Here is a 115,343-nt window from a genome sequence, read left to right on the forward strand (position 1 = left end):
ACCGTCAACTGTCAGCAGAAAGCCTGATTGCTTTAGCCCCGACTCGCATTATTGGCTCCGATGAAATGGGTCCACCAAAGACATTAACATTGTTAAAGCAATCGGGAATTGAGGTCGATATTGTTAACGGTGGCGAAACGGTGTCTGATTTACTGCATCGAATCGATCAAGTGGCAGCCTTAACCCAACATTCACAACAAGCGCAGCAGCTTAAACAGACCATAACCACCACAGTAAAAACAATTAAACAAAACAATTCACACCAGACTCAGCCTAAAAAAGTATTGTTCTTAATGATTCATGATGGACGACCAATTAGCGTTGCCGGAAAAAATACCACCGCCGACAGTATTATCACTTTAGCGGGGGCAATAAACCCAGCGGCAGCCGTTGTCGCAAACTATAAACCGGTTTCAACAGAGGCTATTTTACAAATGCAACCTGACATTATTTTACTCAGTAACCGTACAACAGCCTCCATCAAAGACATGGCACAACTTATCAAAAAAATGCCCGTCTTAGAGGCAACCCCTGCGGCAAAAAATAATGCGATTGCCGTGATTGACGGGACGGCATTAATTGGTGGCTTAGGCATTCATAGTATTAATGAAGCCATGCGCCTTAATCATATTTTCTACCCACAATCGTAATCTGAGATAAAGCCATCATGAACGACAGCCGTATTTCACCCCATGTTATTTACGCTATCAGTATTGGGTCATTGCTCTTTGCATTATTAAGCTCAATTGCGATTGGACCGATGGATATCAGTTATAAAGATAGTTTTATAGCGTTATTACCTGGAGACCATCAGCTTGCCGCTCATATTGATCTCGTGATCCATCAAATACGTCTACCACGAACATTATTGTGTATTGCGATTGGTGCCATACTTGCCATCTGTGGAGCGGTGCTACAAGGCTTATTTCGGAACCCCCTCGCAGACCCAGGTATTATTGGTATTTCAGGAGGTGCAGGCCTAGGCGCGGCGTTTGCGATCATTTTGTTTGCCCCGTTAATGACGCAATATCCATTATTAATGAACATTGGCGCTGTGCCCTTCTTCGCTTTTTTGGGTGGCGCGCTGAGCACATATTTGGTGTATCACCTTGGCACCGATAAAAACGGCACTTCTGTTGTGGTAATGCTATTGGCGGGTGTGGCAATTGGAGCGATTTCGGGTGCAGGTCTTGGGTTACTTAACTATATTGCGAATGATCAAGCGCTACGTGATTTTTCTTTATGGTCAATGGGCTCGTTAGCAGGAGCGACATGGCCGAATATTGGCCTCGCCTTTGTGAGCCTCGTCATCATTTATTATTATTGTTATCGCCAAGCGAATGCACTTAACGCCTTTTTATTGGGCGAAGCTGAAGCTCGTCATATGGGGGTGAATGTTCAGCATCTAAAGCGTAGTTTAATTATTGTCTGTGCTGCGGGTGTAGGTATTACGGTTGCCATTACGGGTCCGATTGGCTTTATTGGTCTGGTGATCCCCCATTTAGGACGCATGATTTCAGGTCCTAATCATAAAACCCTCTTACCCATTTCAGCTATTTTAGGGGCATTGATTTTACTCGTTGCCGATATGATCGCCCGTAGTGCGTTTGCACCACAAGAACTCCCCGTAGGTATTATTACCGCCATTTTAGGCGCTCCATTCTTCATTTATCTATTAAATAAACAAAAAGGCAGAATCGCATGACGGTAACCTCTGCGCCCTCAACGGTAATTTCAGCACGTAATTTACAGTTAACACTGGCGGGTAAAGTCTTATTAGATAATTTTAGTATTGATATAAAAGCAGGAGAAATAACGGCACTACTCGGGCCTAACGGTGCAGGTAAAAGTACCCTTCTTAAAATACTGTGCGGTGAAATAGAGCCTGAAAGTGGTCAAGTTGCATTTTTTGATCGTGATATAAATAGTTGGCAACGATCTGAACTAGCGTGTCATTTAGGTATTTTGCCGCAACACAGTTCGCTCTCATTTGCCTTTACCTGTAAAGAAGTCGTGGAATTAGGCACAATGCCGCTTTGTTTATCACGTCAAGAAATTGACCACATCACGACTAAAACCATGTGTGACACGGATGTTCTTCATCTTGCTCAACGCTTATATCCAACCTTATCTGGCGGTGAAAAACAACGGATCCATTTCGCGCGCGTTTTAACCCAACTCAGTCAAGCCAATGATAAATGCATTCTAATGTTAGATGAGCCAACATCCGCATTAGATTTAGCCCATCAGCATAAAACCTTACAAATGGCACAAACAATGGCAGCTAAAGGTGCGGCGGTTATTATTGTATTGCATGATCTCAACTTAGCGGCGCAATATGCTCAACGTATGGTTATTATTCAACACGGTAAAATTCACGCTGATGGCACACCATGGCAAGCATTACAACCTGACATAATTAACCATGTATACGGTTGGAACATTTCCGTTCATCCCCATCCTATTCATGGTTATCCTTACCTACTAACATAATATTAAAGCGCGCTATTTTTTTGATCGTATCTTGTGAATTTCAGTAATTTAGCCATAATATTACTGAAATTTACGTTTTTTTGTTGATAGTTATCAAATAATTTACTCCGAAACAATAGAAACGTTGCACTACGCGTAACACTCAGTAAAATGTGAACGCAAGCGATTACACTTGAAAAATATGCCATAATTATGAAGCCGCAGTATAAATGCGGATTTTTGCGTTAATACTATTTAAGTATGTAATAGACACATTATCGGTGCCAAATTGAATAATTAATGAGATATATCTCAAAAGCACATTGAATTATATACACCTCAGTAGTTACTCAATTTGGTACCACACAATTAGCTAGAAACAACTCTAGCGCTCATTATTAGAAGAATAAATATGGCAACCATTAAAGATGTTGCACGTATGGCTGGCGTTTCAACCACAACAGTTTCACACGTGATCAATAAAACGCGCTTTGTCGCAGAAGCAACACAAAAAAAAGTACTTGCTGCTGTTGAAGAGCTTAACTACGCCCCAAGTGCTGTTGCGCGTAGCCTTAAATGTAATACAACCCGTACAATTGGCATGCTCGTTACTAAGTCAACCAATCCTTTTTTTGCTGAAGTTGTACATGGTGTTGAAGAGTATTGCTACCGTGAAGGTTACACATTAATTTTATGTAACACAGAAGGTAACCTTTCTAAGCAATATGATTACTTACGCATGCTGGCAGAAAAGCGTGTCGATGGCTTATTAGTGATGTGTTCTGATCTTGATCAGAAATTACTGGATCTACTTGAGCGTCAAAAAGACCTACCAATGGTTGTTATGGACTGGGGCCCAGAAAGCCCACATACCGATAAAATTCAGGATAACGCTGAACAAGGTGGCTATCTTGCTACTAAATATTTTATTGACCATGGTCATAGTCGTATTGGTTGCTTATCTGGTCATAATGATAAATCGACTTGTCGCGAACGCTTAAAAGGCTTCAACAAAGCGATGGCAGAAGCAAACCTAACCGTTAACCAAGACTGGATCCTTGAAGGTGACTTTGAATGTGATTCAGCGGTTATAGCGGCTGAACAATATATTGCAATGACCGATCGCCCAACGGCTATTTTTTGCTTTAATGACATCATGGCAATGGCATTGATCAGTACCTTTGAACAAGCTGGGTTACGTGTTCCTGGTGATATTTCAATTATTGGTTATGACAACATTGATCTTGCACCTTACTTCGCGCCACCACTAACGACAATCCACCAGCCAAAACGTCGTTTAGGTAAAACCGCCATTAAAATCTTAATGGACCGAATGAAGAACAAAGATCATGAACGTCAAATTTTTGAAATGGCACCTGCGATTGTTGAGCGTAAATCTGTAAAAGATTTACGTTAATACTGTTAACTCTTTATCAAGCCAATATTCCTATTGGCTTTTTCTTCTACGGCTAATTATCCCGACTTAACGCACCTTCCAAGCAACGCTTATTATCAAAAATATGAACAACCTCACAGATTCACCAGCTTTTGTTCGTATTAAAACTTACCTTTTAAAAAAATCGAATATAATGAACCTTGTAATTACATATAATAGTAAGCAAAAGACTTACAAATTATAAATAATACTTCTATATTGATAATATTATTTATAAAGTAATACATGGATGATTTAAAGTAGAAAAATTATCTCGTAAATAACTTTAATAATAAGAGGAAATTTACGACTACTTTAATGTTAGGTGACACTCATTTTTATTCGCCGAGTAGAAGTATGGACAAACCAATATTAAAAAATTCATTAAGATTATTAGATCATTTAGGCAACGTTAGATCACGCTCCATGTTTGGTGGCTTTGGTATTTTCGCAGGCGAAGCAATGTTCGCACTCGTGGTGAATAATAAACTGCATCTTAGGGCAAACACTAAAACTGAAGAGGAGTTTAAACAAGCAGGCTTAAAACCGTACATTTATAAAAAACGTGGGTTTCCGGTCATAACGAAACATTACGCTATTCTTGATCAATGGTGGGAAGAACCTGAAAAAATAATAGAGCAAGCAAAATATTCTCTTGAAGCAGCCTTAGCTGACAAAAAAGCAAAAGAATGTTGTTCGCCAGCTAGGATTAAAGATTTACCTAACTTGCGACTTTCAAATGAAAGAATGCTCAAAAAAGCAGGTATTCAAACAATTGATCAATTATACGATCTTGGTGCACTCAACGCTTATAAGGCATTACAAAAAACACAAGAGGCATCATTAAGTTTAGAATTATTATGGGCACTAGAAGGTGCCATACATGGCCAACATTGGTCAGTAATACCAGAAAGCAGACGTAACGAACTGCTCGCTAAATTATAATAAATATATCCGTCAACTGGCTAAGTGACGCTTAAGAATAAAGAGGCTCTATGCCTCTTTAATTTATCCAACAAATACACGTATCTCTCCCTACACAATCCTTACATTACCCATTCCAAATCAATAAACATGATAAACGCATACAAAAATGTACATTTATTGAACAAGTAAATTAAAAATACAAAAAGAATAAGAAAATAAAATATTTATTCATTAATTTCCATAAACCCCGTTATAACCACAAAACAAAACCTTTCATTAACTATTTTTTTATTATCAATCACAAAAAATAACATATACATGTCACATTTTGCTCTTAATGTATCGATTACGACTTTCGTTATTATTATTTGCTATTTATTATTTCCAATAATATTTTGAATAAAAAAATTTTTTGTCATTAAATGAAATACAATATTAGTTACCTCGGTCTTGCTACTTAAGAGTCGATGTGATTCTCATTTAATAAGGACATACCTTGCGTATATTAACCAAAAAAACATTTTCATTGTGGGTCAAACCGTTACTGTGGTTGCAAAAACGCCATTTCGGCAACATACTCAATCCAGCTAAATTATGGGGACGAAAACCTGTACTTTTCTGGTTAGTGGCTTTGTTCTTTGGTTATCTTGATCGTAAAAAATCCCCCATTGATGCCGTTATGCGATCGTTAGTCTGCGTCCGCGTATCACAACTTAATAACTGCGCTTTTTGTGTTGATGCTAATGGAATGAAATTAGCCGAACGCTGTCATTCATTAGAAAAAATTAAAGCATTAGCCCATTGGCAAACTTCTGAACATTTTTCAGAACAAGAACAAGCGGTATTAACGTATACAGAAGCAATGACCCTTAATGACCAACAAGTCAGTGATGAAATGCTAGCGACACTTGCAACGTGGTATAGCAGCGATGATATTATTGAATTAACCGCATTAGTGAGTTTTCAAAATTTATCCGCTAAGTTTAATACTGCGCTAGATGTGCCCGCGCAAGGTTTCTGTTCATTACCAATTCAACCTCAGACTCAACAAAACACAGTGCCAACAACATCAACAGCAGATAAAGAACAACTAAGGAGCCATAATGAAAAATAATAAAATTTTATTGCTTTTAGTTATCCTAACAATTATCGGCGCTTGGTTTTATTTTGACCTCGGCCAATATTTGACACTTGAAGCCGCCAAACGTGAACAATTAACACTCCAAGATTATATTATTGATAATCCAATTACGGCTTATATTAGCTTTTTTAGTTTATATATTTTAGTCACTGCCCTTTCAATTCCAGGAGCATCAATATTAACCTTATTAGGTGCTGCATTATTTGGTTTTTGGACAAGCCTGATTATGGTGTCGTTTGCCAGTACGATTGGTGCGACATTAGCATTTCTATCTAGTCGTTTTATATTACGCGACTGGGTACAATCAAAATTTGGTAATCGCTTAACCACATTAAATAATGGCATTAAAAAAGAAGGTGGCTTTTATCTACTGAGTTTACGTTTAATTCCAGTTTTTCCGTTTTTCCTTATTAATCTTTTAATGGGATTAACCATCATTAAAACCCGTACTTTTTTCTTTGTTAGCCAATTAGGCATGCTAGCGGGTACTGCGGTTTATATTAATGCGGGTACTCAACTTGGAAAAATAGATTCACTCAGCGGTATTATCTCAGCACCGGTTTTATTCTCTTTAGTTCTACTCGGCCTCTTCCCATTACTTACAAAATGGATAATGAAAACAATGGCAATGAAAAAACAATACCAACAATGGCAAAAACCCGCTCGCTTTGATCAAAACTTAGTTGTCATTGGTGCAGGTTCTGGTGGCTTAGTTAGTGCCTATATTGCAGCAGCAGTAAAAGCAGAAGTTACTCTTATTGAACGTCACAAAATGGGCGGTGATTGTTTAAATACCGGTTGTGTACCGTCAAAAGCACTTATTCGCGCAGCACATACTGCCGCAGATATTAAAAATGCATCAACGCTTGGTATCGATGCTCAAATTAATCACATCGATTTTGCTCAAGTGATGGGACGTATCCATAATGTTATCGCAAAAATTGAACCCCATGACTCCATCGAACGTTACAGTCAATTAGGTGTCAACTGTGTTACAGGTGATGCAACTATCCTATCGCCATGGGAAGTTGAAGTGAATGGCACTCGCATTACAACCCGTAATATTGTTATTGCAACTGGCGCGCGTCCATTAGTGCCTGCGATCCCTGGCTTAGATACGGTTAATTACTTAACGTCTGATACTGTATGGCAATTAACAGCCCTTCCTAAGCGATTATTGATCCTTGGTGGTGGCCCTATTGGTTGTGAATTAGCCCAAAGTTTCTGCCGATTAGGTGCTGAAGTCACGATTGTTGAACGATCACCCCAACTACTAAACCGTGAAGATCGCGATGCGGCTCAGTTAGTTGAGCAGTCTCTTGCTCACGATGGTGTAAACATCTTACTGCAACATAATGCGGTCCAATTTGAATCTACTCTTGATGACAATGGCCAACGTATCCAACGTGTTGTTGTTGAACATGACAACCAACAAGTGAGCATAGAATTTGATGCCGTAATGGTCGCTTTAGGGCGCGTTGCGAATGTACAAGGCTTTGGTTTAGAAGAACTCGGCATTACCACAACAGAGCGTGGCACTGTCGCTGTTAACCAATACCTACAAACTCAGTATCCAAATATTTATGCCGTGGGTGATGTTGCAGGTCCTTACCAACTAACCCACGTTGCCGCTCACCAAGCATGGTATGCCGCAGTCAATAGTTTATTTGGTGCCGTTAAGAAATTCAAAGTCGATTATTCCGTGATCCCTGCCGTGACTTATACAGCGCCAGAACTAGCACGTGTTGGTATTAATGAAAAAGAAGCTCAAGCACAAGGTATCGACTATGAAGTCACCCGTTATGGATTGGATGATTTAGATCGTGCTATTGCCGATGGTTATGATGAAGGTTTTATTAAAATCTTAACCCCTAAAGGTAGTGATAAAATTCTTGGTGCAACCATTGTAGGTCATCATGCTGGTGATTTATTAGCAGAATTTACTTTAGCCATGCGTCATAATTTAGGGCTAAATAAAATCTTAGGCACTATTCACCCTTACCCAACCATGAGCGAAGGCGCAAAATACACCGCTGGCGTATGGAAAAAAGCCCATGCACCTCAAAAATTGCTGGCTTGGGTGAAAAAATATCATCAGTGGATGCGTAGCTAATAATGACGTCAATAAGGACATCAATTGTGAGAACATCATTTTCTACTTTAAAAAAGCTAACGCTAACCGCAGCCTTGATAATTAGCAGTACCGCGGTACATGCTAGTGAGCAGCACAAAAACGTTAATATTATACCAACATGGAAACAAACCCTTACTCAGGCTAAAGGTGAAACTGTCTATTTTAATGCTTGGGGCGGCAGTCAAGAAATTAATGATTATCTGCTATGGGCGAATACTCAGTTGCAACATCGTTACGGTGTGACATTAAAACAAGTAAAAGTGACTGACATTGCTGAAACCACGCAACGTTTATTGGCAGAAAAAACCGCAGGCAAAAACAGCGGTGGCAGTGTTGATATAGTATGGATCAATGGCGAAAACTTTCGTTCAATGAAGCAAAATGGTTTGTTATACGGTCCATTTACGCAGCAATTACCAAACTGGAAATATGTTGATAAATCATTACCTATTGATAAAGACTTTTCAGAACCAACGCAAGGATTAGAAGCGCCATGGGGTGTTGGTCAGTTGGTCTTTATTTATGATCCAGAAACATTAAAGCACCCACCCAAAAGCTTTAAGGCATTATTGGCTTTAGCTCAAGAACATCCGGGAAAAATCAGCTACCCTAAACCACCTGAGTTTCATGGCACTAGTTTTTTAAAAGCTGCACTGTTAGAACTAACCACTGATAAGAAAGCGTTATATCAACCCTTGGAGTTACCAAAAGATCAAGCGCTGTTTGATCGCGTAACAGCACCATTGTGGCACTATCTTGATCAACTCCATAAAGTTGCATGGCATCAAGGTAAACAATTTCCATCAGGGAGTGCAGAAACTATACAGTTACTTGATGATCAGCAATTACTATTAGCGATTACGTTCAACCCGAACGCTGCCGCAGCAGCCATTGCTAATGGTAATTTAACTGATAAAGCAAAAACTTATGCCTTTAGTGCTGGCGCATTAACCAATATCCACTTTCTAGCTATTCCGTGGAACGCAAATGCCAAAGCGGGTGCATTAGTGGCGATTAATTTCTTATTAAGCCCTGAAGCACAAGCACGTAAAGCCGATACTAATCTGTGGGGTGATCCTACAATCTTAACTCCGCAGGCTTTTAAACAACTGCCAGCAGCGTATAACAAACCAAACTTTACGCCATATCCTTCCATTGCCGAGCCAAACCCTACATGGTTAGCGGCAATTGAGCATCAATGGCAACTAAGATATGGCAACTAGAATACGGTAACTAAGCCGCTGTTATAGTTATTATAAATTAAGCTAACTTGCATTATGATAGCAAGTTAGCTTTCCTCGTTGATGTTTATTTGAGCCTTATGTTAGCCATTATATTTGTTGTCACATTATTGCTATTTGCAAGTCCATTGGTCATTGGCTTTCTTGGCATGCTTGCCCCAGCTTTTGCATGGCTACCCGCATTAAACATGCATCAACCATCATTATTAGGTTGGCAGCAACTCTTTGCCTGGCCTGATCTCATTGATTCTATTTGTCTAACACTACTATCAGGGTTAGGCAGTACACTGCTTGCTTTATGGTGGTGCTATTTAATACTTCGCCGCTATTGGCTTAGCCCTAAATGGCACAAAATTGAACGTTTATTAGCACCATTACTCGCTTTTCCTCATATTGCGTTTGTACTTGGTTTTGGTTTGATGTTTTCATCAACAGGTTGGTTAGCCCGTATTTGGCATCATGCAGGCTTCGCCGATACTCTTTATCCTAATCTCATTCATGACCATTTTGGTTTAGGATTATTGTTCGCGTTAGCCATTAAAGAAACGCCTTTTTTATTGTTAATGAGTATTAGCATACTCAAGCAACTTGATATAAAACGTCTATATCAAGTTTCTATCAGTCTTGGCTACAATCATCAACAAACATGGCATATGGTTATTTTGCCACTATGGTTACCAAAATTACGTTTAGCGATTTTTGCCGTAGCCGGTTATGGTTTAGCGGTTGTTGATGTGGCGCTGATTATTGGTCCAACACATCCCAGCACATTATCAATGTTAATTTGGCAATGGTTTACTGATGGTGACTTAACGCAATTACCTCGCGCAGCAGCAGGTGCATTACTATTATTTGGAATTGTAATCATCACCTTTGGACTATTACGTTTAGCAGAATGGTGGCGATTATCATACTCAACATCATGGCAATATCGTGGCGCGATTCAACACCCCGCTCGTCGTATCCCCTCGCCTATTGCTGCTTTTTTTAGTCGCGGCTTATTATTGTTACCACTCGTTATGCTGCCTATTTTAGTTATCTGGTCGTTTGCATTACGGTGGCGTTTTCCTGATTTACTCCCAAGCCGCTATAGTGTTCGTTTTTGGCAACAACAACTTGAACCGTTGCAACAATTAATAAGTAATAGTATTTTTCTGGCGCTGATCAGCAGTTTTTGTGCCTTAATTATGGTGATCCTGTGTCTTGAATATCGTCAAAAATATCAACGCGGAATCCCAACGACATTAATTGCGATTCCAATGGTCGCGCCACAACTATCATTATTATTTGGTATGCAAACCGCGATATCATTTATTCCCGGTCAATATTTTTGGTTATGGGTAAGTTGGAGCCATTGGCTGTATGTGTTCCCGTATATTTATCTTACTTTAGATGGACCATGGCGTAGTTACGATCAACGTTTAGATCAAACCGCGAGAAGTTTAGGCTTAAATGGTTGGCAAACATGGTGGCGGGTGAAGTTTCCACAATTAAAACCTGCATTATGGTTAGCCTTTGCGGTTGGGTGCAGTGTCAGTTTGGCACAATATTTACCCACACAAATGCTAGGTGCAGGGCGCGTATCAACCTTGACCACGGAAGCGGTAACACTTGCCAGTGGTCAGGACCGACGCATCAGTGCAATTTATGGGTTATTACAAGGATTATTACCTTTGGTCTTTTTTACTATCGCGATGATGTTGGCACAACGCAAAACATCACCCGCTCAAACTCGAATAAGCAGATAATCTTATGGCCCTTTCTGTTTCACAACTGACCTTGCGTCATCGTCATAATAATTTAATTGTAGGGCCGTTAACCTTTGAGGTTAAAGCGGGACAAATAATGACACTCATGGGGCCAAGTGGCAGTGGTAAATCCACAATTCTTAGTGCCATTGCGGGTCATCTCGCCCCTGATTTCACCGTAACAGGTGACATACAGCTTAATAAACAATCGATAACCTCATTAGCCCCTAACATGCGGCATATAGGGATTGTTTTTCAAGATGATTTACTGTTTCCTCACCTTAATATTTGGCAAAATATTGCTTTCGGATTGCCACAAGAGATTAAAGGCAGTCAACGTAAGCACCAAGCATTAGCAACATTGGATGAATTGGATTTACTCCATTTACAACATCAACAAGCCCATGAGATATCTGGAGGACAACGAGCGAGGATCAGTATGATGCGATTATTACTATCACAACCCCAAGCGGTATTACTTGATGAACCTTTTAGTAAATTAGATAAAACTCTACGGGCTGCATTTCGTCAGTTTGTATTTGATCAAATTCAACAACGTAATATCCCCGCGCTAATGGTTACCCATGATGACGATGATATACCAACAAATGGCGATGTTTTAAACTGGCCTTGGCAATAAAAATAATAAAGCAGGACATACCATGCTCGACCGTTACAGTATTACTCTTATACGTCAGCCATTAGCAAAGCTGGCTACATTACCTGAAAAATATGGTATCAGTGCCAATCAAATCACTCTTGGTGGTTTTATTCTTGGCCTATTTTCATTGCCAGCGTTGGCATTTGAACATTATGGATTAGCCTTATTTTTTATTATCGTGAATCGATTATTTGATGGTCTTGATGGTGCCGTTGCTCGCCGTCAAGGTATTACCGATTGCGGTGGATTTCTTGATATTACGTTAGATTTCTTATTTTATTCTTTGATTCCGTTTGGCTTTGTATTGGCCGATCCACAACAAAATGCCATTGCGGGTGCATTCTTAATTTTTTCTTTTATTGGCACGGGTTCAAGCTTTCTTGCATTTGCAATCATGGCGGGGAAACGTAATATTGAAAGCCCAGTATATAAACAAAAATCGTTGTATTACATTGGGGGGCTGACTGAAGGTACTGAAACGATTGCTTGTTTTGTACTATTTTGCCTTTTACCACAATACTTTGACGTTATTGCGTGGATTTTTGGTAGCTTATGCTGGATCACCACTGCGACTCGCATCTGGGCAGGTTATCACACTCTAAAAAATTAAATTAATGCGGCTGGATGTAAATATCACATCTACATCCAGCAACCTCTTTTCACAAAATAAACTGCGAATCAACGTACCCACTGATGATGTAACTGTTCGCTATCACCGAGATAATCTAACAACCAACTTACTGCGGGATTCATGGTTTCAGTGCTCCATGCTAAACAACAAGGGCTCACTGAGGGTTTAATCGCTAACTCTTTTTCAATTAGCTCACCCGTTTCAATTAAGGGAATGGCCATGTGGCTAGGCACCACGCTGACCCCTAACCCGGCTTTTAAACATTGCATAGCACTGTGCCAATTAGGAACCAGTATTCGGCGTTGGTTATCCATCAGCCATGTGATCCGTTTCGGTAACGTACGAGAAGTATCTTCTAAACATATTGCGGGGTATTGCGCGAGTTCATGAGGCTCTAATGGGTGATCACAGCTCGCTAACGGATGCTGTGGATCAATCACAAATTTCCATGTCAATGTGCCCATATCTCGATAATCAAAGCTGCCACCTACCGGTACTGCTGCTGTTGCACCAATGGCAATATCAGCCCGTCCATCTGCAAGCGCATCCCACACCCCATTAAACACTTCCATTGTTAGATGTAATTCCACATCAGGAAAATGTTCATAAAAATCTTTTACCAGCATATTAACGCGACTTTGGCGTACCACGGTATCTAATGCAACCGATACATTTTGTGACCAACCATTGGCAACCCGTTGTGTTTGGTATTTCATTAATTGCATCTGTTTGATTATTTTGCGTGATTCTTCAACAAAATACTCCCCGGCTGGCGTTAGTTTAACCTGCCTATGCAATCGAACAAATAATTCGACAGCTAAACGCTCTTCTATCAATCTAACGGTATAACTGATGGCGCTAGGCACTTTGTGCAATTCTTCCGCAGCGCCTGAAAAGCTGCCACGACGGGCAACAACGTCTATAACTTGGAGATCATTATAAGAAAACATATCACATCAAATTTTTTGAAAGCATGGTTTAAATTTTAGCGTTTCACAGCCATTAAAACCAGTATTACACTAGTACCAATTGTAATATTGACTAAAAGTATAAAATGAAAAATCAACCTTCTAAAATTACCCTATTCTGGTTTGCATGTTTAAGTATGCTTGGCTTCCTTGCTACTGATATGTATTTACCTTCATTTGAGACGCTTCGTGCCGACTTTGCAACAACCCAATCTCTTATCGGCCTTTCGCTCAGTGTCTTTTTACTTGGTATGGCATTAGGACAAGTTGTTTACGGTCCGTTATCTGATCGTGTAGGACGCATTAAAGTGCTTGTTGGCGGTATGGTGCTATTCAGCCTTGCTTCTATTGCATGTTCATTTGCACCAAATATTGAAGTCTTCCTTGCTGCTCGTTTTGTACAGGCATTAGGCGCATGTAGTGCTACAGTTATCTGGCAAGCGGTTGTGGTTGACCGTTATGACGGTAAAGTTTCTGAGCGTGTATTCGCAACAATCATGCCTTTAGTCGCATTGTCTCCTGCTTTAGCACCTTTGTTAGGCGCGATGCTTGAGCATCAATTAGGCTGGCGTAGTATCTTCATCGCCTTAGTGGGCTTTGGTGCAGTATTAGCCATCATGACACTGTGCGAACCAGAAAGCGCTAACCTTAGCCAACAACAACAAAAGTTAACGGTAAAACTGCGTAATGATTACAGCCAAATTCTAAGCTCAAAGAAATTCTGGGGTAACATGCTAATTTTTGCCGCATGTTCAGCCGCTTTCTTTGCTTATTTAACAGGCTCACCCTTTGTTATGTCAGCAATGGGTTATTCAGGTACTGATATTGGTTTAAGCTATGCACCACAAACAGTTGCCTTTATTGTGGGTGGTTACGGCTGTCGTACTTTGCTGAATCATTTTGAGAGTAAGAAACTTCTACCATGGATTTTGGCATTGTTCTTTGCCAGCGTATTGATCATGTTTGTTATTTCAATCTCAATGAATGTAACAACTATCTGGCCAATTCTAATTCCATTCTGCTTCCTTGCGGTTGCTAATGGTGCTGTTTACCCATTAGTTATTAGCGCAGCACTCTCTGATTTCAGAAACTGTAGTGCAACGGCTGCGGGTCTACTTAACTTTATGCAAACAATGGTTTGTTTTGCAGCAAGTGGTTTAGTCTCTGCCTTTGCTGGATATGGTTTATTAACGGTAACTGTTGCAATGTTTATTACTGGTTTTATTGCGGTTATCGGTTTCATTTTAGTAACACAAGCACGCCAACAATCTGTAATGGCAACCGCTTAATTTCACATACCTCTATTATGTTATAATCAGCAGCCTTTATGGCTGCTTTTTTTATCTCTATCGACAGCAATTTCTGACGTAAACACATCCTCTTTATTCTTCTATTACTACTGCACCATGTGCTATTTAAGCATAAATAAAAACAACAATATCGCTACTGTCCAACTATAAATCCGCTTACATAACGACTCACACCATAGTGACTAATTAATCATTCCATTAAAACAGCATCACTGCCGTTTATTGTCATCAATATGCACTCAGTATCGAAGATTTATTCCATGTTCGTTAATTGTTAATTTAAAGTATTAAAACCAAGCAATTTAAACGGTTAAATCATTCGATATTAAACAAATATACAACATATTATTTTTTTATACATTTTCCTTGCATAAGATATCGTGATGAGTAGTATATAAATTAAGTGACGATTAATGCAGTATTAAAGCATGAGTATTCAAGTAAGTAATATCAATAAATTTTATGGTCCAAACCAAGTACTGCATGATGTCAGCTTTACTTGTAACACAGGCGAAACATTAGTTTTGTTAGGTCCAAGTGGCGCAGGTAAAAGCTCGCTACTACGGGTATTAAACCTGTTAGAGAATGCCACTGATGGCAAATTAACGATTGCCAATGATCTGTTTGATTTTTCAAAGCCTATTTCAGAACAAAAAGGCTTAGCGTTAAGAAAAAAAGTGGGAATGGTATTTCAACAATATAATCTTTGGCCCCACAAAACAGTGATTGAAAATCTAATTGAAGCACCAACAAAAGTATTAGGCATAAATAAAGCTGTCGCTAAACAACAAGCATTAGATATTTTGACGCAATTACATCTTGCAGATAAAGCAAATGCATGGCCATTACAACTGTCTGGTGGCCAACAACAACGGGTAGCGATTGCGCGTGCATTAATGATGAAACCCGATGTACTGCTGTTTGATGAACCAACCGCAGCACTGGATCCAGAGATCACCAGCCAAATCGTTAAGATCATAAAAGATCTTAGTGGTACAGGAATAACCCAAGTTGTTGTTACCCATGAAGTCGATTTTGCAAAAAAAATTGCAAGTCACATTTTATACATGGAAAACGGTCGTGTAATTGAACATGGTAACCATGGTGCTTTTACTGCTCCACAAACAACCCAATTTGCAGAATACCTTAATCATTGATAGGTATCTTTTTAAAAACGGCGTAGATAGAAAACTACGTAACACACCCGCATGGAGTATAGCGATGAAAAAAATGTTATTAGCGGCAATAATTGGCTTAGCATCTGGTCATGCCATGGCACAAGATCTTAAATTTGCAGCAGAAGCAACTTATGCGCCATTTGAATACATGGATGCTAACAATCAAATTCAAGGTTTTGATATTGATATAGCTAAAGCTTTGTGTTCAGAAATGAAAGCAACCTGTACATTCCATAACCAAGCATTTGATAGCCTTATTCCAGCACTTAAATTCAAACGTTATGATGCCGCAATTTCAGCAATGGACATCACCGAGGCACGTCAACAACAAGTCAGTTTTAGTAATACCTATTATGACAATGCCGCTGCGTTTGTATCATTAAAAGACCATGTTGCAGATCAAACGGCACTTAAGGGCAAGCGTGTAGGCGTACAAAATGGTTCTACGCACCAGAGCTATATTACCGATCAAATGCCTGACGTAACTGCCGTACCTTATACCAGTTACCAAGATGCATTTATTGATATGCAAAATGGTCGTATTGATTCCGTGTTTGGTGATACTGCGGTTGTTGCTGAATGGTTTAAAAAAGACAACGGCGACAAACTGTCTTATGTCGGAAAACCTGTTACCAATGCTAAATATTTTGGTAATGGTTTCGGTATTGCCGTAAATAAAAATAACCAAGCATTAGTAGAACAATTAAATAAAGCGCTGGCGGCCATTAAAGCAAATGGTCAGTACCAAGTCATCTTCGAACAGTATTTTGGTAAGTAACTTATGATATTAACGGGATATTCACAATCCCTGCTAGAGGCTAGCTGGATGACAATCCAGCTTGCTTTTGTCAGTTTAGCGGTAGGGTTAGTTTTAGCAATGTTATTTGCAGGTGGCGAAATGTCACGTTATCGTGCTATCGCATGGCCAACAACATTTATCGTGACTATCCTCCGTGGTCTGCCTGAACTATTAGTCGTACTTTTTATCTTTTTTGGTTCAGGCGAAATTATTTTTTACATCACTGGCGAATTCATTGAGATCAGCCCATTTTTATCGGGTGTCATTGCACTGTCACTTATTTTTGCTTCTTATGCTGCTCAAACGATACGCGGGGCATTAAAAGCCGTTCCTAAAGGTCAGCAAGAAGCAGCAACCGCACTAGGCATCAGTAAACAACGTACTTTTTTCAGTATTATTTTACCGCAAGCGGTGCGTCATGCATTACCCGGTTTAACAAATCAGTGGTTAGTATTATTAAAAGACACCGCATTGGTTTCATTAATTGGTGTTACTGATTTATTAAAACAAGCTCAATTAGCTTCAGCGGCAACGCATGAAAGCTTTACGTGGTATGCCACCGCCGCTGCCGTGTATTTAATTATTACTTTGATTACTCAACGTATTATTAAAATAATCGAAAGAAAATTCAGCGAGCAAGATGGCTCTAATACTCAACCTCATAAAAGCCAAGGAGCAACCGCATGAATGAACAAAATTTTTGGCTGATGGTGCAAGGGCTAATTACCAGCCTTGAATTAACAGCAGCCTCTTTATTAGTCGGTTGTAGCTTGGCTTTATTAATGACAGCCAGTTTAATATTACGTACACCCATTATTCATTGGATCAGCCGTGGCATTATTACCCTCTTTACGGGGACACCATTATTAGTACAAATATTTTTAGTCTATTATGGTCCAGGACAATTTGAGGTTATTCGTCAGAGTTTTTTATGGGATTGGTTAAGTCAACCATGGTTTTGTGCCATGCTTGCATTAGCGTTAAATACTGCCGCTTATAGTACCCAGTTATTTAAAGGCGCATTTGATGCAATACCTAAAGGTCAATGGCATGCTTGCCGTGCATTAGGCATGAATACCAAAGCAACATTGGGTGTATTACTTCCCTTTGCGATTCGTCGTGCGGTTCCTGCTTATTCAAATGAAGTGATTTTAGTCTTTAAGGGCACATCACTAGCAAGCACAATTACTATTATGGATATTATGGGTTATGCACAACGTATTAATGCACAAACTTATGATACTTTGACGGTCTTTGCTGTGGCGGGTGCATTCTATCTTGCGGTTAATGGTTTACTGACATTACTGTTTCGAGTGTTTGAGAAAAAAGCACTGGCCTTTGAAGCTGCACGTTAACGCTTATTATTAACAATCTAAACGATTAAAAAGCCGATATTATGTCGGCTTTTTAATCACTAAACACAATAGAATTCATCATAATCTAATGACTTAATTTGGCATTAATTTTTAATACTAATTGTGATTTAGTATTTTTAACTACGTCAATTTTATTCTCTTTAATATGGGAAAATTGCGTTAGTAGCAGCGTCAATTCATCTTTCATCAATTGCAAATGACGTGACGTTCTATGACGGGTAATTTCACTGACAAGCCTTTCCTTTGCTTGTAATGCTGTTGTTGCTTTTGTTACCTTCTTTGAACGAAAAAAGAAGAAATCCATACTAAATATCCTTATTTTTTGTAAACACCTATAAAGTATTAGATTATGCCTACAAATACCATCAAATAATTTAACATTTATTAACTAGTTATAATAATAGCTACATTTTATAACTATTAGCGATATAAACAAAAATATATTATATGAAAATAATTTAATTCATTGCTTATTCTAATGCTCACTTAGTGTAAATATATACTGTTTATATCAACGGTTATTATTCCAATTAAAATGTACTAAGCAACTGTTTATAAAGAAAACACAATAATGCTATTCATTATCATTAATACCCCCATCATTGAAACAGGCTCCCCCTATTCCTATATTTAAGAATCTCCTTTCTTAAAATCAATCGATCTAATATTCAAAAAAGCACCATTTACTCTATCTTTAAATAACAACGTTTAATCACGCCCTATTTTAATAAACAGTAATAACAATAAAATTGAGTATCGACTATGACACAACATTTACTTGTTAAATTCATGCTTACAATCTATGCCTTGCTCTTTTCAATAACAGTAACGGCAGCTGAGCCCATTACTGAAGCACAATACTCTCAAGGTAAAGAAAAATCAGTGGTCTGTATGACTTGCCATGGGGTTGATGGCATTTCAGCTATTGATACTTATCCTAACCTTCAAGGTCAAAAACAAGCTTACTTTGTCGCTGCATTAAGAGCTTATAAATTGCGTCAACGTAATGATGGTCTAGCCATTCTAATGCACTCACAAGCCGATGTATTAAGTGATCAAGACATGCTGGATATTGCATATTATTTTCATCATGTTAAATCAGAACCTATAAAAAATGATCACTAATAGCCTTATATTGAAAAGAATAAATACCGCTATGCATCTAATAATGTGCTTTGTTTTGACAAATAACACAGTCAAAGGTTTTAAATATGGATATTCAATATAATTATAAAGTTGTTAAATACTTCATGATCACCAGTGTTATTTGGGGATTAATTGCAATGTCGATAGGCGTTATTCTTGCCGGACAACTCTATTGGCCCGCTTTAAATTTAAACTCAGAATATTTCCAATTTGGTCGCTTACGTCCATTACACACTAACGGGGTTATTTTTGGTTTTGTCGTCAATATTCTAATGGGCACTTCGCTTTATATCGTTCAGAGAACCTGTAAAGTACCTTTGTTTAACAACAGTTTATCGTGGTTTGTTTATTATGGCTGGCAACTTGTATTAATACTGGCGGTCATCACCCTTCCACTTGGTTTTACCACCTCAAAAGAATATGCCGAACTTGAATGGCCGATTGATATTTTAATTGCCGTTATCTGGGTACTGTATGCCATTTTATTTTTTGGCACGATTGCAAAAAGAACCATCACGCATATATTTGTCGCTAACTGGTTTTATGGTGCTTTTATTTTAGTTATCGCGATGATTTTTATCGTCAATAATCTTGAATTACCCGTAACATTTTGGAAATCATACTCCATTTATTCCGGCGCTGAAGATGCAATCGTACAATGGTGGTGGGGACATAATGCGGTCGGCTTTCTTCTTACTGCTGGTATTATTGGAATGAACTACTATTTCATTCCTAAAATATCCGATCGTCCTATCTACTCTTACCGTTTATCTATTATTCATTTTTGGGGATTAGTCGGCTTTTATACATGGGCAGGCACGCACCATCTTATTTATTCTTCTGTTCCTGATTGGCTACAAAACCTTGGGATCGTAATGTCGCTTATTTTATGGCTTCCCTCTTGGGGTGGTGCTTTTAATAGCATTATGACCTTATTGAGCAATAAACCGAAGCTCAAACATGACTACATTATGTGGTTCTTTTTCTCCGCCATTATCTATTATGCCCTTGCCACTTTTGAAGGCCCATTATTGGCTATTCGTTGGTTTAATATGATTGCGCACAACACTGACTGGATCATTGGTCATGTGCATTCAGCCGCACTCGGTTGGGTAGGAATGTCTGCCATCGCAGTATTTTATTATTTTATTCCTCGCCTTTGGGGCCACCAGCAATTATGGTCAAATCGTTTAGTTAAATGGCATTTTTGGTTTGCACATATAGGCATTGTTATTTATGCGGTTGCACTGTGGATCGCAGGTATTGGTCAAGGTTATATGTGGTTACAACAAGAGCCAAATGGCAGCTTAACCTATAGTTTTGTGGATGCGATGAATTTTTCTTCACCATGGATGTTAGCGCGTTTCATTGGTGGTGTCAGTTTTGTGTTTGGGCTAGTACTGATGATATACAACCTTTATCGAACCCTGAAACAGCCTTTAATAACCCCATCCTCAACAGAGGAGATCAATGATCATGTTTAATAAAGATTTCACACAATCGGTGTTTATCTTAATTATTTCCACCGTCATTGTTGCCAGTATTTCTTTTCTTGTTTGGGTGCTACCTGCCTTCTTTTATCAAGATAAACTGATTGCAGAATCCAGTGCTAAACCACTGACAGCACTAGAAGTCGAAGGCCGTGATATCTACATCAGTGAAGGCTGTCATACTTGCCATACCATGATGGTGCGCCCTTTAGATGCAGAAATAAAACGTTATGGCCGCTATAGCCGAGAAAGCGATGATATTTATGAGTTTCCTAATTTATGGGGTTCAAAACGTACTGGCCCTGATCTTACTAATCTTGGACGAAAATACTCGGATCAATGGCATGCCATACACCTAAATAATCCACGCGATGTAGTGCCAACCTCTATTATGCCCGCTTATCCATGGTTATTTGAATACGTGCTTGATGGCGAAGACGCTGAAGCTAAACTCAAAGCATTACGCATACTGGGTGTACCTTATAATGATAGAGAAATACAACAAGCACGCCTTGCCGTAAAGGGTCATACCAAAGCTGAAGCACTGATTGCTTATTTACAAAGTCTGGGACACGAGCAGGGAGTACAGCAATGAACACTTTCTGGAGTCATTGGGTCACATTATTAACCTTACTCTTTTTGCTTTTTATGCTTATCGTCGTGGTTTATTATTGGCGAAAAAATCATACCGCAGATAAAAATAAAACGGTTGATAGTTTTGATAATATTCAAGAAAACGATGCCGCAGTACCTAAATTATTATTGTTCTCTTATGGCATTGCGTTTCTATTAGCCGCTGTGTTTTTAGTGCTTTATCCTGGGCTCGGCAACTGGCAAGGCTTAATGGCATGGAAATCAACCAGCGAAGCCACCCAACCACATGCGAGCGATTTAGAAACACAAATCACACAAGCAACACTAAGCGACAGTTCATACCTCCAATTGAGTCAAGACAACACCATCGTCACCGCAGGTAAAGCTCTGTTTCAAACCCATTGTGCAGCCTGTCATTTAAGTGAAGCGGAAGGTCAAACTCACTTTCCTAACCTGACCGATGACGTGTGGCTTTATGGCGGCACAGATAAAGATATTCATCACTCCATTACTCAAGGCCGTAATGGTGTTATGGCGGGTTGGAAAAATATTCTATCTGCTGAAGATATCACTCATGTCGCCACCTATATTGCCTCGTTACAAACTGATCGTATTCTTTCGGCATCAAGCTTTGCATTACAACAAGGTAAAACAGTCTTCAATAAAAATTGCACCAGTTGTCACGGTAGTGATGCAAAAGGCAATCAATTACTTGGCGCTCCCAATTTAACCGATAATATCTGGTTACATGACGGTAGTATTGAGGGCATTACGCATACCATAAATAATGGTCTAAATAATGTTATGCCCGCCTTTGCGCAGCAACTTTCGGACGCTGAAATTCAAGCATTAGGCGCTTATCTACGTCATCAAAATACACGTCGAAAAACCGAGGTTGCCCAATTAAATAAAGAACAAATTACTCAAGGGCAATATCTCGCTTACGCAGGGGACTGTGTCGCTTGTCATACCGGTGAAGGTGGTGAATTATTTGGCGGTGGTCTTGGCTTTGTAACCCCATTTGGGACGCTATATTCCACTAATATTTCATCACATCCTGAATTTGGCATTGGCGATTATACGTATGCTGAGTTTTATGATGCCCTGCATAAAGGTAAAGGCAAACACGGCTATCTTTACCCTGCAATGCCCTATTCTTCTTATCAATACATTACTGATTCCGATACCAAAGCATTGTGGGTATACATGCAATCACTCAATTACGTTAATACTCAAAATCTAGATAATAAAATGATGTTTCCCAGTAATATTCGCTTAGGGTTATTAGGCTGGAATATCGCATTTCTTGATACCGACCCATTAGAATATCCTACCAACAGCACTGAGTCTTGGCGTCGAGGCAAATATTTAACCATGAGCTTAGGCCACTGTTCTGAATGTCATACACCACGAAATATTGCTCAAGCTTTAATTGCCGATAAGCTCTTTCAAGGTAATTTAATTGATGGCTGGATGGCACCTGATATTACCACCACCGAGCTTTATCAAGATCGTTGGGATGTGAATTCACTGACTGATTTTCTTAAAACAGGTCACTCTGAAAAAGGGACGGCATTTGGCGGAATGGCGGAAGTGGTAAAAAACAGTACCCGCTATTTAACTCGTAACGATGTCAGTGCTATCGCTGAATACCTTATTACTGGCGATAAATATAACATACTGGACAAATCAGTTGGTCAACTCACACCATTAGGTTTTGGCAATTTAATTCCGGCACAGATCAATATTCAGGCCCCTGACTTAGCCGAAAACACTGCCGATCCACAAACCCAAGACCAACAACTTTACGGACTTTATATTCAAACCTGTGGCGCTTGTCATGGTCCTGATGGTAAAGGTCGCGAAGGTATTGCCCCCACGTTACTTAATAACGGCATTATTATGCACAAAGATCCTTATGACACCATTGCTGTCACCATTCGAGGACTCATCCCTAATTATTTAGATCAAGAAACAAACTTTATGCCAATGAGCAGTTTTAATACGGTATTAAATGATGCAGATTTAGCTCAATTAATTACGTTTGTTCGTCAAAAATTAGGTGATAGAAACACTCCGGTAACAGAGGGTCAAGTCACCAAAATTCGCAAAGATCTTATTAAGGCAGGGTTTGCTGGCAATATTCATAATTTAACTCAGTCACCAAATAACACTCTCGAATAACGAAACAATATGCAACAATAACAGAACAGATATGCGCTAACTGATTGAAACTATAATCAGTTAGCGTAAATGATGGATTTTAAACCTATTACACAATTTAGCGTGTTTTTTTATTGCTTGTGAGAAATATATAGGTATAGTCAGATCTTAATCCTTTGAGTAGAGGCGCGCTGCCTAAGAGTATTCGGTTGGAGGGAGATCCCCTGTGAGAGCCGAAGAAAGGAGTCAGCGCCGAAGTAATTATTGAGTCATCAATAATCGCTGGTTCTGTATTTAATAAGTACAGAACTGCCATAGTTATGTTGTCTATGGAGCGCTACCCTATAGGGATAAGAAGTATTATTTCTAAAGAAATCTGTTTCTCTATCCTTTCGGTAGATCTCCACCTTATTATAGGTGTTTAAGAGATCCATGAATTTAATCCAATATTCTGATTCACTGTTATCAGTAGTTCCCGCACTACTGGCAGTTATTCTTGCAATTACTACCCGTCGCGTATTGTTATCTTTAGGCGTCGGCATTATTGCAGGATCAATCCTTCTAAATAATTATAACCCACTCGCAGCACTACAATACCTTTCACATCAAATTCTTGGCTTAGTTTGGGCAGATGGCGCAATCAACACCGGTAACGTTAACATGTTATTATTTATGTTATTACTCGGTGGTTTGATCAGTTTAATGACCGCAACGGGTGCAACTAAAGCTTTTGCTGAATGGGGTGTTCGTCGCTGTAAAGATCGCCGCAGTGCGAATATCTTAACGGGTATGATGGTATTTGCCTTCTTTATTGATGACTTCTTCCACAGTTTATCTGTAGGTCCTATTTGTCGTCCCGTCACAGATCGCTTTCAAATTTCACGTGCAAAACTGGCTTACTTACTCGATTCAACCGCAGCACCTGTCTGTGTTATCACCCCTATTTCATCTTGGGGCGCTTATATCATTGCGATCCTTGGTGGTATTTTGGTAACCAACGATATTACAGAAACTAGTCCTATTTCATTGTTTGTACAAATGATTCCAATGAACCTGTATGCGGTATTCACCTTATTAATGGTACTTGTGGTTATCACATTCCAACTTGATATTGGTCCCATGCGTAAACACGAAGAACGTGCTCGTGAAGGTCAACTGTGGGATGAATCAAAAGGTCACCCTAAAGGACTAGAAATCACCACCGAAGGTGAAGGTAATGGCACCATGCTTGATATGGTATTACCAATTCTAACCCTGACTGTTTCTAGCGTTGTGTTTATGATCATCAGTGGTGCAGAAGTTTTAGCCGCTAAAGGTCTGGCATTTAGCTTAATCGGTTCAATAGAACATACCGATGTGGGTTCATCATTAGTTTATGCAGCATTGTGTAGCCTTGCGGTATCCATTGTATTAGCACTACGCTTAAAGTTACCACTAAAAACATGGTTAACAGCAGCACCTCAAGGTGTTCAAGCAATGATGCCAGCAATTATCATCCTGTTATTTGCATGGACAATTGGTACTGTTGTAAGCGACATGCAAACAGGACAATACTTAGCATCATTAACTAAGTATGGTTTGCCTGTTGAGCTACTGCCTGCATTAGTATTCTTATTATCATGTGGTATGTCTTTTGCAACCGGCACCAGTTGGGGTACGTTTGGTATCATGCTGCCGTTAGCGGGTGATATGGCAATTGCAAGTGACGTTAACTTATTAATGCCAATGCTATCAGCCGTATTAGCAGGTTCTGTATTTGGTGATCACAGTTCACCGATTTCAAGCACCAGTATTTTGTCAGCAACAGGTGCAGGCAGTCATCACATGGATCACGTTATGACGCAGTTACCTTATGCATTAACTGTCGCTTTTGGTGCTTTCCTTGGCTACCTTGCAATGGGTATTACAGGCTCAACAATTATGGGTATCGCTGTAAGCTCTGTATGGTTCGTTGGCTGTTGTGTTTACCATATACGTCAAGATAAAAAACAACAACTCGTTCTAGCAACACAGACTAATTAACACCAACCGCTATTAACAATAATCCCCGTTCGTTTTCGTGCTTATTTGATTTATTCTAGAGCACTAAACTGCGGGGATTTTTTTGATCAGGAGATAAGCAATGGAATATTTACATACAATGGTACGTGTCAGTGATTTAGATGCCTCACTGGACTTCTACTGCAATAAATTAGGGTTAGTTGAAACAAATAGAAAAGATAGTGAGCGTGGACGTTTTACATTAGTGTTTTTAGCTGCACCAACTCAAGCACAAGTGGCAACAACAACCCAATCGCCACTATTAGAGTTAACCTATAATTGGGATACTGAAACCTATACTGGTGGGCGTAATTTTGGTCATCTTGCATTTCGTGTTGATGATATTTATCAATTGTGCCAACACTTACAAGACAGCGGCGTGACGATTAATCGCCCACCCCGTGATGGTCATATGGCTTTTGTCCGTTCGCCTGATGGTATTTCAATTGAATTACTGCAAAAAGGTGAGCCGCTATCCCCTGCTGAGCCGTGGATTTCACAAGCTAATATTGGTGAGTGGTAACGGGGTAATCAACACTGCCACAGGCATAGATGGTATTTCTGTGGCAATCATTAATTAACATAACTATTTATAAAACAATTATGCCTAAATTTCCCAATAATTGTTCTTGCTGCCAATCACAAATTTGAACCCCTTCCAAAGACACTCGGCGAACATCAACGTGATCAAGATCAACATGGCATAAATTAGCTTCGTTAAATATCGCTTGTTGCCATTGCTCACTTGAAAATTCACCACGGCTTAAATCAGAACCTTTAAATGACACGCCGATTAAATTAGCACCACGCCAACGGTTTTCAAATAGCTCACATTTCTCAAGCATCACGCTCTCTAAATTGGCATAACTTAAATCACATCCAGAAATAAATGCCGAGCAAAAGAAAGAATTATGCGTAATGTAATTAGCAAAAGACGCATAATGGAAATCAGCACCTTTAAGATTGCATTGGTGCAATTCAATACCAAAGCATTGTGCGTTACGAAAATTTGCCATCGCCAAATTACAACCTTTGAAACTGGCGTCTTTTAATTTCGTATAAGCAAAACTGCAACCGTCAGTCTCTCCTGCTTCAATAAAGCTACAATCAATAAAACAAGCATCAGTTAAGTTTGCTCGTGAAAAATCACAGCGATAAAACTGACATTGCTCAAACGTTGCTTCACTTAAATCTTGATGAGAAAAGACGTCACCGTCGAATTGTTTTTTTGCAACATGCATCAATAATTACTCTATTTAAGTCTAAAAACAGCCCTATATTAATAACAATAAACCATTAATTACCAGTGAAAACAGTGAACTAATAAATGTTTTTTCACATTGACTTAAATAGCCAAATATAGCGTCTATAAGGGGTGCTAGTCGCATTATTTAAAAGAAAAAGTATGAACATTTATTGTTTTTATTACCGCTTAATACAGGGGCTATTAGGGGGCTAGAAATAGATATGAAAAAACAGCCACTGGTATTGATAATATAATCAATAGCAGCAGCTGTTTTTTCACTAAAGAATACGGTTAAATAACAACCATACCCTATAAATTATTAGGCACGTCACAATTTGAAGCTGAACCAACTTTCTTGTTCACAGAGTCAACAGTGTAAGTGTTTTTCAAACTACGGAAAACTTTAGCGGTGTAAACGTCATGATTTTCGATTGAAAATGTAACGTTGTAATTCATACCAGCAACAACTTGTTGAGTAACATGAATAACATTTTTTAACTGATGATCACCAGCAATATCTTTTACTGCCGCTTGTGCCGCAGCCATCACTTCAGGGGTGATTTCACCTTGCTGCCAACCGCCAGGAATTGCGTGAGTATAGTCACAGCCCGTTTGCATATTTGCCTTGTTAGTCGTTTTAACATCTTGTGCACTACACGCCACTAACGCTAATGAACCCAAAGCAACAACCAGAAGTTTCTTATTCATGACTTTTCCTATTTATAGTAGACATCTCTATAACAACATAAAAACAGTGTTCATTGCAAATAAAATTGAAAAAAAAGATTAATTTGCAAATTTACACTACATATTTTCGGTAAGATTGGAGATTAATATCTTCAATCTCTACACTAAGAGCAATATCAGAATGGAACATAGAAGCAACATTATGCAAAATCAATTCTGACAACGTGTCTTTCTGTTGATCAGAACGTCCTGGTAAAATACGTAACGTAATATGCACAAATGGCTTTGCTGTTGTTCCCGTTCGATAAACTTCATAAGGAATAAGGCGGGTTTTTATATCCTCTTCTTCAAAAATACCTGAACTAAAAATAGAAAAATGCGCGGTGGTCATTAATTCAGTTAAATCAATGTCTGTTTCTAAATCCTTGGCATATTCCACGATACAATGTGGCATATTGTTACTCCCTCTTTAGTACAGCTAATATTTTGTAACACTAGCGCCGAATAAATATTATAACGGCTTAATATCGCCAATATTAGTTCACTAAATTGGATTTTAATCACTAATATATTAATTTGTGATCAATGCCAAATCTTCACCCTATCATTCCCGACAATGAGGTTACGAACGGGATAGGAAATCTACTCACCAAGTATTACAACGTTAATGTTTTCACTGATTTTTTTATCATGCAGCTCTATCAAAAAGCACTTCTTTGAAAGCAAACATAGCATTTAGAGCCGCAGGAAAACCCGCATAAATTGACATTTGAAGTATCACTTCTTTTATTTCGTTCTCACAACACCCCACATTGAGTGCTGTATTTAAGTGTACTTTCAACTGAGGGACACAATTTCCTAGCGCAGTTAATGCAGCAACGGTTGCGATCTCTCTAGACTTTAAATCCAAACCTGAACGAGCGTAAATGTCACCAAAGGGATATTCAATTGTATATTTAGCTAAATCAGGACAAATATCTTGTAAGCTTTCAATAACCTTACGCCCAGCTTCGCCATCAATACTATTAAGTAACTCTACACCATTTTCAAAACGTGATTTATTCATTGTGATATTCCTCTTCAATTAATATAGGAACACCATACAAGTTAGAGTCAACTCTAAGTCAACCGACTTTTCCACTTTTATAAAGATTAATTTTTTCTTCCAAAGCAGCCATATGATTTTGTTGCTGTTTTATATGATGTCTCAAGTTTTTCTGATGTTGCTCTAATAAAATTTGACGCTGAAGTAACGACTCAGCACCAAGTTCTCTGAGTTTTGTATATACCAAAATCTCATCAAGCGGCATCGCTGTTTCTTTTAAACGCTTTACAAAACCAATCCACGTTACATCTTTAGATGCATATACTCGATGACCACTGCTATTTCTCTGGATATTTTTTAGTAACCCTATTTTTTCATAATACCTAAGAGTATGAGACGACAAGCCCACTAAACTAGAAAACTCTTTTATGTTCATTATCCTACCTCTTGCTTAATCTTGGACAGCCATATATTTTCGTTCTTAAATAACGCCCTTAAAAAATAAATTATTCCACTAGCAATAAACTCTCAAATCTAAAATTTACAACTTATTATTTGAATTCTTCGTTAAATCGATTCTATTTCTATATTTCAGGATCGACAAAACCCACAATATTGACAGTTATTGCGGTATTTTATCTAATTCTAAGAAACCATGTCTAACTAGGATGTAACTGATGACTCGCTAACTTTCCTTTACACCAATGCCCACCAATACGTTGTTTGAATGCACACATTTGAGACCATCTACCACTTACATTGGCATAATGTTCCATAAATTGTTCACTGTGCTCAATCCAAGCATCTACTGTTATTCCCATTTGTTGTAAAATCTTGGGTTGATTAGGTGCAATAAAACCTTTTTTATCATTTCGAATACACCGACCAGTCCAGTCAATCAGCTCAAGGTAATCGGTAAAAACAAAGTTTATACCTACTTTTTTAGCTTGATGTTCTGCGCCAACAAAGGGTAATAATTGAAAACGAGAGGTGTTTGATGATGATTGTTGTGTCGATGTTTTCGTTTGATAATGTTCACGAATACGTTGCTGAATAGAGGTAAAATCAGACTGTTCTAGTGACGGTGTAACACCCGCCCTTATCGGATTTAAATCAACATACATCATGCACGATAATAATGCTTGTTCATCCAGTAGTGCTTGAGACTTAAACCGCCCTTCCCAAAACGCCCCTTTACATTGATCTTCTTTATTCGATTTTCGCGCTATTTCTTCATTAAGACAGCGCATAAACCAGCTAATACTACCTAATCGTTGTTGCCATTCAGCCACTAAATTTGATAATGCTTGTTGTTTATCTGCGGCTATTTGACCCTCTTTTAAAAAATCGACCGCGATAGGATGGCCGCTAAATAACTGTAACCAACGTGATATCACCGCTTCAGGGGTTAGCTTTTGCTGCTGTTCTATGTCTATTTTTAGCACTAAATGATAATGATTACTCATCACCGCATAAGCACACACATCAATACAAAATACAGCGGCTAATTGTTTGATTTTATTTACTATCCAACCACGACGATGTTGATAGTTTTTGCCATTATACGGATCATCCCCACACAGGTACGCACGGCGTACACAGCGATTAATTACATGATAAAAAGGCGTAATTTGAGGCTCTATCAATTTTCGTCTTGAGATTGTCATTCGTTCCACCATAAGCAACTTGAAGCTTAAGTGTAGTTACTTATAATTGATACGCAATGTTATGGCTGTCCATTATTCTTTAGCCCTTATCGGGTTTAAATCCACATACATCATGCACGATAATAATGCTTGTTCATCAAGTAATGCTTGAGACTTAAAACGTCCTTCCCAAAACGCCCCTTTACATTGATCTTCTTTATTAGATTTTCGTGCTATTTCTTCATTAAGACAGCGCATAAACCAGCTAATACTGCCTAATCGTTGCTGCCATTCAGCCACTAATGTTGATAGCGCTTGTTGTTTATCTGCGGCTATTTGACCCTCTTTTAAAAAATCGACCGCGATAGGATGACCACTAAATAACTGTAACCAACGTGATATTACTTCTTCTGGGGTTAACTTTTGTTGCTGCTCTATATCTATTTTTAGCACTAAATGATAATGGTTACTCATCACGGCATAAGCACACACATCAATACAAAATACAGAAGCTAATTGTTTGATTCTATTTACTATCCAACCACGACGATGTTGATAGTTTTTGCCATTATACGGATCATCGCCACACAAATAGGCACGACGTACACAGCGATTAATTACATGATAAAAAGGCGTTATTTGAGGCTCTATCAATTTTCGTCTTGAGATTGTCATTCGTTCCACCATAAGCAACTTGAAGCTTAAGTGTAGTTACTTATAATTGATACGCAATGTTATGGCTGTCCATTATTCTTTTATTCTTTTTGTAGGGAATGACGGGGGTTGGCTTACATATCGCGGCAGATAATTATAGTGACGAATAAGTGATTTATAGCCACGTAAATAATACAAGCCACCCTCGCCACTACCCTGCTTTTCATATTACAAACAGCAATTAAACAATCTTAACGCCCGTTGCTATTAAACGTTCAGGGGTTAACAGTACACTTTCAGATTCATCATCCGTTTCAGCACATAACAACATGCACTCTGATGTTTCACCGCGCATCTTGGCTTTGGCTAGATTGCATAGCACTACCACTTGCTTACCCAATAATTGCTCTTCGGTGTAGTAAGGCACTAAGCTAGTGACGGTTTGAAGCTTAGTTTCACCCACTTCAATTTGAACAATATAAAGCTTATCAGCATTGTCATGGCGAACAACATCAACGATTTTACCCACACGAATATCTAATTTAGCGAAATCTGCGTATGAAATAGTGTCCATGGAATCTCCTTCGTACTTAATACTCAATTAAGTTTATTGTTAATAGTGATATATACACACAATATGTTAATGTTAACGTTTACATTACCAATTAAATATTGATTTACAAAGAGTATCATTTCGAATTAGTTAGCTATATCACACAGTTAAATTGCGTTATTTACACAACCGTAGTTTAATAGCTTTAACAGTAAAGAGGTGATCATGGCAACAATCAAAGATGTGGCGAAACTCGCCGAAGTATCTGTCGCAACCGTATCAAGGGTGATCAATAAATCCCCCAAAGCAAGTAAAGCAGCGATTACCGCAGTAACACAAGCAATGAAAACACTAGGCTACCGTCCCAATGCCAATGCTCGAGCATTAGTCAGCCAATCAACCAATACTATTGGGGTGTTAGTGGGTGATGTTTCTGATCCTTTCTTTGGCGCGATGATCAAATCGATCGACAATATCGCTCGCCAACACAATAAGCATTTATTGATCGGTAATGGCTACCATAATGCTGACAGTGAGCGTGATGTTATTGAGCTATTGATCAATAGCCGCTGTGATACGTTAATTATTCACAGTAAGAGTTTATCTAATGATGAATTAATCGCTTATGCACAAGAAGTACCGGGGATGGTGCTCATTAACCGCCTTATTCCTGAGATCGCTGATCGTTGTATTGCGCTTGATAACCATCGAGGATCATATCTAGCGACAGAGCTATTAATTAAGCATGGCCACCAGCATATTGGCTATATTTGTTCTAATCATGATATTGAAGATACCACTCAGCGTAAGCAAGGTTATCTAGACGCGTTACAAGCACATCAGCTAACTGCACCACAAAGCTATATTGAATATGGCACGCCAGATGAAGATGGTGGTGAAGTTGCAATGACTAACCTACTCGCTAAAAATCAACCAATAACAGCGATTGCAGCTTATAACGATTATATGGCGGCGGGATGTTTATCGGTACTTGAAGGTAATGGTTTAACGGTGCCAAATCAAATGTCTTTAATTGGGTTTGATGATGGATTAATTGCTAAATATCTGCATCCTAAGCTGACGACGGTGCGTTACCCCATTCAGATCATGGCAGAACAAGCGACACAATTGGCTTTTCAATTAGCAACGGCAGCTAAACAACCAATACTCGATACCACTCAACCTGATTCAAGTATCACACATATGTTTGTGCCAACCTTGGTTAAACGTTTATCAGTAATGACTCCTCAGTAGTTTACTCTCTGGTTTTATTTCTATATCTCAGCTATACAATCACACAAGTGACAGTGTCACTTGTGTGATTAATATTTAATACTACTACTTTAGAACGTAAACACTTTATCGGCGGCAAGCGTCCATTCTGCTAAATCATCCAATGTTGCAATTACAACATCTTCAATTAAAGGCAACGCAGTTAATCCACGTGCAGCACAACAAGTTTTACACAGCTTAACTTCACCACCTTGCGCTAAAACAATCTCAACCATTTGTTGAATATCATAGCCTTCTGTTGGCGCTTGTTTTGCAAGTGCGCACGTTACCGCATCAGACATTAAAAAAACGTTCACGGCAACAGGCTCAGCATCTTGTTCATTCAGTTTTATGGCTAAACGTAGTGCGTTAAATGGACGCTCAGATCCATAAGGAGCATCATTAATTATTATCAGTATGGTTTGCATTATTTTCCTATCTCTATCTGATTTTTCGACTTCTGTTTTACCATGAAACACATCGCCAGTAGTCATTTATGAATGTAAACCGCACCTAATGTCTATTTTTTATTCTCTAACCGTATTTTTTATAATTTTAAACTTTTAACTACTGCAATAATTTGGCACATTAACGCCCTTAACGAGTAATTGTATGTTAAATGCAGTTGCCATAACCTAATCGTCATTTACAGAGAGCATTTAATGAGCCATCGCCTTCAACTAACGTCTGCCCCATCAGTGCTGTTTTTGTTTGGTTTATCGGGTGCTGGAAAGTCATTTGTCGGTGACGTCATTGGGGCACATCATGACTGGTTTGTTTATCATGCTGATGATGATCTTACTGATGAAATGCGTCAGATTATTGCCGCGAAACAGCCTTTTACTGAAGCAATGCGTGACCAATTTTTCTGCCGCATTGTTGATAAAATTAATGACTACCGTAGCCTCTATCCACGTCTCGTGATCACCCAAGGGGCATACAAAAAAAAGCATCGTGATTATATTCGCCAGTCTGTTGATAATATCGATATGATTTATGTAACAACGTCAGATAAGTTAATTCACCAACGCTTAGAATACCGTACTAATGGTATTTCTAATGCCAGTGCCGAAGCAATTAAACATATCTTTGAAATACCTGATGAGAGTGTGAAGAAATTACACAACGTTGACGGTAAAGATGAAATTATTCAGCAACTGAATGCTTTTTATAATAACTAAGCACCAATAAAAAACCCACAACGTTAAGGTTGTGGGTCTCTGTCATTATTAAGCGCTATCGGAATCGATAACAGGTCAAATGATGATAATGCTCACTGGGGAGTAATATCGAATCATTGTCCGGCCATTCAGGGTGATTTGGTGAATCAGGCAAAAACTGAGTTTCTAAAGCAAAACCACTGTAATTTTTATACTCGCCACCAATACGATTAGGGCTGCCTGCCAAAAAATTCCCTGTGTACAATTGTATTGCCGGTTTAGTGGTTAACACATCCATCGTTAATGAATGGTCAGCCGCGACTATCGTTGCACAAGCTGTTGTGGCTCGACGTACATCAGATCGTAATACAAACGAATGATCATACCCTTGCGCTTGTTGTTGATCACTATCCGCTAACCAATCTTGATTTATCAATTTTTGCTCGCGAAAATCAAAACTTGTTGCCTCAACCGTCTTAAATTCACCCAGCGGGATCCCGCTCGAATCGGTCGGTAAATAATGATCAGCGTTGATCATTAACTGATGTGATAAACAATCTTTGCCGCTATCAGCCCCTAGCAGATTAAAATAACCATGATTAGTAAGGTTAACCACAGTTGGCTTATCTGTTTCTGCACTGTACCGAATAGATAACTCGTTATTTTCAGTCAGAGTATAAGTAACGATTACCTGCAAATTCCCCGGAAAGCCCATATCACCATCAGCGGATAATAAACTAAATTGCGCTTCGGTCGCATTCACTTGCTGCATTTGCCAACGACGATGATTAAAACCACTTTCGCCACCATGCAAACAATTACCCTTTTGATTGATTGATAATTGGTAATCTTCACCGTCTAAGCTAAATTTACCAGCTGCAATACGATTAGCATAACGCCCAACGGTTGCACCTAAATAAGCTTGCTGCTGATAAAAATCGTTCAGGGTACTTACCCCTAGCAACACTTCTCGGTATTGGGTTTGATGATCCACGGTTACAGGCACACAACAGCTAAGCCATGTGGCACCAATATCCATTAGCGTAACCGACATACCCTGTTGATTAACAAGCGTAATCAATTTAGCGGGTAAACCATCGGCAGCCATATCCACAGTCATAGATTGGTGTAACGCAATCGCATGTTGAGGTAAGTGAGTTAACATATTCAGTCGCCTTAAATTATGCTATTGCTAAGTTTTGTTCACTGATAACACCAGCGCCCGTCATTGCTTTACAGACATAAATAGTGGCTTGTAAGCCTGTTGCTACCTGATATTTCGCATTCACTTCAGCGGTAATGGCATCAACAAATGTTGGTGGTACCAGTGCCACAATACATCCCCCAAAACCACCGCCAGTCATTCGCACACCGCCTTGATCACCAATAACGCCTTTCACCATATCAACCAGCGTATCGATCTCAGACACTGTAATGTCAAAATCATCGCGCATTGATGCATGTGACTCAGCCATCAACTCGGCCAATAACGTCATATTGCCATTACTTAACGCGATTGCAGCTTGTTCAGTTCGCATATTTTCAGTGATCACATGACGTGCACGTTTAGCAACCATAGGATCAAGCTCTGTTTCATGCGCGATAAACGTCGCTAATGTCACATCACGCAAGGCTGGCACACCAAAGAAAGCAGCAGCTTGTTCACACTGTGCACGACGCGTGTTGTATTCACTATCGACTAAACCACGTTTCTTATTAGAGTTAATGATCACCACCGCCATATCTTCAGGCATAGCAACAGCCGTTGTCTCTAATGAGCGACAATCAATTAATAGTGCGTGGTTTTGCTCACCTTCCGCTGAAATTAATTGATCCATAATGCCGCAGTTACAACCAACAAACTGGTTTTCCGCTTGTTGACCATTCAGTGCAATTTCTTGCTGACTAATAGTAAGATCAAATAATGTTTTAAATGTTTGACCAATGACGACTTCAAGCGCTGCTGATGAACTTAAACCTGCACCTTGTGGAACATTGCCACTAATAACAATATCGGCGCCACCAAGAACATAGCCTCGCTCAAGTAAATATTTAATCACACCACGAACATAGTTTACCCACATGCATTGCTGATCAAATTCTAACGGCTGAGTAATATCAAACTCGCTTATTTCATTATTATAATCAACCGCAACCACGCGCACGATATTATCGTCACGACGTGCAGCAGCGACGATTGCTTGGTAATCAATCGCACAAGGAAGCACAAAGCCATCATTATAATCTGTATGCTCACCAATAAGATTTACACGCCCAGGAGCTTGAATAATATGGCTGGCGACATAGCCGAATACTGATGAAAAAACAGCTGATACATTATCAATAAGGTGTTGAGTACGATTTGTTGTCATTATTTTTACCTACTATTACCAAAGATGATCAAGAAACATATTTTTATTCGTGCCATTCAGCACTTAATCTAAATAGTGCACATCACTCACAGCACATAACTTTTCAGCCGCTTGTTCTGCGGTTAAATCACGTTGACTTTCCGCTAGCATTTCATAACCCACCATGAATTTTTTCACTGTTGCAGAGCGCAATAATGGCGGATAAAACAAGGCATGAAGCTGCCAATGATCGGTTGAGGTATCACTAAAATTGGCATCAGATTCAAAGAAAGGAGCGTAATGCCACCCCATTGAATAAGGGAATGAACATTTAAAGAGATTATCGTAACGGCTGGTTAATTTTTTAATCGCTAGCGCTAAATCATCACGCTGGGCTTGAGTTAACTCATCCATACGACGAATGTGTGTTTTGGGTAATAACATGGTTTCAAATGGCCATGCCGCCCAATAAGGCACCACGGCTAACCAATGTTCAGTGTCAACCACAGTACGAGAACCGTCTTCTAGCTCACTATTAACGTAATCAACTAATAAGTTCGTGCCATGTTGTGCATAATATTCACGTAACAAAGTATCTTTACGGCTAATTTCATTAGGCAAAAAGCTATTCGCCCAAATTTGACCATGGGGATGTGGTTGTGAACACCCCATTACTGAGCCTTTATTTTCAAACGCTTGTACCCAAACGTAATCTTTACCTAACTCTTCAATTTGCTCATTCCACGTATCAACCACGTTACGAATTGCACCAACAGATAACTGCGGCAGGGTTTTACTGTGGTTAGGTGAAAAACAAATAACACGGCTTAAACCACGAGCGCTTTGGCAACGAAATAAAGGGTTACTGTTTTCAGGCGCACTTGGCGTATCGGCAGTTAATGCAGCGTGATCATTACTAAAAACATAAGTGCCAGTGTAATCAGGGTTTTTATCGCCAGATACACGGGTATTGGTTGGACATAGAAAACAAGAACCGTCATAAGCAACATTCGATTCCGGTTGTGGCTGTTCATCCGCACCTTGCCACGGACGTTTAGCACGGTGTGGTGAAACTAGCACCCATTGCCCTGTTAACGGATTATAACGACGATGAGGATGGTCAATCGGATCAAAACATTCAGACATAGTGATTCAACTCTTGTGATTCTGTAATGTTAAAAAGTCTAAAGTGATTTCAGGTTAACTTCCGTGATCAAAGACTCATTGTGTAAACGTTTCCATAAAAAGAATAATTCGTGTTAATCGTCACAGGATCAAATTATTGCTATTGCTTATTTACGCCATATCACTCAATACTTTTCACTTATTTACTCATAACGTCTAATTTCGGTGATAAAATATTCATCAACAGATACTAATTTATTCGAGTTTTTGACTAAAAATAGATAGTATAATTCTATAAAATATAACCACATGTCCCTTAAGCACACAGCAAACATAATTCAGGTTGCAGGGATTGCCGGAGAACAAATGGCAACATTAAAAGAAATAGCAACCAAAGCTGGTGTCTCGTTAGCGACAGTCTCTCGAGTGTTAAACGATGATCCAACCCTTAGCGTAAAAGATGAGACTAAGCGCAAAATTTTTGAAATTGCCGAACAACTTGAATACACCACCAGCCAATCTCGAAAAACAGCAAAAAAACACACCCTACATTTCCTTGCGTTGTATAACTACAAACAAGATATTGAAGTTGACGACCCTTATTACCTCGCAATTCGACATGGTATTGACACCCAATGCGAGAAACTCGGCATTAAACTGACCAATATTTATGAATGCAATATTGCCGCAGCGCCTAAAGCCGTAGATGGGATATTGCTAATAGGACAAGTAAGCGCAGACAACCTTGCCGCAGCACGTGCCCTTTCGAGTAACACGGTTTATATTGATTACACCGATCACCAACTTGATATTGATTGTATTGATATTGATTTAGAGCGGATCAGTAAAGAAGTTATTAACCACTTTACTCAGCAAGGTTACCAGCGCATTGGATTTATTGGTGGTCAAGATAACCCTGATAAATATGATATTCGTGAATTAATTTTTACTGAATATGGAAAATTTAAAGGTGTCGTATCTGATAATGATATTTATCGTGGTGATTTTAGTAGTCAATCTGGGTATTCATTAGCTAAGAAAATGCTGGCTCACAATCACCCAAGTGCTTTATTTGTCGCATCGGACTCAATCGCTATTGGTGTATTACGTGCAATACATGAAAGTGGGCTTAATATTCCAAATGATATTAGCTTAATTAGTGTCAACGACATTCCAACCGCAAAATTTACTTACCCGCCACTATCAACCTTTAGAATTCACTCTGAGCTGATGGGTTCTCAAGGGGTTAATTTATTATTAGAACGCAGCCGCGATAATAGAACAATTCCATTACGGGTATTTGTTCCAAGCCAGCTCATTTTGCGCGAGACAACCAAAAAATAACATAACCAATTGATAATAAATAAAAAACGACAATTTATTTGTCGTTTTTTTTGTCGTTTAATTCATAATCTGTTTAAAACACGAGCAAGATCACTCAAATAAACACCCATAGGCGTTTTTTTGTCGTCGACCTCACAAAGCAAAAAACAGAATGTGATCGAGTTAATACAACAAAGTTTTACCTGTATTTTTTAGTAAAACTTTACTTAATAATAACCCCAGATAATTAAAACATGTCTCGGAGGCATCGTGAATAACTGGGAAAACATTAACTTACTTAGCGAAAATAGACTGGCACCTCGTGCATACTTTTTCTCTTACAACGCATTAAATAAAGCACAACGCTTTCAGCGTGATTTAAGTCAGCATTTCATGTTGCTAAGTGGGCAGTGGACATTCAATTTCTTCACTAACCCATTGCTTGTTCCTGAAGAATTCTATCATCAAGAAATGAGCGACTGGACCAGCATTCAAGTGCCAAACATGTGGCAAATGGAAGGTCACGGTAACTTACAATACACAGACGAAGGCTTCCCCTTCCCGATTGATGTACCTTTTGTACCCTCAAATAACCCAACTGGCGCATATCAGCGCACCTTCTTCTTAGGTGATAATTGGAATGAAAAACAAACGATTATTAAGTTTGATGGTGTTGAAACCTATTTTGAAGTTTACGTTAACGGTCAATATGTTGGCTTTAGCAAAGGCAGCCGTTTAACTGCTGAATTTGATATTTCTGCTTTTGTTAATACAGGCAAGAACTTACTTTCTGTACGCGTGATGCAATGGGCCGATTCAACCTATATTGAAGATCAAGATATGTGGTGGATGGCGGGTATTTTCCGTGATGTTTACTTAGTCGGTAAAGAGCCCATTCACGTGCGTGATTTCACTGTACGTACTGATTTTGACGAAGATTATCAAGGTGCAACATTAAACTGTAACGTTGATTTGGAAAATCTCAGTGGTCACGTTGTGAGTGATTATAGCATTGATTATGCCCTTTATGAGGGTCAACATCAGGTTGCTAGTGGAAACGTTTTCAGTCTAACCATTGCAAATACAACGCATACCAATTTTGCAATCAAAATGGATTCACCCGTTCATTGGACAGCTGAAAATCCACATTTATACCACTTATTCTTAACCCTAAGAGATGCGGATGGCATTGTGGTGGAAGTGATCCCGCAACGGATTGGCTTCCGTGATATTAAAGTGCGTAATGGCCTGTTTGAGATTAATGGTCAATACGTAATGTTACACGGGGTTAATCGCCACGATAACGATCACCTAAATAGCCGCGCTGTCGGTATGGATCGCGTAGAAAAAGATATCGTGCTTATGAAACAGCATAATATTAACGCAGTACGTACTGCGCACTACCCTAACGATCCACGTTTTTACGAACTATGCGATCAATACGGCTTATTTGTAATGGCTGAAACCGACGTTGAAACGCACGGTTTTGCTAACGTTGGTAACCTGAGCATGATCACTGATGATCCGGCATGGGAACAAGTATTTGTTGAGCGCATTGAACGTCATATTCATGCGCAAAAAAACCACCCTTCTATCATTATGTGGTCACTGGGTAACGAATCTGGCTACGGTTGTAATATTCGTTCAATGTACCAAGCAACCAAAGCGATTGATAATACCCGTTTAGTCCATTACGAAGAAGATCGTGATGCTGAAGTGGTTGATATTATTAGTACGATGTACTCTCGCGCTCAAATGATGAATGAGTTTGGTGAGTTCCCACATGCAAAACCACGGATTATTTGTGAATATGCCCACGCAATGGGTAATGGTCCTGGTGGACTGACTGAATACCAAAACGTGTTCTACAAACATGACCATATTCAAGGTCACTTTGTATGGGAATGGTGTGATCACGGTATTTACGAGCAAGATGAAAACGGCCGTGATGTGTACAAATACGGTGGTGATTACAGTGACTATCCAAATAACTACAACTTCTGCATGGATGGCTTAGTCTACCCAGATCAAACACCTGGCCCGGGATTACGTGAATACAAACAAGTTATTTGTCCGGTAAAAATTGCCGTTAAAGATCACGCGAAAGGCATCATTACGGTTACTAACAAATATTGGTTCTCTACTTTAGATGACGTTGTGTTTGATATCGCAGTACGTGCTGAAGGTGACACGCTAACCTTTAATCAAATTACTATTACAGGCTTGGCTGCGGGTGAATCACGCGATATTGAATTAGTGCTACCAGTTATGGATCAGCGTGAAACATTTGTGAATGTCTCTATGCGTAAAAAATCTCGCACCGCATATAGCGAAGCTAACCATGAACTTGGCATATTCCAATACCAAGCCAAACCCAATACTGCATATAAAGAACAATTTGAAAATAACAATGCGATACCACTAACCGTTATTGAAAACCGTCTTGATTGGGAAATTAGCGGTTATGACTTTGCACTGCGTTTCTCTAAAGTTGATGGCAAGCTTACATCATGGCTACGCCAAAATAATGAACTGATTGCATCATCACCTGCAATGAGTTTCTTCAAGCCGATGATTGATAACCATAAGCAAGAATATGAAGGTTTATGGCACCCAGCTCACCTACACATTATGCAAGAGCATTTCCGTAGCATCAATGTCGAGCAAATGGCAGGTAAAGTAATTGTTACCACCAACAGTATTGTTGCACCACCAGTATTAGATTTTGGTATGCGTTGCCAATACCGTTTTGAAATTTGCCCTCAAGGTCAAGTCAACATGACGTTAAGTGGCAATAAGTACGGTGATTACCCACATGTCATTCCTGTTATCGGTTTAGATTTAGGGATTAATAATCAATTTGATCAGGTTGAATACTACGGCCGTGGGCCTGAAGAAAGTTACCAAGATAGCCGTCAAAGCAACATCATCGATATCTACAGTACTACCGTTAGTAATATGTTTGAGAACTACCCATTCCCACAAAATAATGGCAACCGCCAGCATGTGCGTTGGGCAAGTTTAACTAACCGTCATGGTGTGGGTTTATTGGTTAAACCTGAGCAAGAAATTAATTTCAGCGCATGGCATTACACCAATCAACATATCCATCAAGCACAACACATTAATGAACTTGAGCCAAGTGGCTACATTACGGTCAATCTTGATCATCAAGTTATGGGCTTAGGTTCTAACTCATGGGGTTCAGAAGTACTTGATTCATACCGTGTTTACTTTAATGACTTTAGCTATCAAGTGAGCTTAGTGCCATTTAGTAAAGCAGATTGCGATAGCCGTTACTTAGCGAGTCAAACATTTACCACAACACGCATCGGTGGAGATAAATAATGATTATTTTAGCATCACTGGATCAATTCAAAAGCCTCTACCGCGATGGTCGTAAATGGAATCGTTGTGTAGAAGCGATTGAGAACATCGGTAATATTCAGCCAAATGTCTTCCATTCTGTGGGTGACTCACTGGCTTACCGCCTTCAACATGGCCCTTCAAACGCGAATGAACAATTTGTCGGCCACCGCCGTTATTTTGATGTTCATTACTACCTTGCAGGCAGTGAAACTATTGAATGTGCAGATAAAGACACGTTAACGCAAGTGCATCCATACAGCGATGAAACTGACCGTGAATATTTTGAGGGAACAGCTCAAGCCCACCGCATAGAAGCAGGTCAAATGGTGATATTTGAAAACCACCAAGCACACCGCTTCAGTGCCGCTGACAACCTTGAGAAAGTGGTTTTACGTGTCACCATTGAGGACGGATACTTCCTTAATAAATAACCACACTTAACCGCCAGTGAATAATAACTGGCGGTTATCTAATAAAAATCGCCAACAGCTAAAACATCAACAAAAATACCAACAAAAGCATAAAAACAATAACCTATGATTTGGTTTAGTCGCTAAATACATAGACATCCTACAATACTAAACGTGATCCATCGGAGATTCTCATGTCTGAATCCAAACGTAATACCATAGGGAAATTTGGTCTACTATCGATGACCTTTGCTGCGGTATACAGTTTCAATAACGTTATTAATAACAATATCGAAATTGGTCTATCCTCTACCCCTATGTTCTTTATTGCTACCTTGCTTTATTTCATCCCATTTTGTTTAATCATTGCTGAATTTGTTTCACTGAATAAAGACTCAGAAGCAGGTGTTTATGCGTGGGTTAAAAGTTCTCTTGGTGGACGCTGGGCATTCCTCGCCGCTTATACCTATTGGTTTGTTAATCTATTCTTTTTTACCTCATTACTGCCGCGCGTTATTGCTTATGCATCCTATGCGTTCCTTGGCTATGAATATATATTTACCCCAACCACGACCACACTATTAAGTATTGCGCTATTTGCCCTTGCTACGTATGTATCAACCAATGGCGCAAAGATGTTGGGGCCAATCACTTCTGTCACCTCGTCATTTATGCTAGTGCTAACATTGTCATACATTATATTGGCAGGTGCGGCGGTAATGGGCGGTATTCAACCCGCAGATCCGATCACAGTAGAAGCATTAACACCGCAAATTAACTGGGCCTTCTTTGGTGTAACTGCATGGATATTTATGGCAGCAGGTGGTGCTGAATCCGTCTCCGTTTACGTTAATGATATTAAAGGTGGTCACACCGCATTTGTAAAAGTGATTATTTTTGCAGGCATCTTTATCGGTGGCTTATATTGTGTTTCATCTGTACTTATCAACGTATTTGTTGAACGCGATGCATTGAAATTTACCGGTGGTTCAGTACAAGTATTTGAAGGCTTAGCGCGTCATTACGGCTTACCTGAAATTATAATGAACCGTTTTGTGGGTGTAGTTTCATTTACGGCAATGTTAGGTTCACTACTGATGTGGACAGCAACACCGGTTAAAATCTTTTTCTCTGAAATTCCAGCGGGTATTTTTGGTGAGAAAACCGTTAAGTTAAACAAAAATGGTGTTCCAGCACGTGCAGCATGGGCACAATTTTTTATTGTAATACCGCTACTTATCGTACCAATGTTAGGTTCTAATTCAGTACAAGAACTAATGAGTACCGTTATTAACATGACAGCGGCGGCTTCTATGCTACCACCATTGTTTATTATGATTGCTTACTTAAACTTACGTCTCAAATTAGACCACCTACCACGCGACTTTAAAATGGGTTCACGTACAACGGGTATCGTAATGGTATCAATCCTAATTGGTATCTTCAGTGTCGGTTTCTTAGCATCTACCTTTCCAACAGGTGCCGATATCATGACTATTATCTTCTACAATGTCGGTGGAATCGTGATATTCCTTGGCTATGCATGGTGGAAATACAATCGTTATGAACGTCAACTTGCTGCCCATGAAAGTACGGCATTAGAAACAGCCTCAGAAACGAATTAACAATTAGATATCAACAACTATCTTTAAAGCCTTGAGCCATCTCAAGGTTTTTTTTTATAAAAATGCCGCCAATTTAACCTTATTCTTACATAAGCGTCACATTTTAATCTTCACAACTTTACTCATATACATTTAATAGCATATAGTTAAATTATTAAATAAAAAATACGGTACTTAAATAAGGACATTATGAAAAAAACGCTAGTAATGAGTTTACTGTTTACTGTTTTTTTACTGATTGTAACGGTCATTAGCGGCACAATGTATAACCATCAAAATAATGACCAAACAGTCAATAAAATAAAAAAAATACAACGTCAACAACAGCATCAACAACACCAACTTATTGCACGACAAATTAACAATACTGTCTCTTCTTTTAATCAACTCACCACTTACTTAAAACAACAATCATGGCAACAAACACTGACCACAGCAGAACGTGATGATTTCATTCAATTCACCAAAAAAATACTCACCAATAACGTAATATTAAAGAGTATTAGCCTTATTGATTATAAAAACAGTTATCGCTTAAAAATACACACTACAACTAACAAAAGAACAACAATAATAAGTAATCAACCGATCACTTCAGCGGCTGAATTGATTGATATTGATCATGCTTTTTCACTACCATCAAATAAAACCTATATTAGTCCATCAACTCAACCTATTAATAATATTGCTTATTATCAACATATTAATATAAATGGTCACCAATGGGTTATAAAAATAGACCAACAAAATCTCTCTCATATATTTACAACATCAACAACAGATCATTCATTACCTCAACAATTTTGGCTTATCAACAATCAAGGGCAAACATTAATAAATATTAATGACAATAATTACCCATCCACTAGTAATGAAAAAAACATTAAAACAGAAGATTACTTATTATGGCAACAAATACAAAATCACAACCACCAACAAATAACAAAAAATAACCTTATTTATACTTATTCACCCCTATTTATCCCTATTTCATTAAAAGAAAAACTAGATTTGAAATATGGAAACTTATCACCTTGGGTTCTTGTTTCAAAAATAAAAATAATACATAAAAGCTCTGTTTTTGGATATTTACAACAACCATTAAATAGTCACATTACTATATTTTTGTTTTTTATCACGATTAGTTTAATTCTCATATCAACAATTAATCATATCAGAAAACAAAAAAATGAAATAAAAAGAATTAACCATATCAGAAATATTGACAATCGTCGGTATCATTCTCTTTTTGAAAATACAGATTCAGGTATTGTAATCATTAACAAACAACGAGAAATAATCACAATAAATTCTGCCGCGCTCACTATTTTAGATTTAAACAGTAATGTTATTAATGAAGATTTAATTTCACACATATCATCAGTAGAAACGAAAACAGATATAAACGAACTCTTAAAAAACACTGATAATATGGCATACAATAATCAGGAAAAAACACAAACAAAGATAAATAACACTCAGTTTAAACATATAGAAATCATCGCCACAAAAATAAACAACAATGGCAATGATAACATCATGTTACATATAATAGATGTAACATCATGGATTAAAAGAGAACAACAACTTAAAGGATTATCACGTGCAGTAGAACAAAGTGAAGAAGCCGTTATTATTACTGATAAATTTGGGTTTATTGAATATGTGAATAGTTCATATGAAAAAAGCACAGGAGATGATAATCAAAACATCATTGGTTTAAACAGTAAAACCATATTTAAACGGTATACTAATGACAAAAGGAAAATAGATGATATTCAATCAAAACTTAATCAAGGAAAGACTATTCAACGTATTATCTCTCAAAAAAATGATGATGACAGTATTCAATACCTTGATAATACCATTTCTCCTATTCGTGATGATAATGGAAAAATAAGTAATTATATATCAACCAGCAAAGATATTACTGATCGAATAAATTACGAACATCGTTTACATAATCTAGCGCATTATGACCCATTAACATCACTTCCAAATCGAAATATGTTTATTAATGAAATAAATGACGCCCTACGTAATTCAAATATAAATCAATCGAAAATAGCAGTATTAGTCATTGAAATTGATCTATTTAAAAAATTACATAATTCTTTAGGAAATGAAAAAATAGAAAAAATCCTTCTTATTATATCAAAACGTATTCGATCTAATTTAAGGGAAGTAAATGTTTTATCTCGATTAAATAACAATCAATTCGGTATTATTATACAATCTTATTTACAAAAGAAAAATATCTCTCATCTTGCAACAAGATTGCTTAACAATATCCACGCCCCAATTAGTTATGATAGTAAGCTTATTTCAGTCTCAGCCAGTATTGGAATTTCAGTACAACCCGAGACAGATATCACCGCTGAAAAAATAATTAAAGATGCGAATATCGCTCTTAGCTATTCTAAAGATAAAGCTAAAAATCAATATTGTTATTTTTATCCTGAAATGGAAAAAGAAATAACGTATAAATTAGAGTTAGAATCAGAATTACGAAAATCGATAAATACTGATCGTTACGAGTTTTACTATCAACCAAAAGTCTTAGCTCATTCACATATACTCACTGGCGTTGAAGCACTACTCCGTTGGCGTGATAAGCATGGCCACTATCAAGCCCCCGTTGATATTATTCCGTTACTAGAGTCATCGGGGTTAATTATTGAAGCCGGTATATTCCTCATTGAAAAAGCCTGTTACCAACTTAAACAATGGCAACAACACGGGCTATTTATCAGTATGGCTATTAATATCTCAGCACAACAATTGCTGGAATCAAATTTAACCGCTATTGTAAAGCAAGCCATCAAAAAAGCTGATTGTGACCCTTCATACCTAGAACTGGAGATCACAGAGAGTGTGTTAATGACAGATATTGAATTGGCTTATCAAAAATTAATCGAACTCAAAACGCTTGGGATTAAAATTGCTATCGATGATTTTGGTACCGGGTATTCTTCACTCGCTTATCTCAGTCGCTTCCCTATCAATATTCTTAAAATAGACCGTGAATTCGTTAAAGCACTACCGTCCAATAAAGACAGTATAACTATCATTGAGGCTATTATTGACCTTGCTCACAACCTTGGCTTAACTGTCGTTGCCGAGGGTGTTGAAAATATTGAACAAGTCACTGCTCTTGAAACACTTGGCGTTGAAGAATTTCAAGGATTCTATTTCAATAAGCCCCTTACTCGTGATCATTTTAATCGCCAATATTTACATCAAAAACAACAAATCTCAGAGAACATTATATAAGAGGTTCTCTTATTCAACGTTGTAGCTTATCATTAAAGACATATGCCATTTTATTGTTAATCATAAGTGGATTCTTTTTTGATTACTTAGTAGGACGTCACAATGAGTTTTAGTGATCACTTAGATAACTTTATTAAACAACGGGAACAATTTGGTCAGCAACCAAATAGAATGCAAAAGCGCAATTCTTATATTGTGGTTGATGCAACCGATCAGAGCAAAGCACGTGAAGCTATGGCAAAAGAGCAAGAACACGCCACATTACGTGCAGAGCAAGAAACGAAACAATATCATCAGCGTATTCGTGGCCGCTGTGTACTCCCTAGCGAGGCTCAAGCTCAACAAGAGCGTCAAAGTGATACTCGCCCAGCAGACCCAGATCGTATCGCTTACATTCAACAACTGAAAAAAGATCTAAAGTTAAAAAAATACCACTCTGAGTAACTTTCGACGAGAAACTCACTAAAACATACGACTTTAATACCTCCGTTCATTTCAACTTAGTGGTAGCGATACTTTATTATCGTTACCATTAATATTCTACATTTCCATCCCACAAGACTTGTTTGTATCCACTCTCGCCATAAGAGCGCTATACAATAAAAATAATGTAGCAATATTATTCTCATAATATGAGATACAACGTTATAAGCAACAGGCTATGTTTTTGATAATTTATTTAGCTCATCATTAATAAATCAAAAAAATATTCATTAATAAGAAAGCAAATAGTCATATTTAACGCTCTATAAAGACAAAAACAGCCTCTATTTACTATTTTGAACAACGTTTCATAAGTTTTTTTTTCATTTTTATACTTTTTTTTCAAAGGACAAATTATAGCACTTTATCCAATTACCAATGTTTCTCAAATTATGAGAATTAAGGCTTTTTTTTTAATTACATTACCAACAACTAAATTTTCAATTTAACCTTTGTATTACAGCCTTTAAATAAAAAGAATGCTGTACCCTATACTTAAAAAGCTCGCATAATAAAATATAACGCTTTGATTCTGAAAAATTAACCCTGCAAAAAAAACCAAAAAACGCACCGTTAATGACCTTAAGATCATCAATAAATAACAAAACACAGTTAACACTAACAATTAACAATAAAACGCATAAATTTAACAATTAATCATATAAAAAAACGACTCTGCAATAATATTTAAATAGTTAAGACCTTAAAATACGCAACACCTAGCACAAGTCTAAAACAATAGCAATATGGTAAGAATGTCTTTTTGGAGTTAAAATTAGCGTCAAAGAAGTAAAAAAGAAGATTCTAAATGACAACAGCTATTCATGTTAATGAGCTCGAATCATTGCTTATTGCAATAATCGTGCTTTTTCTTGGCTACTTTATTAATACTAAGGTCAAGATTTTAAGACAATATAATATTCCTGAGCCGATTGTCGGTGGACTTGTCATTGCCTTTATTATTACATTTTTCCATTTTCAAGGTTTTGACATTAGCTTCAAACTAACGATGCAAGACACATTAATGCAAATGTTCTTTGCAACCGTTGGTCTTGCCGCTAGCTATAAATTACTAATGAAAGGCGGTTCACGTGTATTCCTATTTTTAGGAATCGCAACAGTATTTATCATTATCCAAGATGCTGTTGGCGTAGGTATGAGTAAGGCTTTGGGTTTAGATCCGTTACTTGGCCTTATCGTTGGCTCAATTACACTTTCAGGCGGCCACGGTACTGGTGCTGCTTGGTCTCAAACTTTTGCCACCGATTATGGTTTAAACACACTTGAACTATCAATGGCTGCAGCAACATTTGGTTTGATCATGGGTGGTATCATCGGTGGTCCAATTGCACAACGATTGATCAATAAGCATAAGCTAAAATCTGATTTTGGTGAAAGTGGTAACCATCACATTGAACACCCTGATCTGATCACTTATAGCGATCGTGAAGAAGACCGTATTACCTCTAAAAACACCATTGAAGTATTATTTATTTTATTAGCTTGTGTTGCTGGCGCTTCACATTTTAAAGATTTTATTGATGGTCTTGGTATCAGTGCGTTACGTATTCCTGAATTCGTTTATGCACTCTTTATTGGTGTCTTTATTACCAATATTTGTGAGGGTACGAAGTGCTATAAAATCAACAAAGAAACAGTCGATGCCCTTGGTACCATATCCTTGTCATTATTCTTAGCGATGGCATTGATGAGCTTGCATTTATGGGAGCTTATGGATCTGGCAATGCCGATGTTGATTATCCTTGCCGTGCAAACCTTGGTGCTGGGATTGTTTACCTATTTCGTTACTTTCCGTGTTATGGGTAGTAATTATGACGCAGCAATCATCGCCGGTGGTCACTGTGGTTTTGGCATGGGTGCGACACCTACTGCGGTAATGAACATGGGATCATTAGTTTCTCGAAATGGTCCATCACCACAAGCCTTTATGGTTGTGCCGATTGTTGGTGCTTTCTTTATCGATATCACTAACCTTATTGTTCTTCAAGGGTACATTAGTTTTCTTGGCCACTAAATAGCATTAATTATCATAAAGAAAAAGAGAAGATATTGTATATCTTCTCTTTTTCATTTTTAGCTGATAAATAACCACTTACATTACAGAATAATAACAATTTTACTTTATTCTGAAGATCTTTACTTTCCTTCAAATACCCTCCTCGCAACGCTTAGCAATTACAGACTTATTGGTCTAATCTCTCAAAACTATTATCTCAAACTCTTTATTTCCAACAAAACTAGACCTTTATCTATATTTTTCTATACTTAGAGTTGTTAACTTATTGTTGGAAAATATAAGTATTACGCTATTTACAACATATTGCTTTAACTATTGACTAAACAAGGAAGATACTCATGGCTAAAAAAATAACAGGTGTATTAGCTATACTTGCTGCATCTGCCACGCTATTTACCATTAATGTCAATGCTGCTGACAGCACTCTTGATAAAGTTAAAAAGCAAGGTTACGTCCAATGTGGTGTTAGTGCGGGCTTACCCGGATTTTCAAATCCCAACGCAAAAGGTCAATGGGAAGGTCTTGATGTTGAATTCTGTCAAGCGGTTGCTGCTGCCACATTAAGTGATAAAACCAAGGTTAAATATATACCGTTAACCGCTAAAGAACGTTTTACTGCTCTGCAATCTGGTGAAATTGATATTTTATCGCGTAATACAACATGGACACTGCACCGTGACACCTCCCTTGGCCTTAACTTTACTGGTGTGAGCTATTATGACGGTCAAGGCTTCATGGTCAAAAAGGACATGGGTATAAAAAGTGCGAAAGAACTTGATGGTGCCGCGGTTTGTGTGCAATCAGGTACCACTACCGAGCTTAATTTAGCTGATTACTTCCGTGTCAATGGCATGAAATATAAACCTGTTGTTTTTGACACCGCCCCTCAAACATCAAAAGGTTTTGACTCTGGACGTTGTGATGTATTAACTACCGACCAATCTGGTTTATATGCTCTGCGCTTAAATCTTAAAGATCCAACCTCCGCCATCATTCTACCGGAAATCATTTCAAAAGAGCCCCTTGGCCCTGTTGTTCGTCAAGGTGATGACCAATGGTTCAATATTGTACGTTGGACATTATTTACTATGATTAACGCTGAAGAATTCAATGTGACTTCTGCCAATGTTGACCAACTTAAAAAAGACTCAAAAGATCCTAATATCCGTCGCTTAATTGGCCTTGATGGTCCTAAAGGTAAAGGACTAGGATTAAATGATGATTGGGGTTTCCAGATAATTAAACAAGTCGGTAACTATGGTGAAAGCTTCCACCGTACCGTGGGTTTAGGCTCCCCACTTAAAATTGAACGAGGATTAAACGCCTTGTGGACCAATGGTGGTATTCAATACGCGCCACCGATTCGTTAATAACAACTATTAACAAATACAAAAGGGAGCTGTCATAGCTCCCTCTGTACATCTCAATGGATATGAGGATGTTGTATGGAAGTCCCCTCAAAGACGAATAGATCACAGACAAAATCTCGTCATAAAGACCTGTTTTATAATCCTACTTTCCGCGCCGTAATATTTCAAATTGTTGCGGTAGCGGCTCTGGCTTTTTTCTTTTATAGCATCATCAATAATGCATTAACTAACCTTGAAACACGTGGTATTGCGACTGGTTTTGATTTTCTTAGTCAAGAGGCAGGATTTGGTATTGGTTTAACGCTTATCGATTATGATGAAACCTTCAGTTATGGCCGAACATTTTTTGTTGGCTTGCTTAATACCGCGTTAATTGCCGTTCTTGGTGTCATTCTCGCGACCGTTTTAGGGTTTATTATTGGGATTGCCCGCTTATCCCCTAATTGGTTAGTCAGTCGCTTTGCAGCGCTTTATATTGAGATCTTTCGGAATATTCCATTATTACTACAAATATTTTTTTGGTACTTTGCTGTATTGCAGGTTCTACCCTCACCAAGACAAAGCCTACAATTTGGCGAGAGTATTTTCCTTAATGTACGTGGGTTATCCGTCCCAAGCCCTATTTTTGAACAAGGCTCTCGCTTTATCTTTATCTCACTGCTTATCGCTCTAATCATCGCAATGAGTTATCAGTATTATGCCAAGAGAAAACAACAAAATACGGGCAAACAATCTCCAGTACTTCTTGTTAATATTGCCATCATTACCTTATTGCCGCTATTGGCATTCTTTATTAGTGGAAAACCGATCAGTATTGATTATCCCACTCTCCAAGGATTTAATTTCAGTGGCGGTATTACGGTGTTACCTGAACTTGCCGCACTTTTACTGGCACTGAGTATTTATACCGCTGCTTTCATTGCTGAAATTGTACGATCAGGGATTAATGCGGTTAACCATGGCCAAACAGAAGCGGCTAAAGCATTAGGCTTAACCCGAAATAAAACTCTCCGTTTAATTGTTATCCCACAAGCTATGCGGATAATTATTCCGCCCCTTACCAGTCAATATTTAAACCTCACTAAAAACTCCTCGCTGGCAATGGCGATTGGTTATCCTGATTTAGTCTCTGTTTTCGCAGGTACAACCCTCAATCAAACAGGACAAGCGATTGAAATCATCGCGATGACAATGGCGGTTTATTTAAGTCTAAGTTTAATTACATCACTGTTGATGAATATCTATAACAAAAAAATGGCTCTGGTTGAGAGGTAAGCATGAGTAAGCATCAATTTCTTCCTGATTTACCCCCACCAGCAAACACGGTGGGTATTAGTGGATGGTTACGCCAACATCTATTTTCTTCTGTCCTCAATACGATTATCACTTTACTTTTAGGCTATTTTGCCATTATTGGTTTATGGGGGATCATTGATTGGGCATTGATTAATGCCAATTGGCAAGGCGACTCTCGTGATGCTTGTACACTCACTGGCGCATGTTGGACCTTTATTAAAGTACGGTTTGATCAATTCATGTTTGGCTTCTACCCCAGTGCTGAATTATGGCGGCCTAAACTGTTTTATGCCACTTTAGCCATTTTTATTACTTTACTGGCTTACGAAAAAACCCCTCATCGAGGTTGGATTTGGTTATTTTTCGTTAATATCTATCCATTTATGGCAGGCTTTCTTTTATATGGCGGTATTGCAGGCTTACCTATTGTAGAAACGCACTTATGGGGTGGCTTACTGATCACCTTAGTTATTGCCATTGTTGGCATTGTCGTATCGTTACCCATCGGTATTGTATTAGCGCTTGGGCGACGTTCAGAAATGCCGATCATTCGAAGTATTTGTACCGTCTATATTGAAATTTGGCGTGGCGTACCATTAATCACAGTATTGTTTATGGCATCAGTGATGTTGCCATTGTTTTTGAGCTCAGAATTAGAAACCAACAAACTGATCCGTGCCTTAATCGGGGTGGTACTGTTCAGTGCCGCTTATATGGCAGAAGTCGTTCGAGGTGGATTACAAGCAATACCCAAGGGTCAATATGAAGCGGCTGATGCATTAGGATTAAGTTACTGGCGTAAGACATACCTTATTGTGTTACCCCAAGCTTTAAAAATTACTATTCCTTCAATCGTAAATACCTTTATTGGCTTATTTAAAGACACCAGTCTGGTATTGATTATTGGTATGTTCGACGTTTTAGGCGTTGGACAAGCCGCCACCAGCGATCCTCAATGGTTAGGTTTTGCCACTGAAAGCTACGTTTTTGTCGCTTTCGTTTTCTGGATTTTTTGTTTTAGTATGTCGAGATACAGTATCTACCTAGAAAACAAACTACATACTGGACATTAACATTAGCAAGGATTGCATAATGACAAAGACCAATAACACCACCACTAATTCTGATAACACCCCGTGGGTGATCGAATTATCCGACGTAAACAAATGGTACGGTCAATTTCACGTTCTTAAAAACATTAATCTACAAGTGCGTAAAGGTGAAAAGATCGTTATCTGTGGCCCTTCTGGATCAGGTAAATCAACCATGATCCGCTGTATCAATTATTTAGAAGAACATCAACAAGGAAAAATTTCAGTTGCCGGTCAAAACATTACCGGAGATTTGAAAAATATTGAGCTGATCCGTAAAGAAGTTGGCATGTGTTTTCAGCATTTTAATCTCTTCCCTCATCTAACTGTGCTTGAAAACTGCACCTTAGCCCCTATTTGGGTTAAGAAAATGTCAAAGAAAGAAGCTAATGCATTGGCTATGCAATATTTAGAACGGGTTAAAATTCCAGATCAAGCCCATAAATACCCCGGTCAACTTTCAGGAGGACAACAACAACGCGTCGCTATCGCCCGTTCGTTATGTATGAACCCACAAGTGATGTTATTTGATGAACCGACATCAGCACTCGATCCTGAAATGGTACGTGAAGTACTTGATGTAATGGTAGAACTGGCTAATGAAGGTATGACAATGTTATGTGTAACACATGAGATGGGATTTGCTCGCCAAGTCGCCGATCGGGTTATATTTATGGATCAAGGTGAAATCATTGAAGAAAATACCCCTCAAGATTTTTTTGATAACCCTAAATCAGATCGGACTCAACTTTTTTTACAACAAATATTGCACTAATGGCTGAAACTGCCACCATTAATGTAAGCATTATCGACGTAATACTTAGTTACAACTTAACCATAAATGAAGATTAGTGAACGAAGTATTTTAATGTTCAAACACTTATAATATGCTTGATGGCAGACAAATCAGTTTAAAGCTTAAGTTTACGCTTGCAATTCATGTTGTTTAGCCTCATATATAGCTTTAATAGAATTAACATAACTACCCTAAGGGGAACACTTATGAACGAACGTATGGTCAATCGTGACAATGGTTACGAAGGCGTGCTGTCAACCAATAAGGTTTTACGTAACACTTATTTCTTACTATCGCTAACGTTGTTGTTCTCTGCTGCTGTAGCTGGCGTAGCAATGGTTATGAATGTTCCACCTGTCCATTGGATCATTCTTCTTGTCGGTTTCTATGGCCTAATTTTCTTAACAGAACGTAACCGTGATAGCAGCCTTGGTATCATGTTTGTATTCGCATTAACTGGCTTTATGGGTTATACCCTTGGTCCGATTTTAAATATGTATGTGGGTGCAGGCATGGGGCATGTCGTTATGACTGCGCTTGGTGGTACCGCACTGACATTCTTTGCTTGTTCTGCTTACGCATTAACAACTAAACGCGATTTATCCTTCCTTAACGGTATGTTAATGGCTGGTTTTATTGCAATTATCGTTGCCGTTGTTGCTAACATCTTCTTAAAGATGCCAATGCTATCACTTGCAATTAGCGGTATGTTTGTATTGTTCTCATCAGCGGCTATCTTATTGACTACACAGTCAATCATCCGTGGTGGTGAAACAAACTACATTTCAGCAACGGTTACCTTGTATGTATCTATCTACAACCTATTCTTAAGCTTGCTTCAGATTCTAGGTGTAGTGAACAGCAGCGATAATTAATCAAAACGATTAATTAACTCACGGATAATACGTTTATAGTGAGTCATAACAACCTAAAAAAGTCTGCATAATGCAGGCTTTTTGTTTTTTACTTGCAGGTAGACAAACGAATCACTATTCTTGCTGCGTTAGAAATAGAGAGGTCTACTATGCTTGAATTTAATGGTGTACAAATCGATACCGATGCCCAAGGTTATCTAAAGAACGTGGACGATTGGTCAGAAGATCTTGTCACACAACTTGCAGCAGAAGAAGATATTGAATTATCAGAAGCCCATTGGGAAGTGATTCGCTTTGTTCGTGAGTTTTACCTTGAATTTAATACCTCACCCGCTGTTCGTATGCTCGTAAAAGCCATGTCTAAACAATATGGTGAAGAAAAAGGTAGCTCACGTTACCTCTATCGCTTATTTCCTAAAGGGCCGGCAAAGCAAGCAACTAAGCTCGCTGGATTACCCAAGCCGGTTAAGTGTATCTAAATAATAATATAGCAAACCAAACATAACTGGCGATGTTTACCTGTATGTTTGGTTTGGTTTGGTTTAGTTATTATAATAACCTTCCCCCTAATTCATCTTAAATCCATCTACATGTCGCCATGCTAAGGTTTCTGTTGTCAGCCACTCCACCGTTGCGGTTTTAGGCCCATGCTGTAACCATTCAATGAGCTTATCAATATTCTCTGGCTCCCCACACGCTAAAACTTCAACACTCCCATCAGCCAAATTTCTAGCATACCCCGTCAAATCAAGCACCAACCCTTGATGAGCAGTATGAAAACGAAAACCCACCCCTTGTACATGCCCGATTATTCGCGTCTTCACACAACATCGCGTCATCATTATTCCTCTTTTGTTTATGTTAACCTTGATTCTATTGTAGTGGCATTATTGCGAGATTCTGATTGTCATCCTGCAAAAACTATTTATCTATCAAGGTTTATTTAGTCTGCAATATTAGGTTTATATACCAACTGAGACTTTTTTATTTGATTTTACTTAGCCAGAGCAACATAATACGCCCCCACTCGAACTCCATACTGGGCATGTCATGACAGCTTCTATTTATTTGGTAAAAGGCCGTGAAAAATCACTACGCCGTCGCCACCCTTGGATTTTTTCTCGCGGTATTGATCGCGTTGAAGGAAAACCTGAACTTGGCGAAACCGTTGATGTTTACGATAACAAAGGCGAATGGCTAGCACGTGGTGCTTATTCTCCACAGTCTCAAATTCGCGTTCGCGTATGGACATTCAACAAAAATGAAGCCATTGACGTTAACTTCTTTGTTAACCGCCTTAATGCCGCACAAAGTCTGCGTGATATTCTAGCTGCTCGCGATGGTCTTACAGGCTACCGCTTAATTGCTGCTGAATCTGATGGCCTTCCAGGTATTACTATCGATCGTTACCAAGATTACTTAGTGTGCCAACTGTTAAGCGCAGGTGCTGAGGCACAACGAGAAGTACTTCTTGAAGCATTACGACAGTGCTACCCAAGCTGTAATATTTACGAACGCTCTGACGTATCTGTTCGTAAAAAAGAAGGCCTAAAGCAACGTACAGGCGTTCTACATGGTGAAGAGCCACCTAAGTTTGTCACTATCGAAGAAAATGGCGTTAAAATTAACGTTGATATCATTGGTGGTCACAAAACAGGTTTCTACCTTGATCAACGTGATAGCCGCGAAGCATCGGTTAAATATGTTAACGGTAAGCGTGTTCTAAACTGCTTCTGCTACACTGGTGGCTTCGGTTTATACGCGCTCAAAGGCGGTGCAAGTGAAGTGATTAACGTTGATGTTTCTCAACCAGCACTTGATACCGCACGACTTAACGTAGAAATGAATGGTTATCCGGTTGAAAATGCACAGTTTGTAAATGCTGATGTGTTTAAGTTACTGCGTGAATACCGTGAACGTGGCGAGCTATTTGATGTTGTTATCATGGATCCACCTAAATTTGCTGAGTCTAAATCTCAATTAGTCGGTGCTTGTCGTGGTTACAAAGACATCAATATGTTAGCGATGCAAATCCTAAAACCAGGTGGCATGCTATTAACATACTCTTGCTCTGGTTTAATGGATAATGGCTTATTCCAAAAAATCATTGCTGACGCTGCTCTTGACGCGCATCGCGAAGTACAATTTATCGAGCGTTTCAGCCAAGCCGCCGATCACCCACTAGACAGTGCTTATCCTGAAGGTTTCTACCTTAAAGGTTTTGCTTGTTACGTAAAGTAATACGCGATTTAGCATAGATAGATATCAAACCCAGCCGACGCTGGGTTTTTTTACACAAATAAAACTGTTATTAAATATTAATTTTGATAGTTATTTGTCAATATTGTAATGTTCAGAATACAATAACGGCACTATCCCTAATTCACATTATTCATTCTACGTACTCAAAAGGAATCGACATGAAACTACGTACAGCCCTTCTCTCTTTCGCTGCGTGTAGCATCAGTTTTTCATCATTTGCAGATGTTACACTTAACCTACCCCAATCTGCTGAGCTGGTTCTCGTTAATGGCGTTAATGCTGAAGGTAATGCACCTCAAACATTAAATAATGGTAACAACCAAATCGCTTTTCGCTATGATAAAAATTACCGTGAAAATGGCGATACTCACTTATTTCGTTCTGAAGTCGTGGTAATGACATTCTCTGGTAATGACGCAACATATACATTACAACTTCCTAATATTTCAAGTGCTTACCAAGCGCAGAAATTCAATAATCAGCCAACAATGTCTTTGCTTTCGGCTGATGGAAGCGACATTCCATTTAAACACGATGTATTAATTAAAAATGGCTTTCAAATTAGCCGCGACTTCCCACAAGAAATTGCAAAGTATAATTTAAGCACAGCTCCAGCGGCATTAGCAGCGGTTGTTACAGCAAGTGAAATACAGCAGATGCAGCCTGTTATTCCAGCGACGAAAGATAATAAAATCGATCAAGCTTACGTCACTAAGATGTTGAATTATTGGTATAACAAAGCAGACACTACAACTCAACAAAGTTTCAAAGCAAGTCTGAATAAATAATGATCTTTCATTTAATAATTAATCTTGTGTAAATAAACCCTGCTTAATTATTTAGCCCTTCCTTCCCTTATCTTTAATATCAACAGTAAAAATAAGGGAAGTAAGCATTACCGCTTATTAATCACAACCACTTTCTCCTTACTCCCCCATTTATAATATTTTATTTAATCCCTCAAAATAATGACGCCATTACATTATTAGCATTAACGAATGACTCAATACAGTGCGCTTAATTCAATAAACAAATAAATATTTACATAGTAATAACATTTTTTCGCGACTTTGTATGAATATACAAACATTGCTTCGTACAAATAACAAAACAGCACTTATAGTTTTTTTATGCCACGTAAAAAGTAAATAAACATAGATTTATTACTAGTGTCATTTCAATAATCAAACTAAAGGATCACACATGAACCGTGGGAAACATGGAATAGCAAGAAAAGGAATTTTTACGCTAAGTACCCTTAGCTTATCCTGCTTATTAGCCTTTAATGCACAAGCTGCCATTGATTGTACTAATATATCTGAATGGGAAAGTAGTAAAGTCTATAACGGAGGAGACAAAGTACAGCAAAATAAAACCGCTTATAAAGCTAATTATTGGACGCAAAATAACAGCCCTGCAACTAACAGCGGCCAATACAGTAATTGGTTAACGCTTGATACCTGCATTGATACACTGCCTCCAGTCGATAATATTGCCCCCACCGTTAGCATTACATCCCCAACCGCAACCACTGAAATTACAACAGGTGATAGTATTACGATTAGTGCTAATGCCGCTGATAGTGATGGCACAATAACCAACGTTAAATTCAGCGTTGATGGTAAAATCATTGGTACTGACACCCAAGCCCCCTATAGTTTAACTTGGCAAGCTACCGCAGGCGAACATGCATTAACCGCCATTGCTTATGATAATGACGATACCGTTAGTAATGAAGCCTCTGTCATTATTACCGTAGCAAATAGTGGTCCAGTAAACCAAGCACCTACAATTGACATTACCACTTCAGCCGTCACTGTTGAGTTAGGTGATGTAGTGACGATCATTGCCAATGCCGCAGACAGCGATGGTCAGGTTGATAAAGTCGATTTCTTTGCTGATGGTACATTAGTTGGCACCGTTGCTAGCGCCCCTTACAGTTTTGCATATACCACAACCCAAGCTGGTACAACCCGCCTTTATGCGCGTGCGACTGATGATTTAGATAAAACAACAGATTCTGCGGTTACTGCCATTACAGTTAATGGTGGTGAAACGGCAAAAGACTGTCGTCCAGATGGGCTCTATCAAACAGAAGGTATTAATGTTCCATACTGCACAATTTACGATCAAGATGGCCGTGAGAAAATGGGCGCCGATCACCCGCGTCGTGTTATAGGCTACTTTACAAGTTGGCGTGCAGGTGATGATCCGCAAAGTAGCTATCTCGTCAATGATATTCCATGGGAGCAATTAACGCACATTAACTACGCTTTTGTGAGTATTGGCGCAGATGGTAAAGTCAATATTGGTGATGTTAATGATCCTAAAAACCCAGCGGTAGGTCAGCAATGGCCAGATGTAGAGGTTGATCCAGCCTTAGGTTTCAAAGGCCATTTTGGTGCACTTGCAACAGCTAAAGAAAAATATGATGTTAAAACATTAATTTCCATTGGTGGTTGGGCTGAAACGGGTGGTCACTTCGATACTGAAGGTAATCGTGTCGCTGATGGTGGTTTCTATACTATGACCACCAATGCAGATGGCAGTGTTAACCATGTTGCTATTGAAAAATTTGCAAACTCAGCAGTAGACATGATGAAGAAATACAAGTTTGACGGACTTGATATTGACTATGAATACCCAACCTCAATGGCAGGTGCTGGTAATCCAGACGATAAAGCCTTTTCTGAATCGCGTCGCCCATATCTGATGCGTTCTTACCATGAATTGATGCGTGTATTGCGTGCTAAAGTCGATGCGGCAAGTGCTGCTGATGGCGTCCATTATATGTTAACCATTGCAGCACCATCATCTGCATATTTATTACGTGGTATGGAAACGATGGCAATCACCCAATACCTCGATTACGTTAACATTATGTCTTATGACCTTCATGGTGCATGGAACGATCATGTTGGGCATAACGCAGCACTCTATGACACAGGTAAAGATTCAGAACTGGCGGCATGGAATGTCTACGGCACAGAAGCTTATGGCGGCATAGGGTATCTCAACACCGATTGGGCTTATCATTATTTCCGAGGTTCTATGCCTGCGGGTCGTATTAACATTGGTGTGCCTTATTATACTCGTGGCTGGCAAGGTGTAACCGGAGGTGAAAATGGTTTATGGGGTAAAGCTGCCTTACCTAACCAATCTGAATGTGCTGCGGGTACTGGCGAAGGAGAGAAAAATAACTGTGGTAATGGTGCAGTCGGTATCGATAACATGTGGCATGATAAAAACGCATTAGGTCAAGAGATGGGCGCTGGCTCAAACCCAATGTGGCATGCGATGAACTTAGCCAATGGTATCTATGGTTCATATACTGCGGCGTATGGTCTTGATCCGATTAATGACCCACAAGATAAGTTTGTGGGAAGCTACCAACGTCACTTTGATAACATCGCAGTTTCACCTTGGTTATGGAATGCGGATAAAAAAGTCTTCTTATCAACTGAAGATAAAGAATCTATCAATATTAAAGCCGACTACATTATAGATAAAGAAATTGGTGGCATCATGTTCTGGGAATTAGCAGGTGATTATAACTGCTATCAATTTGATGCTAATGGTAATCGCGCCGGTATCGATGTATCAGAACAGTCCTGTCAAACAGGTAACGGTGAATACCACATGGGTAACACCATGACCAAAGCCATTTACGATAAATTTAAATCAGCAGCACCTTACGGTAATACTATTGCTGTCACGGCAATTCCAACAGAAGCCGTTGATATTAGTATAGCCATTTCTGGTTTTAAAGTTGGTGACCAGAATTACCCCATTAATCCAAAAATCACATTCACTAACAATACTGGCGTTGATATTCCAGGAGGCACTGAATTCCAATTCGATATACCTGTATCTGCACCTGACAATGCAAAAGATCAATCCGGTGGTGGCTTAACAGTCATTTCATCAGGCCATAGCCGTAGTGATAATATCGGTGGTTTAGAGGGTGTTATGCACCGCGTCGCTTTCTCTCTACCTGCATGGAAAGCACTTCCGGCTGGTGGCGAGTATGAACTAGACATGGTGTACTACCTACCAATTACAGGTCCGGCTAACTATGCTGTCACTATCAATGGTAAAGAATATGCCTTTAAATTTGAACAACCCAATCTGCCTCTTGGTGACTTGAGTACAGGGGGTGATAGCGGCGGTGGTGAAGGCAGTGACTGTTCATCTGATGGCGTCAATACCTACCCTAATTGGCCGCAAACTGACTGGCAAGGAAATCCTAGCCATGCTGGATCGGGTGATCAAATCATTTATAATGACGTAATCTACAAAGCTAACTGGTACACCTCATCAATACCTGGAAGTGATGGCAGTTGGAGTAAAGTTTGTAATATTTAATCTATAAAACAGTATCGGTATTATTAATAGTGCCGATACTGCCCTTTATATTAAGCAATATAAATAGCCATTATTTATTTTTCTTCATCTTAGATTCATGTTTATTTGTTTTCATTTCATTTTTGATTAAAATAATGCCGTTTAATACGCCACGACTATTATTATTTATAATATATTTTAAATATTTAAAAAGAAAAAGAAAAAGAAAAAATATTAAATTAAATCAAATACTTATAGGAATTACTCGCTGTATAAACAAGCTTTTTTTAGCTTCAGATTAATCTAACTTGCTTTACTTAATTAAATGATGTTCATATTAATAAGCTATTGTTATACATAATTAAATTAATCCTTCATTTAGCAACTATCATATTTTAAAACACTAAAATTCCGGTTACGACTCCATTTAAATCTTCTTTTTTAATTCTTATTTATGATAAAGTACACCCTCGCTTAATTGCTAACCAACTTTGCAACTTGTTTAAGAATAGAACGAACTAAATGAAAAAATTTATTTACCTATTTCTATTAATGGTGTGTCTTTTACCATTAAATGCATCTGCGCATGTTATCCATACTGAACGTAAGAATGTAAACATTGTCGCTGATTATGTCTATCAAAAAGCTGATTTAAAAGGCAAAATTGGTTATAACGTATTCAAAAAAGCATTTATTGCTTACAATAAAACCCGTGGAAAGAAGAAATCTTTATTAACCATTATTGATTACAGTATGCCTTCTACAGAAAAAAGGTTTTATGTTATTGATTTAAAATCGAATAAATTGCTTTACCGTACTTATGTATCACATGGTGAAAACAGTGGCCGTTTAATAGCTGATGATTTCTCTAATCGTGTTAATTCACATAAAACATCGCTAGGAACCTTTCTAACAGAAGGAACCTACCATGGCGGAAATGGTTATTCCTTAAAACTGAATGGCTTAACCCGTGGCGAAAATGATAACGCATTAAAACGCTTTATTGTTATTCACGGTGCTAAGTATGTGTCTGAGTCATTCATAAAACGTAATGGTTATCTTGGTCGTAGTTGGGGCTGCCCGGCTATACCAACATATTTAACCAAGAAAATTATTGATACCATTAAAGGTGGTAGTGTGATTTTTGCATACGCTAAATAATTTAATACCTCGATTTTAACAAAAAGCTTTTAGTTGCAAGACTAGAGGCTTTTTTTATATCTAAGATTTCACCACATTTAATTTTGGCATTTAATCGTATGCTTATTAATACGACTCTATAAATATTGCGCCAAAGGAACCAATATGAACAAAGCATTAGTTATCATTGACTTCATTAATGACATCGTTGATAAGAATGGAAAAATCCCCAGCTGTGCTGCACAAGTCAGTGCCAATCATGTCATACATAACGCTAATGTTGCCATTCAATGGGCAAGAAAAAATAACCTGCCTTGTATTTTTGTTAAAGTTGGCTTTCAACCTAGTTACCTTGAATTACCCCATCAATCTCCGATGTTTGGTAAAGCCCAACAATACCGTGCATTAGAATTAGGTCAATGGGGCACTGAATTTCACCCTGATCTTCAGATAACTCAGCACGATATGGTGATTACAAAATCACGCGTCAATCCTTTTTATAACACAGCACTTGATAGCGTCTTACGCGCTAATGCAATTACTGATATTTATTTTTGTGGTGTAAGTACTTGTTGGGCGATTCAATCTGCAGTCAGAGATGCCCATGATCGTGATTATTGTGCCCATATCATTAGTGATGCATGTACATCGGCGACAGAACAAGAGCATCAACGTTCTTTAGCGATGTTGTCAAGAATTGCCACGTTACATCAAGCTAAAACACTTGATATGTAAGGATAACCTAGTGCTTGAGCTACACTATAGTTAGTTACTTGCCCTTGATAAATATTTAAGCCATTGAGTAAATGTTTATTGGTCGTTAGTGCTGTTTTATAACCCAAATCAGCCAATTGTAGAATATAAGGCAAAGTTGCATTATTAAGTGCAAAAGTTGATGTTCTTGCCACGGCACCGGGCATATTAGCGACACAATAATGCACAACATTATCAACAATATATGTTGGATTATCATGGGTGGTTGGGTGTGATGTTTCAATACAACCACCTTGATCAATAGCAACATCAACAATCGCCGCCCCCGATTTCATACGTTGAATCATCTCTTTTGTGACTAATTTAGGGGCTTTTGCACCAGCAACTAGCACACAACCAATCACGAGATCCGCAGCTAGCACATACTTTTCAATCGCATCATTAGTAGAATAAATACAGGTTACAGCGCCAGAAAAAAGACGATCTAACTGCCGTAATACTTCTAAATCTCGATCAATAATAACCACATTTGCCCGTAAACCAACAGCCATCTGTGCCGCATTCATGCCAACAACACCGCCACCAATAATTACAACATTAGCAGGAGCAACACCCGCAACACCGGCTAATAAAATACCTCGACCACCCCGTGATTTTTCAAGCGCAAAAGCCCCCGCTTGTAATGACATTCTGCCTGCCACTTCTGACATTGGCGCTAATAATGGCAGTTGTCCATTATCATCAGTTACCGTTTCATAAGCGATACAAACAGCCCCACTATTTATTAAATCTTCAGTCTGTTCTCTATCAGGAGCCAAATGAAGATAAGCAAATAATAGTTGTCCTTTACGTAATAACATTCGTTCTGATGACTGTGGTTCTTTCACTTTAACGATCATATCGGCTTGTTCAAACACCGCTTGTGCTGAATTTACAATTTGTGCACCTACCGCTATATAATCCTCGTCACTGCATCCAATACCCACACCAGCAAGCGTTTCAACATAAACAGTATGTCCATGTAATACCGCTTCTTTTACCGAGGCTGGCACCATACCAACACGATATTCATGAACTTTAATTTCTTTAGGAATTCCAATTTTCATTATTATTTCCTGCCTATATGCACTAGTCATATATAGACAATAGTCAACAATAATAGATATTTCTCACTGTTTTTTAATCCCATATAAATGATTATCACTAGTTATTGATAGAAATATAAAATAATAATTCACAAAAAACAGGCATAAAAAAACCGCGATAAAAATCACGGTTCTTGAAATCACTCACTACAGATATGGATTAGATATCATCTTCCCAAGGCATATCAGGCAAAGCAACTAAATTTTCACGATAACGTTTTAAATCAAATTTACCGTCATTTTTCATTACATCAAAGACTTCGATAGATAATGCACAGGCAATCATCTGTACCGCTTCATCACGTGCAGTACCTGTCATCATTAAACGCATTAATGTTTCTTTAACCACTAATGGATTGCCGTCAGCCAGTTGATTTTCAACCGTTTCAACTAGCATATCACCCGTCATGATTTCTTCGTTTTCCATCATAAACCTATTTGAGTTATTTCAGTCGTGCATAATCTAACATAGCGCATTGTTACTGCAAAATAATTGCTTACTTCATACAGTCTCAAACAATAACTTATTTTTAAATAACGACGTTAATAATGGCTTAGCTTCAACCATTGAGAAAAATGTATGGTCAGCATTAGTGGCGGTTAATGACTGATGAGCATTAATCAATAAGCAATAAATATCAGCACTTTTTGCTGACTGTAATCCAGTTCGGCTATCTTCTATAGCAACAGCTTGATCAGGTTGAATCTTCATTGCTTGGCAAGCCTGTAAATAAACATCAGGAGATGGTTTATTATTTACCACTTCATAACCACTGAAGACTTGATCAAATAAATCTAGCCAGCCATGCAATTTTAAAACGCCTTCAACGTAATCACGTGGAGCCCCTGTCACAACTGCCATAGGCACTTTACCTGAAAATGCTTGGAGTACAGCATCCACACCTGGCAATGCCGGAATGCCTTGTTGGCGAATTTTTGTATCTGTTAACGCTTCCATTTCAGTGGTAATTGTGACCACATCCACATTAAGTTGGTAGCTATCGATGAAATGTTTGGCTATCTTTGGCCACGTAACCCCAGCATAATATTCAATAAAATCGTCGGCTGTTAACGTGACACCATATGTCGCTAAATAGGTACTCCAATTGTTAGCATGAAACGTTTCAGAATCAACTAACGTACCATCAAAATCAAAAAAAAGAGTTTGCATTCTTTACCAAATAATAATTTTTCACATAAAAGAATGGCCTTTATAACACCCTAATTTAACAAATAACAGTGGGCTATTATTTACAATACAATTGCATTGCCATTACGCTCTTTAAGTATAGTAATCGCATCATCAATCGCTACCGCAGGGCTATAATAAAAGCCTTGAATATAATGACAAGCCATCTCAGATAAAATATCTAATTGCGCTTGTGTTTCAACACCTTCAGCAACAACTTCGACCTTTAATTTTCGGCTAAGATCGATAACCAATGACACCAACATTTGACTCTCTTTACTGTGTTCAATATCCACAATAAAGCTACGATCTATCTTAATAATATCTGGCTTTATATCAATAATAGCGGCTAACGACGAATAACCTGTACCAAAGTCATCCAATGAAATCGCAATGCCTCGCGATCTAAATGCCGCAAGAATATCAATAATATTCTTACCGTCATCAAGGGCTGTTGATTCAGTAATTTCAATCATTATGGCGCTATAAGGTAAATTATAGTTATTGATTGTTTCAAAAATATATTCTTGATTATGCTGTGAAAACTCTTTCACTGAGTGGTTAATTGAAAAGACAACATCGGTAAAACCACTGCGATGAATACGATCTAAATCAGCACACGCTTTTTCAAATACTAGTTGACCTAACATGCCAATTAAACCGTAGCGTTCAGCAATAGGAATAAAGATCCCCGGAGAGATGAAACCCTCTTGATCATCATACCAACGCGCTAATGCTTCAAATTTACAGACGTTCCCTGTTTTATTATCCACAATAGGTTGATAATGAACGACTATTTGTTGAGCACTGATAGCCTGTTTTAACTTATCGCGTAATTTTAATTTACGGATATATTCATGTTGTAATTGTTGGTCATAAACACAAATACCATTACGACCTAACCACTTTTGTTCATACATGGCATAGTCAGCATTTTTGAGCAAAGCTTGGTGTGTGGTACCACTTTCGGGATATGATGAGATACCGATACTAATGGTTAGATTTATATCAATATCATTACATTTAATTGGCTGTGAAATAATATCCACTAATTGATTAGCAATATGCAGAGCATAATTAACATTTTGCCCTTTGATTAACACCGCATATTCATCACCACCATAACGACAAATAACACTGTGCTCACACACTGTTGCTCTAAGAATATCAGCTACTTTTTGTAGCACTTTATCACCGAAATCATGCCCGTAAAGATCGTTAAAAATCTTAAAGTCATCAAGATCAATAAATAAAAGTGAGCATACTGATGTCGCTGAATCATCGGTTGATACATCATTAATTTGAGCGATGTATTTTTCTACTTTTTCAATAAAACGGCGACGATTCATTAACCCCGTTAGGGTGTCATTATTTGCTAATAGTTTTAATTTCTTTTCAGTTTGCTTTCGAGAGCTAATATCATGAAAAACACCGACATAATTAATCACATTATGATCATCTTCAATTTTATTAATCGTCATTTCTTCAGGATAAATAATACCATCACTACGGCGATTTTTTAATTGACCTTGCCATGACCCCGTTGTTTCAAGGCTATGCCACATTTGTTCATAAAAAGCAGTATTATGACACCCTGATGCCAAAATTCGTGGATTTTCACCAACAATATCAGCATGACAATAACCTGTTACTTTTTCAAAAGCTTTATTAACTGAAATTATATTATTATCTTTATCAGTTATCACAATACATTCAGACGTATTATCGAAAACTGTTTTAGCAAGGGTTAATTGTTGTTCCGCAATGACGGTATCTGTTATATCAATCAAAATACCAACAACACGGTTATAATGATGACTACTGCTAGATTCTATAATATTACCTTTACAATTAAACCAACGACAAATTTTATCGTTACTTCCTGATTGTAATCTAAATTCAACATCAATAGAGGTTGCATCACCATTTCGTAACTTGGAAAAACATTCAATAACAGCAGATCGATCATCTTTATGTATCATGATAATCCAATCATAAACATTATTAACATTAGTTTCATTTATACCTAAAATATCCCAAAATTTAGGTGACGTTAATAATATTTGTGTTTCTAAATTATATTCCCATATACCTTCCGTAACGGCATTATATGTCACGCTTAATTTATCAGATGCTTGATCTAATTTATTTGAAAGATAATAGAACTCGGTAATGTCTTGTACAATACCTTTGATTAAGGTTGCAATACCATTTATATCACGCAGTATATGGCAATGTTCGCGTAAGTATTTATTTTTACCTTCAGCTAAAACAATGCGATAAATAACATTATAACTCATGTTATTGCTATCTAGCATGTCACGTCTTAGTTCAATAACGCGGGTACGATCATCAGGATGAATATATTGATTCGTCGTTGTCTTGTTAGGTGTGAAATTCTCAGCCTCACATTGAAATATTCGATAAATTTCTTTACTCCAATAAACACTACCCGTGACGATATCAACATGAAAATTACCCAGTTGAGCTTCTCGTTGACATTCTTCCATTTCACAAAGCAATTTTTTTTGCTCTGATAGCAATGCTAAATATTGCACATCAGAACCAAGAATATCGCCAAGAACTTGACACCACTCTCCATGCTGTTCTTCAGAGAAAAAATAAGGATGTTCAAATAAGCATCCGATAACACCCACAATTTCTCGACGCCTAGAAAATATAGGTATGCCGAGATAATGTTGTAATAAATGAGACGTAATTATCTGATTAAATGGATATGTCTGTGGAATATTATTAGAAAAATAATAAGGCTTACCAGAAGATATCATCTTTTCACAAAGAGAGTTATTAATTAAATACGTGAATACAGTATTCGAAAAATAATCGTCAATAGAATAAGCTAAAGATGTCGCTTTATGCTGATTTTTATCAAAATAAGCAATATAACAATGGGTAGGCTGTAGCGTTTCATACACAGTATGAAGGGCTTCTTGTATAAACTCGCTACCATAACTGTTTCGTTTTAGTGCTTTTAATGTTGTAACCATAAATAATCAGTAGCCTAAGCAATATATCTTGAAAAATAATTATTTTTAATACTATATAAATAATCACTTACCAATATACCGTATGTTGTCGCATAATTAAAGAACGTCAGTATTAATAATAAGGTTTATTTAATATCTTTCAGATTAATATCACTTTATCGCTAAAAAATAATGATATAATATCAAATAGAATTTATATTATTACGGGGCAACCATAATGAAATTATTGTTGTCACCATAATGAAAACAAATGCTATCCATAAGCACATAGACAAACCATATAATTGATATATCGCACCAGATAACAACGTACCAATTAAACGCCCCATTGCATTTGCCATATAATAAAATCCCACATCTAAACTTACACCATCATCTTTGGCATAACTTACTATTAAATAAGAATGTAATGAGGAATTAATTGCAAAAATAGCACCAAAAATCATTAATCCAATAACAATAATTAATTGTGGATACCAATTAAATTGTAATGCTAATGCAATTACTCCCGTTACAGCAGCAAGTATCATTGCCCATACGAACGCAACTCGACCATCAGGTACTATGCCTTTTGTTTTACCCGTAATTTTAGGTGCGATACTTTGAACAAAGCCATAACCAATCACCCAAACAGCCAAAAAGCCACCAACCAGCAAGTAATCCCATCCAAAAACTTGCCCTAAATAGAGCGGTAATGCAATCACAAACCAGACATTACGAGCACCAAAAAGAAACATTCTTGCGGCGGAAAGTATATTTACACTTCTACTTTTTGAGAAAATCTGACTAAATTTCACCTTGTTTTTTGCTTTACCTAAATCTTTATCAAGTAACAACAAACTAAATATAAATACGACGGCAAGCACACCAGCCATCGCAATAACTGCACCTTGAAAACCAATCAATGCCAGTAATGCCCCTCCTAAGAAAAAGCCGACACCTTTAAGCGCATTTTTTGAACCAGTAAGTAATGCTATCCATTTATATAATGCACCTTGCTGATCATTTGGGACGAGTGTTTTAATCGCACTTTTAGCACTCATCTTATTTAAGTCTTTAGCAATACCTGATAACGCTTGGGCAAACATTACCCATATAACAGTAAGATTTGCGGAAGGTACAGCCAACATTAATAATGCAACAACCTGCATAAATAAACCAATATTCATGGTCTTATTTAAACCCAACTGCGCACCAAGCCAGCCACCAATTAAATTGGTTACAACACCAAAAAATTCATAAAATAAAAATAATGAGGCAATCTCTAACGGGCTATAACCCAGTTGATGGAAATGTAAAACCACCAACATGCGTAATGCGCCATCCGTTAGAGTGAAATTCCAATAATTAAATGTCACCAACATATATTGACGTACATCATTGGGTAACTGGCTCAGCTTTGCTAACATAAAAATACTCTCTAACTTATTATCACTTTTTATTGTTAGCTGATTAACAACCAACTTTACGAATTAATTCTGCTGTCCGTGTCGCATAACCCATTTCATTGTCATACCATGCATAAATTTTCACCATCCGTTGATTTACAACCATCGTTGATAAGGCATCAATAATAGTAGATCGTTGATCGCCACGGTAATCAACCGACACTAAAGGCCGAGCTTCAAAACCTAAAATACCTCTCAAGTCAGTTTCTGATGCCGTTTTTAAAAGTTGATTAACTTCATCAATAGAAGTATCGCGCTCAACATCAAAAATAATATCCGTCAATGATGCGTTTGCAAGGGGTACACGCACCGCATGACCATCGATTTTTCCTGCTAACTCAGGAAAGATTTCAACAATGGCTTTTGCTGAACCAGTTGTTGTTGGGATTAAACTCATTCCACACGCACGCGCTCGACGCAAGTCTTTATGCGGGGCATCTAAAATAGTTTGTGTATTGGTTAAATTATGAATGGTGGTAAATGAAGCTTGTTTAATACCAAGTTGTTCATGAATCACTTTAACGACGGGGGCAATACAATTAGTGGTACAAGATGCGGCAGTAACAATACGGTGTTTCTTTGCATCAAATAAATGATCGTTAACCCCAACCACAATATTCAATACTCCCTCAGCTTTTACGGGTGCAGAAACGACCACCCGCTTTACCCCTTGCTGTAAATATTGATTAAGGTACAACGTATCGCGGTGAACACCTGTGGCTTCTAATACAACATCACAACCAGACCAATCAACATCCGCGATCTGTTGCTGCTGAGAGTAACGAATTGCTTTGCCATTAATTATCATTTGATCATTTCCAACGGTGACGCCATGCCCCCAACGTCCTTGAATCGAATCAAATTCAAGTAAGTGGGACAAAGCAGTAACATCACCGGCAACATCGTTAATTAATACAAATTCAATCTCAGGCCAATCAAATGCAGCACGTAATACTAAGCGGCCAATACGACCGAATCCATTGATCCCTACTTTAATAGCCATTATTCTTCCTCACCTTGTTAATAACAAACATATGAATATCCATATATGTGGAAAAACAAATATATCAGCCGTAAGAAAATAAATAAACCTTTTTTGCCTAAAATACGTTCAACAACCTCCAATAACAAAAAACCCCGCATCTGCGAGGTTTCGTAATAAATTATTATTGATAGCAATTAGTGCTTAGCGTCATCATTCCACTGCTTTATATACTCAATGTGTGATTGGCGAGTAAAAGCACTTGGTCGTTGCGCCTGAATAGAGGCTATTGTTGTATCAAAAGGCATACCACGAGCCAGTAAAAGACGAGCAGCAAGTAGACCAGTACGGCCAGAGCCACCTTTACAATGTGCGACTACAAATTCACCATTATTAAGTGCTATTTGTGCTGCATCATTCGCACGTTTCCATTTTTCTTCAAAGTGAGCAGTTGGCGCACAATCATCTTCAATAGGAACATGAAACCATTGTATACCCAATAATTTACACGCTTCTGCTAATAATTGAACGCCTTGATCAGGCAATTCATTTTCTTCTAATGCAGTTAAAACAACTGTTGCCCCCGCCGCTTTTAACTGACGTAAACTCGCGATCGTATTAACCCCTTTAGTCCCAGGACATGGTGTTAATAATAAACCACCGTTTAAAGAGGCTCCTTCATTTAACGGTAATGTCCATACGGGATGTTGATTATCCATAAAAGTAACAACTCCTAGCGTGTTATAGCATTAATAAATTAATGCTGGTTTCTTCCTGTTTTTTATTGCACTTAAACGTATTTTTTCTTGATTTATCAATGCCGGTTGGCCATTTCTCACTGTATCAAACGTATGCCGAATCCATACAGGTAAATCACAAGGAAAATGATAAAAGATCCATACACCTTCACGCTGGTCTTGTAATACACCACTGTCTCGTAACAATGCTAAATGACGAGAAACTTTAGGCTGACTAACCTGCAATGCTTTGGTTAAATCCCCAACAGATAAAGCAACTTCATCATGAATCAGCATCAAAATACGTAATCGTAATGGATCACTCATAATTTTGAATAATTCAACCGCTCCAATTGTATTAGATTGATTATCACCATTAAGCATCAAAAATAATGCGATCTTGGCTTTCAAACCATCAAATACATCGTAAAATCCCTGAGAGCCAGCTTGCGGTTTAGGGTCTTTAAAATCCCAATGTATTAATGCATCAGAATCAGGAAAAAGCGCACATTCTTTACTGGCTTTATCACACAACGTGATCACAACATCAAAATGTTGATTTTGTAAACTCGATGCTAATACACAGGTTAAATTATCGGAATTAACATTATGATAATTAAGCACTTCATACACACGAGGATCGATAGTTTCAGGTGCCATCCCTGCGCTTATAATTTCAAAATTATCGGCGGTAGTTTCACTGTTTAGACACATATGACGCATTAATGCTTCTGCAAGTTGCGACCGTGCTGAATTTCCCGAACAAAGAAACAAAATACGTTTCACAGTAAAAACCTTATGACTATCATTAAAAACATTAGAATATACGATAAGGCATATATAACAAGCTCAAATAATTACGCTTACATAACTACGATAGTTATCATTATCTATTAGCGAGCAATATCAAGTTGATTTCCACTGACACCATTGGTTCGAAACCAACCCGCAATACTAAATCGTTGTTGTGTTGCAGGAAGCACTTCATGAGGAAACAGTTCAGATAAAAATACGACTAGTCTACCCGCATTTGGATCCAACGTTGCCAATTCATTATCATCAAGATCATACATCTTCAGACGACCACCATGCTCAGGTTGCCAATCTTCATTTAAATAAAAAACGGTCGTCAATTTGCGATTTTCTTGACCACGAAAACAATCCACATGCTTTTGATAGAAATCACCTTGTTCATATTTAGCAAAATGTGATTCATATTCAAATAAACCCAAGAATAAATGACGATTTACTTCAAGGCGAACGTCGTTCATTCGCTGTAGAAAATCGCTCACTGGCGGCCCCATATCAGATTGTAGCCACTGAATCTTATCGCTTCGAATTGCTTTTTTAGTCATATATTCATCATTACGACCAATGCCAGCTTGACTCCAATCTGTTGGAATACATGCTTTCAATTCACTGACTTCATGTGGCGTTAAAAAATCATCCCAGACAAACCACCCTTGGGTAAATAAAGCATCAACCAGTTTATCGCTATTCATAATCATTCCAATCTAAAAGAAGAAAAAAACGTTATAAAGGCAGACATACTTTACGACAAATCGCAAAAATCATCATAACTATGAAATTTTCTGCTTAAACAGCCCCTAATCATAGGAAATATTAGATTCAGTGATTGATTAATCCTCAAAAATAGTAACTAATACATTATAGGTATAATATTTATTAGACACTCATCACGTATTCAGCATCTAATATTGGTAAAAAGATTAATTCACTGAACTAGATTTATAGGAAACTATTATTATGAGCGATAAAAATCGCGGATTATTATTGGCTTTTATTGGCATAATGATATTAAGCTTTGATAGTTTATTCGTTAAACTATCTAATTCTACTGCATGGAATGTCCTTTTTTGGCGTGGTGCATTTCAATGCATTGCGTTAGTGATTTTTCAATTACTTTATAATCGAAAGAAATTTACAGCTGAAATATCTCATCCATCATTACCATCACTCGGACTAGGGGTTATTTTTGCCGCCTCTACCATTTGCTTTATTGAGTCATTACATTATACCCAAGTTGCAAGTACGCTAGTTATCATCAATACCGCCCCTTTCTTTACCGCAATTTTAGGTTTTCTAATATTAAAAGAAAAATTGAAGTGGCCGACACTATTGGCTATTGGTGTTGCAACCAGTGGCATTTGGATTATCTTTGCGTTTGCGCCAGCTGGCGGTCAGTGGGTAGGCAATGTATTAGCATTGGTTACGGCATTAGCCACTGCTATCTATCTCGTTGCTATGCGTAAAACGAAAGGGGAACAAGCGGCTAATATTCTTATTGTCGCTGGCTTTATGATTGCCGTATTTGCTTATATTAAAGGTGCTCAACCCTTTTCGTTATCCCATCTCCAAATGTTATATTTATTGGTTTTAGGTGGTATTGTTGTACCCGGCTCTTATCTATGTATTTCAAAATCTGCTGCTTATATTCCAGCCGCTCAAACAAGCTTAATTTTACTAATGGAGATTTTATTAGGTCCACTATACGTATTTTTAGTGATTGGCGAACAACCATCAATAAACGATATTTTAGGCGGAGCTATAATATTAATTACATTAGGGCTTTATACTGTGTGGGATCTTAAACAATCTGCGTAATATATAATACCTAATAAAATTACCGCCGTTCGTATTTACAACGGCGATAATCTATTAAAAATTTATTTAGTGCTTACACGTAAGTTATTTTTATTATCACGATTTTGACGAATATGTTCATCACTCTGGATAATATTTTCTTGTTTAGCAAGACGATCATATAAAACAACATTAACGGATGCTGCTAAGTTCATACAACCAACCGTGGGTACATAAACAACATGGTCGGCTCTGTCTGCTACATCTTGTGAAATGGAACCATCTTCAGGACCAAAAATATAAATCGCTTTGTCTGGATGCTGAAAATGAGGCAATAATGTTGCTCCCTCAGCAAAATCAACACAAACAATCTTCATATCTTTCGGCAAATTATCAAGCATAGATTCAACACCAGATAATGGAATTGTCTGTGCCATTTTCTTAGTATCTGTCTGAAATTTTGCGGCTTTATCGTAACGGGTTCCCGTATAAATAACAGCATCTGCTTTATAACAACCAGCAGCTCTGAGTACAGCACCGATATTGGTTGGACTTTTAGGATTACTTAATCCAATGATTACTGATGCATCTTTCATGTCAGGAATACCTTATTGTTTAGATTAACAACAAATATAAATAAAGATGTCATTATACTAAAATAGTAACTTTCCAGAAAGAAGTAACCAACGTTAACGCTACTATCCGGCCCATAAGCAAAAAAGCCTCACTCTTTGAATGAAGCTTCTTCTTTAAATAATCGCTGTTGATATTCTATACTAAAAAATTAACTCAACGTCGATAATCAATAAGAATTAATTTACATTATTATCCACTAAATGATGACATAACCAACCTAACGATAAATCTTCAATGGCTTGCTGTATCGATGCGTCTATCTTTTGCGCTTCATCACCATTATACATATCAAGAATAGTGGTAAAAAAGGGCATATAAGGCATTGTTGAAATATACACTTTCTTATCATCAGCAGCAGCGATCACTTCAATATCATAGGCATTTAAATGACGTGAGTCTTGATCTGTAATGTGCACTAAATTAAAGCGTATAATATTGGTATCTTTCGAATCAATGGTTGCACGATACCCTATTCGATTTTCATCATCGATCAAATGATAGCCCCCATCAGCCAACGCTATTCCTTTTTCAATCAACATCGATAACATGTCGGCTCGCTCAGAAGAGACGTCCATTACCAATGCTGATTCTTCTGAAAAATCATCAATAGAACCATCTTCAAGATCATCATCAAATATAGATCGGGTGTAGGTTGTTACGACATGATCTAGCATGCTTGCAATCCTAATGTTTAGTATGAATAAATTTATCAAGTAGATAATGGTTATACTGGATTACATATTATCTGCAATACAAATTATAAAATCCATCAATAAACACCCTGATTATTCTCAATTTATTATTTTAATATCCACATTAATTTAAAAGTTACGGATAATATTTTTGTTTCATTCTAAGCGCGACATTTACCAAAGCAATTAACACTGGCACTTCAACTAAAGGACCAATTACCCCTGCAAATGCTTGATCTGAACTCAATCCAAACACTGAGATAGACACTGCAATCGCTAATTCAAAATTGTTGCCTGTGGCTGTAAAAGCAATAGAGGCATTCTTGTCATAAGGAAGACCCATTTTCTTACCAACAAAGAAGCTAATAAAAAACATTAGAACAAAGTAAATAACCAGTGGCACAGCAACACGGAAAACATCCATAGGTAAGGCTAAAATCATATCGCCTTTAAGGCTAAACATCAGCACAATAGTGGCTAGTAGCGCAATTAACGTAATAGGTGAAATACGAGGAATAAACACCTCGTTGTACCATTGATCTCCTTTTTTAGCGACCAACCATTTACGACTAATAAAACCCGCAAGGAAAGGAATACCAAGATAAATAAGAACACTCTCTGCAATATCTATAATAGATATATTAATAGCAAAACCCTGATAACCAAATAATGGTGGTAATACCGTAATAAACAACCACGCCATAACACTGTAAGTCAGAATTTGAAATGCGCTGTTTAATGCAACCAATGTAGCGCCATATTCTTTATTTCCACCACCAATATCATTCCAGACTAATACCATCGCAATACAACGAGCTAAGCCGATAAGAATAATCCCCACCATGTAACCGGGATGATCACCAAGGAAGGTTAATGCTAAAACAAACATTAAAATAGGACCAACAATCCAATTCATGACCAAAGATAACGTAAGGGCTTGTTTATCTTTGGTTACTTTTCCCATTAATCCATAATTTACTTTTGCAAGAGGAGGATACATCATTAAAATCAAACCAATCGCCAACGGAACATTGGTTGTTCCAACCGACATCGCTTGATTCCACTGAGACACTTCAGGAAAAATAGCGCCGATCCCCACCCCAATGATCATTGCAGCAAAAATCCATACCGTTAAGTAACGATCAAGAAACTGCATTTTATTATTTGGGCTATTTAAAACCTTTGTTGTCATAGTAACCTTCCAATTTTTATTATTTACAACAACCAATCGTCAATCGTCGAATAACGATTAATGGTTATGAAAAAATACAATCTTGTCTATAAAGTACTTAATAAAATATTAAGACAAGAAATCTGAAAATTTAGCGTTAAATGTATTTAGTGCTTCACGGTTAATTCGGTAACACACTTTAGGTGGATTTGGTTCAGCTTTAATAAAATTAGCTTGTTTTAGTATCCGTAAATGCTCGGAAACCGTTGATTGCGCTAACCCCAACTCAGACACTAGATCACTGTTTAAGCAACTATCTATAGCATCTAAGGTATGGAGAATGTGGAGAATACGCAAACGCGCAGGATGTGATAATGCTTTAGCTTGCGCTGCTAATGTTTGTTCATCTTTAAGTTGTTGCGCTGTGGCTGTAAAGGAAACATCACAAAAACTCGAGCATTTATTATTCATCTGTTCACACCTAACCGTTAATCGTCGATTAACGATATAACAGATTTACTGATGATGCAACAATCACTTTATTAAACAATAAAATTTACTTTCACTATTTGAAGGCTTCAAGATATTAACTGAAAGCCAGAAAGTGTCTTTTGAAGTAGAACAAGGCCAAAAAGGTCTACAAGCTGCAAACGTTGTCGCTATCTAATTTATCCCCGTTGATAAATAATAAAAATGCCGGCTATGACCAGCATTTTTTATACCTGCGATTTACCTCTACGTTTGTTCATTACTAATTGCAATGATCTACATAAACCAGAATATATCTTTCAAAGTAAAACTGTTTTTACTGATAAACCTATATAAAAGCAGACTCCCAGCCATATATTTAGCTAAAATACTAAGAGGTTTGTATTTTTGTAATACCGACCAAAAACTAAGAATACTGTATTAAGATAATACTTATTTTATATATCTTACTTAAATCCAGTTTTGAAAGTTATAGCGTATTTAATGCTATTTATCATCACTGTATAGGATTAGTTCATTGAATTTTGTTTTAGATAATATCGGCACAGTAACGTTATTTTTATTACTGTTTACTTTTGTTGTTAGTTGGTTATTTCGCTCTAAAGAGTTTGCTATCATTAGAGGCGTTATTTTAACTGTTTATAGTTTAGTTTTTGTTACTTTATTTGACACTTTGGTTAGTTTCATCCCCCCTTTGATTATATTACTTTTATATAGTTTGGTATTTATAGACACCTTGCTTCTTATTCGACCAAAGATGCAACCTCTTTGGGTTCGAGTTTTGATAAATTGGCCTGGGCAATGGTTTTTAGGTGCTACGATAATCGCCTTCCCTTGGGCAATATGGGTACTATTGTTTAAGAGTGCTGATTTTTTGTATATCCCTTATATACTTGGCTTAATCGGTATATTACAAAATTTCCGTATCACTGAAGAATGTATTTTTATCGATTTGAATGATAACGAACAGCCATCACAACTGAGCCGCTTAAAATTAGCGCCACCAAATTCAAATAATAACGACACACTGCAAATTATCCAGTTAACCGATCCGCATTTAGGCCCATATATGTCTGTTGCCCGACTTCAGCATATTTGTAAAAACGCAGTCGATAAACAACCGGATCTTATTTTATTAACGGGCGACTTTTTGACCATGGAGTCAAAAGGATCAGTACAAACACTTTCACAATCACTCCAACCATTAAAGGAGTATAGCAGCAAGGTGTTTGCTTGTATGGGCAACCATGATTACGAAGCGCCTGAAATAGTAAAGGTAGCCTTAGCTAACAATAATATTACTTTGTTGATAGATGAAGCCCAGATAGTACAAACTCGACTTGGCCCAGTTGAAGTTATTGGCTTTGATTCTCACTCTAAAGATAGAAAACTTAAACTCAGTAACGCAATCAAAAGCTTACCTAATGAAAAGAATATCATCGCAAGTATTGCTATGCTTCATGATCCAACTCACCTTTCAGATCTGCCTCTAGCGAGCCACCCTACAGATTTATTCTTAAGTGGTCATACACATGGTGGTCTTATGGGATTAGTCAGTTTAGGATTAAAAACGACAGTAATCAGTCTATTTTCAAAATCGCCAGATCATGGCTTGTGGGGAATTGATAATACCAAGTTATATGTACATCGAGGTACTGGGCATTATGGCTTTCCTTTTCGATTAGGCGTACCAACTGAGCATAGTGTTATCAAAGTTAGATTAAAGAAATCAAAATAATATTAACAGTAATAGTACAGTGATAATTTAGGCTTCGATTCACTGTGCTACTACTGTTATTAACAATACCACCATCAAATAAATTGTTCGCGTAAATATCAGCAGGAACAGCCGCTTTACTAAGGGGTTTTAACAGAATAGGACAGGAAGTTGACCAGAAAAAGACAGCGCTACGTTTTTGATTAGGCTAGAAACAACAAAGCCCCAGCGTGAGCTGAGGCTTTATCATTTGAATTGGTGCCCGAGGTCGGACTTGAACCGACACTCCCGAAGGAAACGGATTTTGAATCCGTCGTGTATACCAATTTCACCACTCGGGCTTTTATTCTCATAAAGAGAATGGAGGCGCGTCCCGGAGTCGAACCGAGGTACACGGATTTGCAATCCGCTGCATAGCCACTCTGCCAACGCGCCAACGTTACTAGGTTTCCCTAGCCTGCTGTTAATTACTTAACAACCTAATAGATGGTGCCCCGGGCCGGACTTGAACCGGCACAGCGCGAACGCCGAGGGATTTTAAATCCCTTGTGTCTACCAATTCCACCACCAGGGCACGCAATTTCTTGCGATGGGTAAGACACCATCTGTAAATACCGCCTAAGCCGTATTTTTTAATTTGGAGCGACACATCGGGTTCGAACCGATGACCTCAACCTTGGCAAGGTTGCGCTCTACCAACTGAGCTAGTGTCGCATTTTATTCTCAAAGAGAATGGAGGCGCGTCCCGGAGTCGAACCGAGGTACACGGATTTGCAATCCGCTGCATAGCCACTCTGCCAACGCGCCAACGTTACTAGGTTTCCCTAGCCTGCTGTTAATTACTTAACAACCTAATAGATGGTGCCCCGGGCCGGACTTGAACCGGCACAGCGCGAACGCCGAGGGATTTTAAATCCCTTGTGTCTACCAATTCCACCACCAGGGCACGCAATTTCTTGCGATGGGTAAGACACCATCTGTAAATACCGCCTAAGCCGTATTTTTTAATTTGGAGCGACACATCGGGTTCGAACCGATGACCTCAACCTTGGCAAGGTTGCGCTCTACCAGCTGAGCTAGTGTCGCATATTCTCAAAGAGAATGGAGGCGCGTCCCGGAGTCGAACCGAGGTACGCGGATTTGCAATCCGATGCATAGCCACTCTGCCAACGCGCCATCTCGTAAAGAAGTCATTCTTCACTCACCTTAGCAAGTCTCCCCGCTGCGGTATGTGGTGTAATTTACTGATTTTACGGACTGAGTCAACGAAAAATTATGACTTTTTATTTAAGTGGTCATTTTCCGTTACATCAACCTAAAAATCAGCCCATTTCTGATCAAAATCCAGCCACCTTGAAATCATAAGGTTTACTTTGAATTTGATCTTCTCATTAATCAGTAACATTCTTAACTGCCTTTACATATCCTCTATATCAACATTTCGTTTTATTACGATTAAATTTATACGTCCCCTTTCACTCATTCTTTTATTATCCTCTACTCTATTGTTACATACCCATATATAAGAGTTATTTTTTGCCTCTAATGATTTGATTTTTAAGCATACCCCTTTAGGGTTATTTAAAGTTCCATTTGATTTGCATCATATCCATTCGGTTTAACTCTCAATAAGCTTGTCGTAATTCACGATGTTGTTAAGAGGATTTATGAGCAAAGTCAAAATAGCGATTATTGGTAACGGTATGGTTGGCCATCGCTATATCGAAGAACTAGTCGATAAAGCTGACATGAATAACTATGATGTTACAGTCTTTTGTGAAGAACCACGTGTTGCTTATGATAGAGTTCACCTCTCATCTTATTTCTCTCATCACACCGCAGAAGAATTATCTCTCGTTAAACAAGGTTTTTATCAAAAACACGGTATTAACGTCTTCTTAGGTGAACGTGCGATTACTATTAACCGAGATCAAAAACTCATTTATTCTAGTAGCGGCCGTGAAGTTCATTACGATAAGTTAATTATGGCAACAGGATCATATCCTTGGGTGCCATCAATTAAAGGTAATGATTCAAAAGATTGTTTTGTTTATCGTACTATTGAAGATCTAAAAGCGATTGAAGCAACGGCTAAATACAGTAAAAGTGGTGTTGTCGTTGGTGGCGGATTACTTGGATTAGAAGCCGCTGGTGCACTAAAAGCATTAGGTGTGGATACTCATGTTATTGAGTTTGCCCCTGTACTGATGGCTGAACAATTGGATCCCCATGGTGGTGCGCAACTACGAAAAAAAATCGAACAACTCGGTGTTGTAGTTCATACAGGTAAAAATACTCAAGAAATTATTGCTAAAGGTGAACATGCTCGCAATACATTAGCATTTGCTGATGGCACATCTCTCGAAGTCGACTTCATCGTATTCTCTACAGGTATTCGCCCTCAAGATAAACTTGCTCACCATTGCAATTTAGCGCTAGGTAATCGTGGCGGTATTGCGATTAATAATTTCTGTCAAACATCTGATGATGATATTTATGCCATTGGTGAGTGTGCGTCATGGAATAACATGTTCTTTGGCCTCGTTGCTCCTGGTTATAAAATGGCGCAAATTGCTGTCGGTCACTTACTGGGTGAGTCGCATGCTTTTGAAGGTGCTGACATGAGCGCCAAATTAAAATTATTAGGCGTAAAAGTTGGCAGTATTGGTGATGCGAATGGTCGTACTCCCAACAGTAAAAGCTATGTTTACCTTAACGAACAGCAAGATGTTTATAAACGTATTATTGTTTCAGAAGACGGAAAGCAGCTTTTAGGTGCCGTGTTGGTCGGTGATACCGCTGATTATGGTAATTTATTACAGCTTAAATTGAACAATATTGAATTACCTGAAAATCCTGACTCTCTAATTCTTCCAGCTCATGCGGGTGCAGAAAAACCTGCAATGGGCGCTGATTCATTACCTGATAGTGCTGTCATTTGTTCATGTTTTGATGTTACTAAAGGTAAAATTGCGGCAGCTGTCGCTGATGGTTATACAACGCTAGGTGAGATTAAAGCAGTAACAAAAGCAGGTACAGGCTGTGGCGGTTGCTTACCATTAATAACCCAAGTTCTTAATGCTGAACTTGCGAAAGCCGGCGTTGAAGTTAAAAATCACCTTTGTGAGCACTTTGAATATTCTCGCCAAGAACTCTTACACCTTATTCGTATAGAAGAAATTACGTCATTTGAGGCGTTACTGGCTAAATATGGTAAAGGTTACGGCTGTGAAATATGCAAACCTGCTGTTGGCTCAATCCTAGCCTCATGCTGGAATGAATACGCACTCACACCTCAAAATACACCACTCCAAGACACCAATGATATTTTCCTTGGCAACATGCAAAAAGATGGCACCTATTCTGTCATTCCACGTATGGCTGGCGGTGAAGTGACACCAGCGGGATTATTAGCATTAGCCCAAGTTGCAAGTGACTATAAACTTTACACCAAGGTAACTGGCGCACAGCGTATTGGTTTATTTGGTGCTCATAAAGACGATTTACCACAAATTTGGCAACGTCTGATTGATGCCGGATTTGAAACAGGTCAAGCCTATGCCAAAGCACTCCGCATGGCAAAAACATGTGTTGGTAGCACTTGGTGTCGTTTTGGCGTGCAAGACAGTGTCGGTTTAGGCGTCCAGCTTGAGAACCGTTATAAAGGTATTCGTACTCCTCATAAGATGAAGTTCGGCGTGTCTGGTTGTACTCGTGAATGTGCTGAAGCTCAAGGTAAAGATTTAGGTATTATTGCTACAGATGCGGGTTGGAATATGTATGTTGGCGGTAATGGCGGTATGAAACCACGTCATGCCGACTTATTTGCGGCAGATCTTGATACTGCAACCTTAATTAAATATATCGATCGCTACTTGATGTTCTATATCCGTACTGCCGACAAGCTACAACGTACCTCAACATGGTTAACAAGCTTAGACGGTGGCGTTGATTACCTTAAAGACGTCATCATCAATGATAAATTAGGCCTAAACCAACAGCTTGAAGCTGACGCAGAACGATTGATTGCAACTTATCATTGTGAATGGCAAGCCACACTCAGCAATGAGCAACAATTAAAGCGCTTTGCACACTTCATTAATAGTTCTAAGCATGATGACAACGTTGTTTTTGTTCCTACACGCGAACAGCATCGTCCAGCAACTGTTGATGAAAAAGCAATGAGTCATGAACAAGATACAACCTTTATTATTTCATTGGAGGAAAAAGCATGAGTCAGTGGATTTCTGTCTGCAATCTTGATGATTTAATTCCCGGCACCGGTGTTTGCGCATTAGTTGGCGATCAACAAGTGGCGATTTTCCGTCCCGATAATAGTGAGCAACTATTTGCCCTCAATAATAAAGACCCTTTTGCGCAATCAAATGTCCTCTCTCGTGGGATTATTTGCCAACATCAGGATCAACTATGGATCGCAAGTCCATTAAAGAAACAACGCTTTTCATTAGTTGATGGTCATTGTTTAGAACAACCTGATATTAAAATCACGTGTTATCAGATTCAAGTTCACCAAGGTCAAGTACAGGTTCGCTTGTAATTAAAGCAGTAATGAGTTTGGCATATATTGCCAAACTCTTTTTGCCATAAGTTAATGTAAACACTTCCTTATTAGCTTATGACAAACAGTTTTAATTTCTACAGGGAAAATATATGTACGCTGATACAATCAAAAAATGCTCCGCCAATGCGGCCCGTATTGTTAAATTTGCACAAAACGAGAAACTAGGCTTTTGGATAAGCTCTGCCATGGCTGGCGCTTACGTTGGTTTGGCCATTATTTTAATTTTTACTCTCGGTAATATGGTTGATCCCAGTATTAGACCCCTCGTTATGGGTGCTACATTTGGTATCGCTTTAGTCTTGGTGATTATTGCAGGATCTGAACTTTACACTGGACACACTATGTTTTTAACTTTTGGTGTAAAAACAGGTCAAATCACCGTCACAGACATGCTAAAGGTACTGCCTCAAACATGGATGGGTAACCTCTTAGGATCTGTAGGCGTAGCATTACTTTTCTTCTATGCTGGCGGTGGTCATCTGTTAAATGACGGCAATAGCTTATTAAACAATGTCGCGATGGCAAAAACGGCCGCACCCGCTTCAGTGTTAGTATTTAAAGGTATTCTTTGTAATTGGCTTGTTTGTTTAGCTATTTGGATGTGTCAGCGGGTTGAAGGCTCTGCGAAATTTATTGCTATTTGGTGGTGTTTATTAGCCTTTATTGCTTCAGGTTACGAGCACTCAATTGCCAATATGACAATCTTTGCTCTATCTTGGTTTGGCGTTCATAAAGAAGCATTTACGCTTGCAGGAATTGGTCATAACTTACTATGGGTAACTATTGGTAATACTATTTCTGGGGTGGTATTTATGGGCCTTGGCTATTGGTTTACTACACCAAAAACACAACGTCCAATAATTAAAGCAACCGCTGATACTCAAGCATAGCAATCAATATAATTATACCGACCATAATGACACAGCCTTGGAGTAAACTTATGCACCCATCAGACACTTTATATGCGTTATCTACCCCATCAAAGATCGGTAAAGTGATCCTTGTTGGTGCAGGTCCTGGTGATCCTGACTTACTGACAGTCAAAGCACTGCGTTTAATTCAACAAGCTGATGTCATTATTTATGATCGCTTAGTCTCAACAGAGATCGTTGCACTTTTCCCTCCACGCTGCCAAGCCGTTTTTGTGGGAAAAGAAGCGGGCAATCATTGTGTACCTCAGCAACAAATTAATCATCTATTAGTTAAACATGCCTTAGCGGGTAAACAAGTCGTACGCTTAAAAGGTGGTGATCCGTTTATTTTTGGTCGTGGCGGTGAAGAATTAGAAGCATTACTGCCTTTTAATATTCCTTTTGAAGTTGTTCCCGGCATCACTGCTGCATCTGGATGTGCTGCATATGCAGGTATTCCATTGACCCATCGTGATTATGCACAAAGTGTCCAATTTATTACCGGACATTTAAAACAAGGCCAAGATCAAATTGACTGGTTATCACTTGCTCGCGCAAAACATACACTCGTGTTTTATATGGGACTCAATCAGAGTAGTGTTATTCGCCATAAATTGAGTGCTTATGGAATGCCGCTGACAACACCAATCGCAATCATCGAGCGAGGCACAACGATCCACCAACGCGTGTTAACAGGTGATCTTGCCCAAATAGAGACACTCGCCCAACAAGCAGAGAGTCCTGCGTTAATTATTATCGGTAGCGTCACCCAATTATCACAACAGCTAAATTGGTTTAATCAACAACCAGATTTAATTACTAAACGAGAACAAGATATACAATGCTATGGTTAATCAATATACATTGACCAAATAAGCAGTAACAAAAAAACAGTAACAAAAAAGCGAGCTAATAAGCTCGCTTTTTTATTTGCTGGCCAATACTTAGGACATATTTAGTGATTGTCTGCGTTTAACAAATCACCTTTTGCCGCTTTAAGATACTGTACCATTGACCAATAAGTTAGCACCATTGCAATATAAAGCGATGCATAACCTAACCATACAACGTATTGGTGCGGATGCCACAGTAATAATAACAATGCGAACATTTGTGATGCGGTTTTTACTTTACCAACCCATGAAACGGCTACACTTGCTCGTTTACCAAGTTCTGCCATCCACTCACGTAACGCTGAAATAATAATTTCACGACCAATCATCGTAATCGCAGGCACTGTCACCCAAAGGGTATGGTAATGTTCAACCACCAACACCATTGCGGTTACAACCATTAGTTTATCGGCAACGGGATCAATAAAGGCACCGAAACGGGTTGTTTGATTAAGCTTACGCGCAAGATAACCATCAAACCAATCGGTAACACCTGCCACCCAAAAGATTAACGCAGTAGCAAACGCCGACCATTCATAAGGTAAATAAAAGGTAATAACAAAAAATGGAATAAGAATGAGCCGGATGAAACTTAAAATATTTGGGATTGATAAACGCATAATTTTATTCTTATGTTCAAGATCTGGGTCTAACATACAATCTAGACTACTCTAAAAAAAGTAAAAGAGTGTGCCTTTTATGTAAATTTAACCAATAAAGTACTGTAGCAATGATGACCTTCAAAGCGACAGACTAACCATGTTGCAATGCATCGACTATTTTTTCCGCTAAAGCTAAACTGATACCAGGTACTTTAGCTATTTCTTCTTTATTCGCTTTTTTCAGTTCTTGCATTCCACCCATGTATTTTAATAAAGCCTGACGTCGTTTAGGTCCAACTCCTTCGACATCTTCAAGAGTACTCTGTTTTCTTACTTTTGCTCGCTGGGCACGGTGACCACTGATCGCATGATTATGACTTTCATCACGAATATGCTGGATTAAATGTAACGCGGGAGAATCACTTGGCATAGACATTTCTTCACCTGTGACGAAAATTAGCGTCTCTAACCCAGGTTTTCGCGTCGTTCCCTTTGCTACACCCACTAACATGGGACGTTTCGGCCAATCAGCTATATAAGGTTTTACAACATCATACGCTCTTGACAGCTGACCTCTACCCCCATCAATGAAAATTATGTCTGGAATTTTATCTAATTCCATATTCTTACTATATCTACGTTCTAATACTTGTGCCATCGCAGCATAGTCATCCCCCCCCGTTATACCCGTAATATTATAACGACGATATTCTTGCTTAAACGGCCCTTCTTGATTAAAAACGACACAAGATGCCACGGTTTTTTCACCCATGGTATGACTAATATCAAAACATTCCATTCGAGAGATAGGTTTTAAGTTTAACGCTTGTTGCAGTGCAAAAAAACGCTCTTGAATCGTCATTCGATGATTTAATTTACTGGTTAACGCGGTTTCTGCATTTGTTTGTGCTAATTGTAGGTATTTTGCTCGTGTTCCACGTGGATGATATTTAATCGTGATTTTACGACCAGCAAGTTCAGACAGAACGGTTAAAATAGCGTCATTGTCCTCACCCAATTCTTCACTTAATAAAATAAGACTCGGTATGACGCGTCCTTCAGCCTGATTAAAATAAAACTGAGTGACAAAACTTGATAGCACCTCGGTTAACGATGCATCAACCGGCATTTTAGGAAAATAACTGCGACTACCTAAAATCTTACCCTGACGAATATACAACCCATGAATACACGCCATACCGTTTTGATGTGCAATACCAATAACGTCTAAATCATCGTGGTTATCTTGACTAACAAATTGCTGTTCTTGAATACGACGTAACGCTTGAATCTGATCGCGGTAAACAGCGGCACGTTCAAAATCAAGTGTCATACTTGCCTGCTCCATTTTTTCCACCATGGTATTGATCACTTGTCGATCTTTACCTTGAAGAAATAAACGCACCCATTGCACTTGCTGTTGATAATCATCATCAGAAACCAGTCCAGTGACACAAGGGCCTGAACAACGTCCAATTTGATACATTAAACAAGGACGACTGCGATTAGCGTAAACAGAATCTTCGCATTGACGAATAGGAAATATTTTTTGCATTAAATGTAAACTGTCACGGACAGCAGAAACATCAGGATAGGGACCAAAATATTCACCTTTACGGCGTTTAACGCCACGATGAATAGATAATCGAGGATGTTTACTGGCACTTAACAAAATATAAGGATAAGACTTATCGTCACGCAACAAGACATTATATTTAGGTAAATACTGTTTAATATAATTGTGTTCGAGGATCAATGCTTCAGTTTCAGTGTGTGTAACTGTCACATCAACTTTGCAAATATTTTTAACTAACGCGCGCGTCTTTTCACCCGCAACATTGGTTCGAAAATAACTGGATAAACGCTTTTTGAGATCTTTCGCCTTACCAACGTATATTACCTCACCACTGGCGTCATACATACGGTAGACGCCAGGTTGGTGAGTGACCGTTTTGAGAAAGCTTTGCGCATCAAAAACGGAATCATCACCATGCTTAGACACTATAGCGTCTCAGTATCAAGCATGCCGTGACGAATCGCTAGATGTGTTAACTCAACATCACCACTAATATTTAACTTATTAAATAAACGATAACGGTAACTATTTACGGTTTTAGGGCTTAAACTTAATTGTTCTGATATATCCGTTACTTTTTGTCCTTTGGTGATCATCATCATGATCTGTAATTCACGCTCAGACAGCTCTTTAAATGGGTTTTCTGAATCTGGCGCAAACTGACTTAAAGCCATTTGTTGAGCAATTTCAGATGAAATATATCGTTGTCCACTATGAACCATACGAATAGCATTCACCATTTCATCCGGCCCAGCACCTTTGGTTAAATAACCAGAAGCACCAGCCTGCATAACTTTGGTTGGAAATGGATTTTCAGTATGTACGGTTAATACAATAATTTTAACATCGGGGTTGAAGCGCAAAATTTTACGGGTAGCTTCAAGACCACCGATACCTGGCATATTCATATCCATAAGAATAATGTCAGCATGATTGCTGCGACACCACTTTACGGCTTCCTCACCACTGACGGCAACCCCTACCACTTTAATACCACGGACATCTTCAAGAAGACGTCGGATCCCTGTGCGAACCAGTTCGTGATCATCTACAAGGAATACATTAATCAAGCTGTATCTCCAATATGATTTGGCTCTGCACCCTGCCACAATGGCGGGACAGCTAACTCACTAATACTTATAATTCTACCTTAACTTAATCATGAACCTCATACTGATTCTGTGTATCAGCGCAAAGTTTCACATGAAGTTAAGACTTGACAGTTTACGGTTATCTATTTTTTACGCGCTGTAAAATAATGACCGTTGTTCGATTATTGTCTATTTTATAATAAAAATAAAGCCCCAAAAAATACCTATCTCTATATGTGTGCTATACAACGATAAAAAACAGCCAAATCAGTAGGATATAACATTTTATTAACCTTATTTTGATAATAATACGTTACGACTGTTTAATCCTTAGCCGTCTAGATGTAAAGCGTTCCTTTCCGTAAGAGATTACGTTATCATAGCGCCGCTTTTGGTTTCACATTCTATATATACTACGTTTTCACATTAAAAAGACTTAAACCGCTCTTGCTTAATAATGGATTATTAATGCTGAGTTGCCATAAATGATAGTGACTACTATCACGGTACTCTGCTGATTGGCATAGTCTATCTAATCTGTAACACGACAATTATAACCATTAGTATCTATTATCCAATTATTGCATTGCATCGATAACGTCCCTTATCGATGACTGAGTTAACAAGGTTAAGTTATGAGTCTTTCTGCTAAAACAGTTGTTGTTATTGCAATTGGTGCAGCCTTATATGGCATCGGTGGTTTGCCTATGTTCGGTATTCCTGTCTTTGCTAACACCACTTTAAAACCAGCCATGGCAGTATTAGCCTTATTTGCGGTTCTTTTTGGTCCTCTTGTCGGTTTTCTTGTTGGCATTATTGGTCACTGGGTAACAGACCTATTTGCCGGTTGGGGAGTATGGTTTACATGGGAACTTGGCTCAGGCATTGTTGGTTTGATTATTGGACTCTACCCTATTCTTACTCGTGGCCGTTTAGATATGGGACTTTTTTCTAAACTTGATTTTAGCCTATTTGTGGCACTTGCATTTGTCGCCAATGTCGTGGGCTATGGCTGCTCCGCCTTTCTTGATGCGGTCCTCTATGCAGAACCATTTACCAAAGTATTAGTGCAATTAGTGATTATTGCATTAAGTAATACCGTCATTATTGCCCTTGTTGGCCATTTAATCCTGACATCGGTCGCTAAGCGTAAGCAGCAAAGCTTCAACTTAAAAGAGGCTTATTAATAATGAGTATCGTCTTTAATAACTTTTCGTTCAAATATTGGGCGCTTGAAAAGCCAACGCTTAAAAATATTAACCTGACAATTAACAAAGGCGAAAAAATTGCGCTTATTGGTCCAAGTGGTTGTGGAAAATCAACATTAGGACAATGCCTAAACGGACTAATACCACATGCTATTAAAGGTGATTGTAGCGGCGAGTTATATATTAATGGTAAGAATACCCGCACATTAGATCTTGATCACTGTACCAGTATGGTCGGTACGGTACTCCAAGACACCGATGGTCAGTTTGTGGGATTAAGTGTAGGCGAAGATATTGCTTTTGCACTTGAAAACCAAATGATTCCGCAACAACAAATGCGTGAAATCGTACAAGCAACCGCCGATATGGTCGATTTAAACAGTATTTTAGATCACTCTCCTTTTGAACTAAGCGGCGGTCAAAAACAACGTGTCTCTATGGCGGGTGTCATGGTGGATGACGTTGATATTTTATTATTTGATGAGCCACTAGCCAGCCTTGACCCCAAAACGGGTAAAGCAGCAATTGAGATCATTGATAATCTACATAAAGATTCAAACAAAACGGTGATCATTATTGAACACCGTTTAGAAGACGTATTACACCGTCCAATTGATCGTATTATTATGATGGAGCGTGGTGAAATCATTGCAGATATGACACCGGATGATCTTTTAGCCAGCCCGTTATTACAGCAACACGGTATCCGTGAACCATTATATATTTCTGCCATAAAAGCAGCCGGATGTACGATCACAGCTGAAGATAAGCCTGCATATTTTTCAACCATTAATCTTGATAAATTCAAACCTCAAATAGAAGATTGGTTCCATCAAGTTAAACAACCTCAATTAGATCCCGTACAAGATGTGCTATTAAGCGTTAACAACCTTAGTTATTCTTATGATGGTGTTCGCAAGACGTTAGACGATGTTAGCTTTGATATTCATAAAGGCGAATTTGTTGCCATTATGGGTAAAAATGGCTCGGGTAAATCTACCATCACCCGTTTAATCATGGGCGTGTTAGAAGCCGATGACGGTATCATCACCCTTAATGGTAACGACTTAACGAACCAATCTATTTTTGAGCGTAGCCAGCACATTGGGGTGGTAATGCAAAATCCGAATCATATGATCTCACATCATATGATTTTTGATGAAGTTGCATCAGGGCTACGTAACCGTGGCATGGATGAAACACAGATTAAAATCAAAGTAGAAAAAACGCTTAAACTTTGTGGCCTAGGTCGCTATCACCACTGGCCTGTCGATGCATTAAGTTTTGGTCAGAAAAAACGCGTTACAATTGCGACAATGTTAGTGCTTGAGCCTGAATTACTGATCCTCGATGAGCCAACAGCGGGACAAGATTATCATCACTACACTGCAATGATGGCGTTTATTCAAGAACTAAATCAAAAGCTTGGGCTAACCATTGTGATTATTTCACATGACATGCACTTAGTGCTTGAATATACCCAACGCGCGATTGTCATTGCCGATAATCGCTTACTTACCGATGATAAAGTTAATCATATCTTTAGCCAACCAGCATTATTGGATCAAGCAAACTTAACCGTTACTAGCTTATATTCATTAGCTCAGGCGATGGGTATTGAGCATATTGATCAATTTATTCGCTGTTTTATCGCCCACGAAGTAAAAAATAAATAACCATGAAAAGCAAACATTTAAAATTTGGCATCAGTTATGTCAACACCAATTCTTGGCTTCATGCCTTAAACGGCATTACTAAATTTGTGCTATTTATGGCGTGGGTAACAATGGTGTTACTCACCTTTGATCTACGCGTTATCTGTGGATTAATCATCGTGGGTTTATTGCTACTTAAAGCCACTAAAATCCCTTTTGCTGTCTATAAACCGTTATTAGTCGGTACCGCGGTCGTACTATTAATGAATGCATTATTTATGTTTTTGATTGCCCCTCAACAAGGCACCGATTACATGCATTCGACCACTGTACTCGTGCACCTTTTTGGTCACTATAATATTACTCTTGAAACGGTATTTTACTTACTAACCGTCACGCTGAAATATTTTAGTATGTTCCCAATTGCGCTAGTGTTTGTTTTTACTACTCATCCAACGGAATTTTCAGCCAGTTTAAATAAATTAGGTGTCCCTTACCGTATTGCTTATGCGGTTAGTTTAACGTTACGTTATTTACCTGAAGTGATGAAAGATTTCACTAATATCATGCATGCTCAACAAGCACGTGGCGTTGATATTTCAAAAAATGCGCCAGTGATGACACGTATTCGTAACGTTGCCAAAATTCTCGGCCCACTGATTTTTTCAAGTTTAGATCGCGCTGATGTGATCTCCAATGCGATGACATTACGTGGTTTTGGTCGTAATAAAAAACGTAGTTGGTATAGCTTAAAACCAATGACAAAAAATGATGTCATTGCGCTAGTTATTATTGCTCTTGTACTTGGGCTTGGCATTCTGCATCGTTATCAATCTGCAACGTTATTTTGGTATCCTTTTCATTAAGACTGCTTCTAAAGCATAATGAAAAACCGTCATTTATTGGCGGTTTTTTCGTTTAACTCGCTGTAATTCCTCTCTTCATTACCTTCTTGTTATCCTTGTTTTTATTCCATCTCTTATTAATAATATTGCTCTATTTCTCAAATTATAAGAAAAGTAACTTTTTACTTATTGTCAGCGTATTAATTAAATCGTACTTTAAATTAACAAAAAATAAACTTAACGCTTACTAGTCAAACAACCAGTCACGTTTTTATAACTAAAAATCATTAAAAAACACAACACACAGACTAATAAATACAAAAATAACATAAATACCACAGTGATAAAGAAAACAACGATTATCACTCTGTAATAATCATTAAAAGGATTTTAAAATGAAATTACTCGCTATTATTAGCACATTAGGCGGAATACTTTGCTCAAGCTTCGCTATGGCCGCTGACACTTTTATCTCGATAGGTACGGGTGGTCAGACGGGTGTTTATTACATTGCAGGACAATCTATTTGTCGATTTGTAAACCGCACAACGGATACTCACCACATCAAATGTAATGCTCCAACCAGTGGTGGTGGTGTGGCTAACGTAAATGGTTTACGTAGCCATGAATACAACTTCGGCATTATGCAATCCGATCATCAGTTTAAAGCGCTTAACGGCTTAGCCCCTTTTCAAGATCACGGCAAAATGCCCGCTATTCGTGCGGTTTTCTCTCTACAAAGTGAAGTATTTACCATTCTTGCTCGTGAAGATTCAGGGATTAAAACCTTTGATGATTTAAAAAATAAACGCGTAAACTTAGGCAATCCCGGTTCAGGACAACGTGATACGTTTGAGCAGATTTTAACGGTTAAAAATTGGAATAGTGATATTTTCAGTCTGGTTTCTGATCTCAAACCAGCCGAACAAGCGCCTGCAATGAGTGATAATAAAATTGATGCGATGAGCTACTTTGTTGGTCACCCAAACGGCGCGATTCAAGAAGCCTCTACGACTACAGATACCCGTTTAATTGCGGTTACAGGCCATGAGATTGATGCACTATTAAAAGAAAAGAGCTATTTCACTAAAGCAATTATTCCTGGTGGTATGTACCGTGGTAACCCAAATGATACCGTTTCTATTGGTGGTAAAGCGGTGTTATCAACCAATGCCGATACTGATCCCGAAATGGTGTATCAATTAGTGAAGTCAGTCTTTACTAACATGGATCGTTTCAAACGCTTACATCCTGCTTTTGCTGAACTAAAAGAAACCGACATGATAAAAGCCGGTTTAACCGCGCCACTACATGATGGCGCTATTCGCTACTACAAAGAACGTGGCTGGATGTAAATTCCACCGCCAAGCGAGATAGTCACTTATCTCGCTTACCCTTCTTTTTTACTAATGAAAATACATAGCATGCCATTGCTTTAATAACGTTTTCTGTTTTCATTAGTGTTAACAAGTAAGTGAATACTTATGACTCAACATAATCTAATACTCGATAACCCACTTTCAACAGAAGATCTGATTGCGAAAGATGTCGGCGCGCGTTTACCGACTGGAATGATGGCAAAAGTTATTACCTTTTTAGCTATTTCATGGTCACTGTTTCAATTGTGGATCGCATCCCCACTGCCTTTTATTATTGGTCTCGGGGTTTTTAATGACACCGAAACTCGCGCTATTCACTTAGCCTTTGCGCTTATTCTTGCCTTTTTAGTCTTTCCTGCCAGACACTCTTCAGCCACAGATCGAGTGCCTTATAGTGATATTGCTTTAGGGATGATTGCGGCAGCTACCTCATTGTATTTATTTGTTATGTATAATGAATTAGCCCAGCGCCCCGGCAGTTTAACCCAATTTGATTTAGTCATTGCGTGTATTGGCTTACCGTTATTACTAGAAGCTGCCCGACGAGTCTTAGGCCCAGCTTTACCTCTTATTGCACTGGGCTTTATTGGTTATAGTTTTGCGGGCCCTTGGATGCCGGGATTACTCGCCCATCGCGGTGTACAATTTGCTTCACTTGCGAATCATCAATGGATCACCACTGAAGGCGTATTTGGAATCGCACTTGGGGTATCCACCAGCTTTGTTTTTTTGTTTGTGCTATTTGGCGCTTTACTTGAGCGTGCAGGTGCTGGGCATTATTTTATTCAATTAGCGTTTAGTTTATTAGGTCACCTTCGAGGCGGACCAGCGAAAGCTGCCGTGGTCGCATCGGGGTTAACAGGCTTAATATCTGGCTCATCAATTGCTAACGTTGTTACAACGGGCACATTTACTATTCCAATGATGCGCAAAGTCGGGTTTAGCAAGGAAAAAGCAGGCGCAATAGAAGTTGCATCTTCGGTAAACGGGCAAATTATGCCTCCTGTTATGGGCGCTGCGGCTTTTTTAATGGTCGAATATGTCGGCATTCCTTATATCGACATTATTAAGCATGCATTTTTACCTGCGGCTATTTCATACATTACTCTGCTTTATATTGTTCACTTAGAAGCCCTAAAGTTAGGAATGACCGCAATTGAACCTAAGCACCATAAACCATGGTTAGTGCGTTTAACCAGTTTTAGTTTTGGGTGTTTGTTGGTCAGTGGTTTTTCGTTAACTATCTATTATGGCTTAGGATGGATCAAACCGTTATTAGGTAATTATGCAGCTTATGCCATTGGCGGATTATTAATTGCAGTTTATCTCGGTTTACTCAAAGTAGCCGCCACTCACCCACCATTACCGGCTGATGATCCTGATGCGCCCTTGGATGAATTGCCAAAAACACGCAGCGTCTTATTAGCAGGGTTACATTTTATTTTACCTGTCGTGGTCTTAGTGTGGTGTTTAATGGTCGAGCGTTTATCTCCAGGACTATCAGCTTTTTGGGGCTCGGTAATGTTGGTTGGTATTATCATCACTCAACGTCCGCTACTAAGTTTATTACGTAAAGACGGTTATCATTATGGCAATTTCAATGACGGCAAAAATGATCTGATTGAAGCCTTAATTGCAGGCTCACGTAATATGATCGGAATAGGTATTGCCACTGCTACCGCGGGAATTATAGTCGGTGCTGTTTCTCAAACAGGTGTGGGGTTAATTCTAGCAGATTTAGTTGAAATGCTATCAATGGGCAATTTAATGCTGATGCTAATTTTATCTGCACTATTAAGCCTTATACTTGGTATGGGACTGCCAACTACCGCTAACTATATTGTGGTCTCAAGCTTATTAGCGCCCGTTATTGTAACGCTAGGTCAGCAAAATGGCTTAATTGTACCGTTAATCGCTGTACATTTGTTTGTGTTCTACTTTGGCATTATGGCCGATGTAACTCCTCCAGTTGGGTTAGCCTCATTTGCCGCTGCTGCCGTATCAAAAGGCGATCCAATAAAAACCGGTATCACAGCGTTTTATTACAGCTTACGAACCGCCGCATTACCGTTTTTATTTATCTTTAATACTGATTTATTACTGATCGATGTCACTGTAACCCATGGCATTATTATCTTTATTATTGCAACCATTGCGATGCTTATTTTTGCGATGGCAACCCAAGGCTGGTTTATTACTCGTAATCGTTGGTATGAAAATATCGCGTTATTATTGATCTCATTTACTCTATTTCGTCCCGGTTTTTGGCAAGACTTAATAGTGGATCCTTTTCAAAATATCGCGCCAACACACTTAGTAAAAACCCTTGATACTCTACCTGCTGGCAATGTTATTCGAATGCGAATGGCTGGTGAAGATGCGATTGGTAAACACCGAGAGTTTAGCGTGTTATTTACCGTTCCTAAGGGGGATACTGGCCAACAAAAACTGACAAATATTGGCATTGAAACCTATCAAAGCCAAGGCAAGACATTGATTGACATGGTAACTTTTGGCAGCCCTGCCGCTAAAGAACAATTACAATTTGATGAACAGATTCTCGACATTAGAGTCCCAGTAAAACGCTGGCGTAAAGAATGGTTTTGGCTACCTGCAATATTATTATTTGGAATAATAATTCAAAATCAGCGTCGACGTTTACTGTCAGCACCAGTAGCAAAAACACCACAAAGATCCGCCATCGTATAAACAAAAAAAGCCGATCATCTGATCGGCTTTCTATTGTCTATTTTTAAAGTATTAGATTAGCTATTTTTAGCGTGTTGTAAACGACGTTCTCTTTGGCCTTTAATCACCAAATAGATGCCCACTAAAATAAATGGAATACTTAATAACTGACCGGTATTAATCACCATATCGGTTGAGTAATCCGCTTGGTGTACTTTAATAAATTCTAGTAAGAATCGTACTGTCATCACCAAGACTAAGAACCAACCCAACAGCAATCCTTTATACTTACCGATATCGGTTTTTCTATATAAAGCAAATAATAAGAAGAATATTGCTAAGTAAGAAAAGCCTTCATAAAGCATAACTGGATGACGTGGTATTAAATCAACACGTTCAAACACAACCGCCCATGGCAAATTACTTGGGGTGCCTAAGATTTCCGAGTTAAAGAAATTACCAAAACGGACAAAGAAACCAAACAATGCGGTTGCTATTGCTAATCGATCAAGAAGCCACATACGGTCAATAGCATACTTTTTACTATAATAGTAAACCGCAATGATTAAACCTAAACCACCACCATGACTGGCAAGTCCACCTTCCCACACAGCAAAGATTTTCGCTGGATGTGCCCAGTAGTAATCTGGATCGTAGAACACCACATGAAATAATCGAGCGCCAACAATGATACCGACCACGGCATACATAAGTAATGAATCTAAGCTTTCAATTGGCTTATTTTCACGTTCATAAATTGACTTCATAACTTGGAAGCCAAACGTAATAGCGAGCGCAAATAGCACGCCATACCAATGTATCTTTAAACCAAAGAATGACACTAGTATTGGATTAACATCCCAAACAAAATGATTCAAACAAGATTACCTTCTGAGTGAACAATAGCCAAAAATAATAAATGCTATCGATAATGATTACAGATTAGCAAGAAAAACCAGTGGGGTGAATAAACCGCAGCTTAATTTATCAAACTATTTATGATAAATACGGTTAATAATACAGCACAAAAAAAGCACTGAGCAATATAGTAAACATATTAACGCACTATATTTGTCATTTTATGCGCTAACTACCCCGTTAAATAACAATTAATACTTGACCTCAAACTACAATTATCGCATATAATAATAACTTAACTTTAATTAAAGGCTCAAGATGTATATTAAACGTCTTCGCACAATTTGGATTACAAGCTTTACGCTTATAGCATTATTGCTATCAAGTGTTGCTTCCAGTGCGCCTTTAATGTCGATAAAAATGCTCAGCATGAATAATTCAATGATGGTAATGTCATCAACGATGGATTGCTGTGATGATGAATCAATGACATCTCATGAACATCATCAAGCACAACAATCGGCAGCACATTGCGATAAAATGGGTGGCGTTGATAATTGTTGCTCTATCGCATGTTTAAGTAATATTGCTTTTCTCCCGAGCCAATTTGAAAACTTATTCCAGCCATCAAATCTGACGCTCATCGCTATAGAAAAAACACACCAATTAAATACTACCACGCCAACGTTATATCGCCCTCCAATAGCATAAATCCGTTTAATCTATTTTTACTCACGACATCATTATTGTCCGTGATAGATTAATTGTATCTTATGATCTGTATTTAATTATTTTGCAGCAGATCTAAGATCACCATAAGCCTTATTTAATTCAATGACTGTTCTAAACCGTTATTACTTAATTAACTACGTAATAATAATTAGATCATCACTTATATTGTTTTATATTCGCTTGTGGAAGATTGGATTACGTTATGAACGTTACAACTTCTATGTTAGTGCTGATTGCCAGTGCTAGCGCGATAACACCGGTAACACTGCTTGCGTCACCATTAACAACTGCGTCGGAAAAAACTGAGCAATCGCAACAATTGACACAACTGATCACTAAAGCGATTAAAAACGATGCCAATATGGCGCAAATTAGTGCTCAACAGCGTGCAATGCAAGAAACCAGTTTAGGTACTAACAGCTTACCTGATCCCAAATTAAAACTGGGGGTCGGTGGTTTGCCAACGGACAGTTTTTCTCTAAACACTGATCCAATGACCACATTATCGATTGGTTTAATGCAACAATTTGACCGTGGCGACACCCTTGATTTACAACAACAAAAAGGTGATATCCAAGCAACAGCTATTGGTATTCAACATGCGGTTCGTGAACTTGATATTACCAATAAAATGACCCAATTATGGTTAGAATTAGGCTATCAACAATCCGTTTATCGCACCTTACAACGTAACCACCGCCTTGTAACGGAATTAGCCAACTTCACCAAGACTAACTACGCTATCGGTAGCGGTGAAGCACAAGATTTACTCCAAGTTCAACTGCAAGTCGTCAAAATAGAAGACAAATTACAAACAAACCTACAAACACAACATCGTATCATGGCACAGTTGTCTGAATGGCTGGGCGCTGATTGGCTTACAACGCAAACAATAATCAAAGCATCAAACCAGTTATCTTGGCAACATCTTAACCAATTAATGCCGCGTTTAACCGCCACTACCCAACATTATTCATTACTGAAACAACACCCACTGGTACTTATTGCCAATAGTGCTATTTCTGCAAATGAAACCCAAGTCGCCATTAGCCAACAAGCCTATAAACCTCAATTTGGCATTGAAGTTATGTATGCCTCTCGCCAAGCCAATGGTATGTCTGGCAAACCAGCCTCTGATCTGGTGAGTGCCTATCTCACCATGGATCTGCCGCTGTTTACAGATAACCGTCAAGATCACCATTATGCGGCTGCGCAATATCAAGTGGGAGCGGCAAAATCACAACGTGATCTATTGCTCAATCAAATGAACGCCAAGGTAAATGCCTTATTGGTTGAACGTGATAATTTAAGCCAGCGCTTATCGCGTTATACAACCACCCTTCTGACTCAAGCTAAAGCACGTACACAAGCTGTAGAACGGGGCTATCAAAATAATACGGCGCAGTTTAATAATGTGATCACCGCAGCCACTGATGAGCTTTCCTTAGTCATTGAACAAGCACGGATTATTACCGACTTAAACATTACTAACAGCAATTTAGCCTCATTAATCAATGGTTTTGATGTTCAACCACAATCGTTGCAGCTTCAGCATTCAACAACCATCAATAATAATAATCAATAAGTAGGTAATACCATGACGTCAAAAAATACGCTCAAAATTGCGACAGTTGCCTTACTTATTGGTGCTGCTATTGGTGTAACTATTACACATTATCTATCGCGTCATTCAACATCAATGACCACAGCTGAAACAACAACGACCAATAATGATCCGCTATATTGGGTGGCCCCAATGGATCCTAATTACCAACGTGATAAACCGGGTAAATCACCAATGGGCATGGATCTCATTCCTGTTTATGCGGAAAAAACCACAGCAAAAGAAAATGTTGCAGGTACGGTAATTATTGATGCTGCGGTTGAAAATAACTTAGGTGTAAAAACAGCAGCAGTTATTAAGCAAAAACTTGAACCCAAAATAAATACCATCGGTTATGTTGCTTTTGATGAAAGTCATCTTTGGCAAACTAATATTCGAGTCAGTGGTTGGGTTCAAAAATTATACGTCAATGCTGTCGGTGAACAGGTACATAAAGGCGATGTGTTATTTACCCTTTATTCGCCTGAATTAGTTAAATCTCAGCAAGAATTACTTAATGCTTATCGCACTGGTCGTAGTGGTTTAATGCAAGGTGCCCGTGATCGTTTAGCCGCACTTGGGGTCGACAAACAACAAATTAAACACATTATCAAAACGGGGAAAGCAACGAAGACCATCGAAGTCAAAGCTATCGCTGATGGTGTTATTGCAAGTTTAAATATTCGTGAAGGTGGGTATTTATCACCCGCACAAGCCGCTATTAGTGCTGGGCCTCTTAATGAAGTCTGGGTTAATGCTGAAATCTTTGAACGCCAAGCACATTGGATAACCACTGACAGTAAAGCCACCATGACATTAGATGCGATCCCCGGCCAACAATGGCAAGGCAAAGTTGATTATGTTTACCCTATTCTAGATCCCAAAACACGTACATTACGGATGCGGTTAAAGTTTGCTAACCATAATGAGCAATTAAAACCCAATATGTTCGCCAACATCACCCTAACCCCGATAACCGAAAAAGCCGTTCTCACTATCCCGACTCAAGCCGTGATTCGATCAGGCAATATGACCCGCGTTGTACTCGCTGAAGGTAATGGAAAATACCGATCAGTAAAGATCCGTATTGGTCGTGAAGCCGATAATCTCGTGGAAGTTATCGCAGGATTAACGACCGCAGATCGTATTGTCACGTCAGCACAATTTATGCTTGATTCAGAATCAAATAAAACGGCTGATCTCTCACGTATTAATGGTGTCGATAAAGCAACCGCCGTCACTTGGGCTCAAGGAGAGATCACTGCGATCAATGCTGATCAAACAATATTAACCATCAACCACCAGCCCGTCAGTGCTTGGAATTGGCCTGCGATGACGATGGATTTTAATATTGATAAAAATATAAAAATTAAAGACTTAGTAGTTGGTCAACAGATTAAATTTGAGCTACAAAAAACAGCAGATAATCAATATAACATCATTGATTATAAAAAACAGAAGCACAATATAGCTAATGAAGTATGGGTAAACGGTGATATCTCAATGTTAATGCCTGCATTTAATATGATCACGGTTAACCACCAAGCAGTACCTGAATGGAAATGGCCTGCGGGTGAAATGAATTTTACTGTCGACGATAGTATTGCATTAACCGATCTTAAACAGGGGCAATCGATTCGGTTTAAGCTGATTAAAAATGGCAGTGATTACACTCTGCAAGATATTAAACCAATGGAGAATAAATAATGATCCCTGCTATTATTCGTTGGTCAATCAATAACCGTTTATTGGTATTAATTGCGGCCTTATTTTTAACCATTGCTGGCTTATACAGCGTTAAAAATACCCCCGTCGATGCCCTGCCGGATCTGTCTGATGTTCAAGTCATCATTAAGACCAGTTACCCAGGTCAAGCACCACAAGTGGTCGAAGATCAAGTCACTTACCCATTAACAACAGCCATGTTAGCCGTACCGGGCGCTGAAACGGTCCGTGGCTATTCTTTCTTTGGCGATTCCTATGTCTATATTATCTTTAATGATAAGACTGACATGTATTGGGCTCGCTCTCGTGTACTTGAATATTTAAGCCAAGTTGCACCTAAGTTACCCGCCAATGCAAAACCAACCTTAGGCCCAGATGCGACTGGGGTTGGCTGGATTTATAGTTATGTATTACAAGATAAAACAGGTAAGCATGATTTAGCCGAATTACGTAGTTTACAAGATTGGTTTCTAAAGTATGAACTTCAAACTGTTGCAGGTGTTTCTGAAGTTGCAACCGTTGGTGGCATGGTCAAACAATACCAAGTTCAAATCGATCCGTCCAAACTACGGGCCTATAACCTCACGTTACAGCAAGTAAATATGGCGATTCAAAACGGTAACCAAGAAACCGGTGCTTCCGTTATTGAAATGGCTGAAGCCGAACATATGGTGCGTACTACAGGTTATTTAACCAATATCGAGGACATAAAATCACTGCCATTAAAAGTAACCGAAAATGGTACGCCACTGTTACTCGGGGATATTGCAGATATTAACATTGGTCCGCAAATGCGCCGGGGTATTTCTGAATTTAATGGTGAAGGTGAGGCTGTCGGTGGTGTTATTGTGATGCGCTTTGGCGAAAATGCCAGTCAAGTCATCGCCAACATCAAAACTAAACTGGCACAGTTACAACAAGGCTTACCAGCAGGTGTTGAGATTGTAGCCACTTATGATCGCTCAACATTAATTGACCATGCGGTGAAGAATCTGTGGCAAAAACTCGCAGAAGAATTCCTTGTGGTTGCCATCGTCTGTGCACTATTTCTATTCCACATTCGTTCTTCATTAGTAATAGCGATTAGCTTACCGATTGGTATTTTATCTGCTTTTATCATCATGCATTGGCAAGGTATTAATGCCAATATCATGTCACTAGGCGGTATTGCTATTGCAATCGGTGCAATGGTTGACGGTGCAATTGTAATGATAGAAAACGTGCATAAACACATTGAACGTACCCCACTTACCGATGAAAACCGTTGGCAAGTGATAGGTAAAGCGGCAGAAGAAGTTGGTACACCCTTGTTCTTCTCATTACTGATCATTACCTTAAGTTTTGTTCCCGTGTTCGCGCTCGAAGGACAAGAAGGCAAGATGTTCTCACCATTAGCATCAACTAAAACCTACGCTATGGCAGCAGCGGCTGGTTTAGCGATTACTCTAGTCCCCGTATTAATGGGCTATTTTGTTCGCGGTAAAATTTTACCTGAACATAAAAACCCCGTGAACCGTGCTGTGATTGCACTTTACCGTCCATTATTGAATGTAAGTCTTAAGTTTCCAAAAACAATCATCGTTATTGCGGTGTGTTTAATGGCTTCTTCGTACTACCCATTAACGAAACTTGGCAGTGAATTTATTCCACCGTTAGACGAAGGTGATTTGATGTATATGCCAACCACCTATCCGGGGATCTCTATCGGTAAGGCTCGTCAGTTATTACAACAAACCAATAAACTGATTAAAACAGTTCCAGAAGTCGCTACGGTTTGGGGCAAAGTGGGTCGAGCAGATACAGCAACCGATCCTGCACCATTAACCATGATAGAAACAGTGATCCAATTCAAGCCACGAGATCAATGGCGAAAAGGTGTTACCACTGAGTCTTTACGCAAACAATTAGATAAATTGATCCAATTCCCAGGATTAACTAACGCATGGGTGATGCCGATCAAAACCCGTATTGATATGTTAGCGACGGGCATCAAAACTCCTATTGGGATCAAAATCGCAGGTCCAGATCTAAAGGTTATCGAAAAGATCGGTGCAGAACTTGAACCTATTCTAAAAAACATTAAGGGAACAACTTCGGTTTATGCCGAACGTGTTGCAGGTGGGCGTTATATCACGGTTGATATTAATCGCCGCCAAGCTGCACGTTATGGATTAGCCATTAAAGATATTCAGCAAATAGTCTCTACCGCGGTTGGTGGAATGAATGTAGGTGAAACCATTGAAGGCTTAGAACGTTATCCGATTAATGTTCGTTATCCGCAATCCTACCGTGATTCAGCCGCGAAATTAAAAGATCTGCCATTAATTACCCCCAATGGTGCCCGTATCGCACTGGCTGATGTTGCAGATATTCGTTACGAAGATGGACCACCAATGATCAAAACTGAAAATGCACGTCCAAATGGATGGGTTTTTGTCGATATTGATCAACGAGATTTAGGTTCTTACGTTACCGAAGCACAGCAAGTGGTAGCGAAACAATTAAAACTGCCCGCAGGTTATTCATTAGCATGGTCTGGTCAGTATGAATATATGGAACGCGCAAAAGCCCGTTTGAGTATTGTTACCCCAATTACTCTTGCCATTATTATGCTGCTGCTTTATTTCAGTTTCCGCCGCGTGCAAGAAGTCTTCATTATTATGGCTACCCTACCATTAGCGATGGTGGGTGGTTTATGGTTGATGTTCATGCTTGGATTTAATTTCTCAATTGCTGTTGGCGTTGGCTTTATCGCGCTCTCTGGTGTCGCGGTTGAAATTGGCGTGATTATGTTGGTGTACTTAAATCAGTCATGGGCATTTAAAAAACAGGATGCACAAGAGCAACAACGTGCATTAACCGCTGCTGATTTACAACAAGCGATCAGTGAAGGGGCTGGATTACGTGTACGCCCAGTAATGATGACTGTCTTAACCGTTATCATTGGTTTGATTCCAATAATGTATGGCTCAGGTACGGGTTCTGAAGTCATGCAACGCATTGCCGCACCTATGATTGGCGGAATGGCATCTGCACTGTTACTGACGTTATTAGTATTACCAGCCACCTTCAAGCTTTGGAAAAGTCGCGAGCTTAATACCAAGACCACAACATCATTAAATTCATCATCAATTACAAAGGAATGAGTCATGAAAAAAACACTGCTTACTTTAATACTAGCCTTAACAACCACAACAGCGATGGCTGCAATGGACCACTCAACCATGGATCACGCAGCAATGGATCATAGTGGTATGGATCATTCACAAATGGATACCACTAAAATGGACCATCAAATGATGAACATGAAAAATATGTCTGATGTGGGAATGCCCGCAATGGGGTCAAAGCCAGATAAAGTGGTATACGTTATTCTTTCTGATGACATGAAAATCACCTTTAAAAAACCCGTTGATATCAAGCCTAACGACGTGGTGCAATTTGTGGTCATGAACACAGGGAAAATGGATCATAATTTCACTATCGGCTCAGCAAAAGAACAAGTAAAACATCGAAAAATGATGGTTGAAATGGATCATCGTAATCATGAACATAATCACGATAATGGCAGCAGTATCACCGTTGCACCAGGCAAAGCAAAACATATTCTATGGCATTTCCACGGCGATAAAAATGTTGAACTTTCTTGCAATATGCCTGGTCATGCAGAAGCTGGAATGACGAAAGCAATTACGTTGTAACAAAATACGTTATAACGAAGAAAATAATCCCAGCCAATAAAAAAGCAGCTTCAATAGAAGCTGCTTTTAATATTTATTTACAACGAAGACAATTACTTCTCGTCAGTCGTTTCTTCTAGTGATTCAACACCACGAAGATTGATCTGTAGTGCTTGTAAAAAGTTACGCAATACTTGATCTTTACACTCACGATAGTGTTTATGATCTACTTTACGGAAAAAAGCACTTAATTCATGCTTGCTTAAACGAAAATCAACTAACTTCAATAAATCAAGCACTTCTTCTGCTTTTAGATTTAGTGCAATTTGTAATTTTTTGAAAATAATATTATTTGTGATTTTCTGCTCTGGCGCAGGCTGAACGCCTTCTTTTTTGCCACGTTTTTGATTAATAAAGCCATTTAAGAAAGTAGCTACTTGCTCATCAGAACAACTTTTATAACCTTCCGCTTCATCGCCTTTTAACCAGCTACATACTTGCTCACGTGTTACTTCACAGTCAGCAGCAGCGAAAATAGCGATCATTTCACTATCAGTTAATTCAAAAGTATAGCGAACACGGCGCAAAACATCGTTATTAGTCACAATTTATCCAATTTAGTATGCTGTGGTTGTAATAATCACAGCGAAATTATCAGCGCAGAATAACAGATAATTCATCGCTATTCACCCGTATCTAGCAGCTTTTGTACATCAACAATACCAATAACAGCTTTATTTAAGGGATTACGCTCAGCTGTGATTAACAACTTTCCAGTACCATACCAATGAATAGCTTCCCATTGAGAATAAATACCTAACCGTTTATAAATACCTGTCGACCAATCAGGTTTATTATCTTTCACTTTTACAAGCCAGATAAAGGAATACCCTAAATATTTATTTCGTCGGTAACCAATGAAAGCCAATGTCGCTGTTTTAGGATTATAGTCTACCCCCGTAATTAAGCCTTTACTTGGGTATTCTGCTACTGGATTTAAGTGCTGTACTTCATTTATTTTTGATTTATCTATTTGATAAAGACTGGTTTTTTCATTTTTCCATTTTTTAGTAAATAGCCATAATTGATCACCAACAACCGTTATGGCTTCACTGTCATAATTATGTTTATTAAACCACCCTTTTACAAAATCATTATATTCAAACTGTAATTTTTCAGCGGGTTTTACTGTTTGCTTTTGATTGAGTCCTTTTCGATCTATTTTATAAATCACACCGCCTTTACGTGATGCTAAATTGTTACCAATATCGCCAATATATAAAAACTGCTGATCTTGAGCTAAATCTTCCCAATCAAAATTATGACTATTATTAACTTTTACGATTTGTGCAATGCCAGTTAAATCATGATTTAACCGATACAATTTATTATCACCATAAGTATCATTGTGAGTCCAAACGTCCCCATTAAGAATCGCTAAACCTGACGTTTCGCTTATCTTTTTAGGCATATATGCCAAAATATCCACATAAAGAGTATTACGCACAAAATGAGTGGCAGCCACACCACATGACAACAGTAATAAGGCCACTAATGAAATTGTTATTATTTTTTTATTTTTCAAATATTTACTCACAAACATTACAATATTAAAAATAGTTACATCACTATATTATCATTATATTTAACAGATGAAAAATTCGAATAAATCATACAAAAATAAGAGATAAATAGGAAATTTTCATCATTACCAACCATAATTAATCCCAAACCTATTAATTTACATTTACTTCGGTATGGCAGATAAATAATGATAAATATTCCACACCTCATTAAATATAAACACAAGCTTGCTGCATTATGTTTGCTATTAATAAGTTTCTGTACTCATGCGATTCAACTTGCTCCTCTTAACGGTGCTGAATATGTTGGTGACTTAGCTGATCTAGAAAAAAAACGAGTATTACGTGTATTAGTTGCAGCAGATCTCGGTTTTTACTATATAGAAGATGGTATTACCAAAGGTATTATTGCAGACTTATTGCAACATTTTGAGCAAGATATTCGTAAAAAACACCCAACATTACATTTACAAATTATTCCTGTACACCGAGATAAACTGCTGCCTTATCTCATTAATGGCCTAGGTGACATCGCCATTGCTAATATTACCGTGACGGCTGATCGTAAAAAACAGGTCGCTTTTAGTGAACCTGTACTTACGAATATTTCAGAAGTACTCATTAACAATAATAAACAACCGCCCTTTAATAAAGTCACCGATTTAAGTGGTCAAACAATCTGGGTCAGAAAAAGTTCAAGTTATCATCAAAGTTTACTCAAAATTAATAATAAACTACGGATGCAAAACTTACCCCCAGCATCAATATTATTCATAGATGAAACACTACAAGACTATGAATTATTAGAACTTATTAATTTAGACCTTCTCAATGCAACCGTCATTGATAACCATAAAATAAAAATCTGGAAACCCATATTAAAAAACATCCGCGTTAATGACCGTTTTGTTTTACGTAATGATGGTCAAATTGCTTGGGCCATGCGTAAAGACAGCCCTAAACTGATGGCGCTGGTTAATCACTATATTGATACAGTGAAAGAAGGAACATTAATCGGTAATATTATTTACAGTAAATACATTAAAAATCATCGTTGGCTTAATACGCTACTTGATCCTAATAATATTGATAAAATGGCAAGTCTATCACCGATATTCTTTCGCTATTCAAAACAATATGACTTTGACTATTTAATGTTAATGGCACAAGGTTTTCAAGAATCAGGGCTTAATCAGCATAAAGTATCAAACAAAGGGGCCGTCGGTATTATGCAGGTATTGCCCAGCACGGCACGTGATCCTAGTGTGGATATTCCTAATATATATACCTCAAAAAATAATATTCACGCAGGTGTGAAATATATGCGCTATCTACAAGATCAATATTTTAGTGGTACAGAAATAGATTATGATAATAAAATTTATTTATCTTTAGCGGCTTATAATGCAGGACCGGGTAATATCAATAAAATGCGTCGTTATGCCAAAGAACAAGGTTATAACCCTAACGTCTGGTTTAATAATGTTGAGCTTATTACCCGCAAACATATTGGATCACAACCGATTGTCTATGTGAATAATATTAATCGCTATTTCATTGTTTATAAACAAATAATGAAACTGCAACGTTTTCGTGATTCGGGTATTCGTCCCTTCATTCCACCGTATAGATTTGATGCTCCAGTGTTATTTAAATAGCTCACTTATCACTATCGATCAATCATAAATCACCATGATTTACATATCTTATGGTGATTTATGATTTTAAATTAGGCAGTGATAAATGCTTAGTACGGCGATCATGCTTATGGAAATACCATAATTTTCGGTTTTTAGATGATTTTTTCATTACAACACCTGAAATAAGATTAATAGACTAGAGATTGTTCTATTATCTATTGATAATGTAAATTAATGCCAGTCGCAATCATTGCTCATATTTCCAATATTACATTTTAATATTAATATATTGAATTAATACGTTAGATTAACAACGCTGCATATCCCACAAAACAGCCAACACTTAATGTAAACAATTAGACCCACAATAAGCCATATTATTTAAATAAATATAAACATTTCAATCAAATAACTTGAGTGAAATCACAAAACAGAGTGAACCGTATCACGCCGCTTCATCGTCATTATTATTTTTATCACTATATTCAAACAAATAGCAAGCGATTGCGCAAACGTGAAAAATTAGTTCTTGTCAATTGCAAAAAAAATTACTGGATTAAAAATGCGATATACATCACTTTATCGAAGAATGAAATCATTCAGCATACACACATAAACAGATAATAATCACACTGAGCACAATCCAATATGGTCTATTTACACTTTATACTCGGGTTAGTTGTTATTGCAGTATTAGCTTTACTTGCTAGTAATAACCGAAAAAACATCAAATATCGCTATATTATTCAGTTGCTTATAATAGAGCTAGCGCTTGCTTACTTCCTTCTCAATTCATCTGCTGGTACAGGCATTGTGAAAGAATTTGCAGACGCATTTAATGGTTTACTCTCATTTGCAAGTGATGGTACTAATTTTGTGTTCGGTAACCTATCGAATAACAATGATTTCAACTTCTTCCTTAATGTATTAATGCCGATTGTTTTCATCTCTGCATTAATTGGTATTCTGCAACATATCAAAGTATTACCTTATATCATTAAAGGGTTAGGCTTCTTATTATCTAAAGTAAATGGTATGGGTAAGCTAGAATCATTCAATGCAATCAGTGCATTAATGGTTGGTCAGTCTGAAAACTTTATCACTTATAAAAACATTCTAGGTGGTATGTCTGAGCGTCGTATGTACACCCTTGCAGCGACGGCAATGTCAACAGTTTCCATGTCTATCGTTGGCTCATACATGAAGCTTGTCGATCCTAAGTATGTTGTTGCAGCATTGTTTTTAAACATGTTCAGTACCTTCATCATCCTTTCCATTATCAATCCTTATGACCATGAAGCAGAAATGGATATCGATGAAATGATGGCAGCAGAAAGTGGCGAAAAATTAACTTTCTTTGAAATGCTTGGCGAATACATCTTAATGGGCTTTAAGGTCGCTGTTATTGTTGCGGCTATGCTTATCGGTTTTATTGCGCTAATTTCAATGATCAATGCAGGCTTTAGTGCCGCTTTTGGTATCAGCTTCCAAAACCTAATTGGTTACTTGTTCTACCCTGTTGCATGGCTAATGGGTGTACCTGCTCACGAGGCATTACAAGCTGGTAGTATTATGGCAACCAAACTTGTAACTAATGAATTTGTTGCAATGATGGACCTTCAAAAACAAGTCGGTAGTTTATCAGCGCACACTGTTGGTACCGTTTCTATCTTCCTTGTGTCATTCGCAAACTTCAGCTCTATCGGTATTATTGCTGGTGCGGTTAAAGGTGTGAACGAAGAGAAAGGTAATATGGTTGCTCGCTTTGGCTTACGCCTACTTTATGGCTCAACCTTAGTTAGTATTTTATCAGCATTGATTGCTAACATTATGCTATAGCAGTATCAATCAATGGCAGGGTTTATTAAGCCCTGCCATTTAATTATATAAGAATCAACATCTTCAACCGTTCATCCCAGCCTACAACCTCTATTTTTCACTAAATATACGATTCATTCCACTGCACTTAATTAAATAAGTAATATTAACTTCCAATTTTACCCCCTTTAATTTGTATGATAAATAATTTAGATTTTAGATTACTCATTACATAAAATTCGATTTAACGAAAACATGTCCTGAGCCTATAAATAATTATAACCATGAGGTTTATATGTTAAATAAAACCATTTCAGGTGCAGAACTTGTCGTTAAAACCCTAAAAGCACATGATGTTCCCCATATTTTTGGTATTCCTGGTGCTAAAATAGATTCTGTATTTGATGCAGTATGTGATGACGGCCCTGAAATCATTATTTGCCACCATGAACAAAATGCAGCCTTCATGGCAGCGGCAACAGGTCGTTTAACAGGTAAAGCTGGTGTTTGTCTTGCGACATCAGGTCCTGGTGCGTCTAACCTTGTGACAGGTGTAGCTACCGCAAACAGTGAAGGTGACCCCGTTGTTGCACTTGCTGGTGCGGTTCCACTTTCGATGTATTCCCATAATACGCACCAATCAATGGATACACGTTCCCTGTTTAACCCTATTACTAAGTTTTCCGCTGAAGTAATGGACAGTGCTTCTTTACCTGATGTGGTGCATAAAGCATTTCGTATTTCAGAACAACCTACTCAAGGGGCAAGTTTTGTTAGCCTTCCTCAGGATGTACTAACCAATCAAATTCCTTTTATTCCAGTACAACAACCTAAACCAATTTTATTTGGTGGCGCGCACCCACAAGCAATCCGTCAAGCAGCTGATCTTATTAACGCCGCTAAAAATCCCGTTTTGTTATTAGGTATGGATGCGAGTCAGCCTTTTGTTACAGGTGCTATTCGTCAATTACTTGAACAAACTAAAATTGCGGTGGTAAATACTTTTGCTGCTGCGGGTGTCATTTCTCATAATTTATATGATTGTTTTCTTGGTCGTGTCGGTCTATTTAAAAACCAACCGGGTGATATTGCATTAAACAATGCTGATTTAATTATTACTATTGGTTATAGCCCAATTGAATACGATCCAATCTTATGGAATAAAGACGGTAAAACACCCATTATTCATGTGGGTTACCAACAAGCTGATTTAGAAGCTAGCTATAATCCTATTTCAGAAGTCGTCGGTGATGTGGCCGTTTCAGTTGCTTCTATTGCTGCTGAATTAGATCAACGTGAATCTCTTGAAAATAATCAAAAATTTCAAGATTTACGTCAAGACTTACAACAAATTATGCGCATGGGTGTAAACAAAACATCATCAATGGGTGTCCACCCATTACGTTTTGTGCATGATCTTCGTCGATTTGTGAGTGATGATACCACTGTATGTTGTGATGTAGGCTCTATCTACATTTGGATGGCACGTTACTTCCATAGTTTCGAACCACGTCGTTTACTCTTCAGTAACGGCCAACAAACATTAGGTGTTGCTTTACCTTGGGCTATCGCCGCATCTCTACTAACACCGAATGAAAAAGTTATTTCAATGTCTGGTGATGGTGGTTTCTTATTCTCATCAATGGAATTAGCAACCGCTGTTCGTCATAAATGTAATATTGTTCACTTTGTTTGGACAGATCACAGTTATGACATGGTTAAAATTCAGCAGCTTAAAAAATATGGTCGTGAAAGTGCAGTGAGCTTTATGGGCCCAGATATTGTTAAGTATGCCGAAAGTTTTGGTGCTTATGGTTTAGCGATTAATACTGCTGATGATATTGAACCAGTACTACGTAAAGCAATGGCATTAAGCGGTCCTGTATTAGTTAACGTTAATATTGACTACCGTGATAATAGCCGTCTACTTGATCAACTTCATCCTTGCCAACAAGATTAATAGGACAACATCATGAGTCAGCAACCTAACGAAAAGACGTTTTACCAAACCTCAATGATGAGTGCTTTAATTGCAGGTTTATACCAAGGCGATTTTACAATTGGTCAACTACTTGACCATGGTAACTTTGGTATTGGTACCTTTAATGACCTTGACGGTGAAATGATTGTTTTAGGTGATGAAGTATATCAACTAACCAGTACTGGTGAAGTACATTTAGTTAATCATGATATTACTACGCCCTTTGCTTCAGTGGTTAATTTTGAACCAACTGAAAAAGTAAGTCTTATTGAACAAACTAAAGCTGAGTTCGAAACGTGCTTAGAAAATGATTTTGTTGCTAATAATGCCATTAATGCGATTCGCTTAACGGGTAAATTTTCATACGTTAAAACACGTACCGTACCAGCACAACATCGCCCTTATCCGCCAATGGTAGAAGTCGTAAAACATCAACCTATTGCAGAAATGACCCATGTCTCAGGCGTAATGATCGGCTTTAAGATTCCTGAATACATGATCGGTATTAATGTTCCTGGCTTCCATTTCCATTTTATTAGTGATGATCGTACTCAAGGTGGTCATGTCAGTGACTTCATTTTGACAGAAGGCACCGCTGAAGTTGAAATATTTAAAGATTTCCATTTACGTATGCCTGCATCTCAAGAATTTGATCGTGCCGATTTAAATCCTGATGATCTTAAAGCGGCTATTCATACCACTGAAAAATAAGCACTAAAAAATATTCCTCTAAGCTCTATTCTTTTTAAGGATAGAGCTTTTTTTTACTGTTTTAAAAAACATTATTGACAACGTCTAAGACTCTCTTTATTATCCGCGCCAACTAAAGCAATCGATTACACCATATTGCTTTTTAACAAAAAAAGACGCAACAATCGCACAGCTGATCCCCATCAGTTGTCTTTCTATTTTTATAAATATGAGAGACATTAATTTTGGGATTGATTATGCAAACTAACACATTAACTACCAACACCTCCCCGCGTAACAACAACTGGCAAAACAAAGCTATTTTAAGTGTTGCTTTTTTAATGGCCACAACATCTGTCGGTCCTGGTTTTTTAACGCAAACGGCCGTATTTACCAATATTTATAACATTGATATGGCTTTTCCTGTTTTTGCTTCAATGTTTATTACGTTTGGTATCGTAATGAACTTATGGCGCATCGTTGGTGTTTCAGGCTTACGAATTCAGGATATTGCCAATAAAGTTGCACCCGGTATGGGATACTTCATTGGTATTCTATTAGCCCTTGGAGCCGTTGCTTTCAACTTTGGCAATGTTAGTGGCTCAGCACTCGGTATGAATGTTCTAACGGGACTAGATACCACTTGGGGCGCTATTTTTACGGGAATGATTGGTAGTTTACTTTTTATTATTCATAATGCATCAAAACGTATGGATCAAATGGCGCGTTACCTCGGGCTATTAATGATCATACTTATTGCCTATGTCGCCCTCACCAATTTACCCCCTTTTGCACCAACAATCTTAGCGGCCGTCGCACCATCAGATTTTTCTAATTTACTGTTGCCAACATTAACCATCGTGGGTGGTGCTGTTGGTGGCTATTACACCGGAGCTCAACGTTTAATTGATGTTAACCTACAAGGAATAGAAAATACTAAAATCGTCACTAAAGCCGCATGGGCTGGTATCTCGATTGCAGTTATTATTCGTGTTTTATTATTTTGTGCAGTGTTAGGTATTATTACAACAGGCGTAACATTAGATCCTGCTAATCCAGCCGCTGACGCATTTCGCCATGGCGCTGGAGATATTGGTTACTTTATCTTTGGACTCGTATTATTTGTTGCCTCAATTACGTCAGTAGTTGGCAACTCATATATGGCGATATCACTCATCAAAACCCTGTTCCCGGTTGTTGCCCGTAATGAAAAAGCATGGTGTGTCGGATTTATAATCTTCACAACCTTAGGCACAGTATTAATGAACATGCCGATTCTATTACTGATGTTAGCAGGTCTAGTTAACAGTATTATTCTCCCTATCGTATTAGCGACAATGCTTGCCGCAACACGACAGAAAAATATTGTTGGTGATTATAAACATCCACTTTATCTAACCGTTATAGGCATCACTATCGTGATCGTCATGAGCTTAGCTAGCTTATCTAACATTAGTAATTTTATTTCTAAATTTATGGGTTAATTTATAATTAGAATGCTATATGTCGATAACGTTATAAAATATTTAGACTAATTAATATTTTATATTCATATTTTTCAATCTAAGCTAATGATAGTTTCATCACAACCATAATAAATATCAATATAAAACGTACTAAAGGTTGTCATTAGGTATAGGTTTTAGTTATAGTAAAGACACACCATTGATGTCATTCTTATGTAGATCGATAAGATGTGGCTTATATCCATAATAAATTAAGATGAATCGTTAAAAAATGAATATAAAGATTGAAACTCTTAGCTCATTTATTGCTGCTGCCGAATATGGTTCGTTTAGTGCTGCGGCACGACAACTAAATAAAACCCAAGCGGCAGTCAGTTTAACTATCCAAAATTTTGAAATTGACTTAGGATTTCAAGTATTTGACCGTTCAAGTAAATGCCCTCGCCTTACAGAAAAAGGTGAGCATGTACTGAAAAATGCAAAAATAATGATGGCACAATATCAAACATTTCTTGAGCGCTCATTATCTATATATCATATGAATGATGTAAAAATAAAAGTGGGTATTGATCCATTAGTTTGCAACGATAAGATTCTATCTATCATCAAAGAATTATCGTCAGATCTCCCTAATATCGAATTGTTTATTATGCAACAAAATAGTAAACGCTTGGCTGAAGAGATAAAAGCTAAAAACCTTGATATCGCACTGGGTAT

The 115,343-nt window shown here is 38.2% G+C and carries 98 protein-coding genes, 8 tRNA genes, 1 pseudogene and 1 riboswitch (2 of these 108 cut by a window edge); of the genes and pseudogenes, 65 read left to right on the forward strand and 42 right to left on the reverse strand.

The annotated features are described in order from the left end of the window. From C9J51_RS11870 to C9J51_RS11920, 11 genes are all read left to right on the forward strand, one after another. A protein-coding gene (locus C9J51_RS11870) for a heme/hemin ABC transporter substrate-binding protein (protein ID WP_107275133.1) crosses the window boundary here: on the forward strand, positions 1-650 show its 3' portion. 283 nt of this gene lie to the left of the window's left edge; only the last 650 of its 933 coding nucleotides appear in the window; its start codon lies off the left edge, out of view; its stop codon occupies positions 648-650. Between the two features lie 17 nt (positions 651-667). Next, positions 668-1,705, forward strand: coding sequence for a FecCD family ABC transporter permease (locus tag C9J51_RS11875; RefSeq protein ID WP_045040288.1), 1,038 nt, complete (start codon positions 668-670; stop codon positions 1,703-1,705). Then, positions 1,702-2,493, forward strand: a complete 792-nt coding sequence (locus C9J51_RS11880) for a heme ABC transporter ATP-binding protein (protein WP_045040287.1) — start codon at positions 1,702-1,704, stop codon at positions 2,491-2,493. Before C9J51_RS11875 ends, C9J51_RS11880 begins: the two co-directional genes overlap by 4 nt. A gap of 391 nt (positions 2,494-2,884) precedes the next feature. Beyond that, positions 2,885-3,889 carry an HTH-type transcriptional repressor PurR gene (purR, locus tag C9J51_RS11885; RefSeq protein ID WP_045040286.1) on the forward strand — a complete coding sequence of 335 codons (1,005 nt, stop codon included), beginning with the start codon at positions 2,885-2,887 and terminating at the stop codon, positions 3,887-3,889. Between the two features lie 375 nt (positions 3,890-4,264). After that, on the forward strand, positions 4,265-4,852 hold the full coding sequence (locus C9J51_RS11890; protein ID WP_045037019.1) for a TfoX/Sxy family DNA transformation protein: 588 nt from the start codon (positions 4,265-4,267) through the stop codon (positions 4,850-4,852). Positions 4,853-5,330: 478 nt separating this feature from the next. Then, the gene (locus tag C9J51_RS11895; RefSeq protein WP_045040285.1) at positions 5,331-5,948 is read left to right on the forward strand and encodes a carboxymuconolactone decarboxylase family protein; all 618 of its coding nucleotides are present in this window, start codon (positions 5,331-5,333) and stop codon (positions 5,946-5,948) included. Next, complete coding sequence (locus C9J51_RS11900) at positions 5,938-8,088, forward strand: FAD-dependent oxidoreductase (RefSeq protein WP_045040284.1); 2,151 nt, start codon at positions 5,938-5,940, stop codon at positions 8,086-8,088. The genes C9J51_RS11895 and C9J51_RS11900 overlap by 11 nt, the downstream gene beginning before the upstream one ends. Positions 8,089-8,168: 80 nt before the next feature. Further along, a complete protein-coding gene (locus C9J51_RS11905; protein ID WP_244907452.1) occupies positions 8,169-9,332 on the forward strand; it encodes an ABC transporter substrate-binding protein in 1,164 nt (387 codons plus the stop codon). 98 nt (positions 9,333-9,430) lie between these two features. Next, positions 9,431-11,098 carry an ABC transporter permease gene (locus tag C9J51_RS11910; protein WP_107275138.1) on the forward strand — a complete coding sequence of 556 codons (1,668 nt, stop codon included), beginning with the start codon at positions 9,431-9,433 and terminating at the stop codon, positions 11,096-11,098. Positions 11,099-11,102: 4 nt separating this feature from the next. Beyond that, complete coding sequence (locus tag C9J51_RS11915) at positions 11,103-11,738, forward strand: ATP-binding cassette domain-containing protein (protein ID WP_045037022.1); 636 nt, start codon at positions 11,103-11,105, stop codon at positions 11,736-11,738. 22 nt (positions 11,739-11,760) lie between these two features. Then, positions 11,761-12,369, forward strand: a complete 609-nt coding sequence (locus C9J51_RS11920; protein WP_045037023.1) for a CDP-alcohol phosphatidyltransferase family protein — start codon at positions 11,761-11,763, stop codon at positions 12,367-12,369. A 68-nt stretch (positions 12,370-12,437) separates the two neighbouring features. Here the strand turns inward: C9J51_RS11920 and punR are convergent, their stop codons facing one another. Next, a complete protein-coding gene (punR, locus tag C9J51_RS11925; RefSeq protein ID WP_045037024.1) occupies positions 12,438-13,340 on the reverse strand; it encodes a DNA-binding transcriptional activator PunR in 903 nt (300 codons plus the stop codon). Between the two features lie 104 nt (positions 13,341-13,444). Between punR and punC the strand changes: the two genes are divergently transcribed. The 5 genes from punC to artM all read left to right on the forward strand — a co-directional run bounded on the left by punC (position 13,445) and on the right by artM (position 18,000). Then, entirely contained in the window at positions 13,445-14,647 is a 1,203-nt protein-coding gene (gene punC, locus C9J51_RS11930) for a purine nucleoside transporter PunC (RefSeq protein ID WP_045040283.1), read from the forward strand. Between the two features lie 449 nt (positions 14,648-15,096). Next, positions 15,097-15,825, forward strand: a complete 729-nt coding sequence (artP, locus tag C9J51_RS11935; RefSeq protein WP_045037026.1) for an arginine ABC transporter ATP-binding protein ArtP — start codon at positions 15,097-15,099, stop codon at positions 15,823-15,825. A gap of 64 nt (positions 15,826-15,889) precedes the next feature. Continuing rightward, on the forward strand, positions 15,890-16,624 hold the full coding sequence (locus C9J51_RS11940) for a lysine/arginine/ornithine ABC transporter substrate-binding protein (protein WP_045040282.1): 735 nt from the start codon (positions 15,890-15,892) through the stop codon (positions 16,622-16,624). A gap of 3 nt (positions 16,625-16,627) precedes the next feature. Continuing rightward, complete coding sequence (gene artQ, locus C9J51_RS11945; RefSeq protein ID WP_045037028.1) at positions 16,628-17,332, forward strand: arginine ABC transporter permease ArtQ; 705 nt, start codon at positions 16,628-16,630, stop codon at positions 17,330-17,332. Continuing rightward, a complete protein-coding gene (gene artM / locus C9J51_RS11950) occupies positions 17,329-18,000 on the forward strand; it encodes an arginine ABC transporter permease ArtM (RefSeq protein ID WP_045037029.1) in 672 nt (223 codons plus the stop codon). The genes artQ and artM overlap by 4 nt, the downstream gene beginning before the upstream one ends. Before the next feature lie 85 nt (positions 18,001-18,085). Here artM and C9J51_RS11955 read toward each other — a convergent pair whose 3' ends face one another. Further along, the gene (locus C9J51_RS11955) at positions 18,086-18,325 is read right to left on the reverse strand and encodes a hypothetical protein (protein WP_107236907.1); all 240 of its coding nucleotides are present in this window, start codon (positions 18,323-18,325) and stop codon (positions 18,086-18,088) included. Between the two features lie 458 nt (positions 18,326-18,783). On the opposite strand from C9J51_RS11955, the gene C9J51_RS11960 reads away from it, so the two are divergent. The 6 genes from C9J51_RS11960 to gloA all read left to right on the forward strand — a co-directional run bounded on the left by C9J51_RS11960 (position 18,784) and on the right by gloA (position 25,977). Continuing rightward, a complete protein-coding gene (locus C9J51_RS11960; RefSeq protein ID WP_045037031.1) occupies positions 18,784-19,146 on the forward strand; it encodes a c-type cytochrome in 363 nt (120 codons plus the stop codon). An 86-nt stretch (positions 19,147-19,232) separates the two neighbouring features. Beyond that, positions 19,233-20,651 carry a cytochrome-c oxidase, cbb3-type subunit I gene (ccoN, locus tag C9J51_RS11965; protein WP_107250664.1) on the forward strand — a complete coding sequence of 473 codons (1,419 nt, stop codon included), beginning with the start codon at positions 19,233-19,235 and terminating at the stop codon, positions 20,649-20,651. Further along, positions 20,644-21,252, forward strand: coding sequence for a cytochrome-c oxidase, cbb3-type subunit II (ccoO, locus tag C9J51_RS11970; RefSeq protein WP_045040313.1), 609 nt, complete (start codon positions 20,644-20,646; stop codon positions 21,250-21,252). Before ccoN ends, ccoO begins: the two co-directional genes overlap by 8 nt. Continuing rightward, positions 21,249-23,435, forward strand: coding sequence for a cytochrome-c oxidase, cbb3-type subunit III (gene ccoP / locus C9J51_RS11975; protein WP_045040281.1), 2,187 nt, complete (start codon positions 21,249-21,251; stop codon positions 23,433-23,435). Before ccoO ends, ccoP begins: the two co-directional genes overlap by 4 nt. 152 nt (positions 23,436-23,587) lie before the next feature. Continuing rightward, positions 23,588-23,762: riboswitch (Lysine riboswitch) on the forward strand. Between the two features lie 84 nt (positions 23,763-23,846). Beyond that, positions 23,847-25,436, forward strand: coding sequence for a Na+/H+ antiporter NhaC family protein (locus tag C9J51_RS11980; protein WP_045037034.1), 1,590 nt, complete (start codon positions 23,847-23,849; stop codon positions 25,434-25,436). A 100-nt stretch (positions 25,437-25,536) separates the two neighbouring features. Beyond that, complete coding sequence (gene gloA, locus C9J51_RS11985; protein WP_045037035.1) at positions 25,537-25,977, forward strand: lactoylglutathione lyase; 441 nt, start codon at positions 25,537-25,539, stop codon at positions 25,975-25,977. Between the two features lie 67 nt (positions 25,978-26,044). Here gloA and C9J51_RS11990 read toward each other — a convergent pair whose 3' ends face one another. From C9J51_RS11990 to C9J51_RS12025, 8 genes are all read right to left on the reverse strand, one after another. Further along, positions 26,045-26,695, reverse strand: a complete 651-nt coding sequence (locus C9J51_RS11990) for a Qnr family pentapeptide repeat protein (RefSeq protein WP_045040280.1) — start codon at positions 26,693-26,695, stop codon at positions 26,045-26,047. A 314-nt stretch (positions 26,696-27,009) separates the two neighbouring features. After that, complete coding sequence (locus C9J51_RS11995; protein ID WP_045037036.1) at positions 27,010-27,408, reverse strand: cystatin domain-containing protein; 399 nt, start codon at positions 27,406-27,408, stop codon at positions 27,010-27,012. Between the two features lie 91 nt (positions 27,409-27,499). Further along, positions 27,500-27,841, reverse strand: a complete 342-nt coding sequence (locus C9J51_RS12000) for a 5-carboxymethyl-2-hydroxymuconate Delta-isomerase (RefSeq protein ID WP_045037037.1) — start codon at positions 27,839-27,841, stop codon at positions 27,500-27,502. A 234-nt stretch (positions 27,842-28,075) separates the two neighbouring features. Then, positions 28,076-28,453, reverse strand: coding sequence for a carboxymuconolactone decarboxylase family protein (locus tag C9J51_RS12005; protein WP_045040279.1), 378 nt, complete (start codon positions 28,451-28,453; stop codon positions 28,076-28,078). 58 nt (positions 28,454-28,511) lie between these two features. Next, positions 28,512-28,868, reverse strand: coding sequence for a MerR family transcriptional regulator (locus C9J51_RS12010; protein WP_045040278.1), 357 nt, complete (start codon positions 28,866-28,868; stop codon positions 28,512-28,514). Positions 28,869-29,091: 223 nt separating this feature from the next. Beyond that, on the reverse strand, positions 29,092-30,099 hold the full coding sequence (locus C9J51_RS12015) for a transposase (protein ID WP_107275141.1): 1,008 nt from the start codon (positions 30,097-30,099) through the stop codon (positions 29,092-29,094). Between the two features lie 72 nt (positions 30,100-30,171). Continuing rightward, positions 30,172-30,753 carry a transposase gene (locus tag C9J51_RS12020; RefSeq protein WP_181314809.1) on the reverse strand — a complete coding sequence of 194 codons (582 nt, stop codon included), beginning with the start codon at positions 30,751-30,753 and terminating at the stop codon, positions 30,172-30,174. A gap of 220 nt (positions 30,754-30,973) precedes the next feature. Then, complete coding sequence (locus C9J51_RS12025) at positions 30,974-31,306, reverse strand: tRNA-binding protein (RefSeq protein ID WP_045039625.1); 333 nt, start codon at positions 31,304-31,306, stop codon at positions 30,974-30,976. A gap of 204 nt (positions 31,307-31,510) precedes the next feature. On the opposite strand from C9J51_RS12025, the gene C9J51_RS12030 reads away from it, so the two are divergent. Continuing rightward, positions 31,511-32,539, forward strand: coding sequence for a substrate-binding domain-containing protein (locus tag C9J51_RS12030; protein WP_045038733.1), 1,029 nt, complete (start codon positions 31,511-31,513; stop codon positions 32,537-32,539). Between the two features lie 89 nt (positions 32,540-32,628). Here C9J51_RS12030 and C9J51_RS12035 read toward each other — a convergent pair whose 3' ends face one another. Next, positions 32,629-32,985 carry a DsrE/DsrF/TusD sulfur relay family protein gene (locus tag C9J51_RS12035; RefSeq protein WP_045038732.1) on the reverse strand — a complete coding sequence of 119 codons (357 nt, stop codon included), beginning with the start codon at positions 32,983-32,985 and terminating at the stop codon, positions 32,629-32,631. 234 nt (positions 32,986-33,219) lie between these two features. On the opposite strand from C9J51_RS12035, the gene C9J51_RS12040 reads away from it, so the two are divergent. Further along, positions 33,220-33,738 carry an AAA family ATPase gene (locus tag C9J51_RS12040; protein WP_045038731.1) on the forward strand — a complete coding sequence of 173 codons (519 nt, stop codon included), beginning with the start codon at positions 33,220-33,222 and terminating at the stop codon, positions 33,736-33,738. Positions 33,739-33,793: 55 nt separating this feature from the next. Here C9J51_RS12040 and galM read toward each other — a convergent pair whose 3' ends face one another. The 3 genes from galM to C9J51_RS12055 form a co-directional block, all read right to left on the reverse strand. Continuing rightward, positions 33,794-34,882, reverse strand: a complete 1,089-nt coding sequence (gene galM / locus C9J51_RS12045) for a galactose-1-epimerase (RefSeq protein ID WP_107275143.1) — start codon at positions 34,880-34,882, stop codon at positions 33,794-33,796. 16 nt (positions 34,883-34,898) lie between these two features. Continuing rightward, on the reverse strand, positions 34,899-36,089 hold the full coding sequence (galK, locus tag C9J51_RS12050) for a galactokinase (RefSeq protein WP_045039626.1): 1,191 nt from the start codon (positions 36,087-36,089) through the stop codon (positions 34,899-34,901). Between the two features lie 63 nt (positions 36,090-36,152). Next, positions 36,153-37,214, reverse strand: a complete 1,062-nt coding sequence (locus tag C9J51_RS12055) for a UDP-glucose--hexose-1-phosphate uridylyltransferase (RefSeq protein ID WP_045038728.1) — start codon at positions 37,212-37,214, stop codon at positions 36,153-36,155. Between the two features lie 345 nt (positions 37,215-37,559). Between C9J51_RS12055 and ebgR the strand changes: the two genes are divergently transcribed. The 13 genes from ebgR to tusE all read left to right on the forward strand — a co-directional run bounded on the left by ebgR (position 37,560) and on the right by tusE (position 55,621). Then, a complete protein-coding gene (ebgR, locus tag C9J51_RS12060) occupies positions 37,560-38,537 on the forward strand; it encodes a transcriptional regulator EbgR (protein WP_045039627.1) in 978 nt (325 codons plus the stop codon). Positions 38,538-38,786: 249 nt separating this feature from the next. Further along, positions 38,787-41,864 (forward strand): beta-galactosidase subunit alpha, encoded by a 3,078-nt coding sequence (gene ebgA, locus C9J51_RS12065; protein ID WP_045039628.1) that lies wholly within the window; start codon positions 38,787-38,789, stop codon positions 41,862-41,864. Next, positions 41,864-42,316, forward strand: coding sequence for a beta-galactosidase subunit beta (locus C9J51_RS12070; RefSeq protein WP_045039629.1), 453 nt, complete (start codon positions 41,864-41,866; stop codon positions 42,314-42,316). Before ebgA ends, C9J51_RS12070 begins: the two co-directional genes overlap by 1 nt. Before the next feature lie 173 nt (positions 42,317-42,489). Next, on the forward strand, positions 42,490-43,920 hold the full coding sequence (locus C9J51_RS12075) for an amino acid permease (RefSeq protein WP_045038724.1): 1,431 nt from the start codon (positions 42,490-42,492) through the stop codon (positions 43,918-43,920). Between the two features lie 189 nt (positions 43,921-44,109). After that, positions 44,110-47,193, forward strand: coding sequence for an EAL domain-containing protein (locus C9J51_RS12080; protein ID WP_107275145.1), 3,084 nt, complete (start codon positions 44,110-44,112; stop codon positions 47,191-47,193). A gap of 102 nt (positions 47,194-47,295) precedes the next feature. After that, positions 47,296-47,637 (forward strand): hypothetical protein, encoded by a 342-nt coding sequence (locus C9J51_RS12085; protein WP_045038721.1) that lies wholly within the window; start codon positions 47,296-47,298, stop codon positions 47,635-47,637. A gap of 847 nt (positions 47,638-48,484) precedes the next feature. Continuing rightward, on the forward strand, positions 48,485-49,711 hold the full coding sequence (gene gltS, locus C9J51_RS12090) for a sodium/glutamate symporter (RefSeq protein WP_045038720.1): 1,227 nt from the start codon (positions 48,485-48,487) through the stop codon (positions 49,709-49,711). Between the two features lie 341 nt (positions 49,712-50,052). Then, complete coding sequence (locus C9J51_RS12095; protein WP_045039631.1) at positions 50,053-51,084, forward strand: amino acid ABC transporter substrate-binding protein; 1,032 nt, start codon at positions 50,053-50,055, stop codon at positions 51,082-51,084. A gap of 75 nt (positions 51,085-51,159) precedes the next feature. Next, positions 51,160-52,359: an amino acid ABC transporter permease gene (locus C9J51_RS12100; RefSeq protein ID WP_107275148.1), complete on the forward strand. Its 1,200-nt coding sequence runs from the start codon at positions 51,160-51,162 to the stop codon at positions 52,357-52,359. 2 nt (positions 52,360-52,361) lie between these two features. After that, a complete protein-coding gene (locus C9J51_RS12105) occupies positions 52,362-53,453 on the forward strand; it encodes an amino acid ABC transporter permease (protein WP_045039632.1) in 1,092 nt (363 codons plus the stop codon). A gap of 19 nt (positions 53,454-53,472) precedes the next feature. Continuing rightward, positions 53,473-54,246 (forward strand): amino acid ABC transporter ATP-binding protein, encoded by a 774-nt coding sequence (locus C9J51_RS12110; RefSeq protein ID WP_045036421.1) that lies wholly within the window; start codon positions 53,473-53,475, stop codon positions 54,244-54,246. A gap of 227 nt (positions 54,247-54,473) precedes the next feature. Next, entirely contained in the window at positions 54,474-55,142 is a 669-nt protein-coding gene (locus C9J51_RS12115; protein ID WP_045036420.1) for a Bax inhibitor-1/YccA family protein, read from the forward strand. A 149-nt stretch (positions 55,143-55,291) separates the two neighbouring features. Then, positions 55,292-55,621, forward strand: a complete 330-nt coding sequence (gene tusE / locus C9J51_RS12120; protein WP_045036419.1) for a sulfurtransferase TusE — start codon at positions 55,292-55,294, stop codon at positions 55,619-55,621. A gap of 87 nt (positions 55,622-55,708) precedes the next feature. Here tusE and yccX read toward each other — a convergent pair whose 3' ends face one another. Then, on the reverse strand, positions 55,709-55,981 hold the full coding sequence (gene yccX / locus C9J51_RS12125; protein WP_045039679.1) for an acylphosphatase: 273 nt from the start codon (positions 55,979-55,981) through the stop codon (positions 55,709-55,711). A gap of 211 nt (positions 55,982-56,192) precedes the next feature. Between yccX and C9J51_RS12130 the strand changes: the two genes are divergently transcribed. The 5 genes from C9J51_RS12130 (at position 56,193) to C9J51_RS12150 (ending at position 63,623) form a co-directional block, all read left to right on the forward strand. Continuing rightward, positions 56,193-57,383: a class I SAM-dependent methyltransferase gene (locus tag C9J51_RS12130; protein WP_045036418.1), complete on the forward strand. Its 1,191-nt coding sequence runs from the start codon at positions 56,193-56,195 to the stop codon at positions 57,381-57,383. 179 nt (positions 57,384-57,562) lie between these two features. Next, positions 57,563-58,192, forward strand: coding sequence for a YccT family protein (locus tag C9J51_RS12135; RefSeq protein ID WP_045036417.1), 630 nt, complete (start codon positions 57,563-57,565; stop codon positions 58,190-58,192). A gap of 415 nt (positions 58,193-58,607) precedes the next feature. Beyond that, positions 58,608-61,769: a chitinase C-terminal domain-containing protein gene (locus C9J51_RS12140; RefSeq protein ID WP_107275150.1), complete on the forward strand. Its 3,162-nt coding sequence runs from the start codon at positions 58,608-58,610 to the stop codon at positions 61,767-61,769. A gap of 501 nt (positions 61,770-62,270) precedes the next feature. Beyond that, positions 62,271-62,909, forward strand: a complete 639-nt coding sequence (locus C9J51_RS12145) for a murein L,D-transpeptidase catalytic domain family protein (RefSeq protein WP_045036416.1) — start codon at positions 62,271-62,273, stop codon at positions 62,907-62,909. 144 nt (positions 62,910-63,053) lie between these two features. Further along, on the forward strand, positions 63,054-63,623 hold the full coding sequence (locus C9J51_RS12150) for a cysteine hydrolase family protein (protein ID WP_045039633.1): 570 nt from the start codon (positions 63,054-63,056) through the stop codon (positions 63,621-63,623). Here C9J51_RS12150 and ald read toward each other — a convergent pair. The 9 genes from ald to C9J51_RS12195 all read right to left on the reverse strand — a co-directional run bounded on the left by ald (position 63,599) and on the right by C9J51_RS12195 (position 73,613). Then, entirely contained in the window at positions 63,599-64,708 is a 1,110-nt protein-coding gene (ald, locus tag C9J51_RS12155) for an alanine dehydrogenase (RefSeq protein ID WP_045036414.1), read from the reverse strand. The genes C9J51_RS12150 and ald overlap by 25 nt on opposite strands. Before the next feature lie 199 nt (positions 64,709-64,907). Next, a complete protein-coding gene (locus tag C9J51_RS12160; protein WP_036794193.1) occupies positions 64,908-65,174 on the reverse strand; it encodes a hypothetical protein in 267 nt (88 codons plus the stop codon). A 75-nt stretch (positions 65,175-65,249) separates the two neighbouring features. Further along, on the reverse strand, positions 65,250-65,918 hold the full coding sequence (locus C9J51_RS12165; protein ID WP_045039634.1) for an HAD family hydrolase: 669 nt from the start codon (positions 65,916-65,918) through the stop codon (positions 65,250-65,252). Positions 65,919-65,998: 80 nt separating this feature from the next. Beyond that, positions 65,999-68,944 (reverse strand): bifunctional diguanylate cyclase/phosphodiesterase, encoded by a 2,946-nt coding sequence (locus C9J51_RS12170; RefSeq protein ID WP_107275153.1) that lies wholly within the window; start codon positions 68,942-68,944, stop codon positions 65,999-66,001. Positions 68,945-69,126: 182 nt separating this feature from the next. Further along, on the reverse strand, positions 69,127-70,353 hold the full coding sequence (arsJ, locus tag C9J51_RS12175) for an organoarsenical effux MFS transporter ArsJ (RefSeq protein ID WP_107275155.1): 1,227 nt from the start codon (positions 70,351-70,353) through the stop codon (positions 69,127-69,129). A gap of 43 nt (positions 70,354-70,396) precedes the next feature. Further along, positions 70,397-71,395 (reverse strand): ArsJ-associated glyceraldehyde-3-phosphate dehydrogenase, encoded by a 999-nt coding sequence (locus C9J51_RS12180; protein ID WP_045039636.1) that lies wholly within the window; start codon positions 71,393-71,395, stop codon positions 70,397-70,399. A gap of 176 nt (positions 71,396-71,571) precedes the next feature. Continuing rightward, a complete protein-coding gene (locus C9J51_RS12185) occupies positions 71,572-72,093 on the reverse strand; it encodes a phosphatase domain-containing putative toxin (RefSeq protein ID WP_045039637.1) in 522 nt (173 codons plus the stop codon). A 30-nt stretch (positions 72,094-72,123) separates the two neighbouring features. Next, entirely contained in the window at positions 72,124-72,897 is a 774-nt protein-coding gene (locus C9J51_RS12190; protein ID WP_045039638.1) for a metalloregulator ArsR/SmtB family transcription factor, read from the reverse strand. 107 nt (positions 72,898-73,004) lie between these two features. Beyond that, positions 73,005-73,613 (reverse strand): 2OG-Fe(II) oxygenase, encoded by a 609-nt coding sequence (locus tag C9J51_RS12195; protein WP_045039639.1) that lies wholly within the window; start codon positions 73,611-73,613, stop codon positions 73,005-73,007. Positions 73,614-73,878: 265 nt separating this feature from the next. Between C9J51_RS12195 and C9J51_RS12200 the strand changes: the two genes are divergently transcribed. Then, positions 73,879-74,736 (forward strand): DMT family transporter, encoded by an 858-nt coding sequence (locus C9J51_RS12200; protein ID WP_045039640.1) that lies wholly within the window; start codon positions 73,879-73,881, stop codon positions 74,734-74,736. Between the two features lie 62 nt (positions 74,737-74,798). On the opposite strand, the gene C9J51_RS12205 is transcribed toward C9J51_RS12200, so the two are convergent. The 4 genes from C9J51_RS12205 to C9J51_RS12220 form a co-directional block, all read right to left on the reverse strand. Continuing rightward, positions 74,799-75,311 (reverse strand): RNA methyltransferase, encoded by a 513-nt coding sequence (locus C9J51_RS12205; protein ID WP_045036406.1) that lies wholly within the window; start codon positions 75,309-75,311, stop codon positions 74,799-74,801. Positions 75,312-75,527: 216 nt separating this feature from the next. Next, complete coding sequence (locus tag C9J51_RS12210) at positions 75,528-76,025, reverse strand: hypothetical protein (protein ID WP_045039641.1); 498 nt, start codon at positions 76,023-76,025, stop codon at positions 75,528-75,530. 154 nt (positions 76,026-76,179) lie between these two features. Then, positions 76,180-77,235 (reverse strand): ACR3 family arsenite efflux transporter, encoded by a 1,056-nt coding sequence (gene arsB / locus C9J51_RS12215; protein WP_045039642.1) that lies wholly within the window; start codon positions 77,233-77,235, stop codon positions 76,180-76,182. A 108-nt stretch (positions 77,236-77,343) separates the two neighbouring features. After that, complete coding sequence (locus tag C9J51_RS12220; RefSeq protein WP_045039643.1) at positions 77,344-77,685, reverse strand: ArsR/SmtB family transcription factor; 342 nt, start codon at positions 77,683-77,685, stop codon at positions 77,344-77,346. 100 nt (positions 77,686-77,785) lie between these two features. Here C9J51_RS12220 and C9J51_RS12225 point away from each other — a divergent pair. Beyond that, positions 77,786-77,881 (forward strand): annotated as a pseudogene (locus tag C9J51_RS12225) (cold-shock protein); the annotation flags it as partial. 339 nt (positions 77,882-78,220) lie between these two features. Next, positions 78,221-79,441 (forward strand): metallophosphoesterase, encoded by a 1,221-nt coding sequence (locus C9J51_RS12230; RefSeq protein WP_045039644.1) that lies wholly within the window; start codon positions 78,221-78,223, stop codon positions 79,439-79,441. A 235-nt stretch (positions 79,442-79,676) separates the two neighbouring features. On the opposite strand, the gene C9J51_RS12235 is transcribed toward C9J51_RS12230, so the two are convergent. The 8 genes from C9J51_RS12235 to C9J51_RS12270 all read right to left on the reverse strand — a co-directional run bounded on the left by C9J51_RS12235 (position 79,677) and on the right by C9J51_RS12270 (position 80,596). Further along, positions 79,677-79,761 (reverse strand) — tRNA-Leu (locus C9J51_RS12235). A gap of 20 nt (positions 79,762-79,781) precedes the next feature. After that, positions 79,782-79,855 (reverse strand) — tRNA-Cys (locus C9J51_RS12240). A gap of 52 nt (positions 79,856-79,907) precedes the next feature. Then, a tRNA-Leu gene (locus C9J51_RS12245) sits at positions 79,908-79,994 on the reverse strand. A gap of 64 nt (positions 79,995-80,058) precedes the next feature. Continuing rightward, a tRNA-Gly gene (locus C9J51_RS12250) sits at positions 80,059-80,134 on the reverse strand. 19 nt (positions 80,135-80,153) lie between these two features. Beyond that, positions 80,154-80,227 (reverse strand) — tRNA-Cys (locus tag C9J51_RS12255). A 52-nt stretch (positions 80,228-80,279) separates the two neighbouring features. After that, positions 80,280-80,366 (reverse strand) — tRNA-Leu (locus C9J51_RS12260). A gap of 64 nt (positions 80,367-80,430) precedes the next feature. Beyond that, positions 80,431-80,506: transfer RNA gene (locus tag C9J51_RS12265), tRNA-Gly, on the reverse strand. A 16-nt stretch (positions 80,507-80,522) separates the two neighbouring features. Next, positions 80,523-80,596: transfer RNA gene (locus C9J51_RS12270), tRNA-Cys, on the reverse strand. A 491-nt stretch (positions 80,597-81,087) separates the two neighbouring features. Here C9J51_RS12270 and nirB point away from each other — a divergent pair. The 4 genes from nirB (at position 81,088) to cobA (ending at position 85,767) form a co-directional block, all read left to right on the forward strand. After that, positions 81,088-83,655, forward strand: a complete 2,568-nt coding sequence (gene nirB / locus C9J51_RS12275; RefSeq protein WP_107238039.1) for a nitrite reductase large subunit NirB — start codon at positions 81,088-81,090, stop codon at positions 83,653-83,655. Continuing rightward, positions 83,652-83,978: a nitrite reductase small subunit NirD gene (gene nirD, locus C9J51_RS12280; protein WP_045038444.1), complete on the forward strand. Its 327-nt coding sequence runs from the start codon at positions 83,652-83,654 to the stop codon at positions 83,976-83,978. Before nirB ends, nirD begins: the two co-directional genes overlap by 4 nt. A gap of 113 nt (positions 83,979-84,091) precedes the next feature. After that, positions 84,092-84,892: a nitrite transporter NirC gene (nirC, locus tag C9J51_RS12285; RefSeq protein ID WP_045040820.1), complete on the forward strand. Its 801-nt coding sequence runs from the start codon at positions 84,092-84,094 to the stop codon at positions 84,890-84,892. A 50-nt stretch (positions 84,893-84,942) separates the two neighbouring features. Beyond that, positions 84,943-85,767, forward strand: coding sequence for a uroporphyrinogen-III C-methyltransferase (gene cobA / locus C9J51_RS12290; protein WP_045040819.1), 825 nt, complete (start codon positions 84,943-84,945; stop codon positions 85,765-85,767). Between the two features lie 101 nt (positions 85,768-85,868). Here the strand turns inward: cobA and pgsA are convergent, their stop codons facing one another. From pgsA to uvrY, 3 genes are all read right to left on the reverse strand, one after another. Further along, entirely contained in the window at positions 85,869-86,426 is a 558-nt protein-coding gene (gene pgsA / locus C9J51_RS12295; protein ID WP_045038447.1) for a CDP-diacylglycerol--glycerol-3-phosphate 3-phosphatidyltransferase, read from the reverse strand. Positions 86,427-86,559: 133 nt separating this feature from the next. Next, positions 86,560-88,410 carry an excinuclease ABC subunit UvrC gene (gene uvrC, locus C9J51_RS12300; protein WP_107238037.1) on the reverse strand — a complete coding sequence of 617 codons (1,851 nt, stop codon included), beginning with the start codon at positions 88,408-88,410 and terminating at the stop codon, positions 86,560-86,562. Then, positions 88,410-89,054 (reverse strand): UvrY/SirA/GacA family response regulator transcription factor, encoded by a 645-nt coding sequence (gene uvrY, locus C9J51_RS12305; RefSeq protein ID WP_045038441.1) that lies wholly within the window; start codon positions 89,052-89,054, stop codon positions 88,410-88,412. Before uvrY ends, uvrC begins: the two co-directional genes overlap by 1 nt. 656 nt (positions 89,055-89,710) lie before the next feature. On the opposite strand from uvrY, the gene C9J51_RS12310 reads away from it, so the two are divergent. The 5 genes from C9J51_RS12310 (at position 89,711) to C9J51_RS12330 (ending at position 96,871) form a co-directional block, all read left to right on the forward strand. Further along, on the forward strand, positions 89,711-90,262 hold the full coding sequence (locus C9J51_RS12310) for an ECF-type riboflavin transporter substrate-binding protein (RefSeq protein ID WP_107250502.1): 552 nt from the start codon (positions 89,711-89,713) through the stop codon (positions 90,260-90,262). Between the two features lie 2 nt (positions 90,263-90,264). Further along, positions 90,265-91,959: an ABC transporter ATP-binding protein gene (locus C9J51_RS12315; protein ID WP_107275158.1), complete on the forward strand. Its 1,695-nt coding sequence runs from the start codon at positions 90,265-90,267 to the stop codon at positions 91,957-91,959. Positions 91,960-91,961: 2 nt separating this feature from the next. Next, the gene (locus C9J51_RS12320; RefSeq protein WP_045040818.1) at positions 91,962-92,804 is read left to right on the forward strand and encodes an energy-coupling factor transporter transmembrane component T family protein; all 843 of its coding nucleotides are present in this window, start codon (positions 91,962-91,964) and stop codon (positions 92,802-92,804) included. A gap of 374 nt (positions 92,805-93,178) precedes the next feature. Beyond that, positions 93,179-94,138: a TAXI family TRAP transporter solute-binding subunit gene (locus C9J51_RS12325; RefSeq protein ID WP_045040817.1), complete on the forward strand. Its 960-nt coding sequence runs from the start codon at positions 93,179-93,181 to the stop codon at positions 94,136-94,138. Between the two features lie 129 nt (positions 94,139-94,267). Next, entirely contained in the window at positions 94,268-96,871 is a 2,604-nt protein-coding gene (locus C9J51_RS12330) for a TRAP transporter permease (protein WP_045040816.1), read from the forward strand. Between the two features lie 56 nt (positions 96,872-96,927). Here the strand turns inward: C9J51_RS12330 and lgt are convergent, their stop codons facing one another. Continuing rightward, a complete protein-coding gene (lgt, locus tag C9J51_RS12335) occupies positions 96,928-97,728 on the reverse strand; it encodes a prolipoprotein diacylglyceryl transferase (RefSeq protein ID WP_045038435.1) in 801 nt (266 codons plus the stop codon). A gap of 298 nt (positions 97,729-98,026) precedes the next feature. Between lgt and C9J51_RS12340 the strand changes: the two genes are divergently transcribed. The 5 genes from C9J51_RS12340 (at position 98,027) to copI (ending at position 105,469) form a co-directional block, all read left to right on the forward strand. After that, entirely contained in the window at positions 98,027-98,419 is a 393-nt protein-coding gene (locus C9J51_RS12340) for a hypothetical protein (protein WP_045038434.1), read from the forward strand. A 223-nt stretch (positions 98,420-98,642) separates the two neighbouring features. Further along, positions 98,643-100,025 (forward strand): TolC family protein, encoded by a 1,383-nt coding sequence (locus tag C9J51_RS12345; RefSeq protein ID WP_045040815.1) that lies wholly within the window; start codon positions 98,643-98,645, stop codon positions 100,023-100,025. A 12-nt stretch (positions 100,026-100,037) separates the two neighbouring features. Further along, positions 100,038-101,750 (forward strand): efflux RND transporter periplasmic adaptor subunit, encoded by a 1,713-nt coding sequence (locus tag C9J51_RS12350; RefSeq protein ID WP_107275161.1) that lies wholly within the window; start codon positions 100,038-100,040, stop codon positions 101,748-101,750. Continuing rightward, positions 101,750-104,914 (forward strand): efflux RND transporter permease subunit, encoded by a 3,165-nt coding sequence (locus tag C9J51_RS12355; RefSeq protein ID WP_045040814.1) that lies wholly within the window; start codon positions 101,750-101,752, stop codon positions 104,912-104,914. Before C9J51_RS12350 ends, C9J51_RS12355 begins: the two co-directional genes overlap by 1 nt. Positions 104,915-104,917: 3 nt before the next feature. Further along, entirely contained in the window at positions 104,918-105,469 is a 552-nt protein-coding gene (gene copI, locus C9J51_RS12360; protein ID WP_045038430.1) for a copper-resistant cuproprotein CopI, read from the forward strand. Between the two features lie 92 nt (positions 105,470-105,561). Here the strand turns inward: copI and C9J51_RS12365 are convergent, their stop codons facing one another. After that, positions 105,562-106,053: a YehS family protein gene (locus C9J51_RS12365; protein WP_045038429.1), complete on the reverse strand. Its 492-nt coding sequence runs from the start codon at positions 106,051-106,053 to the stop codon at positions 105,562-105,564. A 77-nt stretch (positions 106,054-106,130) separates the two neighbouring features. Then, positions 106,131-107,033 (reverse strand): hypothetical protein, encoded by a 903-nt coding sequence (locus tag C9J51_RS12370; RefSeq protein WP_107238031.1) that lies wholly within the window; start codon positions 107,031-107,033, stop codon positions 106,131-106,133. A gap of 186 nt (positions 107,034-107,219) precedes the next feature. Here C9J51_RS12370 and C9J51_RS12375 point away from each other — a divergent pair, with 186 nt between their 5' ends. The 6 genes from C9J51_RS12375 to C9J51_RS12400 form a co-directional block, all read left to right on the forward strand. Then, positions 107,220-108,689, forward strand: a complete 1,470-nt coding sequence (locus C9J51_RS12375) for an MltF family protein (protein WP_045038427.1) — start codon at positions 107,220-107,222, stop codon at positions 108,687-108,689. A gap of 630 nt (positions 108,690-109,319) precedes the next feature. Then, positions 109,320-110,510, forward strand: coding sequence for a NupC/NupG family nucleoside CNT transporter (locus tag C9J51_RS12380; RefSeq protein ID WP_045038426.1), 1,191 nt, complete (start codon positions 109,320-109,322; stop codon positions 110,508-110,510). Between the two features lie 274 nt (positions 110,511-110,784). Then, the gene (gene alsS, locus C9J51_RS12385; RefSeq protein ID WP_045038425.1) at positions 110,785-112,449 is read left to right on the forward strand and encodes an acetolactate synthase AlsS; all 1,665 of its coding nucleotides are present in this window, start codon (positions 110,785-110,787) and stop codon (positions 112,447-112,449) included. A gap of 12 nt (positions 112,450-112,461) precedes the next feature. After that, positions 112,462-113,181 (forward strand): acetolactate decarboxylase, encoded by a 720-nt coding sequence (budA, locus tag C9J51_RS12390; protein WP_045038424.1) that lies wholly within the window; start codon positions 112,462-112,464, stop codon positions 113,179-113,181. Positions 113,182-113,417: 236 nt separating this feature from the next. Continuing rightward, positions 113,418-114,644 carry an NRAMP family divalent metal transporter gene (locus tag C9J51_RS12395; protein WP_045040813.1) on the forward strand — a complete coding sequence of 409 codons (1,227 nt, stop codon included), beginning with the start codon at positions 113,418-113,420 and terminating at the stop codon, positions 114,642-114,644. A 253-nt stretch (positions 114,645-114,897) separates the two neighbouring features. Next, positions 114,898-115,343: the beginning of a LysR family transcriptional regulator gene (locus tag C9J51_RS12400; RefSeq protein ID WP_045038422.1), read on the forward strand. The gene runs 448 nt beyond the window's last position; the window shows 446 of its 894 coding nt (coding positions 1-446); its start codon is at positions 114,898-114,900; the stop codon falls past the right edge of the window.

This window comes from Photobacterium iliopiscarium (genome assembly GCF_003026395.1).
Lineage (GTDB): Bacteria > Pseudomonadota > Gammaproteobacteria > Enterobacterales > Vibrionaceae > Photobacterium > Photobacterium iliopiscarium.

Coding starts and splice junctions, on each gene's coding strand:
- C9J51_RS11875 (WP_045040288.1), top strand. CDS start 668: ATGAACGACAGCCGTATTTCACCCCATGTTATTTACGCTATCAGTATT.
- C9J51_RS11880 (WP_045040287.1), top strand. CDS start 1,702: ATGACGGTAACCTCTGCGCCCTCAACGGTAATTTCAGCACGTAATTTA.
- purR (WP_045040286.1), top strand. CDS start 2,885: ATGGCAACCATTAAAGATGTTGCACGTATGGCTGGCGTTTCAACCACA.
- C9J51_RS11890 (WP_045037019.1), top strand. CDS start 4,265: ATGGACAAACCAATATTAAAAAATTCATTAAGATTATTAGATCATTTA.
- C9J51_RS11900 (WP_045040284.1), top strand. CDS start 5,938: ATGAAAAATAATAAAATTTTATTGCTTTTAGTTATCCTAACAATTATC.
- C9J51_RS11910 (WP_107275138.1), top strand. CDS start 9,431: ATGTTAGCCATTATATTTGTTGTCACATTATTGCTATTTGCAAGTCCA.
- C9J51_RS11915 (WP_045037022.1), top strand. CDS start 11,103: ATGGCCCTTTCTGTTTCACAACTGACCTTGCGTCATCGTCATAATAAT.
- C9J51_RS11920 (WP_045037023.1), top strand. CDS start 11,761: ATGCTCGACCGTTACAGTATTACTCTTATACGTCAGCCATTAGCAAAG.
- punR (WP_045037024.1), bottom strand. CDS start 13,340: ATGTTTTCTTATAATGATCTCCAAGTTATAGACGTTGTTGCCCGTCGT.
- punC (WP_045040283.1), top strand. CDS start 13,445: ATGAAAAATCAACCTTCTAAAATTACCCTATTCTGGTTTGCATGTTTA.
- artP (WP_045037026.1), top strand. CDS start 15,097: ATGAGTATTCAAGTAAGTAATATCAATAAATTTTATGGTCCAAACCAA.
- C9J51_RS11940 (WP_045040282.1), top strand. CDS start 15,890: ATGAAAAAAATGTTATTAGCGGCAATAATTGGCTTAGCATCTGGTCAT.
- artQ (WP_045037028.1), top strand. CDS start 16,628: ATGATATTAACGGGATATTCACAATCCCTGCTAGAGGCTAGCTGGATG.
- artM (WP_045037029.1), top strand. CDS start 17,329: ATGAATGAACAAAATTTTTGGCTGATGGTGCAAGGGCTAATTACCAGC.
- C9J51_RS11955 (WP_107236907.1), bottom strand. CDS start 18,325: ATGGATTTCTTCTTTTTTCGTTCAAAGAAGGTAACAAAAGCAACAACA.
- C9J51_RS11960 (WP_045037031.1), top strand. CDS start 18,784: ATGACACAACATTTACTTGTTAAATTCATGCTTACAATCTATGCCTTG.
- ccoN (WP_107250664.1), top strand. CDS start 19,233: ATGGATATTCAATATAATTATAAAGTTGTTAAATACTTCATGATCACC.
- ccoO (WP_045040313.1), top strand. CDS start 20,644: ATGTTTAATAAAGATTTCACACAATCGGTGTTTATCTTAATTATTTCC.
- ccoP (WP_045040281.1), top strand. CDS start 21,249: ATGAACACTTTCTGGAGTCATTGGGTCACATTATTAACCTTACTCTTT.
- C9J51_RS11980 (WP_045037034.1), top strand. CDS start 23,847: ATGAATTTAATCCAATATTCTGATTCACTGTTATCAGTAGTTCCCGCA.
- gloA (WP_045037035.1), top strand. CDS start 25,537: ATGGAATATTTACATACAATGGTACGTGTCAGTGATTTAGATGCCTCA.
- C9J51_RS11990 (WP_045040280.1), bottom strand. CDS start 26,695: ATGCATGTTGCAAAAAAACAATTCGACGGTGACGTCTTTTCTCATCAA.
- C9J51_RS11995 (WP_045037036.1), bottom strand. CDS start 27,408: ATGAATAAGAAACTTCTGGTTGTTGCTTTGGGTTCATTAGCGTTAGTG.
- C9J51_RS12000 (WP_045037037.1), bottom strand. CDS start 27,841: ATGCCACATTGTATCGTGGAATATGCCAAGGATTTAGAAACAGACATT.
- C9J51_RS12005 (WP_045040279.1), bottom strand. CDS start 28,453: ATGAATAAATCACGTTTTGAAAATGGTGTAGAGTTACTTAATAGTATT.
- C9J51_RS12010 (WP_045040278.1), bottom strand. CDS start 28,868: ATGAACATAAAAGAGTTTTCTAGTTTAGTGGGCTTGTCGTCTCATACT.
- C9J51_RS12015 (WP_107275141.1), bottom strand. CDS start 30,099: ATGACAATCTCAAGACGAAAATTGATAGAGCCTCAAATTACGCCTTTT.
- C9J51_RS12020 (WP_181314809.1), bottom strand. CDS start 30,753: ATGACAATCTCAAGACGAAAATTGATAGAGCCTCAAATAACGCCTTTT.
- C9J51_RS12025 (WP_045039625.1), bottom strand. CDS start 31,306: ATGGACACTATTTCATACGCAGATTTCGCTAAATTAGATATTCGTGTG.
- C9J51_RS12030 (WP_045038733.1), top strand. CDS start 31,511: ATGGCAACAATCAAAGATGTGGCGAAACTCGCCGAAGTATCTGTCGCA.
- C9J51_RS12035 (WP_045038732.1), bottom strand. CDS start 32,985: ATGCAAACCATACTGATAATAATTAATGATGCTCCTTATGGATCTGAG.
- C9J51_RS12040 (WP_045038731.1), top strand. CDS start 33,220: ATGAGCCATCGCCTTCAACTAACGTCTGCCCCATCAGTGCTGTTTTTG.
- galM (WP_107275143.1), bottom strand. CDS start 34,882: ATGTTAACTCACTTACCTCAACATGCGATTGCGTTACACCAATCTATG.
- galK (WP_045039626.1), bottom strand. CDS start 36,089: ATGACAACAAATCGTACTCAACACCTTATTGATAATGTATCAGCTGTT.
- C9J51_RS12055 (WP_045038728.1), bottom strand. CDS start 37,214: ATGTCTGAATGTTTTGATCCGATTGACCATCCTCATCGTCGTTATAAT.
- ebgR (WP_045039627.1), top strand. CDS start 37,560: ATGGCAACATTAAAAGAAATAGCAACCAAAGCTGGTGTCTCGTTAGCG.
- C9J51_RS12070 (WP_045039629.1), top strand. CDS start 41,864: ATGATTATTTTAGCATCACTGGATCAATTCAAAAGCCTCTACCGCGAT.
- C9J51_RS12075 (WP_045038724.1), top strand. CDS start 42,490: ATGTCTGAATCCAAACGTAATACCATAGGGAAATTTGGTCTACTATCG.
- C9J51_RS12080 (WP_107275145.1), top strand. CDS start 44,110: ATGAAAAAAACGCTAGTAATGAGTTTACTGTTTACTGTTTTTTTACTG.
- C9J51_RS12085 (WP_045038721.1), top strand. CDS start 47,296: ATGAGTTTTAGTGATCACTTAGATAACTTTATTAAACAACGGGAACAA.
- gltS (WP_045038720.1), top strand. CDS start 48,485: ATGACAACAGCTATTCATGTTAATGAGCTCGAATCATTGCTTATTGCA.
- C9J51_RS12095 (WP_045039631.1), top strand. CDS start 50,053: ATGGCTAAAAAAATAACAGGTGTATTAGCTATACTTGCTGCATCTGCC.
- C9J51_RS12100 (WP_107275148.1), top strand. CDS start 51,160: ATGGAAGTCCCCTCAAAGACGAATAGATCACAGACAAAATCTCGTCAT.
- C9J51_RS12105 (WP_045039632.1), top strand. CDS start 52,362: ATGAGTAAGCATCAATTTCTTCCTGATTTACCCCCACCAGCAAACACG.
- C9J51_RS12110 (WP_045036421.1), top strand. CDS start 53,473: ATGACAAAGACCAATAACACCACCACTAATTCTGATAACACCCCGTGG.
- C9J51_RS12115 (WP_045036420.1), top strand. CDS start 54,474: ATGAACGAACGTATGGTCAATCGTGACAATGGTTACGAAGGCGTGCTG.
- tusE (WP_045036419.1), top strand. CDS start 55,292: ATGCTTGAATTTAATGGTGTACAAATCGATACCGATGCCCAAGGTTAT.
- yccX (WP_045039679.1), bottom strand. CDS start 55,981: ATGACGCGATGTTGTGTGAAGACGCGAATAATCGGGCATGTACAAGGG.
- C9J51_RS12130 (WP_045036418.1), top strand. CDS start 56,193: ATGACAGCTTCTATTTATTTGGTAAAAGGCCGTGAAAAATCACTACGC.
- C9J51_RS12135 (WP_045036417.1), top strand. CDS start 57,563: ATGAAACTACGTACAGCCCTTCTCTCTTTCGCTGCGTGTAGCATCAGT.
- C9J51_RS12140 (WP_107275150.1), top strand. CDS start 58,608: ATGAACCGTGGGAAACATGGAATAGCAAGAAAAGGAATTTTTACGCTA.
- C9J51_RS12145 (WP_045036416.1), top strand. CDS start 62,271: ATGAAAAAATTTATTTACCTATTTCTATTAATGGTGTGTCTTTTACCA.
- C9J51_RS12150 (WP_045039633.1), top strand. CDS start 63,054: ATGAACAAAGCATTAGTTATCATTGACTTCATTAATGACATCGTTGAT.
- ald (WP_045036414.1), bottom strand. CDS start 64,708: ATGAAAATTGGAATTCCTAAAGAAATTAAAGTTCATGAATATCGTGTT.
- C9J51_RS12160 (WP_036794193.1), bottom strand. CDS start 65,174: ATGGAAAACGAAGAAATCATGACGGGTGATATGCTAGTTGAAACGGTT.
- C9J51_RS12165 (WP_045039634.1), bottom strand. CDS start 65,918: ATGCAAACTCTTTTTTTTGATTTTGATGGTACGTTAGTTGATTCTGAA.
- C9J51_RS12170 (WP_107275153.1), bottom strand. CDS start 68,944: ATGGTTACAACATTAAAAGCACTAAAACGAAACAGTTATGGTAGCGAG.
- arsJ (WP_107275155.1), bottom strand. CDS start 70,353: ATGTTAGCAAAGCTGAGCCAGTTACCCAATGATGTACGTCAATATATG.
- C9J51_RS12180 (WP_045039636.1), bottom strand. CDS start 71,395: ATGGCTATTAAAGTAGGGATCAATGGATTCGGTCGTATTGGCCGCTTA.
- C9J51_RS12185 (WP_045039637.1), bottom strand. CDS start 72,093: ATGGATAATCAACATCCCGTATGGACATTACCGTTAAATGAAGGAGCC.
- C9J51_RS12195 (WP_045039639.1), bottom strand. CDS start 73,613: ATGAATAGCGATAAACTGGTTGATGCTTTATTTACCCAAGGGTGGTTT.
- C9J51_RS12200 (WP_045039640.1), top strand. CDS start 73,879: ATGAGCGATAAAAATCGCGGATTATTATTGGCTTTTATTGGCATAATG.
- C9J51_RS12205 (WP_045036406.1), bottom strand. CDS start 75,311: ATGAAAGATGCATCAGTAATCATTGGATTAAGTAATCCTAAAAGTCCA.
- C9J51_RS12210 (WP_045039641.1), bottom strand. CDS start 76,025: ATGCTAGATCATGTCGTAACAACCTACACCCGATCTATATTTGATGAT.
- arsB (WP_045039642.1), bottom strand. CDS start 77,235: ATGACAACAAAGGTTTTAAATAGCCCAAATAATAAAATGCAGTTTCTT.
- C9J51_RS12220 (WP_045039643.1), bottom strand. CDS start 77,685: ATGAATAATAAATGCTCGAGTTTTTGTGATGTTTCCTTTACAGCCACA.
- nirB (WP_107238039.1), top strand. CDS start 81,088: ATGAGCAAAGTCAAAATAGCGATTATTGGTAACGGTATGGTTGGCCAT.
- nirD (WP_045038444.1), top strand. CDS start 83,652: ATGAGTCAGTGGATTTCTGTCTGCAATCTTGATGATTTAATTCCCGGC.
- nirC (WP_045040820.1), top strand. CDS start 84,092: ATGTACGCTGATACAATCAAAAAATGCTCCGCCAATGCGGCCCGTATT.
- cobA (WP_045040819.1), top strand. CDS start 84,943: ATGCACCCATCAGACACTTTATATGCGTTATCTACCCCATCAAAGATC.
- pgsA (WP_045038447.1), bottom strand. CDS start 86,426: ATGCGTTTATCAATCCCAAATATTTTAAGTTTCATCCGGCTCATTCTT.
- C9J51_RS12310 (WP_107250502.1), top strand. CDS start 89,711: ATGAGTCTTTCTGCTAAAACAGTTGTTGTTATTGCAATTGGTGCAGCC.
- C9J51_RS12315 (WP_107275158.1), top strand. CDS start 90,265: ATGAGTATCGTCTTTAATAACTTTTCGTTCAAATATTGGGCGCTTGAA.
- C9J51_RS12320 (WP_045040818.1), top strand. CDS start 91,962: ATGAAAAGCAAACATTTAAAATTTGGCATCAGTTATGTCAACACCAAT.
- C9J51_RS12325 (WP_045040817.1), top strand. CDS start 93,179: ATGAAATTACTCGCTATTATTAGCACATTAGGCGGAATACTTTGCTCA.
- C9J51_RS12330 (WP_045040816.1), top strand. CDS start 94,268: ATGACTCAACATAATCTAATACTCGATAACCCACTTTCAACAGAAGAT.
- C9J51_RS12340 (WP_045038434.1), top strand. CDS start 98,027: ATGTATATTAAACGTCTTCGCACAATTTGGATTACAAGCTTTACGCTT.
- C9J51_RS12345 (WP_045040815.1), top strand. CDS start 98,643: ATGAACGTTACAACTTCTATGTTAGTGCTGATTGCCAGTGCTAGCGCG.
- C9J51_RS12350 (WP_107275161.1), top strand. CDS start 100,038: ATGACGTCAAAAAATACGCTCAAAATTGCGACAGTTGCCTTACTTATT.
- C9J51_RS12355 (WP_045040814.1), top strand. CDS start 101,750: ATGATCCCTGCTATTATTCGTTGGTCAATCAATAACCGTTTATTGGTA.
- copI (WP_045038430.1), top strand. CDS start 104,918: ATGAAAAAAACACTGCTTACTTTAATACTAGCCTTAACAACCACAACA.
- C9J51_RS12375 (WP_045038427.1), top strand. CDS start 107,220: ATGATAAATATTCCACACCTCATTAAATATAAACACAAGCTTGCTGCA.
- C9J51_RS12380 (WP_045038426.1), top strand. CDS start 109,320: ATGGTCTATTTACACTTTATACTCGGGTTAGTTGTTATTGCAGTATTA.
- alsS (WP_045038425.1), top strand. CDS start 110,785: ATGTTAAATAAAACCATTTCAGGTGCAGAACTTGTCGTTAAAACCCTA.
- budA (WP_045038424.1), top strand. CDS start 112,462: ATGAGTCAGCAACCTAACGAAAAGACGTTTTACCAAACCTCAATGATG.
- C9J51_RS12395 (WP_045040813.1), top strand. CDS start 113,418: ATGCAAACTAACACATTAACTACCAACACCTCCCCGCGTAACAACAAC.